This window comes from Pseudobacillus badius, assembly GCF_002189605.1.
Classification (GTDB): domain Bacteria; phylum Bacillota; class Bacilli; order Bacillales; family Domibacillaceae; genus Pseudobacillus; species Pseudobacillus badius.
Genome location: NZ_MWMM01000001.1, coordinates 402,026 through 517,368, shown reverse-complemented (window position 1 = coordinate 517,368; position 115,343 = coordinate 402,026). Strand labels below are relative to the sequence as shown.

Below are 115,343 nucleotides of genomic sequence, written 5' to 3'. Positions count from 1 at the left end.
TTTGCCTGAACGCTTGGCTCCGGCTGATGAACATGTGTTTATGCTTGAAATTATGGGTGACAGCATGATTGAAGCAGGGATTTTAGATGGTGATTATGTGGTTGTCCGGCAGCAGCAAACAGCCAAAAACGGCGAAATTGTTGTAGCCATGACTGAAGAAGATGAAGCGACTGTCAAGCGCTTCTTTAAGGAAAAAGATTTTATCCGGCTTCAGCCTGAAAATTCATCCATGGAGCCAATCATTTTGCCGAACGCTACTATTCTAGGCAAAGTAATCGGTGTCTATCGCGATATTCATTAATGACTGTACAGCTCCTTTTTAGCCTGCCGCTGAAAGGAGTTGTTACTTTTTAAGAGAATAGTAGAGAAACAGTTACTCTATCCTATGAAAAAATTCAGTAAATATGATTTATTCGAAAAAACAAAAAAATCTCCAGCTGTGTGGCGGCCAGAGAAAGAACTTTCTTGGTAGGAACCGGTCATACCGAAGGATTTATAAGAGCCTTTTCTTAGGCAATAACGCCCCGCTCGTTTTTAAACTGCTTGTATTGCTCCTCTTCCATGATTCTTCTTAGAATTTGCACAGCCTCCCATACTTCTTTATACGTATTGTAGAGAGGAACAGGCGCCAGCCGGATGCCGTTGGGGGCTCGAAAATCAGGAATGACCCCATTCGCCTTCAATGCTCTGCAAATGCGCGCTGCTTCTTTATGCTCTAAATAAATATGCCCGCCGCGCTGGTGATCCTCTAAAGGATTGCCAATTTCAACCCTTATATGCTGCCGCTCTTTCATAATCAGCTTCATCATGTAACGCGTCATATCCAAAGACTTTTTCCGCAGATTTTCCATGCCTGCTTCCTCAAACATCTGAAGCGATCCAATTAAAGGTGCTGCGCTTAATATGTGAGGGGTGCCGATTTGATAGGCTCCTGCTGCCTCAGCCGGTGTCAGCACGTGTTCCATATCAAATTGCTTATGTTTAGCGGAGCTGAACCATCCTGCAAGGCCGGGAAATCTTCCGATATGCTTCTTATTTACATATAATGCGCCGACACTTCCGGGGCCGCTATTCAAATACTTGTAATTGCACCAAACAGCAAAGTCTGCTTCCCACGCACTTAACTCATGCAAGATAGCGCCGACGGAGTGGCAAAGGTCAAAGCCAATCAAAACTCCGCGCGTATGAGCAGCTTTTGCCAGGCGCCGCATATCAAGAATTTGCCCGCTTCGATAAAGCACACTAGGCAACACCGCTAAAGCAACTTCCCCGGTCATCGCCTCAATAATCCTCTCTTCATCAAGAAAGCGACCATCCCGGCTTTTCACGCGGATTAAGTGTGTGTCCGGATTGTAGCCTTTCAGCTTTAGCTGGCTTTGCAGCACATAAATATCGGAAGGAAAGGTCAATTCGTCCGCCAGTATTTTCGTTCGATTGCCTTGCGGCTGATAAAAGGTTGCGACCATTTGATGGAGGTTCGTTGTTGTAGACCCGGTTACGATTACCTCTTCAGGACAGGCTCCCACTAATGGCGCCAGCTTTCTCCCTAGCTGTTCAGAAAGGTGATACCATGGATGGTTTCCTTCTGTCCAGCCGTCAATCCCAAATTGTTTCCACGAATCCAAAAGCTCCAATAATGAGGCTTCCGACCGTTTAGACAGCAAACCCAGCGAATTGCCGTCAAGATAAATCTTTCCTTTTGGAATATAAAATTCTTCCCGAAACCGCGCCAGTCTATCTTGTTGATCAAGCCGGCAAGCAAATTCATAAGAATCATCCAACTCCTTATTATCCATGTCTTTATCTCCCATTTTCCGGTCTATCCCCCTTTGCTTCTGCTTCAGTGATGATGCCTCGCATACCGCACAAGCACTTTACGTTCATTGTTGATAGAGAAACCTTTAAGCTATACCCTTGCAGAGAATTAGCGCTTGATCGCACGAGTCCTTCTCTTTCACCAGCGTGTAAGTTGGCCGCTCCCCCAGCAGTCGCTTGCTCATTTTATAAAAGGAGCATTTCATTCCTGTTATACTATATATTTTTTACAGACTAGATAGACTCAAATGCCAGGAATTAAAGGCACCTAGCAGAAAATAATATACTCAAGCGTTGGATCGATTTATTTTCAAACAGGCATTGTTGTACGGCTCCCTTGACTTTGTACACTCTGTTGATTGGAATGGAAATCAGCCGCCCCATCCACTAGCCAAATAAAAAAGATTGCAGACAAACTTCAATTTTCATTGAATGTGTCTGCAATCCGGAGTCCTCTCAAATAGGAGAGCGTTCGTTTTCCAATAGTATAGATTGATCCCTGCAATCATCGTTTATATACCCCGGCCTGGCCTACTCCCAGACACGCTTGGATTTAAATAATTCCTGCAGATATCCCCAGACAGAGACTGGGGACATGATCATTTGATAAAAAAGAATAAAGAGGACAAACCCCAGCTTATTTTTTCGTATTCTTAAATCAAGGTTATTAAATACATAGTTTTTTTGATACAGATACAGCAAACCGTAACTAATAACCGTTAGAGGCAAAACCAGCAAAGTCATAGGTCCTGCAATCCAATAAAAGCCAAAGAAAGCCAAAATCAGACCAGGAAGCCAACAGAAGGTATAAACAAAATCCAAATATGGCATGACTAGGTTAATGCCGGTAAGATACTTTGTATACACTTGCGGCTGCTTCCATGGCTTAATTTCATTCAAGCCCTCAATCATTCCTCGTGCCCATCTAGAACGCTGTTTAGCAAAGTGGCCAAGAGTTGTCGGGGCATCCGTGAAAGCGACCGCCAAAGGTTCAAAATATACCTTCCAACCCTTTTTTAAAAGCCTCCAGGTTAATACAATGTCTTCTCCGATTGCATCTGGCCAGCCCTGTACCTCTTGTACACATTCTGTTTTGTATAAACTAAAGGCGCCTTGAGCAACCAGTGTACCTTGGTATAGCCCTTGTAATCTTTTTATAGAGGCAATTCCTAGAAAGTAATCCCACTCTTGCACTCTAGTCCAAATCGTTTTACGGCTGTTGCGAACAAGCATAGACCCAGCCACGGCACATACATCAGGAGGGCTGCTTTTTATTCTTGAAACTAAATAGCGGACAGCAGATGGATGAAGCACCGTATCAGCATCTAAAGTAATCACGTAAGGGGTAACGACATATTGCAATCCGTTATTCAGAGCATGAAACTTACCGGGCTGAGATTCATGAAAAATAGTGATATTCAAATCTAATTCTCTCTTTGCTCTCATAATTTCTTCTTCTGTATCGTCCGTGGAAAGATTATTAATCACAAACACCTGTATCTCTCCCATGTAATCTTGATCAGCTACATATTTTAGTGTATCAAAGATAGACTGCTCCTCGTTATAAGCGGCGATAAGCAAAGATACAGAATCAGAAGGGTATTCATCTTTAAATACAGGCTGCCTGTCCAATAATAAGCTCGCTACAAGAAAAGCGCTCATATACCCCGGAATATAAGCTATTCCTCCAATAATCAGGATCGCGGCGGGAAGAGAAACAATGGATGCTAAATCTTTTAACCAAGGCAATGAAAGATAAATAGAAAAGATCATCCAACCAGCCGAAATCGCATGACTTATCCAAAATTTCGCAGTAACAGTTAGATAATAACGGTCTCTTCCAGTCTTAAAATTAGGTCTAACGGGGTTTATATTGGGTTGCATATGCTTTACCTCAAATATCCATTAAATTTGTATAATCTGTATTTTAAACAAATTTAACCAAAAAATCCACCTTTTTTAGGTCTAAATAACCATTATACTTGTCACGAAAAACTGATTTTATACACTACACATCTTCCCTCTCCCTCGCCAAAAACCTTAATAATCAGGCTTTATATCATCACATCAGGATAAAAAAGATTATCGACTATAATCAATTCAGCATGCACAGTTATGGCCATAGGGATTTCTTCCTTTTCTATCCCATACTTACACAGGAGGAATATGCCCCCAAACAAAAACCCCTTAAAGCCAGATGGCTCAAGGGGTTTCACTATTAATACATTTGCATATATTGCTCGCGTTCCCATGGATGAACTTGTGTGCGGAACATATCCCATTCAATTTCTTTGGCTTCGATAAAGTGCTCGAGGATGTGTTCGCCAAGAGCAGCTTGAATCACTTCATCTTTCTTCAGCATGCGAAGAGCTTCTGCCAATGTACCCGGCAGGTCTTCTACACCCTCCCGCTCTCTTTCTTCTTCATTCATTGTGTAAATGTTGCGGTCTACTGCAGGCGGTGGCGTCATGGCGTTTTTGATGCCATCGAGACCCGCTTGCAGAAGGACAGCCATTGCCAAATATGGGTTCGCTGCCGGGTCCACACTGCGCACTTCCACGCGCGTGCTCATGCCGCGTGCGGATGGAATACGAATCAACGGGCTGCGGTTTTGTCCGGACCAAGCAACATAACAAGGCGCTTCATATCCTGGCACAAGACGCTTATACGAATTGACCGTCGGATTAGTAATCGCTGTGAATCCTTTAGCGTGCTTGATTGTGCCTGCGATAAATTGGTAAGCTGTTTCACTCAACTGCAGCTCGCCTTTTTCATCATAGAAAGCATTTTTTCCTTCTCTAAATAACGACATATTGCAGTGCATGCCTGATCCGCTTACTCCGAACAGCGGTTTTGGCATAAAGGTTGCGTGTAAGCCATGCTTTCTCGCGATAGTTTTAACAACTAGCTTAAATGTTTGAATATCATCGCAGGCTGTTAAAGCATTGGCATATTTAAAGTCAATTTCATGTTGTCCTGGCGCCACTTCATGATGAGAAGCTTCAATTTCAAAGCCCATTTCCTCCAGCTCTAAAACAATATCGCGGCGGCAGTTTTCGCCAAGATCCGTCGGCGCTAAGTCAAAGTACCCGCCATTATCGTTAAGTTCTAAAGTCGGCTCGCCGTTAGCATCCAGTTTAAACAAGAAGAATTCCGGTTCAGGTCCTAAATTGAAGTTTGAAAAACCGAGTTCTTCCATTTCTTTTAACACACGCTTTAAATTGCTGCGCGGATCTCCAGCAAACGGTGTGCCATCAGGCATGTAAATATCACAAATCAAGCGGGCTACCTTGCCTTTTTCCGCTGTCCATGGAAATACAACCCATGTATCAAGGTCCGGATACAAGTTCATATCAGACTCTTCAATGCGCACGAAGCCTTCAATAGAAGAACCGTCAAACATCATTTTATTGTCCAGCGCTTTCGGCAATTGGCTCACTGGGATTTCAACGTTTTTAATCGTTCCTAAAATATCAGTGAATTGCAGGCGGATGAACTTAACATTTTCCTCTCTTGCTAAATTGATAATATCTTCTTTTGTGTACTTGCCCATAAAAATAATTCCTCCTTATGATTTGGCACTATTTTAATGAAAATAACGAAATCGGTCTCCGGACGGGAGATCGTTTCGGTAAAAGCGACCGGCATTAATAAATTCCTTGCGCAACAACCTTCTGACTTCTTCGTCTGTAGAAACTTTCTTATCTTGCTCTAACTCGGCTTTTAACGGATTATGTACGCTCTCATCTTCCTTCAATAAGATTTTTTTGATTCCTGCCATGTTAATTCCTTCATCGAGCAGATCCTTAATTTCAAGCAAACGATCAATATCATATAAAGAAAAGAGCCGGCGATTGCCTGCAGTCCGTTCGGGACGAATCAGTTGATGTTCTTCATAGTAGCGTATTTGCCTGGCGGATAAATCGGTTAGTTTCATGACCGTTCCTATCGGGAATAGCGGCATAGAACGCCTGATTTTGCTGTTCATCAATGATTCCTCCTTTCTTCATGTCCTTTATTTTATACCCCGTCAACTTATATGTCAAACCCATGTTAGGTTTTCTTACATGAAAAATTTTCACAAAATGCATTTCGCTCCTACCCGCTTTCCTTTGCAGACAAATAAGGACAACACAAGCATTCTTCTATAACCATAAAAAAGCTGCAAAAACATAAAGTGTTTTTGCAGCCTCGTTCTTACAATAGCTTTTTCTCAATTAAATGATTTAGAGCATAACATACAGCAATTTTCACATGTGAATAAGTGAGTCCCCCCTGCACATAGGCAGCAAATGGCGGGCGCAGCGGACCATCAGCAGAAAGCTCGATGCTCGCCCCCTGAACAAATGTTCCTGCAGCCATAATGACATCGTCTTCATAGCCCGGCATGTAGCTAGGGTAAGGCGTTACATGGGAATTAACCGGGGAAGCCTGCTGAATGGCCTGGCAAAAAGCAATCATCTTCTCCCGGTCGTCAAACTGAACCGCCTGGATAAGGTCTGTTCTTTTTTCATGCCATTTCGGAGTCGTATTCATGCCCATTTTTTCAAGCATCGCAGCAGTGAAAACCGCTCCCTTTAAACTTTCGCCTACAACGTGAGGGGCGAGGAAAAAGCCCTGATACATCTCTTGCAAGCTGTAGAGGCTGGCGCCCGCCTCTGCTCCAATCCCCGGGGAGGTCATCCGGTAAGAACAACTTTCCACATAATCGGCTTTTCCTGCTATGTAGCCGCCGGTTTTGGCAAGACCGCCTCCTGGGTTTTTAATTAATGAACCTGCCATCAAATCAGCGCCAACATGACAAGGCTCCTTCTCTTCTGTGAACTCCCCGTAGCAATTGTCAACAAAGACAATCACATCACTTTTTATTTTCTTTACAAACTGAATCATTTCTTCTATATCCGCCATCGTGAATGAAGGCCGGACAGCATAGCCTTTCGAGCGCTGAATGCCGATCATCTTCGTATTCGGCTGAATGGCTGCCTCAATGGCAGCGTAATCCGGCCGGCCGCTCGTCCCCAGCGGAACACTGCGGTAGGAAATGCCAAATTCCTTGAGTGACCCCGTTCCCTTGCCGGAGATTCCGACAATTTCTTCCAGCGTATCATACGGATCACCCGTAATATAAAGCAGTTCATCCCCTGGACGCAATATGCCAAATAAAGCAATGGAAATGGCATGTGTGCCCGAAATAATCTGCGGGCGGACGAGAGCCGCTTCTCCGCCGAATACGTCCGCATAAATGTTTTCAAGCGTATCACGGCCGGTGTCATCATAACCGTAGCCGGTCGAAGGGGTGAAATGAAATTCGCTTACCCGATGCTTTTTAAAGCTTTCCAGCACACGGAATTGATTGAATTCAGCCGTTTTTTCGATCTTGCGATGCACTTCGGCAATTTGCGCTTCAGCCTCCTCGGCAATCGGCTGAATAGTTTGTCCTTGTGTTAATAATTCAAACATACCTGCTCTCCCTTTACATTATATGTATTTACTAATTTCCCCAGCAATCGGATGATCCTTAAAGGCAAATCCTTTCACTCGGTACACTTGCTCTTCTTCATCGAATAAGATAGAGTCTACAATCGTTTCTGTTTTTAGCTGGGCGAGCAGTTTGCCGGCAGAAGCCGGAATTCGCCCGTTATACGAAGTCATCTGCTCCCTGATCATCCTTTCGATTACTTCCTTCAGCTTTAAGCGATCCTCTTCATTCACCGCACTGATCAAGATGTTTGCAGAAGCGGAAGAAGGAACAAACTCTTCATGCTGGATATCCCTCTTATTATACACTGTCAGTTCAGGCAAATGATCCATTTCTAATTGCTCCAGCAGACTTCGCACTGTCTCTTGATGCTGCATCAAGTCAGGGTTTGCACTATCCACAACGTGCAGCAGCAAATCGGCTTCACTCACCTCTTCAAGTGTAGAGCGGAAGGCAGCGACCAGCGTTGTCGGCAAGTCTTGAATAAAACCTACCGTATCAGTTAAAATCGCTTGATAGCCGCTCGGCAAAACCAATTTGCGCGTTAAAGGATCAAGCGTGGCAAACAACTGGTTTTCCTCCAATGAATCAGCTGCCGTTAATCTGTTAAACAAGGTAGACTTTCCGGCATTTGTATAGCCGACAAGCGCAATTTGAAACGCCCGGTTCTTTTTGCGCCGACTTCGATATCGTTCACGATGATGGACGATTGTATGCAGCTGCCGCTTAATTTCATCAATGCGCCGGCGAATATGGCGCCGGTCGCTTTCCAGCTTTGTTTCACCCGGTCCCCTCGTTCCAATGCCTCCGCCAAGACGGGAAAGGGCCGTTCCTTGTCCGGAGAGCCGCGGCAGCAAATATTGCAGCTGGGCAAGCTCCACCTGCAGCTGCCCCTCTCTTGAACGGGCGCGCCGAGCAAAAATATCAAGGATTAATTGCGTCCGGTCAATCACTCTAGCCGAAAATTCCGCAGATAAATTTCTGATTTGGCTTGGAGACAGCTCCCCATTGAAAATAATCAGATCCGGCTCCAGTTCCTCTTCCAGCCTCTTTAACTCTTCCACTTTTCCTTTGCCGATGTAAGTGCCGGGATGAATGCGCTCTCTCTTTTGTGTGATCATCGCTAACGATTCGCCTTGCGCCGTTTCTATCAATGATTTTAATTCTTGCATAGAATATAAAAATTGTTCGGTATCATCGGTCAACTGACACCCAGCAAGGATCACTTTCTCTTTCTCCATTTTTGTCAATTAGGTTCCTTCTTTCCTTTATCATTTTCTTCCATCCATCTTACCAAAAACCAGACTAAAATACGAATTGCCGGGCATTCACTAATAAAAACAAGTTTTTTTCCTCTTCTGAAAAGATAAGCTGGTTCTTTAGCCATTCCAATACTATAATAAATTGCCGGGAACACTTTCGTAAGGGGGAACTTCTGTGGAATTTACTTGGGATATTTTTACGGTTATCGGCACAATCGCGTTTGCTATTTCCGGAGCGATTGTGGCAATGGAAGAAGATTACGATGTATTTGGAATATATATATTAGGCATGATTACGGCTTTTGGCGGCGGAGCTATTCGCAACTTATTAATCGGAGTACCTGTTTCCGCATTATGGGAGCAAGGAGACTTTTTCCAGATCGCCCTCTTATCGATTACGGCGACTATTCTTTTTCCGCATAATATGCTTAAGCACTGGCCGGTATGGGGAAACTTCTTTGATGCGATCGGTTTATCCGCTTTTGCCGTGCAAGGTGCTTTGTATGCAGTCGGCATGAATCATCCGATCAGCGCCGTCATCGTAGCGGCAGTCCTGACCGGCAGCGGCGGCGGACTCGTGCGTGACCTGCTGGCGGGCAGGAAGCCTGCTCTTTTGCATAATGAAATTTACGGTCTGTGGGCTGCACTGGCAGGCCTGCTCATCGGACTGAGCATCACAACTGCACCCGTTGAGTTGATCATACTTTTTATAGCGATTACCGTTCTCCGGGTATTATCTTATAAATTAAAATGGAAGCTGCCAAAAAGGGCTCTTCATCAATAAATGAGAAAAAGGGACCAGCCCAAAAAGTCATTTTACATGACCTTCCGGGACAGCCCTTTTTCTTTATCAAAAAGCATTCAGCTGTACGCTTTCTGAAACAGTCAGTTCCGCTTCCGTGCATTCAAGAATTTCCTCTACCGAATATCCTTCGGCCACCTCCATAAGCTTCAGGCCGGCTGGCGTGACATCCATAACTGCTCTGTCTGTTATAATGCGCTGAACGACTCCTTTGCCGGTTAAAGGAAGCTGGCATTCTTTTAAAATTTTAGATTGGCCATGCTTATTTACATGATCCATAATCACGATCGTTTTTCGGGCACCATGAACAAGATCCATAGCTCCTCCCATTCCTTTCACCATTTTTCCGGGAATCATCCAGTTAGCCAAATCACCGCCTTGGGAAACCTCCATGCCGCCCAAAATAGCCACATCAATATGGCCGCCGCGGATCATCGCAAAGGATTCAGAACTATCAAAGTAAGCCGCTCCGGAGATCGCTGTCACTGTCTCTTTTCCGGCGTTGATCAAATCGGCATCTACTTCTTCTTCCTTTGGATAGGGACCTATGCCAAGCAGACCATTCTCTGACTGCAGTACGACTTCTTTGTTTTCCGAGATAAAGTTAGCAACTAATGTCGGCATTCCAATGCCTAAATTCACGTAATCGCCGCTTGTAATCTCCTTTTCTGCACGCCTTGCAATCTTCTCTCTTGTATCCATCCATATCCCTCCTTTATTGACGAGTGGTTTTTCGTTCAATTCGTTTTTCCTGATCTCCCTGAATCAAGGCCTGCACGTAAATGCCTGGTGTATGAATATGATCCGGGTTGAGCTCTCCGGTTTCCACAATCTCCTCTGCTTCCGCGATCGTCACTTTTCCGGCAGCCGCAATCATCGGATTGAAGTTTCGGGCAGTTTTATTATAAAGAAGGTTGCCTTTCTTATCTGCCTTCCAAGCCCTCACTAAACTGAAATCGGCTGTTAAAGCTTCCTCAAGCAAATACTCTTTTCCGTTAAACTCCCGTACTTCCTTTCCTTCAGCAATAGGGGTTCCCACGCCGGCTGGTGTATAAAAAGCCGGGATGCCGGCGCCGCCAGCCCGGATTTTCTCCGCCAGCGTCCCTTGAGGCGTTAACTCTACTTCTATTTCTCCTGCAAGCATTTGCCGCTCAAACTCTTTATTTTCTCCAACATAGGAACCAACGATTTTTTTAATCTGTTTATTCCTTAATAACAGCCCAAGCCCCCAGTCATCTACTCCACAGTTATTGGAAATGATCGTTAAGTCCTTCACTCCAGAGTCAGCAAGCGCTTTAATCAGGTTTTCAGGTATTCCGCATAAACCAAAGCCGCCAACCATCACCGTCATTCCGTCTTTAATGCCGGACACTGCTTCCTGAAAGCTCGTGTAGATTGTTTTCATCCCGTTTCCCCTCCTTTTATTAAACAGGATTTACTCCATGTTTACGATCAGTGAACACCATATACTTAGACATATAGACATCGAGCCGGGCGGAAAGTTCCTCGCGAAGCCGGTTCGGTTCCACTACACCGTCAATGATCAACTCAGAGGCTAGGCGATAAATGTCAATGTCTTGCCGATATTCTTCTCTTTTTTCATTGATAAAGGCGGCGCGTTCTTCCTCTGGCAATGAAGCAATCTTATTTGCATAAACGGCATTAACTGCAGCTTCCGGCCCCATTACCGCAATTTGCGCTGTCGGCAGCGCCAAGCAGCAATCCGGCTCAAATGCCGGACCAGCCATAGCATACAAACCAGCCCCGTAAGCTTTGCGGACAATGACGGTCAGCTTAGGCACTGTCGCCTCACTCATGGCAAAAATCATTTTGGCTCCATGGCGGATAATTCCGGCCTTTTCGACATTGGTGCCAATCATAAAGCCCGGCACATCGGCCAAGAATAAGAGCGGAATATGGAACGCGTCACATAAGCTAATAAACTTAGCCGCTTTATCAGCTGAATCATGAAACAGCACTCCCCCTTTTACACGAGGCTGGTTGGCGATAATGCCGACCGGCTGTCCGTTGATCCGGCCCAGCCCGGTAATCAGTTCAGCGGCAAATAATTTCTTAATTTCACAGAAACTATCTTCGTCGACCAAGCGTTCAATCAACTGATGCATATCGAACGGGGCATTTTGATTTTTGGGAATAAGCTCTTCGATTGATTTTTCAAAAGCAGCCGGCATTTTGGGCTCTTGAGGAGACGGTTTCTCTGTGTAGTTATCAGGAAAATAAGTTAAATATTTTTTCGCATATTCAATCGCTTCTTCTTCCGTCTTAGCAAGCACATCCCCGCAGCCGGAAACTGAGCAGTGCATTTTCGCGCCGCCCATTTGTTCAAGCGTTACTTTTTCGCCAATAACCATTTCCGCCATGCGCGGCGATCCGAGATACATGGAAGCATTGCCCTCCACCATGACCACAATGTCACAAAAAGCAGGAATATAAGCTCCCCCGGCAGCGGAAGGTCCAAATAACAGGCAAACTTGCGGCACTTTTCCGGATAATTTCACCTGATTATAAAAAATGCGGCCGGCTCCTCTGCGTCCAGGAAACATTTCCAGCTGATCGGTAATCCTGGCTCCCGCTGAATCGACAAGATAAAGCATCGGGCACCGCAGCTTTTCCGCTGTCTCTTGGATACGGATAATCTTTTCTACCGTTCTCTTACCCCACGATCCTGCTTTCACTGTGGAATCATTAGCCATCACACATACTGTGCGCCCATTTATTTTTCCAACGCCCGTTACAACGCCATCTGCCGGCAAATCTCCGGCAAGCACGTTGGCAAATAATCCGTCTTCTGCCTCTAGCCCATTATCAAAAAGCAGCTGCAGACGGTCCCGGACGAACAGCTTGCCCTGCTCCTTATTTTTCTCATGATATTTCTCCTGTCCGCCTGTTAAGACCGATTCCAGCTTTTCTTGGTAGTCTGTTTTTACTCCCGTTTCGTTCATTGCTGTCTCCTCACTTTCCTCTGTATGTTGGTGTCCGCTTCTCTGCAAATGCTTGCAGTCCTTCAAGCCTATCCTCTGTCGGAATAAGTGTGTTATATGCCAGCTTTTCAATTTGCAAACCTGTTGCAATGTCGGTCTGCATTCCGTGGTTAACTGCCGTTTTTGCCTGGAACAATGCAAGCGGCGCATTCACGGCCATCTCCTTCGCCAAATGAACAGCCGTTTCCAGCAAGCTTTCCGGAGAGGCAATATGTTCCACAAGACCAATTTGTTCCGCCTGATTAGAGGTAATCCGCCGGGCGGTAAAAATCAATTCCTTGGCTTTTCCAACTCCAATCAGCCGCGGCAGTCTTTGGGTGCCGCCGGCTCCCGGAATAATTGCGAGCGAGGTTTCAGTTAATCCTAATTTTGCATGGCTGGCTGCAATTCGGATATCACAAGCTAAGGCAAGCTCAAGCCCTCCTCCAAAAGCCGCCCCGTTGATAGCGGCGATGACTGGCTGCGGCAATGCTTCTACTTCATTGATCACTGAACCAATCAAGCCGACAATGTGCCGCACCTGCGCCTCGTCCATTCCCTTTCTTTCTTTTAAATCGGCCCCTGCGCAAAACGCTTTTTCGCCCGCCCCCGTCAAGATCACCACACGGATTTTCGGATCATTCTTCATATTGTAAAGAGCGTCGTGAAGGTCGTATAAAAGCTCTTTGGATAAGGAATTAGCGGCCTGTGGACGGTTGAGTGTCAAGACGGCAATCCCTTGCTCCAGCTTTTTTAATTGAACCGTTTCGCCCACATGCTTCACCCTCTCTCTGCTTTGCGGTATAGTTCCAGTTGCCTGCTCGTTAACGATCTTCCAAGCAAGGATTCCATCAGCTCTCCGGCCTCAAGCAAACGCTCCATTTGAATCCCTGTTTCAATGCCCATCGCCTGGAGCATGTAAAGTAAATCCTCGGTCGCTACATTACCGGAGGCACCCTTGGCATACGGACAGCCGCCTAATCCTCCTAAGGAGCTGTCAAACGTATGAATGCCCATTTCAAGAGATTTTGAAATGTTCGCCAGAGCCGTGCCTCTTGTGTCATGAAAATGCATAGCAAGACGGTCGTTAGAAAATTCAGGAATCAATACCTCCAGCAAGCGCTCTACATCCGGAGGTACAGCAACGCCAATCGTTTCGCCGAGCGACAATTCATCAATTCCCATATCAAACAACCGGGCGCTAATCTCTCTAACTTGTTCAGGCGAGATAGCACCTTCATACGGACAGGCAATAACGGTCGATAAATATCCGCGCACTGTTTTTCCAGACGCTTTCGCCTCGGTTACTACTTCTTTCAGCACCGGCAGCGTTTCGGCAATGGACTTGTTAATATTGTTTTTGTTATGTGACTCGCTGGCTGACATGAATACGCTGACTTCATCTACACCCGCATCAAGCGCTCTTCGCAATCCGTGCCTATTCGGAACGAGGGCTGCATATGTAATGCCCGGCTTTCTCTGGATGGAAGAGAGAACCTCCGCAGCATCTGCCAGCTGCGGAATCCATTTTGGATGAACAAAAGAAGTGACTTCAATATAGGACAGCCCGCTTTCTGAAAGCCGGTCGATCCAAGCTGCCTTATTTTCTGTACTCACTTGATGCGGTTCATTTTGCAAACCATCGCGGGGCCCTACCTCTTTAATGATCACTTTTTCAGGAAGTTTCAAGGGATGTTCCTCCTATTCCACATCAACGAGGCGATCCGCTTCGTTGACAAAATCTCCTTCACTCACATGGATTTTTTGAACGGTGCCGTCTTCCTCAGCGGCAATAGGAATTTCCATTTTCATAGATTCTAAAATGACGACATCCTGGCCCGCTTTCACTTCTTCCCCTTCCGCTACAAGAACTTTCCACACGTTTCCTGCCATACTCGCTTGTACTGTTGCCACGGCTATCTCTCCTTTTAATTCGTTGTTGTTAATTCCGGCAAATAATATTGGTTCACAAAATCAGTCGTTGTGATCCCTTCTAAAAACTGCTGATGGCTGATGACTTTTCTCAGCATCGGCAAATTCGTTTTAATGCCTTCAATCTTATATTCATCCAACGCTTTTTGCATGCGGCGGCACGCTTCCTCCCTTGTCGGTCCCCACGCGATCAGCTTGCCGATCATCGGATCATAAAAAGGGGTAACAGCGGAGCCTGATTCAACCGCACATTCATGACGGATTCCTTCCCCTTCCGGCAGCTCCAGCGCAGTAATTTGCCCCGGTGAAGGGAAGAACGTTTTCGGATCCTCTGCATAAATGCGCACTTCAATTGCATGCCCGCTGCGCTTTACTTCCTCGCGTGTCAATTGCAGCTTCTCGCCGGCTGCCACTTTTAGTTGCTGTTCTACAAGATCAAGGCCGGTGATTTCCTCTGTGACTGGATGTTCCACCTGCAGGCGGGTGTTCATTTCAAGAAAATAAAAGTTTTCTTCTTTATCAACTAAAAACTCAATCGTTCCTGCATTCGTATAGTCAATATGATGGGCTGCCTTTACTGCGGCATCCAGCATTTTCGTTCTCGTTTCTTCACTGATAAATGGTGAGACAGCCTCTTCTACTACTTTCTGGTTGCGGCGCTGAATCGAGCATTCCCGCTCCCAGAGAGGGATTATATGGCCATGGCTATCTGCAAGTATCTGCACTTCCACATGGTGAGGCTCTTGAATATACTTTTCCAAAAACATATCGCCGTTGCCAAAGAATGATTCTGCTCTTTTTTTGTTGCCTGCAAAAGCCTTCACCAGTTCTTCTTCGGAATGAACCAGCTGCATTCCAATACCGCCGCCGCCTGCTGACGCCTTCAGCATGAGCGGGTAGCCGACAGACTCCGCTGCTGCTTTTGCCTCCTCTTCATCCTGGAGAGCAACGTTAATCCCTTCAATAATCGGAACGCCTGCCTGCTTCATTGTTTTCCGCGCTTCAATTTTGCTGCCCATCGCAGCTAGAATCGCCGGCGAAGGACCAATAAAGGCCAGCCCTTCATCCAAGCACTTTTGCGCAAAAGACGCATTCTCTGACAATAAGCCATAGCCCGGGTGAACAGCCTCTGCCCCGCTTTTCTTAGCGATGCGTATCATTTCATCAGCGTTTAAATAACTGAGATTCACCTGGGGCTTGCCGATGCAGTACGCTTCGTCTGCCTCCCGGACAAACAAAGCGTTCTCATCTGCTTCGGAATAAACCGCTACCGTTTTTACTCCCATCTGTTTACATGTGCGAATAATACGCGAGGCAATTTCGCCGCGGTTAGCAATTAATAGTTTAGAAAACAACTGGATCGCTCCCTCCGTTTTACTTCAATAAGCCCATCGATTGTTCACGCAATTTAAACTTTTGGATTTTTCCAGAGGCTGTCATCGGATACTCCTTTGTAAACCGAATATGTTTCGGGATTTTGTGGCGGGAAATTTTGTCCTTAAAGTAGTCTTTAATTTCATCCGCAGAAGCTGTTTCTCCCTCCTTGAGGATAATCCAGGCTATTAATTCCTCCCCGTATTTTTCATCCGGCACTCCTATGACTTGTGCATCCAGTATTTTTGGGTGAGTATACAGGAATTCTTCAATCTCGCGCGGATAAATATTTTCGCCGCCGCGGATAATCATATCTTTTAAACGGCCTGTCACCCGGATATATCCATTCTCATCCATCACGGCGAGATCCCCCGTGTGAAGCCATCCTTCTTCATCAATCGCTTCTTTTGTAGCCTCCAGGTTGTTGTAATATCCCTTCATGACATGGTAGCCCCTCGTACACAGCTCCCCCTGCCTGTTGGGCGGAAGCTCCCTTGATGAACCAGGTTCTACAATTTTGACTTCCACGTCCGGCAGCGCCCTCCCCACTGTTTCGACGCGCAGCTCTACCGGATCATTCGTCCTTGTCTGTGTAATCACCGGCGAGGACTCCGTTTGACCGTAACAAATGGTGATTTCCTCCATATTCATCGTATTCATGACAGCCTTCATGACCTCTACCGGACAGTTAGAGCCGGCCATTACACCGGTACGAAGGCTCGATAAATCATAGTTTGAGAAATTCGGGTGATTAAGCTCCGCAATAAACATCGTCGGCACCCCGTGCAAAGCCGTGCATTTTTCCGCTTCCACTGTTGTCAGCACTGCTTCCGGATCAAACTCCTGCACCGGCACCATCGTAGCTCCGACAGTAACGCAGGCCATTGTTCCGATCACGCATCCGAAACAATGAAAAAACGGGACAGGAATACAAAGGCGGTCTTGCTCCGTTAACTCCATGCAGCCGGCAATATGAAAAGCATTGTTAATCAAGTTGCTGTGTGTCAGCATGACGCCTTTCGGGAAACCGGTCGTTCCGGATGTATACTGCATATTAATGACTTCATCCGGTTCGAGCTCGGCTGTCCGCGCATCCAGCTGCTCCTCAGTCACTCGTTCAGCCAGTTCTAAAATATCCGCCCAATTGTAGGTTCCGCTGTATGTTTTCTCACTTAACACCACCACATTTTTCAGCAGAGGCAGCCGTTTCGATGATAGTTTCCCAGGTTCAGATGAATAGAGCTCTGGACAAATTTCATAGATCGTATCGATATATGAATTTCCGCGGTAATCTTCAATCAAAACGATCGTCTGACTCTCTGACTGCTGCAGCAAATACTCAAGTTCAGCGGCTCGGTAATTCGTATTGACCGTTACTAAAACGGCTCCCATTTTTCCTGTGGCAAATTGCAGGGTTACCCATTCAGGCACATTTGTCGCCCAAACAGCTATGTGTTCGCCTTTATCAATATCAAGCGCCATTAAACCGCGGGCGGCTTTCCGGCATAGCCGATCAAATTCGCTGTATGTGTACCGGAGATTGCGATCTGGATAGACAAGTGCTTCATGTTGCGGAAGTTGTTTGGCTCTTTTCGCTAATAGTCCTCCGACTGTTTCTTGGATCAATTCGCTCATTGCACCCTTCCCCCTCTTATCTTTTAGCAGCCGAGATGACGCGCAATTACTAGGCGCTGAATTTCCGATGTTCCTTCCCCGATTTCCAGTAATTTCGCATCGCGCAAAAATCTTTCTACGTCATATTCCTTCATATAGCCATAACCGCCATGAATTTGGATTGCCTGGTTGCTCGCACGGAAGCTCGTTTCTGAGGCAAACAGCTTAGCCATCGCTGCTTCCTTGCCAAACGGCTTTCCTTGATCCTTCAGCCAAGCAGATTTGTGTACAAGATTCCGTGCTAATTCCACTTCTGTCGCCATGTCCGCCAGCTTGAATTGAATCGCTTGAAATTTAGAAATCGACTGGCCGAACTGCACACGTTCTTTTGCATATTGAAGAGCTTTTTCCAATGCAGCTTGTGCGATTCCCACGGCTAAGGCGGCGATAGAAATCCGTCCGCCGTCAAGGGTGTATAAAAACTGGCTGAAGCCTTTTTGACTGTCTCCAAGGAGATTTTCTTTCGGCACACGGACATTTTCTAAAACAATTTCACACGTATTCGATGCGCGGACCCCCATTTTGTCGTAGTTGCAGGAAATGGTCACTCCCGGCGCATCCGCAGGCACAATAATAGCCGAAATAATGCTTCTGCCGTTATCCTTCTTCCCCGTGACAGCGGTTACAATAATTTGCCGTGCAAAACCGGCATTTGTAATCCAGCATTTCTCGCCATTAATCACATATTCATCACCATCCAGCACAGCTTTTGTTCTTGTACCGCCGGCATCCGATCCGGCATTCGGTTCAGTTAATCCAAAAGAACCTAATGTTTCTCCTTTCGCCATCGGCACAAGCCATTCCTGCTTTTGCTCTTCAGTTCCGAAATAAAAAATCGGGCTGGCCCCCAGGCTGATGGCCGCTGCGTAGCTGAGCCCTGTGCCGCCGCAGGCTTTGCCAATTTCCTCTACTGCAATCGCATAAGAAACCGTGTCACCGCCAGATCCTCCATACTCTTCTGGAAAAGGAATGCCAAGAAGCCCGAGCTCTCCCATCTTTTTAAAGGCCTGTTCGTTAAAGCCTGATGTTTTATCCAGCTCCTGAGCGTATGGCTTAATCTCTTTTTCGGCAAAGCTTCTGACCATATCCTTTAACATTTGCTGCTCTTTCGTTAATTCAAAATTCATGTGAAGTCCCCCTTGTTTTCCATTGGTTTGAGACAGACTAGTCGGTCTCTATGAGCTTTTATAAAAGCCAGTTCAATTGTTAACCGGCTGGCTGTTTAGTAAATAGGCTTGAATATCTTGGTGTTCCATCCCCTGTTTTGTGACGAGCGCATGGACAAGCAGGTCGTTGAATATGCCGCCAATCTCTTCGATGGACAGCTCTCCTTCTTTCTTGAACCATTTATATGTCCAGTTTACCATGCCGATAATCGCCATTGTCGTAATCTCTGCTGACACTTCCGGCCGAAAATCGCCGCTTTTTTGCCCCTCTTGGATAATCTGTAAGATGATCTTGCGGTATTCATCTCTCTTCTCATTGATTTTCTCCTGAAAATCTCCCTTTAAATAGGTGCTTTCCTGATAGAAAACAGTAATGTGCGGCTTATATAAATCAAATACTTTTGTAAATGATAAAATAACAGCGCACAGCCGGGAAACAGGTGTGCTGTAATCAGCATATGCCTGTTTTGCACGATCAAGCACATACGAAATAAAAATATCATGAATGTGGTACAGCAGTTCGTCTTTTGACTTAAAGTTGTGGTAAAACCCCCCCTTAGAAGTCCCGCATTCGGCCACAATCTGGTCGACAGTCACTCCATGGTACCCATGCTTTTCAAACATCACCAATGACGTCTCTAGAATTCTCTCTTTTAATGGTTTTTTTTTCATGTTTTATCACCTTTGCTTAGATAGTATCATAACAAAAACTGGATTGACAATTATTTTGTCAGAAAATAAAAAATAATTTATCCGATTTTTTTGACTGAAGTCTTGTTTTATCAACAACAAAACCGCCGGAGAAAACGGCGGTTTTGCATCAGACAAATCTCTTTCTTACCGTTCGTTTAATTGAATATCCCGCGAATCAATCAGCATTAACTCTTCATATTTATAGTTGTTCTCATTCAGCAATCGGACCGCCTGGGCACGAGTGGCTTTTTCAATCAAGTTGCGTACATACCTGCCATTGGAGAAGGTCTGCTGGCTTCCTTCCCGGGCATGGGCAAAGTGCTCGCGCAGTTTCATTTTTGCTTCTTTGCTGAATCTGTATTCTTTTTCCGCCGCCATTTTTTCAGCAATCGACATCAACTGTTCAGGGCGGTAATCCGGAAATTGAAAAACGAGCGGAAAGCGGGACTCCAATCCGGGATTCAGCGTAAAAAAGTGGTTCATCTCCCTCGGATATCCCGCTAATATTAAAATAAAATCATTTTGCTTGTCTTCCATGTGCTTAACAAGCGTATCGATCGCTTCTTTTCCGAAGTCTTTTTCCCCTCCCCGTCCGAGTGAGTAAGCTTCATCGATAAATAAAATGCCGCCCATCGCCTTCTTAATTAAATCTCTCGTTTTTTGAGCCGTATGCCCAATATATTCACCGACGAGATCAGCGCGCTCTGCCTCTATTAGATGGCCTTTCGATAAAACTTTCATTTCAAAAAATAACTTTCCAATAATGCGGGCAGCTGTTGTTTTTCCGGTTCCTGGATTTCCTTTAAACATCATGTGCAGCACTTGTTTTCCGGCTTTCAATCCTTTTTCTTCCCTTTTTTTACTTATGAAGATCCAAGCATAAATTTCCCGGATCATTTTCTTTAATTCTTCTAGTCCTACTAACGCATCCAGTTCACTTTCTACCTTCTTCAATACCGCATGCTCAGAAGAACTGGACCACGTATAAGGCCGCTCTTCAGAGACTGGCTGCTGGATGCGGTCATTTTTGGTGTGCAGCACAACATTAATTTGTCCGTTATCTTTCATACGGATCGGCTGCTTCATCTCTATCACCCCACCAAGCTTGACGGAGGCCGTCGCATATTGTCTTTTTTTGCGCTTTCCCAAGAAATAATTTCCCTCTTTACAGTCTATTCAGGCCGCAGGCAAACATACGTCTTTCTGCATATAAAAAACGCGTACAGGGGACTGTACGCGTTTAAAGAACATTTTATTCTTGATCTTCTAAAGAAATTTGTACATTTCGTTGAGGAGCAAATGTAGAGATAGCGTGCTTATAAACGAGCTGCTGCTTTCCATCCGATTCAAACAGAACAGTAAAATTATCAAAACCTTTTATGTAGCCGCGCAATTGAAATCCATTTAATAAAAATACAGTGACGAGTGTTCCGTCTTTTCGAAGCTGATTCAGAAATTGGTCTTGGATATTAATCCCTTGTTTCATATCTTTTCCTCCTCTTTCTATCTATACTTAATTAATTCTATTTTAAATGCAGCTTTCCTGCTATAAAACCCGAAATTTCTTTTATTTTTTCCGGACGCTTCTCCTCATCTGACAAGTCAAACCAGTTGACATCCATTTTATTCCGAAACCAAGTGAGCTGCCGCTTGGCATAATTCCGCGAATTTTGTTTTAATTGCTCGACGGCGGCTTCTAATGTTTCCTCGCCTCTTAAATAACTGAACAGCTCTTTATAGCCGATAGCCTGGACGGCTTGACCGCTGCGAATCCCTTTATCCCAAAGGGTTTTCACCTCTTCAAGCAGACCCGCTGCCATCATCTGGTCCACTCTTTCATTAATTCGGCTATAAAGCATTTCCCTGTCCATCGTCAGCCCAATCAGCGCCGTGTCGTATAATAATTCATTAGGCTGGCTGCTTTGCTGCTGGGACATCTTCTTGCCAGTTGTATAAAAAATTTCAAGGGCGCGAATCACTCTTCTGACGTTATTCGGATGAATGGCCGCAGCTGCTTCTGGATCAATTCGCTTTAATTGTTCATAGAGTGCTTCTTTGCCCTCATGAGCAGCCTGCTTTTCCAGCTTTTCACGCAATTCGGGATTGCCCCCAGACTCAGAAAACTGGTAATCATAAATAACTGATTGAACATATAAGCCTGTTCCGCCGACGATAATAGGCAAAGCGCCTTTATTGGTTATTTCCGTTATTTTCTCTCTGACCAGCTGTTGAAATTCAGCAGCTGAAAATGTCTCATCGGGCTCTTTCAGATCGATTAAATGGTGAGGAACGCCCTCCATTTCTTCAAAGGTCACCTTGGCCGTGCCAATGTCCATGCCTTTATAAACCTGCATGGAATCGCCGCTGATGATCTCTCCTCCGAACCGCTTTGCTAAATAAATGCTTAGCGCCGTTTTCCCGACCGCTGTCGGCCCAATGATCACGATAAGTTTCTCCCGCTGATGCAATCTTTTCACTGCCTTTACCGATTTTCTCTTATCGTACCATACGTAGAATCAGTTATTAAAGCTAATACTCCATTCTCGCCCCTTTTTTTCTTTTTATACGTGCCAAACAAAAAATCCGGCCGCCAACCGCAGCCGGATTTCGATTAGTTTTGAATATCAATTGGGGTTTGTGCATCCCGGATTTCTTTGTCCAGTTCCACTAAATACTGCTCAGCTACAGGAGACGGCCAGTCAAATAAGTCCGCCATGACTGCAACCACTTGCTCTTTATACTGTTTGACTTCATCAATGCGGAAAAACAATGCCCCGGTTCGGCGAATAAAGAAATCGACCGGCTTCAGTGCCATTTCCTCCGTCACAGCATATAGCAATTGGGCGTACAGCACTTTAGGAAGAAGATCAGAATCCGCCTGTTTAGCGAGCGCAAACAAACGATCAACATTCGTGCCGTACATATGAGCCAAATATTTCCCTTCCGTTTCCGAAAGTCCGTAAGAGGATGCTTCTTTTGCTTTCTTTTGAGCAAACGGCTCTAGCTGGTCAGCTCCGCCGATATCTCCTCCCGAGATTGGCAAATGGCGTGTTTGGCAGCTCTTAAAGCTTCTGCCTGTTTCAGCGCTCAATTTTTTAGAGACAAGGTCTACGACGATTTCGGCCATCTTCCGGTAACCAGTCAGCTTTCCGCCGGCAATGGTAATTAGACCGCTGTCTCCTTCCCAAATCTCATCTTTCCGCGATATTTCAGAAGGGTCCTTGCCTTCTTCATAAATCAGCGGGCGTACACCAGCCCAGCTGGACTCCACATCCGCCGGTCCTACTTTCACCTCAGGGAACATGTAATGAATGGATTTCAATAAATAGTCCCTGTCTTCCTCCAGCATTTTCGGATTGGCCGTGTCCTTGTCATCTCCATAGAAGGTGTCCGTCGTGCCCACATACGCTTTTCCGTCGCGCGGAATCGCAAAGATCATCCGGCCATCCGGAGCGTCAAAATATACCGCTTGCTTCAGCGGGAAAATTGATTGGTCAATGACAATATGGATGCCTTTGGTGAGCCGCAAATGTTTGTTATTAACAGAAAGGTCCTTCTTGCGCACCTTATCCACCCATGGACCGGCTGCGTTAACAATTTTCTTTGCCTTTACCTCAATTGTCTTTCCTGTTAATACGTCTTTAGCCTCGATACCCATCACTTTTTGATTTTCATAAATAAACTTTTCAGCTTTTACATAGTTTACAGCTGCGGCTCCTTTTTCAACCGCTTTTTTCATCACTTCTATCGTTAACCGGGCATCATCCGTCCGGTATTCAACATAGTAGCCGCCGCCGACTAATCCTTCTTTTTTTATAAGCGGCTCTTTATGAAGCGTTTCGTCAGCTGTCAGCATCGTTCTTCGCTCTGATTTTTTCACATTGGCGAGAAAATCGTAGACGCGCAAGCCGATGCCTGTCGTGAACTTGCCAAAAGTGCCGCCTTTATGCATAGGCAGAAGCATCCATTCTGGTGTAGTCACGTGCGGACCGTTTTCATATACTACTGCACGTTCCTTGCCGACCTCAGCCACCATCTTCACCTCAAACTGCTTCAAGTAACGCAGCCCGCCGTGAACAAGTTTTGTGGAGCGGCTGGAAGTCCCTGCAGCAAAATCTTGCATTTCTACAAGAGCCACCTTCATTCCGCGCGTGGTCGCATCTAATGCAATCCCCGCTCCTGTAATCCCGCCTCCGATGACGAGAAGATCAAATTCTTCGTTTTGTAAATGGCTCAGCCATTGTTCACGCTCTACATTTGAAAATTTCATAATGTCCCCTCCAATTGTTAAATACCTCATTTTCACTAAAAGAAAACGAAAAGAGACCTGCCAAAACATAACGATGGATCATCGCTATGAAGACAGGTCTCTCTGTTTCTCCAGACAATTTATTAACTTAATTTCATTATATAGCACGAGGCTTGAGATTTCAAACTTTAAATACTAAGGCAGCTTCTATCGCTTTTTTCCAGCCGGCGTACAAGCGTGCCTGTTCTTCATTCGCCATTTGCGGTTTAAAGACTTTTTCCACTTGCCACTTAGAAGAAATTTCTTGGCGGTCTTTCCAGAAGCCTACTGCAAGTCCAGCAAGATACGCCGCACCAAGGGCTGTGGTTTCATTGATAATCGGACGTTCCACAGGCACTTGGAGCATATCGCTTTGGAACTGCATCAGAAAATTGTTTTTAACCGCTCCGCCGTCGACACGCAGTGTTTTTAATGAAATGCCGGAGTCAGCCTCCATCGCATCCAGGACATCTTTTGTTTGATAAGCAAGCGATTCAAGCGTCGCACGGACGAAATGCTCTTTAGATGTTCCTCTTGTTAAACCGAATACAGCTCCGCGCACGTCGCTGTCCCAATAAGGCGTACCAAGCCCGACAAAGGCCGGAACAACATAGACACCTCCGGAAGAAGCCACATTGGTCGCATATTCTTCTGTGTCAGCCGCATCCTTGACCATGCGCAAACCGTCACGCAGCCATTGAATGGCCGAGCCTGCAACAAAAATGCTGCCTTCAAGGGCGTATTCCACTTTTCCATCTATTCCCCAGGCAATAGTTGTTAATAAGCCGTGGCGGGAGGACACTGCTTTCTCACCCGTATTCATGAGCATAAAACAACCGGTGCCATATGTGTTTTTTGCCATTCCTTCTTCATAACATGCCTGGCCGAATAAAGCAGCTTGCTGGTCACCAGCCGCACCGGCAATGGGCACTTCCTGACCGAAAAAGTGATAAGGGACCGTCTGGCCGTAAACTTCAGAAGAAGGGCGCACCTCAGGAAGCATCGATGTAGGAATGTCTAAGATAGTTAGCAGTTCTTCATCCCACGTTAAATCGTGAATGTTGAATAATAGCGTTCTTGATGCATTGGAGTAATCTGTCACATGCACCTTGCCGCCGGACAGCTTCCAAATAAGCCACGTATCAATCGTGCCAAATAAAAGCTCTCCCTTTTCTGCCCGTTCCCGTGCACCTTCTACATTGTCGAGAATCCACTTGATTTTCGTGCCTGAAAAATAAGCGTCAATCAGCAATCCTGTTTTCTCACGGAATAATGAATCATACCCTTGGTCTTTCAGTTCATTGCAAATATCGGCCGTTTGCCGCGACTGCCACACAATGGCATTATAAACTGGCTTTCCGGTTTCTTTATCCCACACGACTGTTGTTTCCCGCTGGTTTGTAATTCCAATACCGGCGATTTGCTCAGGGCTGATATTATTTTCAGATAATACAGTCGCAATGCAGGCCAGGATGGTTCCCCATATTTCATTGGCATTATGCTCCACCCAGCCAGGCTGCGGGAAATGCTGAGTAAACTCTTTCTGGGCTACATAAGCCGCTTCTCCTTTTTTATTAAAAAGAATCGCTCTTGAGCTTGTTGTGCCTTGATCAAGCGATAAAATAAACTGTTCCATTCCTTTCTCCTCCCTTTATCAAGCATCTGCTTCGTTTGAAGCTGTATGGTTTTTCTTCCCCATCATCAGTATAACGAGTAAAACAACAAAAGTAACAGCTAACACTCCCCAGAATGCCGGTACAATATCTCCGGTAAAGAAAGCCCGATAAAACAAGCCGCCCAGTGAACCGCCAAGCAGCGGGCCGACGACAGGTATCCAGGCATATTGCCAATTCGAACCGCCTTTGCCGGCAATCGGGAGCAAAAAGTGAGCGATACGCGGGCCGAGATCACGCGCAGGATTAATGGCATAACCAGTCGTTCCGCCTAAAGATAAGCCGATAGCCACAATTAATAACCCTACGATAAATGGATTAAGTCCTTCTGTAAATTCATTGGCTCCAATCGATAATATTCCAACCGTCAAAATAAAAGTCCCAATGATTTCACTTAACAAGTTGGAAAAGGTATGCTTAATTGCCGGCCCGGTAGCAAACACACCCAGCTTGGCTCCCGGGTCATCCGTCGCTTTCCAATGAGGCAGAAAGTGCAAGTAAACAACGGCTGCGCCGATGATCGCCCCAATCATTTGTGCAGCAATGTAAGGAGCAACGTCTCCCCAGGCAAAATCGCCGGCAAAAGCTAAGGCCAGCGTGACGGCAGGGTTTAAATGAGCGCCGCTAAATTGGCCCACAGCATACACAGCCATCGCAACAGCCAGCCCCCATCCCCAAGCAATCACCATCCATCCGGAAGCAAAAGCAAACGACTTTTTCAAATTTACATTTGCGCAAACCCCGGCTCCAAATACAATTAACAAAGCTGTTCCGAACAGCTCTCCCCAAAATGGTGTCATTCTTTTTTACTCCCTTTCTCCGTGAAATAAGTAATATCCAAGAGTGCCTTGTCAGATGAACAGAGCCCTTAAATCAAAAAAAAACAAAAAGATCCACAACAAACAGCCGCAAAAATTGCGTGTGTTGTGAATCTCTTTGTTCTCCATCACAAATTATTAACTTATCCCTAAGATAATACGTTTTGAAAGCGCCGTCAACTAATTTACCATACATTATTTATTAATAATATAATTTCCACAGTTCCCGGTCAGAAGTTGTAATGGCACAGGCCCCGGCTTCCAGCGCCTCTTCCACTTCTTCTCTCGTTTCTATCAGCCCGCCCGCGAAAATCGGTTTTTTAGTTTTTTCATGCAGCTCTTTAATGATCTTGGGCACTACCCCCGGCAGTACCTCAATATAGTCGGGATCGGTCCGCTCAATTAATTTAATGCTGCGCTCAAGGGCGCTTGAATCGATAATAAAGGCCCGCTGTGTGGCCAGAAGCCCTTTTTGCTTTGCCCTGACGATGGCGTTTCCCTTTGTGGAAATAATCCCATACGGTTTTACATATTGTGCAATGAATTCAGCTGCATATTCATCGCTTGTCAAACCGTGGATTAAATCCAGATGCAAAAACATCTTTTTTCCATGCTGCCGGGCATAGTCAAATACACTCTTGACCATGCCGACATGCAAATCTAAAAACACCCCATACTCAAACGGAGTTTCAAGCATTTTATCAAAATCTTTCATTGTCCGAACTGCCGGCAATATTTTTTGTCCGTGAAAATTCATCGGCTGCACCCCTTTTATTCTAATTCTCTTTTTGGCTAAACGAAAAGCTGTCTGTCATTAGCTGAGCGGGAGCATTTTTTCCTTCTTTAAAGGCTTCCCTCCATATAAGAAAAAGATGATCGTTACGAGGCCGAAAATGGAGCTGATAACAGCAAAAAAGCTGACCGCCTGAAACAGCTGCAAAGCAAGCCCCCCTAAGTAAGGACCAGTCAGGCTGCCGATGCTGAAGGCCATGCCGCACAAGAGATTCCCCGTTGGCAGCAAGGGTCTTGGCATCAAATCGGTCATAAAGCTAATGCCCAAGCTAAAAGTAGAACCGACCAGCATCCCTGCGAGAAATATGCACATTAATAGCAAGGGATACATCTGGTCAATGAGCGCGGCACTAAAAAACAATAACGTTCCAGATAATAAGACGATGGATAATATCCTCTTTCTTCCGTATTTGTCGCTCATCATGCCTAATGGAAATTGGAAGACGATACCGCCAATTGCGAATGACATTAAAATGATGGAAATTTCTTGAACAGACAAGCCGGTTCGCACCCCGTAGATCGGATAAATTCCATTAAAGGACGTCTCCAAAAATCCGTAAGCAAACGTTGGCAAAAAAGCGAGCCACCCGTAGCGAAAAGCTTCCCTAAACCGTTTCATCGTTTCCCACATTGAATTGGTCTCCACCTGCTGCTCCGGAAAATCATTTTTAAGAAAAAATAAAAAGACCCAGCAAACTAAACAAAGAACCGCCGAAAGGATAAACGGCAAAGCTTCACCGTAATGGATAAGCCCTGTCATCAATGGACCGGCAGCAAATCCCAAGCCGAAAAAGAGGCCGTAAAGCGAAATATTCCTCCCGCGCCGCTCAGGAGAAGAAAAAGTCGTAATCCATGTTTGCGTGCCGAAATGAAGCGCATGATCGCCGATTCCGATCAAGAGACGCAAAATAAACCAAAACCAGAATGATTTCCACAAAGGAAAAGCAAACAAAGCAGCGATCACCAGCAGACCGCCTCCGATGATTACGGGCTTGTAGCCAAATTGCCGCAAAGGTTTTTCCATAAACGGCGAAATAAGCAATATACCGATATACAAACCAGTCGCATTTAATCCATTCAGCGAAGCTGGCATGCCTTCCTGTTCAAATAACAATGCAATCAGCGGCAGCAGCATCCCTTGGCTAAATCCAGAGATGGCCACCACACTGACAAGTACACCTAACCGAAACCGTTCTCCTGTATTAGCCATAATAACTCTTACTCACCTCTTATGTCCTTGCGCTGCATCTAAACTCTCTCTTTTTCTATATTAGGCTATTTCGCTTGGCTCGTATAGAGAGGAAGCGGCAAAACTGTTTTACCTTATTTTTTTAGCTTGCCTATCACGTAACGTGATGTTTTAGAATGAAGCTAACGAACAAATGGAGGGAGCACAATGGAAAAACATTACACAATCGGCCAATTTAAGAAAATGAGCGGTCTGACGGCAAGAACACTGCAGTACGATGATGAGATTGGCAGCCTGACCGCTCAACGGACAGAAGGAGGACACCGGTACTACCTGGAAAGCGACGTGCACACACTTCAAAAAATTGTTTCCTTAAAGTTTTTAGGTTTCTCTCTTGAAGAAACGGCCGATTTTATCAATAAAGATTCCTGGAACGAAAAGGACTCTTTGATCTTTCAGCGTGATATGATGGAAAAAAAGCGTGAGCAATTAAATAACTCTATCCGGCTGCTTAATCTTGCTATTGAGCAAATCGAGACAGGCGGGACTTTGCACACGGATATATTTATTTCAATGATTAACAATGTGCACATGGAAAAAAGCCACAAACGCTGGTTCGCCGCTTTTATGCCAGAGCCCCGCATCAATGCGCTGTTTGATAGACTGAAAAGCGAGCAGGAAACGATCGAGAAGAAATCGATGCATTTATTTTCGCGCCTAAAGGAGGCTATGGATATCGATCCGAAAAGCAGCGAGGTTGGCGAATTAGCAGCTGAATTAATGGAATTTGCCATGGAAATAGCCGGTGATGAGCTGCCGCTGTTAGAACAAATCCCGGCAGCAGATCTTGAAGAAGACCCCTGGCTCTTCCCCTACCCTTTTACTCCGGAAGAGGAACAATGGCTAAAACAAGCGGTCAATCATTATATGGAAAAGGAAGGGATACAAAGTGGAAAAAACTAATCAAACAGATTGGCAGCAATGGAGGCCATTCATCCGCTTATTTACAAAATCAAGCTTGCCGAAGTGGATCATTGCCACAGCTGTCTTACTAAGCATAATCGAGACGGTTGCCGGGCTGATTGTGCCCTTGTTTACAAAGGATCTTGTGGATCAGCTGGCTGCGAGCCAGCTGCAGCTGTCCGTCATCCTCTTTCTCGCCGGCAGCTTTCTTGCCCAAACTATCTCGGGCGGCTTTTCCTATTACTTAATGAGCTACATTGGAGAAGCCGTGGTTTCTTCCATACGCAAGCGATTATGGGGGCAAGTACTGGCGCTTCCTGTCTCTTATTTTGATCATCATGAATCCGGGGAAACGATGAGCCGGCTGACACAGGATACGAATACGGTCAAAACGTTGATCGTTCAGCACCTTGTTTCCTTTGTAACTGGAATCATTTCTATTGCCGGCGCGGTTGTTATTTTACTTTTCATTGACTGGAAAATGACCATTGTTATGCTGCTGGCCGCTCCTGTTTCTATTCTGATTATCATGCCGCTCGGCCGCAAAATGTACCGTATCTCCAAAGACACACAAACAGAAATGGCGGGCTTTTCAGCTGATCTTGGCAGAGTTCTTGCTGATATCCGGCTCGTGAAGGCCTACAGTGCGGAAAAAGCGGAAGGAGAAAAAGGCGGCCGGCGCATTCAGGAGCTTTTCCGGTACGGCCTGAAGGAAGCGCGGATTCAAGCCGTCATCTCTCCTTTCATGACGGGGATTATGATGATGGTTCTCGTTATCTTAATCGGTTATGGCGGCGTGCGGGTAGCATCCGGCTCCCTCACCGCCGGCTCCCTCGTAGCCATCATTATTTACATGTTTCAAATCGTTATTCCTTTCAGCCAAATGGCGGCTTTTTTCACAGCTTTCCAAAAAGCGATGGGAGCCACTGAAAGAATTCAGTCCATTTTGTCACTTGAACAGGAATCAGAAGAAGAAGGGTCGTCTGTAATTAATCCGGCTCAGGATCTTTTCCTTCGCAATCTCACGTTTCGCTACAATGAAAACCAGGCTGTGTTGGAGGATATTAATCTCCAGATTCCGGCCGGAAAAACAACGGCCTTCGCCGGTCCGAGCGGCAGCGGCAAAACGACCCTCTTTGCCTTGCTGGAGCGCTTTTATGAACCGGCTGATGGCGACATTTATTTAGGAGAGCAATCCATCCGTGAATTTAACCTTCATTCATGGCGGACAGCCATCAGCTACGTTTCCCAGGAAAGCCCGATTATGTCGGGAACGATCCGCGATAACATTTGTTACGGAATAGACAGGACACCAACAGATGAAGAAGTGGCAGAAGCCGCTAAGCTGGCAAATGCCGCTGAATTTATCGAGAAGCTTCCCGACCGGTATGACACAGAGGTTGGCGAACGCGGAATAAAATTATCAGGCGGACAGCGGCAGCGCCTTGCTATTGCCCGAGCTTTTATGCGCAATCCGCAAATTTTGCTGCTCGATGAAGCAACCTCCAACCTGGACAGCGATTCTGAGCGGCTCGTTCAGGAGGCGCTCGAGCAATTAATGGCCGGCCGGACCACTCTTGTGATTGCCCATCGCCTGTCCACTATCGTGAACGCCGATCAGATTGTCATCATTGAAAAAGGAAAGGTGACAGGGATTGGCACGCATGAAGCTCTTTTTGCCGGTCATCCGCTCTATCAAAAATTAGCACGCCAGCAATTAACCTCCTGAATACAAAAAAGGCCGCTTTTGTAAAGAAGCCGGCCTTTTTTGTATCTTTTTTTACCCTCCTTCTATTCAACGATTTTTTATTTACATAATAATATTATATATTCCTTAAATATCCGAAGATGAGCTAAACAAGGAATCCATTAAATAAAAAAAGAAGAACCCTTGATATCCAAAGGTTCTTCAAAACTGAAACTTACATAATTCGCTTAAACATTTTTTCGATTTGATACGTCGAATAATGAACAACGATCGGCCGGCCATGCGGGCAGGTAAATGGATCGCTGCAGCGGCGAAGGTCGTCCAGCAGCTGCTGGATTTCGTCATTGCGCAGGTGGTGATTCGCTTTAATAGACGCTTTGCAGCTCATCATGATGGCAGCTTCCTCGCGCAATTTTTTTATGTCCACCTTTCTCATTGACAGCATTTGTTCAATAATGCCCTCAATCATCTGCTGCTCTTCCCCTTTTGGCAGCCACTGCGGATGGGAATGGACGATAAAAGCGCGCTCGCCGAACGGTTCCAAAAAGACCCCTACGCTTTTTAAATCCTCCAGGTGCTCAGAAATTTTAATGCAATCATCAGCAGAGTATTCAAGTGTAATCGGCACGAGCATATCCTGCAGCTCCTTCTCTACCTGCCCCACTTTTTCCCGGAAGAACTCATATTTCAACCGCTCCTGAGCGGCATGCTGGTCAATCATATACAAGCCCTTTTCGTTTTGAGCAAAAATATACGTACCGTGCATTTGCCCGATCGGATAAAGCGGAGGAAGCCGGCTTTCCTGTTCCTCTATTCCGGTTTCCTGCCCATATCCATCATCTGCTTCGGCAGCATCTGCAGACGATGCCGCCTGCGGAGTGAATACAGCCTCCGTAAAGGCTTCCGCTGTTTCCTTCATTTCCATCGGAACATATTCATCGGGCTGCTCGCCAGCTGCTTCATCTAGTTCTCTCGTATATAATTCCTTCCTTTGACTGACCGGCGGCAAGCTTTCACGCCGCGTCACAGAAGCAGACGAGAAGGCAGGTGCCGGACGGTCCTCTTTTATGGCCTGTCTTTGGCTGTCATCAAAAGAAAATTCCTGCTGGCGGGAAGATGGCTGTGCCGGCTTGACCGCCGGCGCTGCTTCAGGAATCAATGTTTCTTTTTGAAAAGCCTCACGAATCGCCCTGGTGACAACCTCCTGAAGCTCTTGTTCTTTGCTGAAGCGAACTTCAAGTTTAGCCGGATGAACGTTCACATCCACAAGAATCGGGTCCATCGTGATGTTTACAAAAGCAATCGGGTACCTCCCGATCGGAAGAAGTGTATGATACCCCTCCTGGATTGCCTTGGCCAAGCTGTAATTTTTAATAAAACGGCCGTTGACCATAACAGAAAGGTAGTTTCTTGATGCCCTTGTCACTTCCGGCAAGGAAATCCATCCCTCCACCTGAAAGTCTAAAGAAGAAGCAGCTAGCGGAACCATCTTTTTCGCTGTATTTAATCCGTAAATCGCGGCAAGCACTTGACGAACGTCCCCATTTCCCGTTGTCTGCAGCAGCGCTCTCCCATTATGCCTCAGACGCATTGCTACCTCAGGATGGGCTAAGGCGAGCCGGTTTACCACATCGGTGATGTTGCCAAGCTCCGTGTGGATCGTTTTCATATATTTTAAGCGGGCCGGCGTGTTAAAAAACAAGCCTGACACTTTAATGTCGGTTCCTTTGCGGCTGGCTGCGGGTTCATGTTTTTGAACAATCCCGCCTGAGAGGACAATCTCGGTCCCCGGTCCTTCACCGGTGCCGGTAGTCAGCGACAGTTCGGATACTGAGGCAATACTCGGCAAGGCTTCCCCGCGGAAGCCGAGTGTCCGGATGCGGAACAAATCTGTTTCGTCTTTAATTTTGCTTGTCGCATGACGGGAAAAAGCTTTTAATACATCATCCGGCTCAATGCCTGTCCCATTATCAACAATGCGAATGCTTTCAAGACCTGCTTCTTCTACATCAATCTCAATGACTGTGCTTTCTGCATCAATGGCGTTCTCAACCAGCTCTTTTACAACAGAAGCGGGGCGTTCCACTACCTCACCGGCAGCAATTTTATTTGAAAGTGTATCATCCAGCTGAATAATCTTTCCCATGTGCTTCACCTGCTTTTTCTTGGTCTGACTACTTTTTCACCTTTTTCTGCAATGTATAGAGCGCGTTCATCGCATCCAGAGGCGTCATTTCTAATAAATCATAGGACGCCAGCTCATCGAGAATCTTTTTCTCCTTATTGGATAAGGGCGCAGGCGCAGCTACCGATTCATTAAAAAACGACAATTGTCCAGCTGCTTCTGCGGCCGTACTCGGCTGCTCTTTTTCTTTTTTCTTCTGGATGTCAGGCTTCTCCTTCTGCTCCAGCTCTGCCAAAATTTCATTTGCCCGCTCAATTAAGTCGCTTGGCAGCTCCGCCAACTGAGCCACATGAATCCCGTAGCTTTTATCAGCTGCCCCTTCTTTGATCTTGTGAAGAAAGACGACGCGGCCGTTTTTCTCTACGGCGCTGACGTGCACGTTCTTCAGCTGAGGAAGCGATTCTTCCAGCACAGTCAGCTCATGATAGTGTGTCGAAAACAGTGTTTTGGCTTGAATATGCTCATGAATATATTCAATAATGGCTTGAGCAAGCGCCATGCCGTCATAGGTGGATGTGCCGCGGCCAATCTCGTCAAAGAGAATCAGAGATTGATTAGTTGCATGAGTAATAGCGTTTTTGGCTTCCAGCATTTCCACCATGAAGGTACTCTGTCCGGAAATTAAATCATCTGCGGCCCCAATCCTCGTAAATACCTGGTCAAAAACAGGAAGCTTGGCTTCTGCAGCTGGAACGAAGCAGCCGATCTGCGCCATAATCGCGGTTAAAGCGACTTGTCTCATGTACGTGCTTTTCCCTGACATATTGGGACCAGTAACGAGCAGCATTTCCCGTTCCTTGTTCATCAGGCAATCATTTGGCACATATTCTTGAGAGTCCATTACTTTTTCAACGACCGGGTGGCGTCCGTCTTTAATGAAGAGCTCACGGCTGTCCGTTAATTCCGGCCTTGTGTATTTTCTTTTTTCACTTACCTCAGCGAAGCATTGGAGTACATCCAGTTCGCTGACAAGCCTGGACAGCTCCTGCAGCTCCGGGATAAAGCCTTTGACTTGCTCACGGATGTCAATAAACAGCTCATACTCAAGATCAATCATTTTTTCAGTTGCCTGTAAAATGAGCGCTTCTTTCTCTTTTAATTCCGGCGTAATGAAACGCTCGCAATTCGCTAGTGTTTGCTTGCGCTCATAGCGGCTGTCATTCAGCAAATGAAGGTTGGCTTTTGTAATTTCAATATAATAGCCAAAAATGCGGTTGTAGCCGATCTTTAATGATTTAATGCCCGTTCTTTCTCTTTCTTCCTGCTGCAAATTAGCGATCCAATCCTTGCCGTTGCGGCTAGCATCGCGATATTCATCCAGTTCGGCATGAAAGCCGTCTCTAATCATGCCGCCTTCTTTTACCGATAACGGGGGGTTCTCAACAAACGCTTGTTCAAGCAGATCCATCAGCTCTTCACAAGGGTTCATTTTTCTGGATAAAGATTGGATTTCTTCATTGTGAATTCGGAGCAGCAAAGCTTTCAGCATCGGAATTTGCTGCAATGATTTTTTTAATTGGATTAAATCGCGGCTGTTTACATTTCCGAAAGCGACCCGGCCGGCAAGCCGTTCAAGATCATAGACCTCTTTCAGCATCTCCCTGATTTCCTGGCGCTCAAAAAAGGCTTGAATCAGCGTTTCAACCATGGATAGCCGCTCATTGATATGGCGTCGGTTGATTAACGGCCGATCAATCCATTGCTTCAGCATCCGGCCGCCCATCGCTGTCATTGTTTCATCAAGCAGCCACAGCAAAGAGCCTTTTTTATTTTTTGAACGAATCGTTTCTGTCAGTTCCAAGTTGCGTTTAGAATACAAGTCAATTTTCATAAATTGGTGGACTTCATAGACAACAACCGGCTGTAAATGAGCAAGGCTGCGCTTTTGGGTACGGTGCAAATAATGAAAAAGCAAATGAGCGGCTTGCTTCATCCCTGAATGAGTGATATTTTCTGTTAAAGCAGCAAAGCCGCCCTTTTCAGCAGCCGGCTCCTCGTAGGAAAGCGTAAGATTCATCCGCTCTGTAAGCGTCTTTTGCACCTCTTCATGTAAGTCTTGCGTGATGACCGCTTCCTTGGCCCGCAAAGTAGACAATTCATTGATGACTTCATCTAAAGATGCTAGTGCAGTCGTCCGGCTTTCCCCGGTGGATAAATCGCAAAAAGCCAAGCTATATGTATGCTCTCCTTCAGAAAAAAGGGAAGCGATATAATTATTTTCTTTATCTGTGAGCCCCTTTCCCTCCATCACCGTTCCAGGAGTAATGAGCTGAACCACTTCCCGCTTCACAACGCCTTTCGCCTGTCGCGGATCTTCTACCTGTTCACAAATCGCTACCTTATGGCCAAGCTCAATTAGCTGCTCAATGTAGCCGGCCGCTGAATGGTAAGGCACTCCGCACATCGGTATGCGCTCAGACGAACCTCCGTCTCTGCTCGTTAACGTAATTTCAAGCAGCTGGCTTGCCTTCGTGGCGTCTTCAAAAAACATCTCGTAAAAATCACCTAAACGGAAAAACAAAAAGGCATCTTCATGCTGTGCCTTTATCGCTAAATACTGCCGGATCATCGGCGTATATTGTTCCATATATGTCCAATTCCTTTCAAATAAACCTGTCTATTTCAACTTTACATTATAGCATACTTGCGTTCTCTCTCCATTGAAAAAGCGCAGGCTGTTTATACAACCTGCACTCCACATTAATTGTCCTTTTTATGATCAATAAAGTCCGTGTCCAGCTCTCCATACTCCTCGTCATCAATTTCACAATCCCATTCCTCTTCCTCACAGCCATAAGGATGAACAGCCACACAAATTTTCGTTTCTCCGACCACTTCAACCAAGAATTCACGCTCGGCCTGAACAATGATTTTGTTATCCTTCGGCGAACAAACCGCTTCACAGCAATTCGGCTGCTGCAATACCCGCGCTATTACTTCATTATCATCAAAGCAGTTTTCATCCCGATACTTTAATTTGATAACGTCTTTGTAGCTGACTTTTTCCGTGACGACTGAAGTTTTCGTATTGTCATGGTGTGAGTACCACACGTTAATTTCATATGTCCCGTGAATCTCCACTTTTTTCCCCATCTTTTTTGCTTTATACTCATGGTTAATAATCCAGCAGCCTAAAATGCTCGATGGGTGATGTGGCGGACAAATGGTGTGGTGCGTCTGAGTAAATTTCCGGCCTTTCGCAACGACCGATTTTGTAATAATCTCTCTATATTCTGCCATTCGAGCGTCCCTCCTCGCTTATTCTCTATCTATCATATGCACCAGGAGCAAGACATGTGCCTAGAACATATAAAAAGTTCGCTTCGTTAAACAAAGCCGCCTAGTTAACAAAACGGAAGAACAACACTCCGACAGGTTTTTCCCCCAAAAAAAAAGCACCAGCCGCTATGGCTGGTGCCTGATATTCACTGCTGATTAACTGCAGCTTCCCGGTGCGCTGTTTTTCACTTGGGCGCCTGTTTCGCCGCGCAGCACATCGCCGCCCGTTGATTCAATGATTTGGTCTGTCACTGTATTAGAGATGGCAGATGTGACAATCTGCAAAATATCATTCACTTCTACTTGTGACTCTTTGAACTGTTGAACAACAGGGATTTCATCTAATTCCTGTTCGATTTTCATCATTTTTTCTTCAACCATTTTTAATGCTTCCGTTTTCCCATAATGCTGGAAATTGACGACTTGCTTTTGCAAGCTTTTCATGCTGGCGATTTTTTCACGGACTTTTTGATTTTCGTGAATCTTTGCTTCCGCTTCTTTAAAAAACGCTACTTCTTCTGTTTCCGCAATCATCTTAGCAAGCTCAACCGCTTTTGCAAGAATATCATCTTTTGTATACTTTGCCATTTTACTCCACCTCAGCCAATTGATGTTCTTCAATCATTTCTCCGTTTAAGGACCAGGTTTTTGCTTCTGTGATCTTTACATTGACAATCTTGCCAATCGCTGTTTTTGGACCTTTAAAGTTAACTAACTTGTTCTTATTTGTATAACCGGCTAAAATCTCCGGATTGTTTTTGCTTTCTCCTTCAACAAGTACCGGCACAGTTTGTCCTTGATACTTCTTCATCGCTTCGGCTGACAATTCATTTACTACGGCGTTCAAGCGCTGTAAACGCTCTTTTTTCACTTCCATCGGAACGTTATCCTTCATTTTGGCAGCCGGTGTCCCTTCGCGTGGAGAATAAATAAATGTATAAGCGGATTCGAAGCCTACTTCCCGATATAAAGAAATTGTTTCTTCAAATTGCTCCTCTGTTTCATTCGGATAACCAACGATGATATCCGTTGTCAAAGCAACATCTGGAATCGCTGCTTTAATCTTGCGGACAAGTTCAAGAAATTGCTCGCGCGTATATTTGCGGGCCATAATCTTTAATACGTCTGTAGATCCTGACTGAACAGGCAAGTGGATATGATCCATCAGGTTTCCTTTTTTCGCCAGCACTTCAATCAAATGATCATCGAAATCACGCGGGTGGCTCGTTGTAAAGCGAACACGCGGAATGTCAATTTTTCTAATCTCGTCCATTAAGTCGCCAAGGCCGTAATTCATATCCTCAAAGTCTTTGCCGTAAGCATTGACGTTCTGCCCAAGCAGCGTAATTTCTTGATAACCTTGGGCAGCCAGATGGCGCACTTCCTGGATAATATCTTCTGGACGGCGGCTCCGCTCTTTTCCGCGCGTATAGGGAACGATACAATACGTACAGAATTTATCGCATCCGTACATAATGTTTACCCATGCTTTGATGTTGCCTCGGCGCACCTTTGGAAGGTTTTCTACGACATCGCCTTCTTTTGACCATACCTCCACAACCATTTCTTTTGACATATAGGCATCCTTCAAAATCTCCGGAAGCCGGTGAATGTTGTGTGTACCAAAGATCATGTCCACATGGTTATAGGTTTTTAAAATTTTATTGACGACCGATTCTTCCTGTGACATACAGCCGCATACGCCTAAAAGCAAATCCGGGCGCTGCTGTTTTAAATGCTTCAAATGACCGAGCTCGCCAAATACTTTATTTTCAGCATTTTCGCGAATGGCACACGTATTGAGTAAAATGACGTTTGCATCTTCGACTGTATCGGTTGCCTCGTAACCAAGCGCCATAAAAATACCAGCCATTACCTCTGTGTCATGTTCATTCATTTGGCAGCCATACGTCCGGATATAAAACTTCTTCCCGTTTCCCATGCCGCGCAGCTGCTCATCAATTTTAAAATCATTATGGTAAGCGACTTCTTCTTTTCCCCGTTTTTTCGCTTCCTTTAAAGAAGGCGGAAGAAATACGGTTTCAAAATATTTGCTGTAATCCTTTTCGGATTTTTTGTCCGTTGGATTTTTCTCTTTCACTTGCTGTCCCTGAAGGCGTTGTTCTTCATTCATCGGAAAAGCTCCTTTCTTCTACTGGTGAAAACGACACTAAACATATAATAAGCAAGAATGCTCTTTCGTTAGCCGGTACACATTATTTTAGTATATAGCTTTCTATTTGATTAAACAATAGATGAATGTTGACAATTTAACAATGCGGAATGCGCCTGATCCGTTCATTTTCAACTAGCGTTTTCTCTAAAAAACTGACTTATTATAGCAATAAAAAATCCGCCAGCGGCGGATTTTTTTCACATAAACTCTTTGACTAGTTCGTTAAACATGTCATCGCCGAGCTGCAAGTCTTGACTTGCAAGCGGCTCTTCTGCATAGCCATGCACAAGCTCTTGGTAGGACGGTCTCTCTTTGTCCTGATAAATAATGCCTGTTACAAGGCCGTTATGCTGCATTAATGTATTCATAGCCATCTCGCGGTCGGAAGAATCATAATCCTCCATCGCAGACAGCTTTGTCAAGTTTTCCTTGAACCAATCGTAAGTATTAATTTTATTGTAGGTCACGCACGGACTGAATACGTTAATAATAGAGAAGCCTTTATGGTTGATTCCAGCTTCAATAATAGCCGTTAAATCTTTTAAATCTGTAGAAAAGCTTTGAGCAACAAAGGTAGCGCCGCTTGTAAGCGCCAGCTCCATCGGTGAAACCGTGCCCTCAATCGCTCCTTTTGGTGTAGACTTTGTCACGAATCCTTGAGCGGAGCGAGGAGATGTTTGTCCCTTCGTCAGCCCGTAAATTTGGTTATCCATGACGATATATGTGATATCGATATTGCGGCGCATCGCATGAATGGTATGCCCCATTCCGATGGCAAATCCATCACCGTCTCCTCCGGATGCAATGACGGTTAAATCCTTGTTAGCCATTTTGACTCCCTGCGCAATTGGCAAGGAACGCCCATGAATGCCGTGAAGACCGTAAGATTTAATATACCCGGAAATCCGGCCGGAACAGCCGATCCCGGAAATCACCGCAAGCTGATCAGGAGTCAGCCCGATATTGGCGGCCGCGCGCTGAATAGCGGCCTGTACAGAGAAATCTCCGCAGCCTGGGCACCAGTTTGGTTTTACATCATTTCGAAAATCTTTAAACGTTGCCATTAGTAACCGCTCCTTGTAATTGGAAAAGTTCTTTGCTGCCCTGGTAAATATGCTGAGGCTGGAATGGGTTTCCATCATATTTCAGCAGGCTTTTCACTTTATGAACGTGGCCCACATTCATTTTAATAATACTAGCAAGCTGGCCAGTGGCATTATTTTCAACAACAAGCACCCGTTTGGCTGATTCGATCAATGGCAGCAATTCCGCAGCCGGGAACGGATGAATAAGTCTGATTTGGGCATGATTGACCTTGATTCCTTCTGATTCTAAACGTTCCATTGCCTCTTCAATCGCTCCGCGGGTTGAATTAAAACCAATCAGCAGCAAATCAGCTTCATCGTGAGGCGTATTTTTATGGACCGGCGTGTTGAAGCGGATTTGTTCAAGCTTCCTCATCCGTTTATCCATTTGTGCCTGGCGGTTTGCTGCCGCTTCGGATGGCTTGCCGGTTTCATCATGTTCCACGCCTGTTACATGGTGAATGCCATTCTTCATGCCCGGAATGACCCGAGGAGAAATGCCATCTTCCGTCACTTCATAACGTTTAAAGTAGCTTTTCCCATCAAGCTCTGGAAGCTCCTCTTGGACGAGCTTGCCGCGGCGGATTTCCACCTGGCTGTAATCAAGCGGCTCTACGGTTTGCTTGCCAAGAGACAATTGCAAATCGGATAGGAGAATTACCGGGCACTGATATTCTTCTGCCAGGTTAAAAGCTTCCACCGCATCGTAAAAAGCTTCTTCCGCTGTGCTCGGCGCCATAACGATTTTGGGGATTTCCCCATGAGTGCCGTAAATCATTGCCATTAAGTCTGATTGCTCCTGCTTCGTCGGCAAGCCGGTGGACGGGCCGCCCCGCTGGGTATCCACTACAACGAGCGGAGTTTCTGTCATTCCCGCAAGCCCGATAGCCTCCATCATCAGAGAAAGACCAGGACCGGCAGAAGCAGTCAACGAACGGATTCCGCCGTAATTGGCCCCGATGGCCATTGTTGCCGCTGCAATTTCATCCTCTGTCTGAATGACAGTGCCGCCGACTTTTGGCAGCTTATCAATCAAGTATTCCATAATCTCAGAAGCTGGCGTAATCGGATAAGCAGCCATCAAACGGACACCGCCCGCTAAAGCTCCAAGTGCGATAGCGTCATTGCCGATCATGAACATCCGCTGGCGGCCGTCTGCCTCCTCAAGCTGCATCGCCCCCACCTTGCTGCCCAGCTGATCACACATATAGTTATATCCTTGCTGAATCGCTTCCATATTCTTTTGAACAACCGCTTCTCCTTTGCGGCCAAAAATCTCTTCTACTACACTTGTAAACACTTGCACATCTAAGTTGATAACAGCACATGTTGCTCCTACAGCCACCATGTTTTTCATTAATGAAGTGCCGAGTTCGGCAGCAATTTCGGTAAATGGAACAATATATAATTCTGCCTGTGTATGTTCTGGCTTCACTGGATTAAATTTCGCGTCTGCAATAATAATCCCGCCTGCATGAAGCTCTCCGCAGTTCACATCAATGGTCTCCTGGTCAAATGCAACGAGAATATCTAAATCGTCCGCAACCGCCCGCACCGGAGTTACGCTGACACGAATTTTATTATTAGTATGGCCGCCTTTAATACGTGATGAGAAATGGCGATAGCCATAAAGAAAGTATCCAAGCCGATTTAAAGCGGTGGAAAAGATTTCACCCGTGCTTTCAATCCCTTCCCCTTGTTGTCCTCCAACTTTCCAGGAAAGCTGATTTATCATTAAATATACAACTCCTTCAGTATATTCTGGACTTCAAAACTATTACTTTTCTAGTTTATCACTTTTATCATTGAATCACTATAGCTAAACATATTCCATTAACCAGGAAACCTGTTTGAGAAGTTTGCAAACAGGAACTTTTTTGCTTGGCTCGCCGAATAATGCCGATGAAGAAGATTCATCCACTCATCATACGCCTCATATGAGCTCCAGCCTTCAATCATTTCATCAATACCGTCAAAGTCTGAACCGAAGCCAAGGTGGTTTTCTCCGCCCAGCTCACAAATATGCTCTACGTGTGCCAATATGTCTTGGGCGTATACCTTCCCATGCTCCTTAATAAAAAAAGGAACAAAGGATAAACCGATCATCCCGTCTTTTTGGATGAGCGCCTGAATTTGTTCATCTTTAAGATTGCGGGGATGCGGGCAAAGACGGTAACAATTTGAATGACTGGCAATCGGCAAGTCGGCCTGTTCCATTACCTCCCAAAACGCTCGTTCCGATAAATGAGAGACGTCTGTCCAAACCTTCCATTCGTTAAGCATGCGAATGACTTCACTCCCCAACTCTGTGATTCCCGCTCCTCGCTTTGCCATCACCCCATCTGCCAAAGCATTTGCATGGTTCCAGGTTAAGCCGACCGACCTTACACCAAGGCGGTAAAGGGTGGCTAATTTTAGCGGGTCCTCTTCTATCGCCTCGCCGCCTTCAAGAGTAAGAACCGCACCAATCTCTCCCTCTTTTAGTTCGTTCAGCTCTTGCTTTGTTGTTATGGCCTTCATATCAGGATAGGGGCTGATTACTTTAGTGTAAAATAAATCAATTTGTTCTAATGCCGAACGGAAACGATCATGCGGCTTCACAGATGGGGACAAAAAAACCGCAAAGCATTGCACTTTCGCTTTCGTTTTCTTTAGGCGTTCATATGTAACATGCAAAGCGGGATCACTAAAGGTCTTCTCTGGATCTTTTTGTAATTGATACAATACATCACAATGCGCGTCAAAAATCATCTTTCCCACCCTTTCTAACATAGCTTTTCTTCACTGTCTCTCTTTTCTTCAGAAACAAGCAGCACCTACAAAAAAGAAAAACCCGTCCCAAGAAAGCGAACAGAGAAGCTTCTTCTCTTTTGCTGTCAAAAGGACGGGTTTTAATCCTAATTTATTATGTTATCGAGGCTCGACAATCAACTTGATTGCTGTTCGTTCTTCCCCTTCAATCATAATATCAGTAAAAGCCGGGATGCAAATTAAATCTACCCCGCTTGGAGCCACAAATCCGCGGGCAATCGCTACTGCCTTCACCGCTTGGTTCAGTGCACCAGCCCCAATTGCCTGAATTTCAGCTGCCCCTCTTTCACGAAGAACACCGGCAAGTGCACCAGCTACAGAATTAGGATTAGATTTTGCCGAAACTTTTAATATCTCCATTTCTTGTCCCCCTTTTGTTAAACGATACCGAATGCTCATGTTAGCGAACATAGTTGTTCGCTGTCCTTCCATTCCTACTATATTCGGCAATGAGCTCCTGTATTACTGACTTCGGCTAGAAAGCCTTGAACTTTCGCCTTTCCAGCTTTATACGCAGAAGCGAACCGGCTCATCATTTAACAAAATATGAAGACCTCTTACTCGGCAATAAATGGGTGATCTTCATTAATGAGAAGACGATCGATTGCTTTCGCCTTCCCTGTCTTTTTATCCACTTCGATTATACAGGCACTGAGCTGTGTGCGGCCGCTTTTCGGCACTTCAAATCGGACAGGCAGCCCTGTAACAAACTTTTTCAAAACGGACTCTTTCTCCATCCCAAGAATGGCATCATACGGTCCTGTCATGCCGACATCAGACAAATAAGCAGTTCCTTTAGGCAGCACACGGTTATCTGCTGTCTGCACATGCGTATGCGTTCCTACCACTGCTGTTACTTCACCATCAAGAAACCAGCCAATGGCTTGCTTTTCGCTTGTCGCTTCCGCATGAAAGTCAACGAAAATGATAGGTGTCCGTTCACGGGCTTTCTTTACCAAAGCTTTCACCTTTTCGAAAGGACAATCCAGTGCAGGCATAAACGTACGCCCCTGCAAATTAATGACGGCCGCTTCTATGCCCGCGCGCTTCACAAATAAAAGGCCGGTTCCAGGAGTGCCATCCGGAAAGTTAGCTGGGCGGACAAGCGCTTTCGCCTCGTCAATAAATTCAAATACCTCTCTATTATCCCAAGCATGGTTGCCGAGAGTCACCGCATCGGCTCCATCGTTTAAAAACTGCCGGTAAATCTTCTCCGTAATGCCTCTTCCGGCAGCAGCATTTTCTCCATTGACAATCGTTAATTCTGGTTGGTACTTGTTTTTGAGTCTTGGTAAATACTCAGAAATCATGTCACGGCCCGGAGACCCGACAACATCACCTACAAATAATATCTTCATATAGATTCCTTTCTTCGCCTTTGTTTTTCCCATAGGGAAAGCGGTGTGATTGATCACACCGCTTTATTTTGCATATTCCACAGCACGCGTTTCTCTTATAACTGTTACTTTAATATGACCTGGATAATCAAGCTCTCCCTCGATTCGTTTCCGGATATCACGCGCAAGTCGGTGTGCTTGCAGATCGTCCACCTGTTCTGGTTTTACGATAATCCGCACTTCACGACCAGCCTGGATAGCGAACGACTTCTCTACGCCATCATATGATTCGGAAATTTCCTCAAGTTTTTCCAGGCGGCGAATATAATTCTCCAGCGTTTCACTGCGGGCACCTGGTCTAGCAGCTGATAGAGCATCAGCAGCAGCCACGAGTACAGCAATAATAGAAGTTGGCTCAGTGTCTCCATGGTGAGAAGCAATGCTATTAATAACAACCGGATGCTCTTTATACTTTGTCGCAAGCTCTACGCCGATCTCTACATGGCTTCCTTCCACTTCGTGATCGACAGCTTTGCCGATATCATGAAGCAATCCAGCACGCCGGGCCAGAGTTTCATCCTCTCCAAGCTCCGCTGCCAGCAGGCCAGTAAGAAAGGCCACTTCCATCGAGTGCTTTAACACATTCTGACCGTAGCTTGTACGATATTTCAATCGTCCAAGAATTTTGATCAAGTCCGGATGCAAACCGTGAACACCTACCTCAAAGGTCGTTTGTTCTCCGACCTCCCGGATATGCTCATCTACCTCTCTCCGCGCTTTATCAACCATTTCTTCAATGCGCGCTGGATGGATGCGTCCATCTTGGACCAGCTTTTCAAGGGCAATCTTAGCAGTTTCCCGGCGAATCGGGTCAAATCCCGAAAGGATAACCGCTTCCGGTGTATCATCAATAATCAAATCAATACCTGTCAGCGTTTCGAGCGTTCGGATATTCCGTCCTTCCCGTCCGATGATACGGCCTTTCATTTCATCATTTGGCAATGTCACAACAGAGACCGTTGTTTCCGCCACATGATCTGCCGCACAGCGCTGAATGGCAAGAGAAAGGATTGATTTTGCTTTCTTATCTGCCTCTTCCTTTGCTCGGTTCTCTTGCTCTTTAGTCATTACAGCAATATCGTGTGCAAGCTCTTGCTCTGTCCGCTCCAAGATAATCGAGCGGGCCTCTTCCCGAGTGAGACTGGCGATTCGTTCTAGTTCCGCCTGCTGCTTTTTGATCATCTCTTCCACTTTGCTGTCCATCTCTTCAATATGTTGTTGTCTCTCAGCAAGAATCTCCTCTTTTTTCTCAAGCTGCGATTCGCGCTTATCAAGCGAATCATCTTTTCGGTCGAGGTTTTCTTCTTTTTGTAGCAAACGATTCTCTTGTTTTTGCAATTCGTTTCTTCGTTCACGAAGTTCTAATTCCGTGTCTGTACGAAGCTTATGAATTTCATCCTTTGCTTCAAGCAGGGCTTCCTTCTTTAAGGATTCCGCCTCACGCTTTGCGTCGTCAACAATTTGGTCGGCAGCGCTTTTAGCTCCTGCAATCTTAGATTCGGCAATGGATTTTCGAACAAAATAGCCAACAACTACACCGACGATTAGGCCAAGCAAAATGGAGATGATTGTAATGGGTTCCATCCTTTCACCTCCTCTTGCTATGAACTTTTGTCATGCTTTTAACATGTCGGCTGATACATTGTGTCAACATTTCAATATACAGCTTCTGACTTCCATTTTTAAGAGAAAAAAATGTAAAATATACATCTCAATTTTATAGTTGTGAAAATTTCTTGTCAAGAGTTTCATCCTGCCAGTCGCCTTCTTCCTTTGCGATAGCAAGAAAAGGAGCGATGTCCTGCGACACCGCTCCTGCTTATTACTCGTCAAGCAAGCTAAACTCTTCCGGAGCTTCTGCTTCGTCCGGTTCAATAAAGTCCGCTTCCAGCCCGTAATGCTGGCGGATCTTCATGGCAATCTCCTGGCGAATAGCCGGGTTCTCTTTCAAGAATTGCTTAGCATTTTCCCGTCCTTGGCCGAGGCGTTCTTCGTTATAAGAATACCAAGCGCCGCTCTTTTGAACAATATCCACTTCCGCTCCCATGTCGATGATCTCACCTTCTCGGGAAATCCCTTCTCCATACATAATATCGACTTCTGCTACACGGAAAGGCGGAGCTACTTTATTTTTCACTACTTTGATTTTTGTTTTATTACCAACAATATCATTGCCTTGTTTCAGAGCTTCCGCACGGCGGACTTCAAGACGGACGGAGCTGTAGAATTTCAAGGCGCGTCCTCCTGGAGTAGTTTCAGGGTTACCAAACATTACGCCGACTTTCTCGCGGATCTGGTTAATGAAAATAGCAATCGTTTTTGATTTATTAATTGCTCCTGATAGCTTTCGAAGTGCCTGTGACATTAAGCGCGCCTGCAAGCCGACATGGGAATCTCCCATTTCTCCTTCAATCTCAGCTTTTGGAACGAGAGCTGCAACCGAGTCGATAACAAGAATATCGACGGCGCCGCTGCGCACAAGAGCCTCGGCAATCTCAAGAGCCTGTTCCCCTGTATCCGGCTGGGAAAGCAGCAATTCATCAATATTTACCCCTAGCTTTTGGGCATATACCGGATCGAGTGCATGCTCCGCATCAATGAAAGCAGCCTGGCCGCCGGATGCCTGCACTTCAGCAATTGCGTGAAGAGCAACCGTTGTTTTACCTGAACTTTCTGGGCCATAAATCTCAATGATTCGGCCGCGCGGATAGCCGCCTACCCCAAGTGCTGTGTCAAGGGCGAGCGAGCCGCTTGGACTAGTGGATATTTTCCGATCAGTTTGTTCTCCTAATTTCATGATAGACCCTTTACCAAATTGCTTCTCAATTTGCTTCAAGGCCATATCTAATGCTGCTTGACGATCGTTCACTAAAATTCCTCCTTAAAATTAGCAATCTATCAAATAAATGCATCATGACATATTGTTTCAGAACCTATACTAACTATACCTTTTTATTGAGACAATTTCAAGCAAAAAGCGAACATTTATTCGGTTTTTGTTTCCCGTGAAAAGAGTGGCTGGGGAACTAGAAATATCGAGGAAGAAAGAGTGGAAAAAAGAAGAAAAAAAGAACTCCTGCCTCTTTATTTTATCATAAAGAAGCAGGAGAAGGTAATTTTAAGCCGGGAAAAATTCGCTTAATTTCAGCTTTCGACAGCTACACCGGTTGCTTTTTCGATAGCCTGATTCAAGTCTGCAATCAGGTCTTCCGTTGATTCTAATCCAATAGACAGGCGGATCATTTCCTCTTTTGTGCCTGATTTTTTCAATTCTTCACTGCTTAGCTGCTGGTGTGTCGTGGAAGCCGGATGGATAATCAGAGATTTGCCGTCACCAACGTTAGCTACATGCGACCACAGCTTAATATTATCAATCACTTTTTTGCCCGCTTCCCGTCCGCCTTTAATGCCGAACACGACAATCGAGCCGAACGTATGGCTTAAATATTTCTTTGCCAGCTCATGAGATGGATGGTCTTCGAGGCTTGGATGTGACACCCAGTCTACTGCCGGATGATTTTTCAAATAATCCACGATGGCAAGCGTGTTCTCATGATGGCGCTGGATGCGCAAATGCAGCGTTTCTAGCCCTTGAAGAAGCAAGAAAGCGCTGTTGGCACTTAAAGCCGGACCGAAATCCCGCAATAACTGCACACGTAGTTTAATCGCAAAGGCCGGGCCTTCTAAATCTGCATATCTTAATCCGTTATAGGATTCGTCCGGCTCAGTAAAGCCAGGGAATTTTTCGCTGTTCCAATCAAATGTTCCTCCGTCTACGACTACGCCGCCAATCACCGTACCGTGGCCGCTAATCCACTTCGTTGCAGAATGAACGACAATGTCTGCTCCCCTTGTCAGCGGATTAGCCCCGTACGGAGAAGCAAACGTATTGTCGACAATCAAAGGGATGCCGTTTTCATGAGCGATGTCCGCCACTTTCTCCACATCAAGCACATTTAAGGAAGGATTGCCGATAATTTCTCCAAAAAGGGCTTTCGTCTTTGGCGTAATCGCCTTTCGGAAGTTCTCCGGATCTGTAGAATCTACAAACTTTACATTGATTCCGTATTTAGGAAGCGTGTTGGCAAACAAGTTGTATGTACCGCCATATAAGTTAGCAGCAGCTACAATTTCATCGCCGGCATGAGCCAAATTCAATATTGAAAAAGAGATAGCTGCCATTCCTGACGACAGCGCCACAGCCGCTGCTCCCTTCTCCAATAAAGCTACCCGTTTTTCAAATACGTCTACCGTCGGATTGGTAATGCGCGTATAAATATTTCCCGGCTTTTGTAAAGCGAATAAGGCGTTGGCATGATCGGTGTCTTCGAATACATAAGAAGTTGTTTCGTAAATCGGCACAGCCCGCGCACCTGTTACCGGATCAGGCACTTGTCCTCCATGAAGTAAAATTGTTTCCTTGTTCCATTGTTCGTTTGTCATTGTCAATTCCTCCTAATCTATTGAAAAAACGTAAACAGCCCGAGAAAAATCAAAAGCCCTCTTCTTTTAAGAAGAGGGCTTTATTAACAGGGTCCTCCTCTTATCTCTCAGGCTATCACACCTGCAGGATTTAGCACCGTTTCAGGCAAATTGCCTGAAGGTTGCCGGGCTTCATAGGGCCTAGTCCCTCCGCCGCTCTCAATAAGAGTGTTTGTATTTAATTAAGTAAGTGATAACTCTTGCTGTTTATTATATAGGAGGTTGATCAGAATAGTCAATAATATTCGGAATGTTTTTATTTGTTGCGAGCAAGTGCCGCCAGCAAATAGTGGCAGCCATATTTAACTGAGCGCTTTCTGATTCCTTCCCGGCTTCCCGCCAGTTCCAGCTTGAATGCTTTTGTTTGATCATACTTAGAAGAAAGTCCGATCCATACAGTGCCCGGCGGCTGTCCTTCTGCTTCTCCTGGACCTGCCACACCTGTAAAGCTGATGCCGAAATCGGCCTTCAACAATTGGCGGGCATTCTCTGCCAGCTCAATGGCACATTCCGCGCTGATGGCTCCATGGCGAGTGAGCGTTTCCTTTTTCACTTGCACGAGCGCTTCTTTTGCTTCGTTGGAATAACAAACGATTCCGCCCTTAAAAAAGCTGCTCGCTCCCGGAATAGCTGTTATTTCACTTTGAAACAACCCGCCGGTTAAGCTTTCGGCGGCAGCTACCGTATGAGACGTTTCTTTTAAGCGCTCCGCCAGCTCGCGGGCAATCGTTGTATCATTGTAGCCATAGAAATACTCGCCTACCCGTCTCAGGATTTCTTCTTCCGCCTCCTGTATCATCTGCAAGGCGGCTGATTCTGACTCATGCTTGGCAGTAATTCGGAGTGTTACCTCGCCATCCCCTGCAAGCGGAGCAATCGTCGGATTTTGCTGGGCAAGCAGCAAATCTTCCACTTCTGTTTCCAAAGCGGACTCTCCGATGCCAAAGAATCTCAGTACCCGTGATTCAATTTTTTCCACTTTCTCAAGCACATTGAGAAGAGCCGGCTTTCCGTACTCAATAAACATCGGCTGCATTTCCCGAGGCGGTCCCGGCAGCAGCATGTAGAAGCGCTTCTCCCCTTTAATCATCATCCCGGGCGCCATCCCATGGTCATTCGCCAAAACAAGGCTTCCTTCCATCACGAGAGCTTGCTTTTTATTATTGGGAGTCATTGGTCGCTTCGTTCTCTTAAAGTAATTTTCAATGCTCTTTAAAGCCTCATCATTGTAGACGAGCGGCCGGCCGATATGGGCAGCGATCGCTTCTTTCGTTAGATCATCCTTCGTGGGGCCAAGCCCTCCCGTAAATATCAGAAGGTCTGCTCTTTCTTCTGCCTGCTTGACGGCATCAAGCAACCGGCTGCTGTTGTCTCCAACAACTGTATGATAATAAACATTAATGCCGATTTCAGCCAGATGCTGGGACAAGAACTGGGCATTCGTATTTGTAATTTGCCCAAGCAGCAGCTCGGAACCGACAGCAATAATTTCTGCATTCATTCTCTTCATCTCCTCTTTTCTTCAGGCGGCAACCAATACGGCCGGGTATTAGAAACGGCCGCTCTCACGAATTCAGCTCGCTTTTAAAAACAAAGCTGTTCCTTAAGTGCCGACATCTTGCTTTCTTCTCTAAGCTTTGCATAGACAGAGAGAAAGCAGCAGCCTTACACCTTGGAACAGCCTTTTTGCTTATTTTGAATGTTTAAATACTCCGCGGTTCAGATAGAAATAATCCCATCCTGACCAAATAGTAAAGAATGCTGCAACCCAAAGGGCCCAATCGGCAAACGGGATGCCTAACGCTTCAAATGGGGCATTATGAAGCAATAAAGCAGCAATCGCAATAATTTGCGTCCATGTCTTGATTTTTCCAAGCATGTTAGCTGCCACTACTTCTCCCTCTCCTGCCAAAATCAGCCGCAGGCCGGTCACCGCAAATTCGCGGCTAATAATAATAATGACAATCCAGGAAGCGGCTAAACCAAAATCAACAAGGACGATCAGGGCTGCTGAGACAAGCAGTTTATCAGCCAGCGGATCTAAAAATTTCCCCAGGTTAGTGACCAGGTTCAGCTTTCTTGCATAATACCCGTCAATCCAATCTGTTGTGGAGGCTACAATAAACAGCATGGCTCCCCAAAAGTGGGCCGCAGGCATTGTAGTTCCTAAAATGGTTAAGCTCCCCCAGTTAAAGTCTGCGAGCATGATCACCAGAAACAGCGGGATCATTAAAATTCTTGAAACTGTAATCTTATTCGGTAAATTCACGATGGACCCTCCAACTATTCTATCGCTGGACAACATGGCAAGCTGTCCAAATTATCTGCCGGATTATTGCTCAGCCGGTTTCACCTGAACGATGATATCCTGCCTTACCTGTTCAGCAGCAGGGAGCTGATAGGACAATGTTTCGCCATTTACTTTAACTTCCGCATCAGGAGCAAAGCCAACGACGACTTTCGCTTCTGTTTGGCCCGTTAAATCAAATGTCTGTGATTGGCCCTTAGCCAGCATATTGTTATAGTAGCTCTTGCCGCTTCCATCCTTGACTGTTATCCACGTTTCCCCTTTAGATAGAACAGTTAGTTCAAATTTCTCGGCATTTTGAAGAACATAGGTTGCTTGTTTGCCGCTTGTTCCAGCTGCAGTGATCGTTTGTTTCGGTTTAGCTGGTTCCTTTGGTTTTTCTTCTTTTTTAGTTTCTTTTTTTGGCTCCTTTGTTTCTTTCTGATTATCCGTTTGCTCCTTCGGCTGTTCCACGACTGTTTCTTCTTTTACTGCCTTATCATTGGAATCGCTTTTTGGAATGAGGAACCAGACGAGAACAAGCGCACCAATCACAAAAGCAGTCACTAACATCTTCGGCAAATACTCAAGGAACTTTGAAGGTTCTGCCGGCACTGTAGTCCGAACATTTTCGACCTTCGTTGCTCGCTGTGGAATTTCGTCTTCATAAGAAGAAGGAATTTCACTTTTGTACTCTTCAAACAATTGCTCAGCGTCCAATCCGACCGCTTCGGCATATTGCTTAATAAATGCCCGTACATAGAATTTGCCAGGCATCATATCGTAGTTTCCTTCTTCAATGCCCTGTAAATATCTTTTTTGAATTTTTGTCATTTCCTGCACATCTGCTAAGGACAGGCCTTTCGCTTCCCGTGCTTCTTTCAAGCGGTTTCCTAATTCTGTCACCCGTAACACCTTCCATAATTAAAAGTTAAAACCACCAAAGTCCATATCCTGGAATAAGTTGTTTTTTTCTACCGGTTCGTATGTAATTTCTTCATCAGGATGATTGCGAAGCTCAATAATATAATCAAAGTCCTCTAAACTATATTCGCTGTTTTGCACAAAGATATCCGGATGCTCCACCACTTTAACGGCAGGCAGTCTCATGATTTCGCGAACAAGCTGCCAATGTCTTTCGTTGGCCCGCTTTGTTGACACAACACCATCCATAATAAAAAGGTGATTCGGATTATACTCATCCCGAATTAATTGGTCACGAACCGTTTGCTTAATCATTGTGGAGGAGACGAACAGCCATCGCTTATTTGCACAAACGCTCGCTGCCACAATCGATTCTGTTTTCCCAACTCTCGGCATTCCGCGAATGCCAATTAATTTGTGCCCTTCCATTTTATACAATTCTGCCATAAAATCAACGAGAAGTCCAAGTTCATCCCGCACGAAACGAAAGGTTTTTTTATCATCAGCATCCCGCTGGATATAACGGCCGTGTCTGACGGCCATTCTGTCCCTTAGTTTAGGTTCCCTTAATTTAATAATTTGAATCGTATCCATTGTCTTTAAAATGGATTCAAGCCTTCTAATTTGATCCTCACTCTGTGCGAGCATTAAAAGACCGCGGCTCGCTTCGTCAACTCCATTAATCGTTACGATGTTAATGGAAAGCATACCGAGCAGCGAAGCCACATCTCCTAATAATCCCGGACGGTTTTTGACAATTTTATATTCTAAATACCATTCTTTTTTGGACATTGACAACGCTCCTAGCAGCTTTATGGAAAAGCCGGTTAATGATAATGTCTAGGTACTATCATATATGATTTATTGCCTTATTGAAAGAAAAAAGAGAGGGAAAAGCTCCCTCTCTTAGCGACTTCCATTATTTTGAACTAATTTTACCATCATGCTGGCAATGGCTTTTTGCTCCTCTTCAGAAGCAACAGACCATAAATCAGATAATACTCTTTCCTGTTCATTTTTAGGATCTACTTTGCTGGCCAAATAATCGCCAACTTGGTAAGCAATGTTGTTCACTGCGTCGTTGTTCATTCCTGCACTTGTCGCTTGGTTTAATTTGTCTCCTAAAAAGTTCTTCCACTCATTCCAGTTTTCAAGTACTGACATGTGATTGTCCCTCCTTTATTGAGTTGCAACATTAGTTTGTTCCCGGGACAAAAATTTATGCATATAAATCATGTGTACCAGCCGCCATTTACTGCGAGTACTTGGCCGGTTATGTAAGAAGCGGCAGGTGATGAAACAAAATAAACAGCTTCAGCGATCTCACAAGCAGCACCGAGACGCCCCATCGGAATATCAGCGGCAATTTCCGCTTTTTCGTCCGGTGAAAATTGAGCCATCATCGGCGTATTGACCGCTCCGGGAGCAATCGCATTTACCCGGATATTAGAAGGAGCCAACTCTTTCGCCAAAGCCTTTACAAAGGCGATCTGAGCCCCTTTTACGGTGGAATAGGCGACCTCGCAAGCAGCACCTGTTTGCCCCCATATCGAGGAGACGAGAACAACAGACGGCGAAACGGCTTTGCGCAATTTTGGGATCGCCTTTTGAATAATCATCATTGGACTTTTTACATGGAGCTGCCACAATTTATCCATTTCTTCTTCTTCTATTTCCTGGAATAAGCTGTAATGCGCTGTTCCCCCCGCGAAGACAGCTGCTTCCAGTGAAAATAACTGGCTTGAAAGGAAATCAGCGCCGGCCGAAGAAGTTAAATCCGCCTGAATGGCGATCACCTCGGCCCCCGTTTCTTCTAGCTCTTGTTGCAGCCGTTCTATTTTTTCTCTCCCTTGGTAATATTGCAAATATAAACTCCAGCCCTCTTTTGCCAGCTTTTTTGAGATTTCTTCCCCAATTCCCCCACTCGCTCCTGTAACGAGCGCATATCTTTTCACGCTTTTCTTCCCCCATTCTGTTTACGTAAGAAGCAGCTGAGCTTCTCTCTCCTTTATACGGAAAGATAAAGTCCAGCTGCTTCACCAGGCATTCAGCCTTGTTTTGGCAAAATATAAAAAGCAGTCAAGCGATTTTCTGACACCATCCGTTCAGCCGTGCGCTTTACATCCTCAAGCGTAATCGCTTCTAAAAGCGGCACCACTTCAAATAAATCCATTTCATTAAATGCATAGCGGATAAATTGATTAGCAATGTATTCCGGTGAATTAACGGCCCGAAGAAACGAACCAATTTTCTTTTTAATCGACCGTTCTACCGCCTCTTCTGTTAAGTACTTTCCTGTTTTTGCTTCAAGCAGAATAGTGCGGATGCGGTCCCCAAGCTCCTCAGGCTTCGTTGTATCTCCGCCGACCATGGCAAATCCAAAGCCTTTTTCCTGCGTATAATCGTAATAGAAGGTTTCATCAATTAATCCTTCCCGGTAGAGCTGATAATAAAGCGGAGAGCTCTTTCCAAAGAGAATATCAAGCAAAATGTTCATCGTCAGTTCCCGTTTTTGCAGCTCTTCTCCTTGCAATTCCGTGTCAATTGCTTTAATCCCCACTTGGCATTTGGATAATTGAACATTCATTTCCAACACCCGTTTTTGTTCCTTGACTTCTTCCGGCTCCTCTTCAATCAGGCGGTGCACTTCTTCCTGCTTTTGGTAGTCCTTTTTCGCCTGGTTTTCCCGAACGAGCTTGATCGTTTCGTCAGGATCAACCGGCCCGACGATAAATAGGAGCATGTTGCTCGGGTGATAAAACGTGCGGTAGCACTCGTACAGATGATCTTTTGTAATCTCGGCAATGGATTCAACGGTTCCGGCAATATCAATTTTGACCGGATGGTTGTGGTACATGTTTTGAATAAGGCCAAAATAAGCCTGCCAATCAGGGTTATCATCATACATGCGAATTTCCTGACCGATAATCCCCTTTTCCTTCTCTACCGTTTTCTCGGTAAAGTAAGGGTCCTGGACAAAGTTAATCAGTGTTTCTAAGTTGTCAAACACCTTGTCCGTACTCGAGAATAAATAGGCCGTTCTTGTAAAAGAAGTAAAGGCATTGGCAGAAGCGCCCTGATGGCTGAAATATTGAAAGACATCTCCATCTGCCTTCTCGAACATTTTATGCTCTAAAAAGTGGGCGATTCCATCCGGCACACGAACGTAGTCCTTCCCGCCCTGAGGAATAAATTGATTATCAATCGAACCGTATTTCGTCGTAAAGGTGGCGTACGTTTTGTTAAACCCTTTTTTCGGAAGCACGTACACGTCAAGCCCGTTGGCCATTTTCTCAAAATACAACTTTTCCTGCAGCTGATCAAATAGGATTTGTTCCATTATTCTCCCTCCATTCCCGACAAGAAGTACACCGTATCTATTTCGACTTTGTCAGCAACTGCCGTCACTTCTTCTATCGTCATCCGCTCTACCGCCTCAAGCCACTGATCCACCGTAACGGCTGTTTGGGCAACGACATTGTGATAGAGCATTTCAATTGCCCCTCTCGCTGTATCCAATGTTTCTAACACTTGATTGCGGATGACTGCTTTCGTTTGCAGCAGCTCTTTCTCAGAAACCTCTCCATTTTTCATCGCTTGCAGCTGTTCAGCAATAATTTTTACCGCTTTGCTGTAATTTTTGCTGTCGATACCGGAAAGCACCATTAAGAAACCTTTATGGCTTTCGAGACGGCTTGCTGCATAATAAGCCAGGCTCTCTTTTTCACGCACGTTTGTAAACAGCTTCGAATGGGAAAATCCGCCGAAAATGCCATTAAACAGCTGCAGGGCAAAATAGTCCTCATCTCCAAACGTCACGTGCGTACGGTAGCCGATATGAAGCTTTCCTTGATTAATTTCTTGCTTCTCCACAATTTCCTTCGGTTCAGCAGGTGAGGCGCTCTGTTTGGCTGTTTGGGGAGAACGAGGGGTTCTGCTGTTGAATTGAAATAAGCGGTCAGCTATTTTTTCCACTTGATCAGCTTCCACATCTCCGACAACATATACATCCATTTCATCTTCCGCAAACACCCGTTCATAATACTGATACAGCTCGGTCTCATTCAGTTCATCGACCGCTTCCAGTGAGCCATTGGCCTGAAGGGCATACGGATCTCCTTTATACATCTCTTCAAGAAGACGGGCGCTGGCAAAACGCATTTTATCATCATAAAGGGATTGAATCCGCTGTTTTAAATTGCGTTTTTCGTCTTGCACCGTATCCTTGTCCAGCGCTCCGTTGTTTGCTTTCGGCTTTTGCAAAATTTCATGCATAAACTCTAGAGCTTTTTCAAGCAGCGGTTCCTTCGCTTTCAAGAACTTCTCATTGGGGACTTCCAGTGAAAAGCTCATGATATGAAAATCTCCTTTTTTCGCTACATCGACATAAAAGCTGGCGCCGTATAAATCATCGAGATACGAGCGCAAATGTGTGGAAGTCGGATACTTTGCTGAGTTGCTTTGCAGAACATAAGGCAGCAAGGCTCTTTTCGTTACTGTTTCCTCTTCAAGCGGCGCCTTCATTCTCCATACAATCGTATTGGTTTTATACTTATCCGTCTTGACGATGTGCAAATTGTATCCTTGTTTTTTTATAATATTTTCATTGACTAATGTCACTAAAAAACCCTCCTTTTCCGGCAGCTATGTCTATATTTTTATCCGTTTAGGCCATAATTCATGCCCATATTTATGAAAAACTTACTTTCACTATACATGAGCAGGAAGCAATTGAGAATTGAAACGGTTCATTTAGACGTCTTCTTCCTAAAAAAACCTGGACGGTTTAAATTAAAGCAAGCTGGATGAACGTTAAGCTTGCCTGCAGTCTTTGTTATTGTACTTGCAGGGGGATTCCGCTGGAGGTACTTGGTGATGATGCTCCGTTAGGCCTGTCTGGGGGCGGAGCTGACCTAAAATCACAGACTTAAGAAGGCTTAGCCTCCAACAAAATCAAAAAAGGGTTGGAATGAGATCATTCCAACCCTTTTTATCGAATTATTTGCTTGTCGGAGCCAGGCAGTCGGCTCCGCTTTTCTTTTGTCCAGCTGTGCCTCCTTGCTCCTCAAGATCAAATAACCTTGCACCAATGAAGCCGAAAAGCAGCTTCTTTGGTGTAAGAACATTTGCTTGTCGGAGCCAAGCAGTCGGCTCCGCTTTTCTTGTTACCGGCTGCCTTTGATGTATGGAGTGCCTGCTGCTTTCGGCGCATCCGCGCGGCCAATAAATCCGGCGAGAGCCAAAATAGTCAGCACATAAGGAGCCACCAGCAAATATACAGCTGGAATGTTTTCTAAGAACGGAATGCTGGATCCAACGATACTTAAGCTTTGGGCAAAGCCGAAGAAGATTGCCGCGCCCATCGCGCCAAGCGGATGCCACTTTCCAAAGATCATAGCTGCAAGCGCCATAAACCCTTGTCCCGTGATGGTCGCATGGCTAAAATCAAGTGAGATCGATTGAGCGTATACTCCCCCTCCAAGACCGCCAAGAAGGCCGGAAATGAAGACGGCAGTGTAGCGCATCTTTGCCACGTTGACGCCCATCGTGTCAGCAGCCATCGGATGTTCGCCTACTGCCCGCAAGCGCAAGCCAAATGGCGTTTTATATAATACATACCAAGCAACAAAAGCAAGAGCGATTGCTACAATGGCTGGATAAGAAATATTGGAAAAAATCAACTTGCCGATCACCGGAATATCGCTTAATACCGGGATATCGACTTTTTTAAAGTTCACTTTAATAATATCGGTTTGGCCTTTATCGTAAAGCATTTTCACTAAAAACAGTGATACGCCGAGAGCCAAAAAGTTAATGGCTACGCCGCTGACAACCTGATCGGCCCGAAAAGTGATGGAAGCGAGCGCATGAAGAAGCGATAACAAACCGCCTACAGCCATAGCCGCAAGAAGGGCCACCCATGGAGTTGCGGCACCGAAAGTTGAAGCAAACGTTAAGTTAAAAACGATAGCAGTAAACGCCCCAATAATCATCAGCCCTTCAAGACCGATGTTTACTACACCGGAACGCTCGGAGAACACACCGCCCAGCGCGGTGAAAATAAGCGGGGCCGCTGCGAAAAGAGACGATGAAATAATGATGGATAAAACGGTTAATGCATCCACTTATTTCTCCTCCTTTTTGAATCGGCTGAGAAGCCATTTTATCATATAGCTGGAAGCGACAAAGAAAATAATCAAGGCGATAACGATTTCTACCAATTCGTTCGGAACACCGGATTCGATCGGCATATTCAGAGCCCCTACTTTTAAGGCGCCGAATAATAAGGAGGCTAGGACCACCCCAATGGCAGCATTTCCGCCAAGAAGCGCTACTGCGATCCCGTCAAAGCCGACACCGGAAAATCCGGAATGCAAAAACGCGTTGCCGAATGTGCCGAGGCCTTCCATTGCGCCTCCAAGTCCGGCGAAAGCTCCGGAAATGACCATTGACAGGACAATATTGCGGCTTACATTCATGCCGGCATATTGAGAAGCATGCTGGCTGTAGCCAACCGAGCGCAGCTCATATCCGAGCGTTGTTTTCTCAAGCATAAACCACATAATAACCGCGGCAATTAATCCAAGATAAATCCCGTTATGAAGAGAAGAAAAGTCAGTCAGCGACTCGAAAAACGATGATTTTAAGCTGGCTGTTTCCTTTACTGCCTCTGTCGAATCCGACTGGTCGCTAATGACATTGCGAATCAAATGGTTCGTCAGATGTAGAGCAACATAGTTCATCATAATAGTAACAATCACTTCATGAACATGCAGGCGGGCTTTTAAAATCCCCGGAATCAATCCCCATAGTGCACCGGCTGCCGCTGCAGCCAGGAGAGACAACGGCAAATGAACTATTTTTGGCAAATCAAAGGCAACCCCTACCCAGACTGCTGCCAGCCAGCCGACCAGCAGCTGCCCTTCTACGCCGATATTAAATAAGCCTGTCCGAAACGCGAAGGCAACAGCCAGCCCGGCAAAGATATAAGGAGTCATTTGCCGGAGCGTTTCGCCAACATAGAATGAATCTCCAAAGGCTCCGTTCCAAAGCGCGGCATAGCCGCTAATCGGATCGTAGCCGCTAATTAACATGATGATGGCACCGGCAATTAACCCCAGCAGCACGGAGACAACCGGAACAGCTAAGTTAGAAAACCGTTTAGACATTCATCTCACCTGCTTCCTTTCGTTTGGAGCCGGCCATTAGTAATCCAAGTTCCTGCTCCGTTGTTTCTTTTGGATCAACAATAGCGACAATTTCTCCCTCATAGATAACAGCAATCCTGTCGCTAATGTTCAGGATTTCATCTAATTCAAAAGAAATTAGCAATACTGCTTTTCCTTTATCGCGCTGCTCAATAAGCCGTTTATGAATGAATTCAATCGCACCGACATCTAATCCGCGGGTAGGCTGGGCAGCGATTAAAAGCTCCGGATCGCGGTCCACTTCCCGGCCAATGATCGCTTTTTGCTGATTTCCGCCGGATAAAGCGCGGGCCGGTGTGTATTCCGACGGTGTCCGCACATCATATTCTTTGATTAGGCGCGCCGCCTTTTTATAAATTTCTTTATAGTTTAAAACACCTGCTTTTGAGTATGGCTGCTGGTAATATGTTTGCAAGACCATATTCTCGCCGATCGGAAAGTCCAGAACGAGCCCATGCTTATGCCGGTCTTGAGGGATATGTGCGACCCCTTGTTCTGTCACTTTTCTTGGCTTGAGGTTCGTAATATCCTTGCCGCTGAGGAGGATAGAACCGCTCTCCGCTTTTTGAAGCCCGGTAATGGCTTCAATCAGTTCACTTTGCCCATTTCCATCCACGCCGCAGATACCGACGATTTCTCCAGCATGCACTGTTAAATTCAGCCCGCGCACCGCCTGAATCCCCCGCGCATCCTTAACGAATAAACTATTAATTTCAAGTACATTTTCTTTCGGCTGGGCTTCTGTTTTTTCTGTTTTGAACGTAACTTCCCGGCCAACCATCAAGCTCGCTAAATGGTTGGGGTCGGTTTCCGATACATTGACTGTTCCGATTCCTTTTCCCTTGCGGATCACGGTTACACGATCACAAACCTCCATGATTTCCTTCAGCTTGTGAGTAATTAAAATAATGGACTTGCCTTCTTTAATAAGCGTTTTCATAATTTGAATCAGCTCTTTAATTTCCTGTGGAGTTAATACGGCTGTCGGCTCGTCGAAGATCAATATTTCAGCGCCTCTATACAGCGTTTTTAAGATTTCGACACGCTGCTGCATGCCGACAGAAATATCAGCCACTTTCGCTGTCGGGTCTACAGCCAGGCCGTACTGTTCAGAGATCTCCCGAACCTTTTGTTCTGCTTTCTTAATATCAATCTTGCCGCCCGCTTTCGGCTCTTTTCCAAGAATGATATTTTCGGTAACTGTGAATGTATCAACAAGCATAAAATGCTGATGCACCATGCCAATTCCCAGTTCGTTTGCCACATTTGGATTAGAGATATCCACTTTCTTGCCATGAACTTTAATTTCGCCCTTTTCCGGCTGATACAGCCCAAATAGCACGTTCATTAACGTGGACTTCCCTGCGCCATTTTCCCCGAGCAACGCATGAATTTCTCCCTTGCGCAATTGAAGCGTTATGTCATCATTGGCAACAAATCCATTGAATTCTTTGCGAATGCCGAGCATTTCAATAACATATTCCACCTGACTCACTCCTCATATAAGGTCTTTTCTTGCCGTACAGGCTATCTTAGGAATAAAAGCAACGAATGATTGCAAGTAGGATGTCTGACCTTCTATCACTAGGATTTTTGCCAAACATAACATCTTCCGCTATCCCAATAGAAAAGCGCAAGTGCCAGCTTAAAAATCCTAACAAGCACGCAGCAAGACCTGCGTCCTTGTTACCATTTTTAAGCCAGGGCAAACCTTTATCTTTCTGGTCTGCCCCGGGATTGTTGTTTAACTATGCTAAGGCTATTATTATTTTCCTTCAGGTTTTACAGGAACTTTTACTTCGCCTTTTTTGATTTTTTCAGACCATTCCGCCACAGCTTTTTTCACTTCATCACTTAAGTTATCTTGTGTTGGAGCAATGCTTACTGCATCATCCTCCAAGCCGTACTCAAGCAACTCTCCGCCTGGGAATTTTCCTTCTTTTGCTTTTGTAGCCAAGTCTTTCACAGCGATGTCTACGCGTTTCACCATAGAAGTAAGCGTCACATTTTGCTCTTTGCCCTTAACTGTTACTTTTCCTTCTTCCGCTTGGTCGCGGTCAACACCGATTACCCAAATGTCTTTTTCCGGGTTTTTTTGCTTTAAGTTTTTCGCCTCTGTAAATACACCGTTGCCTGTCGCACCGGCTGCATGATAAATGACGTCAATTCCTGATCCGTACATAGCAGAAGCCATTTGCTGGCCTTTGTCTGCCTTGTCAAATGCACCGGCAAATTCAATTTTCACATCTGCCTTAGGATTAACCGCTTTCACGCCCGCCTCAAAGCCGGCAGCAAATTTATTGATTAAATCGCTGTCAGTTCCGCCGATAAAGCCGATTTTGTTGGATTTTGTAGATAATCCGGCAGCTACACCAACGAGGAAAGAACCTTCATGCTCTTTAAATGTAATGCTTGCGACATTGTCTTGGCCTTCAATTACATCGTCAACGATAGCAAAGTGGCTGTCTTTGCGCTGTTTAGATACTTCTTCAATCGCTGGTTTCAGCTTATAGCCGATTCCGTAAATCAAGTCAAATTTATTGCGGACAGCTGTGTTTAAGTTTGTTTTGTAGTCAGCATCCGATTTTGATTGAATGTAATCAAAACCATTCGTGCCTTTTTCCAATCCGTTATCTTTTCCAAATTCCTGTAAGCCTTCCCAAGCAGACTGGTTAAAGGATTTATCATCCACGCCGCCTACGTCAGTAACCATGGCTACTGTAAACTGATCATCTTTCTTGCTGCTGTCCTTTTCGCTTTTTTCTTCGTCACCGCCGCCGCAGGCGCCAAGAATAGTACCGGCTGCAAGCACAAGGGACATGGCAAAGCCAAACTTGCGTTTTGTCATCGGAATAACCTCCTCAAAGTTTAAACTTAGTAGAAATGTTACTTGTTATTCTAAAACCGCTTTCTTAAGACGTGGAAACTGAACTTATCCGCTTTGAAATAGTTTACTGAATAGAGAATCGGTTGATCTGTTTCATCAAAGTGCAACTGTTTCAAGATGAGCAGGGCAGTTTCAGGATCACATTGAAGAATGGGTGACACTTTCTCATGATAGCCAAACGGTTCGATTTGAGCAATGGCATGAGAAATTTTCCGGCTGCTTGTCCGATCAAGCACTGAAAAAAGCGATTCATCACTATGGCTATAGCTTTCCGGATAATATTTCACCGGGATTTTGTCTAGACAATAAACAACCGGCTCCCCGTTAGCTGTACGCACACGTTCGATGACAAATATTTCTTCTTCGGGCTCACAGCCAAACCGCCTTCTGTCTTCTTCTGTCGGGCTTTGTATTCCCGAATTTAAAAAGATGGTTCCAGGCTCCATATTTGCTTGAATAATCATATCTGTCACACTGTTCAGCTGCTCGATGCCTGAAGTAAACAGCGGCTTTGCATTTACAAACGTTCCGACTCCATGCCTGCGAATAATGACATTTTCCTCTTCAAGAATGCGCAGGGCTTCTCTTAGAGTAGCGCGGCTAACCCCTAGCTGTTTCGCTAGTTCAAACTCGGAAGGAAGCTTCTCTTTCTCCTTATAAATCCCTGCTTCAATGTCTCTTTTTAAACGGTCAATCACTTGAAGGTATAAATGTCGGCTATCCGACTTTATTGTCATGTAACCACCCGCTTTCTCACAACGTCAGACCTCTGATGTATAACATTTCTACTAATTTAAATTTAAGATAGCACTTTTTGTTCAGAAAGGAAAGATAAAATCGACTATTCGCGATATTTGTTTTTTCGCTCATTCACCTTTCTTGCATAATTATGAAAACCCTTTCGATTTTTCATGAAGGCGCTTTTATAATTATTAATTTTTTCGAGGAGAAAGAGAGTGGTTGAGATGATTGTTCGTATCTCTATTTAAAATCATTACTTGGGAGAAATAGTTAAAAGCAAGAGGAAAATTGTCTCATAACGATGGTTTATAGCCGAAAAAGCCGCCTGCTTCTAAGGCAGGCGGCTTCCCATTATTGCATATGTTCTTCTGTCTGTTTAGGAATTAAAACGGTTCTTGGCTTGCTTCCCTCATACGGACCAACCACTCCGCGCATTTCCATTTCATCAATCAATCGAGCGGCGCGGCTGTAGCCGATGCGGAACCTTCTTTGCAGCATGGAAACGGAAGCTGTTTGCATATCCGCGACCAGCTGAACCGCTTCGTCGTACAGTTCATCTTCTACCTCGGCTGCTGTTTCCGGAGCATCTTCAGGAATCATGTCCTCCTGATACTGAGCCTTTTGTTGCGAAATGACATAGTCGACAACTTCTTCCACCTCTTCATCCGACAAAAAGGCGCCTTGCACACGAACAGGCTTGGAAGCTCCGGCAGGAAAGAACAGCATATCTCCCCGGCCCAATAGCTTTTCCGCTCCGCCCATATCCAAAATGGTTCTTGAATCCGTCATCGAAGAGACAGCAAAAGCAATTCTTGATGGAATATTGGCTTTAATAACCCCTGTAATTACATCAACAGACGGGCGCTGAGTTGCGATAATTAAATGAATGCCAGCCGCCCGCGCCATCTGGGCAAGCCGGGTAATCGAATCTTCTACATCGCTGGAAGCAACCATCATCAAGTCAGCCAGCTCATCTACAATGACAACAATATAAGGAAGAAGCGGCTGCTTTTCCCCCGTTTCCTCGTTATAGCGCTTAATGTGCGTATTATATCCTTCAATATTTCGCGTGCCGCTATGAGAGAAAAGGTCATAGCGCCTTTCCATTTCTCCGACCACTTTCTTCAAGGCCTGGGACGCTTTTTTGGCATCTGTCACAACCGGAGCCAGCAGATGGGGAATGCCATTATACACATTCAGCTCCACCATTTTCGGATCAATCATCATGAGCTTTACCTCATGCGGCTTCGCTCTCATTAAAATGCTCGTAATGATTCCATTAATGCAAACGCTCTTCCCGCTTCCTGTAGCTCCAGCTACAAGCAAATGCGGCATCTTATTTAATTCGGCCGATACGGCCTCGCCTGTAATGTCGCGTCCAAAAGCAATCATCAGCTTGGAATCAGGTTTTTCACTAGCATTTGCTTCCAATACTTCGCGCAGCGACACCATTGCCACTTCGGAATTAGGCACCTCAATCCCAATAGCAGACTTGCCAGGGATTGGCGCCTCCATTCGAATATCCTTTGCCGCTAAGGCAAGAGCCAAGTCGTCACTTAAGCTGACGATCTTGCTGACCTTCACTCCCACATCAGGATGAACCTCATACTTAGTCACCGCAGGACCAAGATGAACTTGGGTGACCTTTGCTTTCACGCCAAAGCTGTGGAACGTCCTTTCAAGCTTCGCCGCGTTTGCATGAATTTGCTTGTATTCTCTGCTTTGATCCGTTTGCTTCGGCCTTTTTAACAAGCTAATAGAAGGCAGCTGATAATCTTTGTTTTCAACCTCTGTAAACGTCATGGAAGGCGCCCGGTCCTCTTCCGAATCCTTTTGAGCAGATGAAGCTGCTTTTCCTTCTCCGGATGGCTGTTCTCGGACAGGCGCGGGCTCTTCTTGATAAGCCCTCTCTGTGAAGCTGGAGATAATTGGCTCCTGTACGGGATGTTCCTCGTCCTCTTCTGTCCGCGGAGCCGGATCGGCTGCCCGTTCAGGTATTCTCTCGGCATCGTCCGTTCGGTCTGCCTGCTTCGCCTTTCTCTCATCCTTCCAATCTTTCATATCCTGGAGAAAAGCCTTCCACTGCTTGTTGAAATTTTTCCGGCCAGCTGCCAAAAGTGTATTGAAAACTTCTCCAAATGACCGGCCGGTGATTAGAATAATGCCAATCATAACAAGCACAAAGCTTAAAATTTTTGTCCCTAGCGTATCAAATAAAAAGTAAGAGACAGCAAATAAAGCCGCACCGATCATTCCGCCTCCCAAATCATGGGTCTTTGTCATTCCTTCTTTAACTTCCATCCAGTATAATTCCCACGTATTAATTAAAACACTCGGCTCCTTAAATGAACGCCCATTACCAAGCTGTTCAAATAAGTTCACATGGCTGAGAAGCAAAATACTTACCAAAATAATATACACCCCGACTTGCTTCCTTCGAAACAAAAGCGGCCTTTTACGCTTGATCATTATGTATACGCCATAAATAATTGCCGCAATAAACCCAATCATATACCATTCGCCAAAGAAAAATCGAAAGAAATAGACGAATGCGCTGCCCACCGCGCCAAGCCTAATAATGCCGATCAGGCTCAAAGCAATGATCACAATTCCCAGTAGCTCAAGCTTCACCGCTTCTTTGATCTGCATGGATTTTTTTGTCCGCTTGGACGATTTTTTCTTCTTTTTATTTGCCATAGCTCCCACCTAACTATTGGATTCAAACAACGGCCATGCTACACAGGCCATGTGGATGCTCAATCTCTTTCTATGAATCTCTCCAAAGTTAAAATCAACATCCTATTTAATAGAGTCAAAACTAAAAGCAAGAAAGCAGCCGGCGTGGCTGCTTTCTATAGTATAGCATATTTGTTCGCATCTATCTAACGCTGTTTATAAGGAAATGTATTGTCCCGGCATAATGTGATTGTTCAAATAATGGATGGGGTCAGTACTCAACACGCGGACAACTTTATAGCGATTTTCCTCGCGCTCGGCGAATAAAGGGATGCCGTTCCAGGAAACCAGCTCTAACCCGCTGTCTTGATGATCCTCAGGATAAATACATTCGTGCGGCATCATTGTATATAAAATCATTGGATCATCGCTCCGCCTTGCTCGTTAGCGGCAATTAATTCGTTTAATTTTTTCATCGCTTCTCCGATGCCGCCTACCTCTTTGATCAATCCATATTGCACCGCGTCCCTCCCGACGACGTTGGTCCCGATATCCCTCGTTAAATTTCCTTTAGCCAGCATTAACTCTTTAAACTTTTCTTCAGTAACGGAAGAATGTTGCGTCACAAAGTTAACAACCCTTTCCTGCATCTTATCCAAATATTCGAAGCTTTGCGGAACACCAATGACTAAACCCGTTAGCCGGATCGGATGAATGGTCATTGTAGCCGTTGAAGCGATAAATGAATAATCACACGACACAGCAATAGGCACCCCGATAGAATGACCTCCCCCGAGTACAATTGACACCGTAGGCTTGGATAGAGAAGCAAGCATCTCCGAAATAGCGAGCCCTGCCTCCACGTCTCCTCCGACCGTATTTAGCACAATGAGCAGCCCTTTGATTGCAGGGTTTTGCTCAATCGCTACAATCTGCGGGATGACATGCTCATATTTTGTAGTTTTATTTTGCGGGGGAAGCTGTAGATGTCCTTCAATTTGGCCGATGATCGTCAGGCAATGCACAGGAGAATCATTCGAAAGCTGGGGAACGTTTGTCTGTCCAAGCTGTTGAATTTTTTCCATTAATGAAGATTGAGGATTTTCTGCTTGCTCCTCTGGTTCTGTCTCTTCGTTCATTTTCTTTTCTGTATCCATATTCGATTGCTCCTTTCGAAGACGGCACACTCTAAGGCCGAGCTTGTATATGCATATTCTCCCTAACCCGGCTGATATTATGCAAAATCCCTCAAGAAGCATCGGATAAAAAATAAGCCCCGGGTTTAATTTCAGTGTGCAGACAGGATCGCTTTCGCGTCTTGCAAACGGAGATAAACCTTAGGGCTTATTTGTCATCTGTTTACTCAAAGCCAAAGAGCGGCTTCTTTGCGGGAAGAACATTTGCCTGACGGAGCAGGTCAGGCGCTTCCGCTTTTCTTTTGTCCAGCTGCAGCGCCTTGCTCCTCTGGGTCAAATAACCTTCCCTCCACGAAGCCAAAGGGCGGCTTCTTTGTGGGAAGAACATTTGCCTGACGGAGCAGGACAGGCGCTTCCGCTTTTCTATACTTCCATAATGATTGGGAGGATCATTGGACGGCGTTTTGTTTTTTCAAACAGGAATGAGTTCAGCTGGTCTCTAATATCTTGCTTAATGCTGGACCAGTCAAAAGATTCGCCAGTCATGTTCTTCTCAACAATATCAGTAATTAATTTCGTTGACTGCTCCATTAGCTTTTCTGACTCTCTAACGTAGACAAAGCCGCGAGAAATAATTTCTGGACCGGAGACAATTCGTTTTTGCTTCTTGCTCAATGTAATGACAACGATGAAAATGCCGTCTTGAGACAAGAGCTTGCGGTCGCGCAAGACGATATTGCCGACATCGCCAACGCCAATGCCGTCGATTAATACATTTCCGGCAGCTACTTTAGAGGTGACGCGCAGTTTGCCGTTTTTGTATTCAACCACATCGCCCTTCTCAGGCAGGTAAATGTTTTCTGCAGCCACACCTATTTGCTGAGCAAGCTTTGCATGAGCTTTCAGCATGCGGTATTCTCCTTGGATCGGGATAAAATAGCGCGGCTTCATTAAGTTAAGCATGAACTTCAAGTCCTCTTGGAAACCATGCCCGGACACATGGACTTTGCGGTTCCCTGTTACGACATTCGCGCCGGAACGATAAAGAAGGTTCACTGTTTTTGCCATGAGCAATTCTAATCCTGGTGATGGTGTGGCTGTAATTAAAACCGTGTCGCCTTCTTTAATTTTTACAAGCTTGTTCGTTCCTTTGGCCATCTTTTGGAGCGCTTCAATCGGTTCGCCTTGAACGCCCGTGGTTAAGATCACAATTTCATGTTCAGGGTAGTCAGCAATCTCCTGAAGACTGATCAGGGTGTCTTCCTGAACGTTTAAATAACCCAGCCTAATTGCTACATCATTGACGCGCTGCATGCTTTTCCCGCTGACAGCGACTTTCCGTCCATTTTTGTGGGCGGCGTCAAACACTTGCTGAATACGAATCAAATTCGAAGCAAAGGAAGCGACGATAACGCGCCCTTTTGCCATGTGAAAGGCATCTGACATTTGACTGGCGATCACTTCTTCAGAGGTTGTATGTCCCGGACGCTCTGCTTCTGTAGAATCGGACAAAAGCATAAATACGCCATTCTGGCCGATTTGTGCCATCTTGCCGATATCAGGCGCATACAAGCCTTTGGCCGCCTGATCAAATTTAAACTCTCCGGTATGCACAATCGCACCTTCAGAGGTATGAATCGCTATGCCGACAGAGTCTGGAATGCTATGAGTCGTGCGGAAGAAAGTCACTTCTACACCGTCAAAGCGAAGCCGTGTATCCGAGTGAACGGTATAGTACTTTACTTCTTCCTTCACATTCTCCTCGCGCAAGCGCATTTTTGCTAAAGCGATTGTCAGTTTCGTACCGTACACAGGTGCTTTAATTTTTTGCAGAACATAGCCTAATGAACCGATCGCATCCTCATGACCGTGTGTTAAGAAGATGCCCTTTACCCTCTCTTTATTTTCAATTAAATAAGAAATATCCGGAATGACGATATCGATGCCGAGCATTTCATTTTCCGGAAACATCAGCCCGCTGTCGATCACAAAAATTTCTTCGTCTATTTCGATCACGGTCATATTTTTTCCAATTTCACCTACTCCGCCAAGCGGAATCACCTTAATTATTTCATTCTTTTTCTTACTCACTGTAAATTTCCTCCTATACTTAAGAACACCCGTCCCATCACATTATGTTTATTATAAGGGATGAAGGAAAGTAAAGCCAATACTATCTATCATAGGAAGGGGCTTTTATAGTAAATTGCTGGCAAATTTTCTTTTCTGTTTAACCGTTTAAACAAAAAAGCCCCGCTAAATAAGTGCTTAATCGCCCCAACAAAAAAATTCCCGATAGACAGGAACTTCGCTGAAAAGAAAGCAGAAAAAACTTTCTGCAGCTTTATCAGCTGAAAGACCCTACCGTATCGGGAATTTTCCGTATGCTCTATATTAACTTTTGCAAAGCTGTGCGTTCAGCTTCTACAAGCGGAACGAGCGGCAAACGAACAGAGCCCATATCCATGCCTTTTAACTGCAGAGCTGTTTTTACAGGCACCGGACTCGGCGCTGCAAACAACTGTTTCATTAACGGCAGCAGCTGCTGGTGGATTTTCGCAGCCTCTTTATAATTGCCTTCTAAAAAGGCAGAGACCATTTGCTGCATTTCATTCCCCACCACGTGCGAAGCGACAGAAACGATACCAGCCCCGCCAATTGAAAGGATAGGGAGAGTTAAGCTGTCATCACCGCTATATACCTGAAACTCCTCATCCGTGCCAGCAATGATTTCTGTTACGGCGTCTAAATTTCCGCTCGCCTCTTTCACCGCGACGACATTTGGCAGTTTAGACAATTTGATGACTGTTTGCGGCTCAATGTTGACACTAGAACGGCCAGGAATATTATAAATCATTACTGGTAAAGAAGTAGCTTCAGCCACTGCTTTAAAATGCTGATACAGCCCTTCCTGATTCGGTTTGTTGTAATAAGGGGCTACAAGCATAATGGCATCTACGCCCGCCTCTTCGGCTTTTCTGGTTAAATCAATGGACTGGCGCGTATTATTGCTGCCGGTTCCTGCGATAATAGGTACTCGTCCATCGGCTACCTTCACGGTATGGCGAAATAAAGCCACTTTTTCTTCTGCTGTCAAAACCGGTGATTCTCCCGTTGTTCCTGCCACAACCAGTGAGTCCGTTCCATTGTTGATTAGGTAGTTCACCAATTGAGTCGTTCTTTCAAAATCCACATTCTCTTTTGAGTCAAATGGCGTTACCATTGCGGTAGACACCCGCCCGAAAGAAATCATACCTATTTTCCTCCTTCAAACAACCGGCTCTTAGTTATTTTCATATTCAAACTGGTCCTCATGCAAAAGAAAAGCATCATGAAGCGCATTAACCGCAGTAACAAGCTCTTCATTTTTAACGAGCACCCATATAGTTGTATGGCTGTCGGCGGATTGTAAGATGCCGACACCTTTTTCAGCCAGCGCAGTAACGATTTTCGATGTGACACCTGGTACACCCGTTATCCCAGCACCGACAACGGATACTTTCGCACAGTTTTTTTCCACTTCGGGCTCATAGCCCATCTCCTGTAAAACGAAAACAGCACGGTCAATCATCTCTCCAGCGACCGTATACACAACACCAGTTGGAGAAATATTGATAAAGTCCACGCTGATTTTTTCGTTGGCCATCGCTTTAAAGACTTCTGCCTGGAAGTTATATTCATCCTTTTTCGCCTGCACTTTAATTTGGGCTACGTTGTTTACATGAGCAATTCCCGTCACGAGGCGCTCCCGGACGTCCGGCCCTTGATTTGGCCGTGTAATGGAGGTGACCAGCGTGCCGACTCCATCAGACTGCGTAGAACGGATGCGCATTGGCACCTTCGCCTGCATCGCAATTTCTACTGCACGGGGATGAATGACTTTCGCTCCTTGATAAGCCATGTTGCACACTTCGTTATAAGTGACAACAGAAAGCGGACGCGCCTTGGTTGCAATACGCGGATCAGCCGTCATAATCCCTTCCACATCTGTAAAGATATCTACCCATTCTGCCTGCAGAGCAGCGCCAAGAGCAGCTGCAGACGTATCGCTTCCACCGCGGCCGATTGTCGTGACATCTCCTGTTTTAGCCGCTCCCTGGAAGCCCGCTACGACTACCGCATCGTGGGAATGGAGCGCCTTTAACAGCCGGTCGCATTTCATTTCAAGGATTTTGGCATTTGTATGGTCTTCATTCGTTACAAATCCTGCCTGAGCGCCGGTCATTGCACAGGCAGTGATATTGCTTTCTAACAGCATGTTTGTAAAAACGAGGCTGGATATTACTTCACCACAGGATAGAAGCATATCTTGTTCCCTCGCTGTCAGCTTCATCTCGGCTCCATTTACTAAAGATAAGAGCGTATCTGTAGCATAAGGATCTCCTTGGCGCCCCATCGCGGAAACAACCACCACGACTTTATATCCTTCTTTAATGGCTGCTTCAATGTGCCGCTTGGCATGGCGGCGCGATTCCTCATTACGGACAGATGTGCCGCCGAATTTTTGTACGATAACTTTCACTATAAACACCTCTGCATTTCTGTGGTGAGATCATCCAACGATTACTTTTCTTTTACGAGCTCCATCTCAATCAGAGTTTCAGCAATCTGAACGGAATTCCAGGCAGCTCCTTTAAGAAGGTTATCGGAAACGACCCACATATGGAAACCTGTATCTTCATCTAAATCTTTGCGCACCCGTCCGACAAAGACTTCTTTTTTGCCGACACAATGCGCAGGCATTGGGTATACTTGTTCGTCTGGATTATCTTCCAATACGATCCCTGGTGCCTCTTTCAGTTTATTTTTAATTTCTGCTGCTGACAAGCCTTGAGTCTCCACTTCAAAATAAACAGACTCAGAATGACCCGTTTCTATCGGAAGGCGTACACATGTAGCCGCTACGCTCAACTCCGGCATATGCATAATTTTCTTTGTTTCATTAATCATTTTCATTTCTTCAAATGTAAATCCATTGTCTTGGAATTTATCAATTTGAGGAATGGCGTTAAACGCAATTTGATAATGCTTTTTGTCGCTGCCTACCGGCAAGATTTCCGGTGTTACTTCTTTGCCCTCAAGAATAGACTCTGTTTGGCCATACATTTCGTTGATCGCTTGCGCCCCTGCGCCAGATACTGCCTGATAAGTGGAGACAATTACTTTTTTCAAGCCGTATGATTGGCGAATAGGCTCGAGCGCTGCAACCATTTGAATAGTTGAACAGTTCGGGTTGGCAATAATCCCATTATGCTTTTTTAAGTCCTCTTTGTTGACTTCCGGCACAACGAGCGGAACGCCCTCATCCATGCGGTATGCGCTTGTATTATCCACAACAATCGCTCCACGCTTCACCGCTTCTGGAGCAAGCTGTTTTGAAATGCTGCCTCCTGCACTGAATAAAGCGATATCTACTCCTTCAAAGCTCTCGGGCTTTGCTTCTTGTACAGTAAATTCCTCTCCTTTGTAAAGAAGTGTTTTACCTGCAGAGCGTGCTGATGAAAGCAATGTTAATTGACGGATAGGAAAGTCTCTTTCCTCCAATGTGCGAAGCATTTGCTGGCCAACCGCACCCGTTGCGCCTACAACAGCGATGTGAAATCCTCTTGTGTTCATTTTGTTTTTCCCCTTTCAAATTCCCTATGAACAAATAGACTTGTGCATATGTAGTAGTTTTTAAATAATATGAAATAGTTTAAAAAATGGAACAGCACTTTTAATAGCTACTATTTTATCACATTAAAGTTCGAAAAGAGCAACAAAATGCTGACTTCTAAAAAAAAGAGAAAAAAGAGGGAGGATCTAACTCCCGTAACGAAATCTTTCAATAAGGACCGGCTGCAGCTGCTTACCTGCCAAGGCAGCCTCAATCGTCTCTGGAAGGCTATCCATCTTCGCTACCATCGAATTGGGCTTCTTCTCCGGATCATCCTGGCCAAACGGAATAAAAAAGATATTCTTTACAGCCATCAGCCGCATAATGTTCATTCCATTTAGCCCGAGGGCATCATTCGTCGAAATCCCCAAAATAACCGGCTTTAAATTTCTTAAGGTAGCCTTGGCTGCCATCAAAACCGGCGAGTCCGTCATCGCATTGGCAAACTTGCTGATGGAGTTGCCGGTGATTGGAGCAATGATCATGCAATCAAGCGGGGCTTTAGGGCCTAACGGCTCCGCGTCCACAATGGAATCAATGACCTGTTTGCCCGTTACTTCTTCAATTTTCTTCACCCATACTCCCGCTTCACCGAAACGCGTGCCTGTGCCTTTGACGGTAGCAGTAACGACAGGAACGACCTCTGCCCCAAGTTCAACCAGCTTTTTAATTTGCGGAAATATTTCCTCGTACGTACAATGAGAGCCTGTGATGCCAAAACCGATTCGTTTTCCTTTTAGTGACATATTTTACTCTCCTTTCGTGATAGCCGCATCCTTCAGCAGATCTGTAATAACACCGGCTAAAATTTGTCCCGCTGTTTTAGGGGCGACAATTCCTGGAAGCCCCAAAGCAAGAATGGCTTTGATGCCTCTTTTTTTAGCAAATTGAAAGTCTGTTCCTCCCGGCTTAGAAGCCAGGTCAATAATGAATACGTGCGGCTTCATTTTGGCAATAGCCTGAGAAGTGATAACTAAAGAGGGAATCGTATTAATAATAAGGTCAAGAGATTCAGCTTGTTGAGGAAGCTGGTCGATCGAAAATGGCGTCAGCCCCATTTCGATCGCACGAGCTAAATGTTCACTTTTTCTCGCACCAAGCTTTACATTTGCCCCTAAGTTGGCAAATGTTCTAGCCACACTCATTCCGACTCTGCCCATGCCAAGCACAGCTACAGATGAACCGTGTATCGTAAAATCTGTATGCTGGATTGCCATCATGACCGCTCCTTCTGCGGTGGGAATCGAATTATAAATTGCTACGTCATCCCTATCAAACAGCCGGATAAGTGTTCTCCCCGCCTGTTCAGCCAGCTTCGTAAGAACGGGGGGACTGATTCCTGTGAACAGGAGGCAGTGATCCGGCGTTTTCGAAAGCATCGTTTTGGTTAATTGGGGATGAGCAGAAGAGAACACTGTTTCAATTTCACCTGTCGGCTGCAAGCCGGCAACAGGCAAAATGAGGGCATCTAATTCATGAAAAGGCAGCTCCTCCAGCTTCTCCTTCACTGCCCCCGCAAAGCTTTGTTCGAGCTGGTCAAACCCCACCAGATACACTTTCGCATCAAGCTCTGTTAATTTCCTGATGATCTCCAGCTGGCGGGCATCTCCGCCTAACACTGCTACTTGGAGCCCTGTCAGCATCGTTTTCACCCTTCCTTTCTTCTCGCTTCTACATTGTATGAAGAAATAAGATTTCGGTGAAATGAATAATAAAAAGCCCCTTGCATTTTGCAAGAGACTTCCGTTTGCCGATGAAAGAGAGCCGAGATAAAACCCTTTCCGTTTTAACATAGTTTTCAAGCCGTTTGATCCATTTATTTTCAAACAAACATCATTGCACGGCTCCTGCATGTTGTCCACTCTGCTGATTGAAGCGCCTGGAACGGAAATCAACCGACCTCACCCATGGATAAAATAAAAAAGACTGCAGACAAACTTCAATTTTCATTGAGTTTGTCTGCAGTCTGATCCTCTTGCATTTTACAAGAGACTTTTCTGATTAAACAGTGACAGCAACTGGAAACTTGCCGTCTGGGCTGATCAGAGCCGCTGAATAGTCACTGCTAAAAATTTGACTGCCTAGAGCATTGACTTTATCCATTGTTACTTCATCGATCATGCTGACGATTTCATCGAGCGTGCGGTGTTTTTTCAGCAGCAGCTCATTTTTTCCGTTGCGGCTCATTCGGCTATTTGTGCTTTCCAAGCTGAGCATTAAGCTGCCTTTTAATTGTTCTTTGCTGTTATGCAGCTCTTTGCTGCTGATGCCTTCTGCTTTTAACGCTGCCAGCGTCATTTGGATCGTATCGAATAATTCATTCAACTGATCGGCGCCCGTGCCGCCGTATATAGTGACAAGACCGCTGTCTTGAAAAGACGAATGATAAGAGAAAACAGAATAAGCAAGCCCTCTCTGTTCACGCACTTCTTGGAAGAGGCGGGAAGACATGCTTCCTCCTAAAATATTATTTAACACCACTAAGCTGTATACATCCTTGTGGCCGATCGGCAGTCCTTCAAAACCGAGACAAAGGTGCGCTTGCTCTGTCTCTTTTTTCCGGGCTACTTTATCTGTAAATATCTGAGGCGGGATATTGCTCTCTTCCCGCTGTCCGCCTTCGTAAGAGCCGAAAAGCTTTGCGGCGCGCTTCACCAATTCATCGCTGACATTTCCGGCAATGGAAATAACAACGCGGTCCGGCGTATACATATCATGCATATATTGCTTTAGTTTATCTCTTGTAAAAGAAGCAAGCGTTTCTTCTGTCCCAAGAATCGGGTAACCCAGCGGATGGTTTTTATAGAACGCTTTGCTCAATAAATCATGAACAATATCATCCGGGGTATCTTCATACATTTTGATTTCTTCTGAGACCACACTTTTTTCCTTGCTCATTTCCTCTTCAGCAAAAGCGGAGTTGAAGAACATATCAGCAAGTGTGTCTAATGCGTAAGCGGCGTGATTGTCCAGCACTTTCGCATAGTAGCAGGTGTATTCTTTTGAAGTAAAAGCATTGACCTGACCGCCTATACTATCAAAGCTTTCCGCAATTTCCTTCGCCGACTTTGTCTCTGTCCCCTTGAAAAACATATGCTCTAAAAAATGAGAAATGCCGTTGTTTTCCGGCGTCTCATCTCTTGAACCTGTTGCAATCCAAATACCGATGGCTGCTGACCGCACGGTAGGTATTTCTTCCATTACTATTCTGACCCCATTGTCGCAAGTAAACTTTTTTATCAATGTTATCCTCCTATTTCAGCCGCTGTAAAAAAGCCGAGGTTCGTTAATGACTAGATGAGTGACGAGCAATCATTCTAGTTTCGCTTAGCAAGTTGGATACAGTATCTATTTTCAATTGCTTTGCTTTTATTTGCTTGATCAATGCATCCAAAGAAGCAGATGATGATTCAGTCGGATGCATTAAAATAATCGCTCCTGGATGAACGCGGCTTATGACCCTGTTTATGAGAGCATTAGGCGTTGGCTTCTTCCAGTCAATCGTATCTACTGTCCATAAAATAGTGCTCATTCCCAGTTGATGGGCAACGGTTACCGTATGATCTGTAAAGCTGCCGCTCGGAGGAGCAAACAGCTGCGGGCGCCTTCCCGTTGCTGATTCAATGACCTTATTTGTCTTTTTTATTTCTTCTCGGGCACGCCCCTCGCTCAATCGGGCCATATCGGGATGAGTGTAAGAATGGTTTCCTCCTTCATGCCCGGCTTCGACTATCATTTTGGCAAGATCAGGGTGCTTTTTTACCCATCGCCCTTCGAAGAAAAAGGTAGCATGAATTGAATGCTTTTTCAACACCTCTAACATCTCCGGCAAATATTCTTCTCCCCACGCCACATTAATCGCGAAGCTCACCATCGGTTTATCGGGATGCCCGCGATAAATCGGAGAGGGAGGCAAGTCCTCTAAATGAACCTTAGGCGGCACTTGTTTGTATATTAAACGGCTTTCTTGAAACTTTCCATCTTTTTTCATCAATTGATAGGATTTTTTTTCATCTACCTTCAGACCGTTGTAGCCGGGAGTTGCTTTCCATACCCGGTCAATTTGGGCATCCTGAGGCGGAACAAAGCGGTCTTTTGCTTCTTGTTTAATTTGATCAAGCAGCGACGGCCCGCTTTGATGGGCGAATTGCGCTTCACTTTTCAACCCCTTAAGATAACTGCTGACTGTATGGCTCTCAACGAAAAATAGCACTATCACTCCGATGACTAATATACTAATCATATGTTTTATTTTTCCCATTGTCCATGCCTCCCCCCATTGTTTTAAAATTATGAAAAGTGGAGGGATTATAGAACACGCGAAAAAACCAGAGGAGAGATCCTCTGGTCCTGTAATTAAGACTGCTGTTCTTGCTTTTCAGCCGCTTCTTTCTGTTCCTTTAGCACGACCTTGCGCGAAAGGTTTACCCGGCCTTGGTCGTCAATGCCGATGACTTTAACAAGCAGCTTATCGCCAAGTGCAAGCACGTCTTCCACCTTGCGAACACGCTCTTCAGCAAGCTCCGAAATATGGACAAGTCCATCTTTTCCAGGGAATAATTCAACAAATGCCCCGAACTTTTCGATCCGCTTGACTGTGCCGTCATACATTTGTCCGACTTCGACTTCACGCACGATATCTTCAATAATTTTCTTGGCAGCATTATTTTTCTCTGCATCAATTGAAGAAATAAAGATTGTTCCGTCTTGCTCGATATCAATTTTAACGCCCGTTTCTTCGATAATCTTGTTGATCTGTTTACCGCTTGGCCCAATGACATCACGGATCTTATCCGGATTAATCGTCATCGTTAAGATCTTCGGTGCATAGTCAGACAGCTCGCTGCGCGGTTCTGCAATAACGGAAATCATATGATCCAAGATATGCATGCGGCCTTTTTTCGCCTGCTGCAGCGCCTCTTCGAGAATTTCACGGCTTAAGCCTTCGATTTTAATATCCATCTGCAAAGCTGTAACACCTTTGCTTGTACCCGCTACCTTAAAGTCCATGTCACCAAGATGATCTTCCATTCCTTGAATGTCTGATAAAACGGTATAATGTTCTCCAGATTTAACAAGTCCCATTGCAATTCCCGCTACCGGCGCTTTAATCGGAACCCCTGCATCCATCATTGCCATTGTGCTTGCGCAAATGCTCGCCTGGGAAGAAGAACCGTTAGATTCCAATACTTCTGATACGAGACGAATGGTATATGGGAAGTCTTTTTCGCTTGGAACAATCGGCTCCAATGCCCGTTCTCCTAATGCACCATGACCGATTTCGCGACGTCCCGGCGCGCGCAGCGGACGAGTCTCACCCACACTGAAGGAAGGGAAATTATAATGGTGCATAAAGCGCTTAGACTCCTCAATGCCTAGCCCGTCTAAGATTTGGACATCACCCAGCGCTCCGAGGGTACAAATGCTCAGCACTTGTGTTTGTCCGCGCGTAAACATAGCAGAACCATGCGTACGCGGAAGCAAGCCTACCATGGAAGATAGCGGACGGATTTCATCAATTTTCCGGCCATCCGGTCGTACTTTTTCCACTGTAATCAAGCGGCGGACTTCTTCTTTGACAATCTTGTCCAAAATTTGTCCAACCTGCTTCACCGTGTCTTCCTCTGCTTCTTCGGCAGTGAACTTCTCAACAACCTCTGCCTTGACTGCCTTGATTGCATCTTCGCGTGCATGTTTCTCCTGCACCTGGATAGCTTGAATCATTTCTTTTTCACAAAGAGAACGAACTTGTTGTTCAAGATCTGTATCTAATTCATACAAAGCGATTTCGATCTTGTCTTTCCCAACCGCCTTAACGATTTCCTCTTGAAAAGCAATGAGGCGCTTAATCTCTTCATGACCAAACATGATAGCTTCGAGCATGACCTCTTCAGGCACTTCATCTGCTCCGGCTTCTACCATGTTGACCGCATCTTTTGTTCCCGCCACAGTTAAGTGCAAATCACTCTTCTCAAGCTGTTCCACTGATGGGTTAATCACAAATTCTTCATCTACACGGCCAACGATTACGCCGGCAATTGGGCCTTCAAATGGGATATCAGAAATGCTTAGCGCCAATGAAGAACCAAACATAGCGGCCATTTCAGAGGAGCAGTTTTGATCCACACTCATTACGATGCTGATCACTTGCACCTCGTTGCGGAATCCATCCGCAAACAGCGGACGAATTGGACGGTCGATCAATCGGCTGGCAAGCGTTGCTTTTTCGCTTGGGCGCCCTTCTCTTTTAATGAAACCACCCGGGATTTTTCCAACTGCATACAAACGTTCTTCATAGTTAACTGTCAGCGGAAAGAAATCAAAAGGTTTTGCTTCCTTCGAAGCAGTAGCAGTGCTCAATACGACTGTATCTCCATAGCGGATCAACGCCGCTCCATTAGCTTGTTTAGCGACCTGGCCAACCTCAACGGTCAGCTCCCGGCCTGCCCATTCTATGGAAAATGTTTGTTTCCCTTGCTCCATAAATGAACCCCTCTCTATACCAATAAATGTTGTAATTGCGTATCATCCTAACTATTAGCATAACATTCGGGATGATTGATGCAAAGTTATATCGTTGAATTTATCTATCTTGTCTATTTTTCACCGAAAAACACCGGTTACTCATATACTTTACATTTTCTTTTGGAATTAAATCCCAATCATTTTTCACCTAATAAAAAAGCGGGAACAAATCCCGCTTTCTGAACGGCTTAGCGACGCAAGCCAAGCTTTTGAATTAATTCACGGTAACGCTGAACATCTTTGTTACGAAGGTAAGTTAACAGGTTACGACGACGTCCAACCATTTTTAACAAACCGCGGCGTGAATGATGATCTTTTTTATGAGTGCGCAAATGATCGTTTAGTGTATTGATTTGCTCTGTAAGTACAGCGATTTGTACTTCTGGAGAACCAGTGTCACTTTCGTGAGTTTTGAATTGGTTGATAATTTCATTCTTGCGTTCTTGAGTTAAAGCCATTGTAATTCCTCCTTAGTTTTTATAAAATCCCCTGTTACCAAGCAGGCGCTGGAGCGGCGCGATGCTGAGCAAAGGTTCAAATAATCCATTTCTAATCATAGCTTAATTTGCAATAAAATGCAACCTCTTTACTTTTGCCCGGCAAAGTAAGCAGCCGCTGACTGCTTATCCTTATCAATTTGGGCCACGAGGGCCTCAATGCCGTTAAACTTTTCTTCTCCTCGCAGGCGGGCATACCATTTAATGGCTACTTCTTCTCCGTATATAGAGCGATCAAAGTCGAAGATATGGACTTCAACCGACAGGCTATGCTCATCCGGGTGCTTGAAAGTCGGGCGGTAACCAATATTGCAGACGCCATCGTGCCACTCTTCCTTCACCTTTAGGCGCACTGCGTATACACCTGTTTCCGGAATGAGATAATCTTCCTCTACCTCCACATTTGCAGTCGGAAAGCCGATTTTTCGGCCGCGCTTATCCCCATGGATGACTGTTCCCTGGACCTCGTATGGCCTTCCAAGCAGGCCTGCTGCCTCTTCTACATTTCCTTCCCTCAACAGCTGACGGATTTTTGTGGAGCTGACTTTTTCTTGATGGTACTCCCACTTATCAATGATCGTTGAAGTAAAGGTGCCGCGCGAATGAAACGGCATGGTTTCCATCGTTCCTTTGCCAAGGCGTCCATATGTATAATCAAAGCCGGCTACGACATGCTTGACATGAAGGCCGATCACATATTGATCGACGAATTGCTGCGGTTCAAGCGCTGCAAAATCAGAGGTGAACCGGACAACAAATAAATAATCGGCTCCCAGCGCTTCAATTCTTTTTACTTTTTCATCTATGGGCGTAATATATTTTATTTGTTTATGTTTGTTTCCAAGAACGACGGACGGATGAGGATCAAATGTCATCACCGCACTTTTCATACCCTGATTCCTTGCTTTTTCTACCGCCGCAAGAATCACTTGCTGGTGCCCGGTATGGACTCCGTCAAAAAAGCCAAGAGCCATTACTAAAGAGGGCAAATTTTCTTTTTGTAAGCTATGGGGATGATGCAACATATACACTTTCACCGTTTTCACCTGTCCTCCTGTCAGTCAGCTAGCACTTTGACCGGTTTTACTTTTCCCGGCTTATCTGGATGCAGCTTATAAATCGCCAGTAAATTCTCCTCTGAAAATACCGCGGCCTCTGTTGCTTTTTCCGGCCAGTCTGCCGGCATATCGAGCACAGAACCGTTCATTACTTTCTTTGCTAATGTATCATTTATTGTCCATTTCGGCAAATGTTCAACTCCTCTTTCAAGCGGCTGGACAATAGCAGAAACGGCGCTTTTCTCTTGAAGCTGCTTGAGTTCGTCGAGCGTGATGCACTGCTGCTTGTCAAATCCCCCAGAAGACGTTCTCACAAGCTTGGACATATGCGCTGGGTAGCCGAGCCTTTCGCCAATCATCACAGCCAGTGTTCGAATGTAAGTGCCTTTGCTGCAGGATGCGCGGAAAGAAAATTGAATAGCTTCACCCTCAAACCATTCTCTCTCATCCAGCAAATCCAATTGGTGGATAGTTACCTTTCTTGAAGGTCTTTCCACCTCAATTCCTTGGCGGGCATATTCATACAACCGCTTCCCATTCACTTTCACAGCCGAAAACATCGGGGGAGTCTGCATAATTTCACCGGTCAGCGACTGCAGCACCGACAAAATATCCTTTCGTGAAATTCTCGAACTTACCGGCTGTTGTTCTACGATGTCGCCCGATGCATCCTCTGTTGTTGTCGAAAAGCCAATGGTTACTTCGCCTTCGTATACTTTTCCTGAGTTCATAATGTATTCGGCCAGCTTCGTTGCCCGCCCGAGACAAATGGGCAGCACTCCTTCTACATCAGGGTCAAGCGTACCAGTGTGGCCCACCTTTTTCATCTTTAAAATTTTGCGCACCTTAAACACACAATCGTGCGAGGTCATTCCTTTTTCCTTCCAAAGAGGAAGTATTCCATTCATGTAGCTTCTCTCCTTTTTCCGGCAGAAAAAAGGTTCCAGCTTCTTAAGAAGAAATGAATATAGCACTGAAAAGTCTATATCTCATTCACTGAAGAAGCCAGAACCTTATGTTCCTTTCCTGTTTATCAATGATCTGCGGAAGGACTGTTAATTTCCCTTAATAAAGTATCGATACGGTTGCCGTATTCAATCGATTCATCCATTTCAAAGAGCAGCTCCGGCGTTTTGCGGAGACGGATTCTCTGCCCAACCTCCGAACGGATAAACCCTTTTGCTTTTGTTAAGGCCTTTAATGTTCCTTCGCGCTCTTCTTCATTGCCAAGCACAGTAATATAGACTGTCGCTTGTTGAAGATCACCGGTCACTTCCACGTCGGTTACAGTAATAAAACCGATGCGCGGATCCTTTACTTTTCGATTCAATATGTCTGTCAGTTCTTTTTTCATCTGTTCACCAACACGATTTGAACGAAGAGTCATTTTTCTCACCTCACTATAGCCATTCATAGGAAACAGCCAGCCGCTCCCATTCCGGGAAGGAGTCAAGAAAATGCAAGGCATTCGCCAGCTCCCTTTCTGCCGCCTTCTTCGATGAAGCGACAGTAACAACAGCTAATTTTGTACGCTGCCAAACGTCCTGATGATCCATTTCTGCCACGGAAACATTTAATTTTTGCTTCAGACGCGTGAGTGTACGCTGCAGCACAGCCCGTTTTTCCTTTAAGGAATGCGAGTTGTAAATTAAATATTCTACCTCAGCATAACCAATCATTTGCGTTCGATTTCTTCCTCGATAAAGGCTTCGATAATGTCGCCTTCTTTTACATCGTTGAAGTTTTTAATTGTAATACCGCACTCATAGCCTTGGCTGACTTCTTTTGCATCATCTTTAAAGCGTTTAAGCGCGTCTACTTCTCCTTCAAAAATAACAATGCCGTCACGAATTAAACGCACACCGCTGTCGCGGGTGATTTTTCCTTCTGTCACATAAGAACCAGCAATCGTTCCTACTTTGGATACTTTAAAGGTTTGGCGTACTTCCGCCTGGCCAATAATCTTCTCCTGGAACTCAGGATCAAGCATTCCTTTCATGGCTGCTTCAATTTCTTCAATGACTTTGTAAATAATACGGTGCAGACGAACATCTACTTCTTCTGCTTCTGCTGCCCGTTTCGCGTTCACATCCGGACGAACATTGAAGCCGATAACAATAGCATTGGAGGCAGAAGCGAGAATGATATCAGACTCCGTAATCGCACCGACGCCTGTATGAATGATTTTCACATTTACGCCTTCTACTTCCAATTTTCGAAGGGCGGCTGCCACTGCTTCAAGCGATCCTTGAACATCCGCTTTTAAAACGATGTTTAAGTCTTTCATTTCCCCTTGTTTCATATGTTCAAACAAATTATCGAGGCTTACGCGTGATTTCTCGCTCCGCTGTGCTTGTAAAGCTTCTTGGGCGCGGGCTTCGCCAATTTGTCTGGCTGTCTTTTCATCTCCAAATACCACGAAACGATCTCCAGCTAATGGAACATCATTCAAGCCTGTAATTTCAATCGGAGTAGAAGGACCTGCTGTTTTGATACGGCGGCCAAGATCATTCACCATGGCGCGCACGCGGCCAAACGTATTGCCGACAACAATCGGATCTCCAACATTCAGCGTACCATTTTGAACAAGCAATGTAGCCACCGAGCCGCGTCCTTTATCAAGCTCCGCTTCAATTACTGTTCCGATAGCCCGGCGATCCGGATTGGCTTTTAACTCTTCCACTTCTGCTACAAGCAGAATCATTTCAAGAAGCTGCTCAATGCCCTCGCCTGTTTTTGCGGAAAGCGGAACAAAAATCGTATCGCCGCCCCATGATTCCGGAACGAGACCATGCTCTGTCAGCTCCTGCATGACACGTTCTGGATTGGCTGTTGGCTTATCGATTTTGTTGACAGCTACGATGATAGGCACTTCCGCTGCTTTCGCATGGTTGATCGCTTCAATCGTTTGCGGCATAACACCGTCATCTGCTGCAACCACAAGAATGGTGATATCTGTAATTTTAGCTCCGCGGGCCCGCATAGTTGTGAACGCAGCATGCCCCGGTGTATCAAGGAAGGTAATCTTCTTATCACTAATATCAATTTGGTAAGCACCAATATGCTGGGTAATCCCGCCGGCTTCCCCCTCCGTCACCTTCGTATGACGAATGGAATCAAGGAGCGTTGTTTTCCCGTGGTCTACGTGACCCATAATTGTCACGACAGCCGGACGCTCCTTCTTGTTATTTTCATCCTGTTCTTCTTCGAAGTAAACCTCCAGGTCCGCTTTATCGATCAGGACCTCTTCCTCCACTTCAACCCCGTACTCACCTGCTATCAATTCAATAGCATCGCTGTCAAGCTCTTGGTTGATGGTTGCCATTACGCCAACCATAAACAGCTTTTTAATAATTTCAGACGGCTCGCGGTTGAGCTTTTTAGCTAGCTCCGACACCGTTAATGAGCCAGCAAATGTGATTTTTTCAGGGAGTTCCTTTACCTTTGGCGGCTGCGGCATGACAGCTGGTTTGGATTGCCGCTGCTTGTTTCCTTGCTGCTTGCCTCTCCCTTGATTTTTATTGTTCCCTTTTCCTTGATTAAATCCTTTTTGCTGAGAATTTTTCTGTCCGCCTGGCCCTTTATTTCCCGTTTTTCCCTTGCTTGAAGATGTATTCCGGCTTGGACCTTGAGAATTAGAATTAGAATTAGAATTAGAATTCCCGGAAGAATTTGCTTTTGTTTGTTTATTATTCGTAAAAGATTTTTCCAATTTTTGTATAGCCTCCTCGTCAATAACAGTCATATGGTTAGAGACTTCTACATTCAACTCTTTGAGTTTTTCAATGACCACTTTACTTGACACGTTTTTTTGTTTCGCATACTCATGTACTCTTTGTTTACTCATCTGTTCACCCCCGCATAGTATGATCGAGGAGGGCGGAAAGCTTTTTAGCAAACCCCGCGTCTGTAACAGCTGCGACTACCCTTGCCTCTTTGCCGATGGCCTGGCCAAGAACATACCGATCATCAATCCACCTTAACGGAACTTGATAATAGGCTGCTTTGTCCTGTACTTTTTTCTTTGTGTTGGGTGATGCGTCTGCCGACAGCAAAACAAGTTTTGCCCGGCCTTTTTGAATTTCTTTTACTGTTAATTCTTCGCCCGAGATGATTTTGCGGGCCCGGTTGGCTAATCCCAGCAATTTGGCCCACTGAGGTTCATTCATCGGCTAGTTCGTCTCCTTTTCTACATAAGAGAGCAATTCTTCAAATACACTGTCCGGTACTTCTGCGTTAAGCTGTCTGGCTAAGATGCCTTTGCTCCTTGCCAGTTCCACCGCTTCTTTGGTCTTTGACAAATACGCGCCGCGGCCGGATTTTTTCCCGGTCATATCCACTGACACTTCGCCTTCTTTAGAGCGAACGATGCGTACCATTTCTTTTTTGGCTTTCATCTCGCCTGTAGCGACACATTTTCTTAATGGAACTTTCTTTGGGCGATTCATTTTCTTCACCTCTTATTCAATTTCTTCGGAGGAAAAGTCATAAGCGCCTTCGTCTTCTACAGCCGGAGCCGCGTGGTCACGCGGATAAATACCCGCCTCCCGTGCGTCTGTTTCACTCTTAATATCAATCTTCCAACCTGTTAATTTTGCTGCCAGGCGAGCATTTTGCCCCCGCTTGCCGATAGCTAAAGACAATTGGTAATCCGGCACAATAACCGTTGTCGCTTTTGCTTCCTCATCCACTTGTACATCGATGACTTTTGACGGGCTTAAGGCATTGGCAACAAAGATGACAGGATCTTCCGACCACTTAACGATATCGATCTTTTCACCTTTCAATTCGTTGACAATTGCCTGAACGCGGCTTCCCTTCGGTCCCACGCATGCGCCGACTGGATCGACTTCAGGGTTCTCGGCATAGACGGAAATCTTGGAACGGTCGCCCGCCTCCCGGGATACCGAGCGAATCTCTACCGTGCCATCAAAAATTTCCGGCACTTCGATCTCAAACAAACGTTTTAATAGGCCAGGATGAGTCCGTGAAACAAAGATTTGCGGGCCTTTTGTCGTCCGCTCTACTTTTGTAATGTATACCTTTATGCGGTCATGAGGCTTATAGCTTTCGTTTGGCATTTGCTCCGCCAGCGGCAGAAGCGCTTCAATTTTCCCAAGGCTGACATAGATAAACCGGGAGTCTTGACGCTGAACAATCCCTGTCATAATGTCTTCCTCACGGTCGATAAATTCTGAATAAATAATGCCTCTCTCTGCTTCCCTCACACGCTGGGTAACAACCTGTTTAGCTGTCTGGGCGGCAATACGTCCAAAGTCCTTCGGTGTGACCTCCAGCTCTACAATATCCCCAAGTTCATAAGAAGGATTAATTTCCCGAGCATCCGCTTCGGAAATTTCCAGACGGGAATCAAATACCTCATCTACCACTTCTTTGCGGGCAAAGACACGCATGGTGCCAGTTTCAAGATTTAAGTCGACGCGGACATTTTGCGCTTGATTAAAATTTCGTTTATAAGCAGAAACAAGCGCCGCTTCGATCGCCTCAATAATTAAATTGCGTTCGATCCCTTTTTCTTTTTCCAAATATAAAAGAGCATCGTACAGTTCAGTGCTCATCGGACTTTCCGCCCCCTTACATAATAATAAACTGTCATTTTTTGTTCATGACGTCAAACAAATGGCCTTGGCCATCCCGTTTTAAGAAAACGAAATAGCCAAGCGAGCTTTCGCTATTTTATCCAGCGGAATAACCACTTGTTTTTTTCTTGTTTTCATCAAGTACTCAACTACAAGCTCTTCTTGTTCAAATGAAAGCAGCGTGCCTTCAAATGTTTTTTCTCCATCGATCGGTTCATAGGTCTTTACATGCACACGTTTTCCGACCGCCCGCTCATAGTCCTTCATTTTCTTAAGCGGACGTTCTGCTCCCGGAGAAGAAACTTCCAAAAAGTAATTATAAGGAATCGGGTCTGTTTCATCTAGCTTTTCACTCAGCCGTTCACTGACCATTCCGCATTCCTCAATATCAACTCCGGCTTCTTTATCAATGTAAACGCGAAGGAACCAGTTCTTTCCTTCTTTTACATATTCGATATCGACTAGCTCTAAGTCCAGCTCTTCAGTAATTGGTTTCACTAACTGTTCAACTGTTTCAACTACTTTGCTCATATATACCCCCTGGTTGAATAAAATCCCTGACCAAGAATGAAACTCTTTTACAAACACGAAAGAGTGGGGATGCCCCACTCTTTCAAAGAGAGTTATCAATTAGTATTTCCACTAAAAATATACCATATCCCTTTATTTTATGCAACTGGACCGTTATTGAGCTTAGAAAAGGGAAAGCTGATTCTGGTCAGGAAGCGAAGCAAGGCATCCATGATTATCCAAATACTCGATAATTGTCTTAGATACTTTTCCGCGCTGCTGCAAGTCCTCTTTTGATAAAAACTCTCCTTCTTCCCGCGCTTTAACGATATTGTACGCCGCATTGGTGCCAAGGCCAGGGATCGAATTAAACGGCGGGATTAACGAATCCCCATCAATGATAAATTGATCCGCACTCGACCGATACAAATCTACCTTTTGGAAGGAAAAGCCGCGCTCGCACATTTCCAGCGCCAACTCTAATACCGTTAACAAACTTTTTTCTTTTGGAGAAGCCTCCAGCCCTTTCGCGTTGATCTCATCAATCAGCGAACGAATAGCAACTGCTCCTTTTACCATGGCATCAACATCGAAGTCCTCCGCCCGGACTGTAAAGTAAGCCGCATAATATAAAAGCGGCAAATGCACTTTAAAGTAGGCGATCCGAACAGCCATTAAAACATAAGCAGCCGCATGCGCTTTCGGGAACATATACTTAATTTTTTTGCAGGAATCGATATACCATTCAGGTACTTCTTTGCTGCGCATTTCCTCTTCCATTTCATCAGTCAATCCTTTTCCTTTACGAACTGACTCCATAATTTTAAAGGCAAAAGCCGGGTCGAGCCCTTGGTAAATTAAATACACCATAATATCGTCACGGCAGCCGATTACGTCACTTAATTCACAGATGCCGTTATGGATCAGTTCCTGCGCATTGCCGAGCCAAACGTCAGTGCCATGGGACAGCCCCGAAATCTGAACAAGCTCAGAAAAAGTAGTTGGCTTTGTATCTTCAAGCATTTGCCGAACGAATCGTGTCCCGAATTCAGGGATGCCCAGCGTGCCGGTTTTACACATAATTTGCTCTTCTGTCACGCCAAGCGATTCGGTTCCGCTGAAGATTTTCATTACTTCCGGGTCATCTGTAGGAATCGTTTTAGGATCAATGCCGGAAAGATCTTGCAGCATCCGGATAACGGTTGGATCATCGTGTCCGAGAATATCAAGCTTCAGCAGGTTGTCATGGATAGAATGGAAATCAAAATGAGTCGTTTTCCATTCGGATTTGTCACTGTCAGCTGGGTATTGAATCGGCGAAAAATCATAAATGTCCATGTAATCAGGCACAACGATAATTCCGCCCGGATGCTGGCCTGTCGTTCGTTTCACTCCTGTACACCCTTTGGCAAGGCGATCCACTTCTGCTCCCCGCAGCTGTAAGTTATTGTCTCCTGCATAGCCTTTCACATAGCCGAATGCTGTTTTATCCGCCACGGTACCGATTGTTCCCGCACGATACACATATTCTTCCCCGAATAGCACTTTCGTGTAATTGTGTGCTCTAGGCTGATATTCTCCCGAGAAGTTCAGGTCAATATCCGGGACCTTGTCCCCTTTGAATCCAAGGAACGTTTCGAACGGGATGTCGTGTCCGTCCTTTTTATATCTGATCTGGCAGTCCGGACAATTTTTGTCGGGTAAATCAAAGCCGGAGCCGACAGAACCATCATTGAAAAACTCCGATTTCTTGCACTTCGGACAAACATAATGAGGGGGCAGCGGATTGACCTCAGTAATTTCTGTCATAGTGGCAACGAAAGAAGAACCGACCGATCCCCTTGAGCCGACAAGGTAGCCATCATCCAGTGACTTTTTCACGAGTTTATGAGAAATGAGATAGATAACGGCAAAGCCGTGGCCAATGATGCTTTTTAACTCTTTTTCCAACCGCGCCTCAACAATTTCAGGTAAATCCTCGCCGTAGATCTGCCTAGCTTTTGAATAGCTCATCTCGCGGATTTCTTCATCGGCACCCTCAATTTTCGGCGTATAGAGATCATCCTTAATCGGCTTGATCTCACTAATTCGGTCAGCGATCTCGTTCGGATGCTGAATCACAATTTTCTCCGCCGTCTCCTTGCCAAGGAAGCTGAATGCATCAAGCATTTCATTCGTTGTCCGAAAGTGAACATCCGGCAATTCATGGCGGTTCAGCGGATTCGCTCCGCCTTGAGAGCTGACCAAAATCTTGCGATGGATTTTATCAGTTGGATTCACATAATGCACGTTGCCCGTTGCCGCTACAGGCAGCTGCATCCGTTCTCCAAGCTCGACAATTTTTTTGATAATATCTTCAAGCGCCTGTTCATCGCGGACAAGCTCCAGCTCCAGCAGATGGCTATATACTTCCTTCGGATGAACTTCAAGGTAGTCATAAAACTTGGCTGCTTTTTCTGCTTGCTCCATCCCTTTTTGCATCATGCTTTCAAATACCTCGCCTTTATCGCATCCCGAACCAATCAGCAGCCCTTCCCGATGCTTTTGCAAGACAGACCGCGGAATTCGCGGCACCCGGTAAAAGTAATCGATGTGCGCAATTGAAACGAGCTGAAATAAATTCTTTAAGCCGGTATCATTCTCCGCAAGGATCGTGCAATGATACGGACGGGCTCTTTTATACGCCCCGCCATCTCCCATATGTGTATTTAAGTCATCATGATAAGAAATGCCTTTTTCATTTGCGTCTTTGAGCATCCTTAAGAACAGGTAGCCCGTTGCTTCTGCATCATAAATCGCCCGGTGGTGCTGAGTAAGCTCGACATCGAATTTTTTCGCAAGTGTATTCAACCGGTGATTTTTCATGGTTGGATATAGAAAACGGGCTAATTCCAGCGTGTCAATAACCGGGTTGGCAGATCGGCCCATCTGATAGCGGCCATAGCCAGTATCAAGAAATCCCATATCAAATGAAGCATTGTGGGCGACAAGAATGGCATCTGCTGTCCAGTCTTTAAATTTCTTCAGCACTTCTTCTACTTCTGGCGCATTTTGGACAAGGTCATCGGTAATCCCTGTTAAATTAATTGTCGTCGCCGAAAGCGGATGGTGCGGATTGGCAAATGATTCAAAACGGTCAATGATTTCGCCGTCTTTAATTTTAACAGCCGCCAATTCAATAATCGTGTCGTAAACGGCTGAAAGACCTGTTGTTTCAACGTCAAATACAACGTACGTTTCATCGGCCAGCAAACGATGGGCATCATTGTAGGCGATAGGAACACCGTCGTCCACTAAATTTGCTTCTAGTCCATATAGGATTTTCACCCCGTGTTTTTTTCCTGCGCTGTAGGCATCCGGAAACGATTGGACCACGGCATGATCGGTCACCGCTATCGCTTTGTGCCCCCATTTAGCTGCTTGAGCCACTAAATCTCCGACTGATGAAACAGCGTCCATTTGGCTCATTGGCGTGTGCAGATGAAGCTCTACACGCTTTTCTCCTTCAGGAGCAGTGTCCTGGCGCATAACCGGGGCGATTTCATTGACATCATTTGCAATCATCACAAGGTCACGGACAAATGTGTCATTTTGTACTGTCCCTCTCGCTCTTACCCACATGCCCTTTTTCAGACGGCTGAACAGAGCAGCATCCTCTTTATCGCGGGAGAACATTTTGACTAATATGGAATCAGTATAATCGGTAATTTTAAAGGTGAGCAGCGTGCGTCCGCTTCGAAGTTCCTTTGTCTCAGCATCAAAAACATACCCTTCGATGGCAATCCGGCGTTCTTCATCCTGTATTTCCTCCAGCTTCTTGAAATCGGCATCGTCTTTGATTGTCAAGCCGATCATCAAAGGCCCGCTGGCTGCTTCTCCGTCTTCGCTCGCACTCTCTTCCCGCTTCTGCATTTCAGCAACCGCCTGCATGGCACGCTCGGCGTCTTCCTTTTGCTTTGCTTCGAGAAATTGCTGGAATTCGTCATTTGTCTCTTTTTCCATTACTTCTACATCAAAAGTGAGCGGCGGAAAACCATAATTTTGATAAGTGCCGCAAATCCAGTCGCTGTATTTATTTTTGAGCGTCATTCCCTCTGTATCATTGCTGACGCTGACTATTAATTTATTTCCTTTCACCACAGGTACGCCTCTATTTAACAGCGCAAGCATCGGAGGAGAGATTCCTTCCAGCTGGCTGATGCAAAAAGACCAATATTCACTGATCAATTCTTCTGAAACGGCGGCATTCTTCGCTTTGACCGCAAACGTCACTTGAGCGATTTCTTTAAAAGCGGAATGCAAAGCATTCGCAAAGGTTTGGAGCAGCCGGCAAGGCAGAATCGTTTCTGTCACAAAAGAAAAGTGCCAGCGCTTGGCTTGCCGTTCTACTGTTAACTTTTCAATCTCAGCCCCTTCAAAGTGACGAACAACCGCATCTTCTGTCAGCTTTAATTGCTGCAGCAGCAGCTGAAACCGCTGCCGTCTTCCCTGGGATTCTTCACTCATTTGTATGCCTCCCAAATTTATAAGTTCTCTTCTATTTTAACAGAAATTCAGAAAGAAAAAGGCACCCGATTCAGGTGCCTTTCAGGCTGTTGGCAGAGGCTTGTTTTGTCACTGCCTGCCTGCTGTTAGATTAGATTGATTGAAAGATTTCCTGCAATTTGGATACAAGTTCATTGCTTTGAACTTCCATCATTTCTCCTGTTTTGCGGATTTTCACTTCAACGATTCCTTCGGCTGCCTTTTTGCCGATAGTTACTCGAACTGGCAAACCAATTAAATCGCTATCCGCAAATTTTACTCCTGGACGTTCCGCACGATCGTCCATTAAAACATCATAGCGGTTTTCGCGAAGCAGGCTGTAAAGCTCGTCAGCCAACGCGCGCTGGCTCTCATCCTTCATATTTACCGGAACTAAATGGAGATCAAAAGGAGAAAGCGCCTTCGGCCAAATAAAGCCTTGTTCATCATTAAATTGCTCAGCAACAGCAGCCAATGTCCGAGAAACCCCAATTCCATAGCAGCCCATAATCATCGGCTGTGTACGGCCGTTTTCATCCAGATAAGTGGCATTCATTGCTTCGCTGTAACGCGTGCCTAATTTAAAAATGTGACCGACTTCAATGCCTTTAGCAAAGCGGATGGTTCCTTGTCCATCAGGAGAGACATCGCCTTCCTGAATAAAACGAAGGTCCGCATACTGATCTACACGGTAATCTCTCTCTGCATTGACATTGATAAAATGAAAGCCTTCTTCATTGGCTCCGCAAACACCATTCGTAATCGCTTTGACAGCATGATCTGCAATGACTTTGATTCCTTCTTTGGCATTTACCGGTCCGAGCGAGCCGATCGTGCAGCCAAGCACTTCGTTAACCTCTCCATGTTCAGTAAGCTCTACTGTATCGGCTTGGAACAAGTTTTTCAACTTAATTTCATTTACTTCATGATCACCGCGGACAAGAACAATTACATACTCTCCATCTACTTTAAAAAGAAGCGTCTTCAAGCATTGTTCAGCTGAAACATTTAAAAGTTCTGCTACGCTGCTGATTGTTTTGGCATCCGGAGTAGCCACTTTCTCCATCTCTTGTTCTGCTTCCCCGCTCTTTTCATAGGCTGTCACAACTGGAGCCATCTCAATATTAGCGGCATAATCAGAAGCATCAGAGTAGGCAATCGTATCTTCACCGATCTCAGAAAGCACCATAAATTCATGCGTGTCTTTTCCGCCCATCGCTCCCGAGTCAGCAATAACCGCCCGAAAGTTTAAGCCGCAACGGCGGAAGACATTGGAGTATGCCGTATACATCCGGTCATACACTTCTCCCAAGCTTTCGTGGGAAGTATGGAAAGAGTAAGCATCTTTCATGACAAACTCCCTGCCGCGCAGCAAACCAAAGCGCGGGCGCTTCTCATCACGGAATTTTGTTTGGATTTGATAAAGCGTCAGCGGCAGGCGCTTGTACGATTTCACTTCATCCCGAACCAGGCTTGTAATGACTTCTTCATGAGTCGCTCCTAAAGCAAATTCACGCTCATGACGATCCTTCAAGCGCATAAGCTCCGGTCCGTATGTATACCAGCGACCGGACTCCTGCCATAACTCCGCCTGCTGAAGGGCAGGCATTAACAGCTCTGCTGCTCCAGCATTGTCCATTTCCTCGCGAACGATTTCTTCTACTTTGCGAAGCACTTTTTTGCCAAGCGGCAAATAGCTGTAAACTCCGCTGGCATTCTGGCGGATAAATCCTGCCTTTAACAGCAGCTGATGGCTTTTGACATCAGCATCTGCCGGTACCTCTCTTAATGTTGGGATTAACGTTTGGCTTTGTTTCATCACATACACCTCAGACTATTTTATTGTAAAAAGAATCGCTGGATATCATTCCAGGTTACCACAATCATTAACAGCATCAGCAAGGCAAAGCCGACAAAATGAACCATTCCTTCTTTTTGGCGGTCAATTGGCTTGCCTCTCAGCGCTTCAACAAGGAAAAACAGCAGGCGGCCTCCATCTAATGCCGGAAGCGGCAGCAAATTCATGATTCCTAAGTTAATGCTTAACACACCAGCCCATTTCATTAAATTCATAATACCTGATTTAGCCACGGTATCGGTCGAGACATAAATGCCGACAGGACCGGAAAGCATATCAATCGAGAATTGTCCGGTAACCAGTTTGCCGAGCAAGCGAATAATTTCTACTGTCCAGAAATAGGTTTCCTTCGCCCCATAGGCAATGGAGCCAAAAAATGATTTTTCCACCGGACTGTGTACACCAATGACGCCGATTTTCTGGTTTTCCACTTCCCTAACTTCAGGAGTCACCGGAATATCCAGTGTTTTCCCATCTCTTTCGATCGTGAAATCCATTTCAGCTTGCGGATTTTTTTGAATAACCGTCACAATGTCATTCCAGCTGGCTACACCTTGTCCGTTAATGCTGACCACTTTGTCGCCTTCCATTAAACCAGCTTCCTTCGCTGCTCCATCAGCGTTCAGCTTGCCAAGCTCAGGTTCATTTGTCGGCATTCCTTGCAAAATAGCAATCAGAATGAACACGACAAAGGCTAAAATAAAATTGAAAAGCGGACCGGCAAAAATCGCCATGGCGCGCTGCCCCAAAGTTTTGGAAGCAAATTGGCGGTCCCAAGGAGCGATTTGGCTTTCCATCCCGTCTTCTACAATGACGGCCTCCCGGTGAATCGGAAATGCTTTGATTTCTTCTTCCCCATCTTCATAGCCCCTGATCATGAGTTGATGTTCGAGATCAGCTGTCTCTACCTCAATGACCCTGGCGTCGGGATATCGATCTTTTCCAGTGACAATAATTTTAACAATTTCCTCTTGTTCATTAAACAAGGCACCGATGCGATGACCCGCTTTTAAGTCCACCATTTCAGGATCTTCCCCGGCCATGCGGACATATCCCCCTAATGGAAGAAGACGAAGGGTATAAACGGTTTCCCCTTTTTTATGAGCAAATACTTTTGGACCAAAACCAATCGCGAATTCCCGGCAGAGAATACCGGCCCGTTTAGCAAAGATGAAGTGGCCAAGCTCATGAAAGAAGACGAGGGCACCAAATATAACGATAAACGCTATAACAGTATTCAATATAGATAACCACCTTTTTTATAAAAGTGAGTGGACGAAATTCCGCGTTTCCTTGTCGGTTTGCTGAATTGTTTCCAGATCCGGCTGAGCGATAGATTCATGTCTTTCCAAAGCCCGTTCAACCATTTCGTCAATTTGCAAAAATGTAATTCTCCCGTCAAGAAAGGCAGCAACAGCTGCTTCATTTGCAGCATTTAGCACTGTAGGTACGGTGCCGCCCGCTTTCCCTGCCTGATAAGCGAGGGCAAGCATCCGGAAACGCTCTTGATCCATTCGTTCAAAGTGAAGCTTGCCCGCCTCCAGCAAATTCAAACGCCGGGCAGACGGCAATGGCAGGCGATCCGGATAAGAAAGCGCATATTGAATAGGCACACGCATATCAGGGGTCCCAAGCTGGGCAATGACTGAGCTGTCTTGAAATTCGACCATCGAATGAATAATACTTTCTCGATGTAAAATAACATCTATTTGTTCATATGGCAAATGAAAAAGCCAGTGAGCTTCAATGACCTCTAAGCCTTTATTCATCATCGTGGCTGAATCAATCGTAATCTTCGCGCCCATTGACCAGTTAGGGTGGTTCAGCGCTTCTTGCACCGTTACATTCTTTAGTTCTTCACGCGTACGGTCCCGGAAGCTTCCTCCAGAAGCCGTCAATATGAGACGCTCAATGTTTTTCTCCTGTTCTCCCTGCAAGCATTGAAAAATAGCTGAATGCTCACTGTCTACCGGCAAGAGGTCTACATGATGCTTTTCTGCCGCCTCCATCACTAGATGCCCTGCGGTAACGAGCGTTTCTTTGTTAGCAATAGCAACTGTCTTGCCCGCTTCGATCGCTTGCAGCGTCGGACGCAGACCGATGCTGCCGAGCACGGCGTTTACTAGCATATCCGCTTGTTGAAAAACAGCCGTTTCAACAAGCCCTTCTTCCCCGTGCATAATTTGCAAAAAAGGAAATTCGGACTTTAATTTATCCGCATCTTCCCGGCGTGCCACCGCTACTAATGCCGGCTGGAACTCACGGATGATCTTCCTTGTTTCCTCTATGTTCCGGCCAGCTGAAAAGGCAGCCAGCGAAAATTCCTCGCGATGCTCGCGGATCACATCAAGCGTCTGGCGGCCGATGGAGCCAGTCGCACCTAAAAGACTTAATTTCTTCACATGTTTCATCTCCTCAAACAAGCTGTCCTGTTACACTAGCTGCAATAAATGAACGAGCGGGAAAACAAACAGCCAGCTGTCTGTCCGATCTAAAATTCCCCCGTGCCCTGGCAGCAAAGTGCCCGAATCCTTCACGCCATAATGGCGCTTTAGGGCTGATTCTGCCAAATCGCCAAGCTGTCCAAACACGGATAGCACGGCTGTAGCAATCAACAATTTAAACACCGGGATATCCATATCCCCTGCCAATGAGATAATCAAAGCCACAATAATAGCTGCGATAATGCCCCCGACGGATCCTTCGATCGTCTTTTTCGGGCTGATTTCAGGCCACAGCTTGCGTTTCCCGAATGACCGGCCCACGAAATACGCTCCTGAGTCTGTCGCCCATGTAATAAACAAAGCAAAAAAGACAAATATCACGCCAGCTTCCCTTGTTTCTATAAAATAATAAAAACCAAAACCGACATACAGGGCAGCCAATACACAAAACCCCGCGTCTTCAAAATGAAATTTGTTTTTAGACACGACTGTATAGGCTAGAATCAGCAAGACGAGCAAACCGGCAAGCTGCAGCTTATCATATCCTGCTTGTTCAATAACGGCAGTTAAGCGCTCCGGCATTAATATAATGCAAATGAAAATAATAGAAAGCAAACCAGGCATCGAAGCAGGAGCGATCCCTTTCATTTTTAATGCTTCCGTCAGCCCGATCACGGCCATTAAATAAGCCAGTATAATCATGGGCCAGCCGCCGTACAGCACAACCGGCAAAAAAGCGGCTGCCGCAATAACAGCGGTTAAGATACGTTGTTTCATGTCTCATACTCCTAACTCTCTAATAAAAAATAATTACGACAAACCGCCGAACCGGCGTGAGCGCCGCTGAAAAGCTTCTACCGCTTCAAGCAAGTGATCTTCTTTAAAGTCAGGCCAATTCGTGTCAGTAAACCAAAATTCTGTATAGGCCAGCTGCCAAAGCATAAAATTGCTGAGGCGAATTTCCCCGCTCGTCCGAATAAGCAAATCCGGATCTTGTAAATGCTCGGTCATAAGATAGCGTGAAAAAAGCTCTTCATTCAAATTTTCCTCTAATATTATACCATTTTTTACATCGCTAATAATATTTTTTACAGCGGTTAAAATCTCCGCCCGGCTTCCGTAATTCAAAGCAAAATTTAAAATCAGTCCATCATTGCCGCTTGTCTGTTCCATCGCCTTCTCCACTGCATTGAGCGTATGCTTCGGTATCTGGCTTCGTTCGCCCATCATTTGCACCCGGACATTTTCTTCGATCAATTCCGGCAAAAACATGCCGAGGAACTCCTCAGGCAATTTCATCAAAAACTCTACCTCATGTTTGGGGCGCTTCCAGTTTTCAGTTGAGAACGCGTACAGCGTCAACACTTTTACGCCGAGCTTGTTTACGAGTTTCGTTATTTTTTTTACCGTTTTCATTCCTTCATGATGACCGGCAATTCGGGGAAGAGCTCTTTTTTTCGCCCATCGGCCATTGCCGTCCATAATGATCGCAATATGCTCTGGCACCGGTTCTTCTTTAATCTTTTTGACCCGGTCCTCAATATTATGGTCATCTGCTGTTCTCCATAATTTCTTTTTATTGATCATAAAATATCCTCCACGATGTAGCATCACCAAATTATTAACAAATCATTACCTATTATAATACCAAAATTGCTTGTCGATTACTTTGCAGAAATGGATGTATTTTTTAATTCTATGGCTTTGCTGAATAATCATGTTCAATTTAGTTCTTTTTAACCTGCTCGGACAAAGAGGGTCGCCTTGCTTTATCATAGCTTATTCAATAAAAAAGAAGAAAACCCTCTTACATCGAAGAGGGTTTGTACATTAAACTTCCATAATTTCTTTTTCTTTGTCTTTGGAAATGCTGTCGATTTTGCTGATGAACTCATCTGTTTGCTTTTGAACATCGTCCGTCAAGCCGCGCAATTCATCTTCAGTAATCTCGCCAGCCTTCTCTTGTTTCTTCAGCTCTTCGTTCGCATCGCGGCGAATATTGCGAATGGCCACCTTTGCATCTTCCGCTTCTTTTTTCACAAGCTTAGCTAATTCCTTACGGCGCTCTTCTGTTAAAGCTGGAAACGCAAGACGGATAACAGATCCGTCGTTTGACGGCGTTAATCCAAGGTCTGATTTTAAAATGGCTTTTTCAATGTCACCCATAGCTGTTTTATCATAAGGCTGAATGACTAGAAGTCTCGCTTCTGGAATAGAAATAGAAGCCAGCTGGTTAATCGGTGTCGGCGCTCCGTAATAGTCTACGGTAATGCGGTCTAACACTGAGGCACTTGCACGGCCGGCACGAATAGACGCCAATTCTCTCGTGTAAGCCTGAATTGCTTTGGTCATTCTTTCTTTCATCTGCTCAATTGTTTGATTTGCCATTATTCTTTCCCCCTTACAATTGTTCCGATATCTTCACCCATGACGACCCGTTTAATATTGCCGTTTTCGGTAATCGAAAATACAATCAGCGGTATGTCGTTGTCCATACATAGCGAGGATGCTGTGGAGTCCATTACCGCAAGTCCTTGCTTGATTACATCAAGATAGGATAATTGATCATATTTCACTGCGTTTTTGTCAACGCGCGGATCGGCTGAATACACACCATCCACATTGTTTTTCGCCATTAAAATAACTTCCGCTTCAATTTCAGCAGCCCGGAGTGCAGCAGTGGTATCTGTAGAAAAATATGGGTTGCCTGTGCCTGCAGCAAAAATAACTACCCGCTTCTTTTCAAGGTGGCGAATAGCCCGGCGGCGGATATAAGGCTCGGCTACCTGGCGCATCTCAATGGACGTCTGAACCCTTGTTTCAATCCCAAGCTGCTCAAGGCTATCTTGCAAAGCCATTGAGTTCATGACAGTCGCAAGCATACCCATATAATCAGCAGTTGCCCGGTCCATTCCCATTTCGCTGCCGATCTTTCCTCTCCAAATGTTGCCGCCGCCAACTACGACTGCTACCTCGATATCGAGCTCGGCAATTTCCTTCACTTGTTCGGCGATTGACTTAATAACAGCCGGATTAATGCCAAATCCTGCTTCACCTGCCAGCGCTTCACCGCTTAACTTTAATACTACACGTTTATATTTTGGAACGCTCATGTAAACCTCCATATGTATGGTTATTGGTTTGCCTTGGCTATCATCTTGCAAAATCGCCAAACCCTAGATGAAATCCCTTACCAATAGCCGGCAAGGGATTCCTATCTAACAATAACAAATTCCTTCTATTTTTTAATCAATAGAACAAAATTATTTTTTCACTTGGTTCATTACTTCTTCAGCAAAATTGTCTTGGCGTTTCTCAATGCCTTCGCCCACTTCGTAGCGTACAAGCCCAGTTACTTGCGCTCCTTTAGATTGAACAAATTTGCCTACTTTTTCATCTGGATTTTTAACGAACGGTTGATCGACCAAGCAGATTTCTTCAAAGAACTTGCTCAGGCGGCCCTCAACCATTTTCGCTACGATATTCTCAGGCTTGCCTTCATTTAAAGCTTGCTGAGTTAATACTTCACGCTCACGAGCTACTTCTTCTTCAGAAACAGCGTCACGAGAAATATATTTAGGATTTAAAGCTGCCGCATGCATCGCTACATCTTTCGCTGCAGCAGCATCTGTTGTGCCTTCAAGAACAGTCAGCACGCCAATGCGGCCGCCCATATGAAGATATTCACCGAAAGCGTCGTTATCGCTTTTTGTTTTCACTTCAAAGCGGCGAAGAGTTAATTTTTCACCAATTTTAGCAATCGCTTCATTGATGTACTCGCCAACTGTTTGTCCATTTTCCATTTTTTGCTCAAGTGCTTCTTCTACGTTCGCAGGCTTTTTAGCAAGCAAATGGTCCGCTAATTCTTTTACAAGCGCTTGGAAACCTTCGTTTTTAGCAACGAAGTCAGTTTCTGAGTTTACCTCTAAAATAACGGCTTCATTGCCTTCGCTTTTAATGAAAGCAGTTCCTTCAGCAGCAATACGGTCAGATTTCTTCGCAGCTTTTGCAATTCCTTTTTCACGAAGGAAATCAATCGCTTTTTCCATATCACCGTCAGTTTCTGTTAGCGCTTTTTTACAATCCATCATACCAGCGCCAGTTTTTTCACGCAGTTCTTTAACCATTTGAGCAGTAATTGCCATAATTTTCTTCCTCCTTCGAGTTGTATGCTTCTTTATGTGCAGTTAGCCTACTTAAAAGGCTATGCTGGAGTATATTTACACTTGTTTCAGCAAGGTTTTTAAAAAAAGGTGATAAGAGAAGGTCTACTTATCACCTTTTATTGACTGTTATTCAGCTGCAGCTGCTGTTTCTTCAACTTCTGCTTCTGCTGATACTTCTGCCTCTGCTGTTTCTTCTCCTTGTTTTGCTTCAAGGATAGCATCTGCCATTTTACCTGTTAAAAGTTTAACAGCGCGGATCGCATCATCGTTTGCCGGAATAACGTAATCAATTTCGTCCGGATCACAGTTTGTATCAACGATACCAACGATTGGAATATTCAATTTGCGAGCTTCTGCAACAGCAATGCGCTCTTTACGTGGGTCGATAATGAAAAGAGCATCTGGAAGACCTTTCATATCTCTGATGCCGCCAAGGAACTTCACTAAGCGCTCATGTTCTTTTTTCAGCTGTACGACTTCTTTTTTAGGAAGTACTTCAAATGTGCCGTCTTCTTCCATTTTTTCAATGTTTTTCAAACGTTGCACACGTTTTTGGATTGTTGAGAAGTTAGTTAATGTACCGCCCAACCAGCGTTGGTTTACATAGTACATTCCTGAACGTTCTGCTTCTTCTTTGACAGATTCTTGAGCTTGTTTCTTTGTACCAACGAAAAGAACTTTTCCGCCGTCTCCAGCCAAGTCTCTTACAAATTTATAAGCTTCTTCAACTTTTCTTACTGTTTTTTGAAGATCGATGATATAAATTCCGTTACGCTCTTGGAAAATATATTTTTTCATTTTTGGGTTCCAACGGCGTGTTTGATGACCGAAGTGAACACCAGCTTCAAGCAATTGCTTCATTGAAATAACTGACATGTTTTGTTTCCTCCTAATGGTTTTAATTTGTCCTCCGCTCTCATCATTTTTATCCAGAAACTGTCTCATAGACAGCACCATCTGAACAAATCAGGGAGCGTGTGTGATAACACCGTTAGTAACTATACCACAGCCTGGCAACGCAATCAACTATTTTTGCCAGCATCCGCAAATTTCAGTGCTAATTCCACTTCTGTCTTTCCTTTATTTAATTTTCTGGCGATTTCTTCTACACTCAGCCCTTGATCCTTCAACGAAACAATCTCGTCAGCTAAGGCTTGTGCAGCTGCCGGAGCTTCCTGCTCCTCTGCGGATATTTTTTCATTCTCATCCGCTGTTTTGCTTGCTGTCCTGTTGTATACTTGTGCAGCCCGAATACGCTGCATGGAAGGTGCTGCAATAGCCCCAGCGCCCTCTGGAGTCCGGCTGGGGGGAGCTGACTTCCCGGGCGTCACAGCAGAAGAAGCCTGTCCAGCGGCTGCAGAATGCTCCGCTGGGCTTGAAGAAGAAAATTCTTTAATAAGCTTTTCGTTCTCTTCTTTCATTTCCGCCAGATAAGCGGTCATCATTTCTTCCATATCTGCTACAAGCTTTTCCTGCTCCTTTTTTATTTCATGCAGGCGGTTTTGCCTCATGAACAGCAAAATAATTGCAAAGAGAGCAACAGCGTTAAGTATAAACGAAATAAAGATAAATAGAGTAGCCATGAAGTCTCCTTAATGATAAAACTTTTTCATCCATGCACCGGGTTATTAATTTTGACAAGTTGATTTTTCAGCTTAAACAACGCTTTGGAGTGAATTTGCGAAATTCTTGAGGTGGAGAGGCTCAATACTTCGCCTATTTCTGTTAAAGTCAGCTCCTCATGGTAGAATAAACTGAGCACGAGCTGTTCTTTCTCAGACAACTTAGTAATCTCCGCTGTTAATTCCTGAATCAGCTCGCCCTTGACAAGAACATCCTCAGGAAGATCCGCCTTCTCGTCTTTTAAAACAAACCTCTTCCCCTCTGAATCTTCATGATCATGAATTTGTTCATCCATTGACAGGACATTAGCAAATAAATGCTCCGTCATTGTTTGATGGACTTCTTCTTCTGTCATATTCAGCTGCTCTGCCACTTCTGCTGCAGTAATTCTCCGAAGATGCTTTTGCTCCAGCTCTTCAATCTTTGTTTCAATTTTTTTCGCCTTTTCTCTCGTTCCTCTCGGCAGCCAGTCTTCCTTGCGAAGTCCGTCCAGGATCGCTCCGCGAATGCGAAAAGAAGCATACGTATCAAACTTTAAATCCCGAGCCGGATCAAATTTCTTCAACGCATCGTACAAGCCCATTAATCCAAGACTTTTAATATCCTCTTTATTGACGCTCTTTGGCAAACTGGCCGAGATGCGTTGAGAATGAAACGATACGAGCGGCATATACTTTTCAACAAGCAGATTGCCTGCCTCTGGATCCTCTGACTCTTTCCAGGCAGCCCACAACTTTTGTTCACTATATCTATTCGGTTTGGCCATAGTTGACGTTTCTCCTCCTCGGATTGACCTCTCAGAGAAGTTTTTCTGAAAAAGACGGTCAGGCTATTTATTCTTTACGTTCCACATTTTAATAAAAGATATCGCCGAAACGCAAATAAATTTTTACAACGTCTAGTAGTTCAGTAAGGAATTTCTGTCTACTGCATTCATTTTTAACATTCCGTGCGGTTACGCACTATCAACTTTTGCATACACGCGCTAAGAAAGTTGGAAGCCATTTTCTATCCTGCGCTCTTATATACGGCAATTGCCTTTGTTGACTGTTCTTACATAAAGCTCGCAGGTGCGCGGGTCAAATTCGATCGTGCGGCCGCTGCTCCCCCCAACATCTTCTGCTATGACCGGGATATGATACACTTGCAGCATTTGCTTCACAGCCTCGACATTTCTTGGTCCGATTTTGAAGGAGCTGTTTTGCAAATTGAATTGAAACATTTGGGCACCGCCGGCGATCTTGGCTTTCAGCCTATAGGATTGTGCCCCTTCCGCTTTCAACTGCGCCACCAGTTCAGTAATCCCTGTGTCTGCATATTTTGCTTTATTCATATGCCCGCTCTTTGCAAGCGAAGAGTCAGGAAGCATCACATGCACCATTCCGGCAATTGCCATCCGTTCATCGTATATAACTACCCCGACGCAGGAACCCAGCCCGGATGTTCGAATGACATTCGGCGGCCGGACGATATTCAAATCGGCAATCCCTACTTTGATCACTTGTCCGACGCTATTCATTTATCCCAACTCCAAGAGCTTCAAAGATTGGACCGAATGACAGCGGATCAGGAAGCAAGAAGAAATGCCCTTTCATTTCATCGTTGCATCCTGCTTCTACTTCCTTAAGCACCGTTTCGATGACGATGGCATAGTCACCATACCGGGAAGATTCTACAAGGCCATAACTAATGATTGCCCCAAACATATCGATGGCAAGCTCCGGAACTGAAGGATAAATTTGAAGGCGAGTGAAATCGCCAAGCGCTGACAAATAAGAACCGGATAAAATGTTGCCTAACTCCTGCATGGCGGATAATCCGAGGCTCTTTCCCTCTGCTTTCTTAAAGGAAAAACTCTTGTCGCCTGTCATATTGCTAATAAAATGTTCCGCTTGCTGCAAGGAAAGGACAAAAAACATATTTCCCGTCACTTCTCCCTCAATTCGCAAGCTCACACTGACAACTTCTTCTTCCGCACCGCCCGCCATTTCCATCATTTCATTAAAGGACACAATTCTGGCACTCGGAACCTTCATATCGATTTGTTTGTTCAACAAAGTTGACAGGGCAGTAGCTGCATGGCCAGCGCCAATGTTGCCAAATTCTTTTAAAATATCTAAATGGGTGGTATTCATTTTTTCTATATAGTTCATCTTTTTTGGCCCCTACTTGAAAACTCGTTCTAAATTCAACAGGATGAGCAGTCTTTTTTCAAGTTTGGCAACGCCGGTAATATACTCCGCCTCTACCGCTCCAACCACATCAGGCTGCGGCTCAATAATACTTTTTGGAATGTCAAGAACATCGTTGGCGCTGTCGACAACAAGTCCAACCTCAATATCGTCACAGGAAGCAATAATAATTCTTGTCTGTTCATCGTATTCTTTTTCCGGAAGGTTAAAGCGATTGCGCAAATCAATAATTGGGGTAACAACCCCACGCAGATTAATGACACCTTTAATGAAAGGCACGGTTCCCGGCACGCGTGTAATGTGTATCAGCTTTTCAATCCCTTGAACTTGATGGACCGGAAATGCATATTCCTTGTCCATCAATTGGAAAGCAATGACTTTAATCATTGACGGAGCTGCAATTTCACTCATTGGTTTTCCCTCCTTTTCCCCTCTATTCCTTATTTTATTAACGCATTGCAATCTACAATTAAAGCTACCTGGCCATCTCCGAGGATGGTAGCTCCTGAGATAGCAAACACATTAGATAAATAGTTTCCAAGTGACTTTAGCACGACTTCTTGCTGCCCGATAAACGAGTCAACAACCAAACCGGCCATTTTATCTCCTTTGCGGACGATTACAATCGAATAGAAATCATCTTCTTGACTTTCCTTCGGTACTTCAAATATTTTCTCCAGGAAAACAAGCGGTACGATTTTTCCGCGGAAGTCAATCACCTGCTGTGTATGGGCATTAAAGACATCTTCTTTTTTGACGATTGCCGTTTCAATAATGGAAGATAGCGGAATAGCATATTTTTCCTGTTCCACTTCCACCAGCATGACAGAAATAATTGAAAGCGTCAGCGGCAATTGAATCAGGAAGGTCGACCCCACTCCTTCTGCTGCTTCGATACTGATCGATCCGCCAAGGGATTCGATTGTCGTTTTCACTACATCCAAACCTACCCCGCGGCCGGAAATATCGGATATCGTATCAGCAGTTGAGAAGCCGGAAGCTAAAATCAGTTCATAAATTTGATTATCCGTCATCGAAGCAGCCTGTTCTTCTGTGACAACACCTTTGGCAAGTGCTTTATTCAGCACTTTATGCTTGTTAATGCCTGCTCCGTCATCCTCTATTTCAATAAATACATGGTTGCCGCTATGATAAGCCTTCAGTTTAACCGTTCCTTCTTCGCGTTTGCCTTTAGCTCTTCTTTCTTCAGGCATTTCAATCCCATGGTCAATGGCGTTGCGGATTAAGTGAACGAGCGGGTCGCCGATTTCATCAATGACTGTTCGATCAAGCTCTGTTTCTGCTCCAATGATTTCTAAGTTGATTTTTTTATTTAAATCACGAGCCAGCTGGCGCACCATTCTTGGGAAGCGGTTAAACACGGTTTCTACTGGCACCATTCGCATATTCAAAATAATAGTCTGCAAATCACCAGAAATTCTGGACATTCTCTCTACTGTTTCATTTAACTCAGGATTGTTCAGTTCACCTGAAATTTGCTCCAGCCGTCCCCGGTCAATCACAAGTTCTTCAAATAAGTTCATTAAAATATCAAGCCGTTCGATATTTACACGAATCGTTTTGTTTGACACAGCCGCCCGTTTTCCAGGCTTTGGCTCTTCCTGCTTCTCTGCTTTTTTAGGCACAGAAACTGTTGGCGCAGGGGCAGGGGCTGAGGCAGCTGCCACTTCTTTTGCTGCTTCTCCGGTATCAAGCGGCTGAGCAACAAATTCGGAAACAGCCACTCGTTCCACTTCCGATACCTTTTTCACCTTGCTTTCGATATCGTTTGCTGCTTCTTGTGTAATAAGCGTTACTACAAAGCGCTCATCAAACTGCTCTGATTCAAGCTCTTCGGTAGAAGGCGTAGATTTAATAACTTCCCCGCACTTTTCCAGCACTTCAAATACCATAAATACGCGCGCTGCCTTCAGCACACAATCAGCACGAAGCTCGACCTCTACTTCAAAGCAGGTAAATCCCTGTTCTTTTGATTGTTGAATCACCGTGTATTCAAACTCATCATATTTGACCGCTGAAGAAGGGCTGACAGAAGGAGCAGCTTCTGTTTGTGCAGAAGAATCAGCATGAACCGTTTCGCCATTTTCAATCTTCAGCAGCTTGTCAACGATATCGGTGACATCACGCTTTCCTGCACCGCCAGCAGCGATATCTTGCACCATTGCTTCTAGATCATCAATTGAAGAAAACACTACGTCTAAAATCTCCGCTGTTACGTGCAGCTTATGATTACGGATTGCATCCAGAACATTTTCCATTTTATGAGTTAAATTAGCCAAATCTTCATAGCCCATAGTGGCAGACATCCCTTTTAACGTATGGGCAGACCGGAAAATTTCATTAACGATGGCCAGATCATCAGGACTTTTCTCCAGTAACAGCAAATTTTCATTGATTGCCTGCAAATGTTCCTTACTCTCATCAATAAAGACTTCTAAATATTGATTCACTTCCATCAGCCACTCACCCTTTCTATCCTATATACTCTAAAATTTTTTGAGCAATGTGTTCCACAGGAACCGTGCAGTCGACTAAGCGGGTGGCAATAGCAGCTCGTGGCATTCCAAATACAACACAAGACTCCTCTGATTCTGCAATGGCATGCACGTTCCCTGTTTCTTTCAGCTTAATGAGGCCGTTTGCCCCATCTGCTCCCATTCCTGTCATAATAACAGCCACCTTATCAAAACCGGTCACTTCGCTGACGGATTCAAACATCACATCGACCGCCGGCCGGTGCCCGTTAACAGGAGGGGACTGGTCAAGATTGACAGCAAGCGTCATTCCTTGCTCCTTCACCTTTAAATGAAAATTGCCCGGGCAAATATAAGCTGTTCCATTTCGGAGCGTTTCCTTGTCCTCCGCTTCTTTGACATGAATCGCAGATAAAGAATCCAGGCGCTGAGCCAATGATTTCGTAAATCCCGGAGGCATATGCTGAACAACCAGCACGGCTGCCTCCAAGTCCTTCGGCAGTTGTGTCAGGACTTTTTGAAGGGCGCGCGGACCTCCTGTTGATGTACCGATGACCACAAGGCTCCGGTTGCTCTTTCGCTTTCTTACACTCGCACCGGCAGCGGCCAGGCTTCTTTTTTCCGGCGTTCTCAAGGTTGCTGTGTGAGTGGAAGCTGGATAGTCAGCCGCAATAACGGGCCGTAGGTTCGCTTTGCTGGCAGCAAGTACTTTTTCTATCAATTCATCCTTAATTCGATGAAGATCAAGTGAAATAGTGCCTGATGGTTTTTTTACGAAATCGACGGCTCCTTTTTCCATCGCCCGAAGCGTAGTCTCGACTCCTGCACCTGTTAAACTGGATAGCATAACAATAGGCGTCGGCATATGCTCCATAATATAGCCAAGGGCATCAAGACCGTCCATTTCCGGCATTTCTACATCCATCGTAATGACTGCCGGTTGAAACTTTTTAATTTTTTCAATTGCGTCTTTCCCATTTCGGGCCGTTGCTACAACCTCTAATTCAGGATGGGAAGATAAAAACTCGGTAATTAACTTACGCATAAACGCAGAGTCATCAACTACAACTACTTTTTTTCCTCTCATTGTCAATGCCTGCCTTTCACAAAGAAGTGACGAAGCTTCGATATAAAACTATTTGTTTCCGGACGCTCCTCAAGGTATCCGTAGCCTTCTCTGTACAGTTTCACAGCCTCCTGCAAAGCCCTCGAAACCTTGGCATTCGGGGCGGCCACAAGAAAGGGAATCTGAGCACTGACCGCTTTCTTCACAGCTGTACTTTCCGGCAATACTCCCAATTCGAAGCTTGATTTTCCTAAAAACTTGCGGATAGCTTGTTGAAGCCGTTTCACCGCCTCTTGCCCTTCCCTTTCCGAGTCTGCCCGGTTGCATAAAAGATAGAATGCGCTTTCTCCGCCTTGAAAATGAATATATTTCATCATGGAATAGGCATCTGTAATCGAAGTCGGCTCAGGGGTAGTGACAACGATGATATCATCCACTGACATGAGAACGTTGAGGGCTTCCTTTGACGCCCCTGCTCCCATATCAAACAATAAGTAGTCATACTGCTCCTGAAGGGCTTCTATTCCTTCCAGCCACCGGCTGAAGTGACTGTTATCCCATTCAATCAAGCGGCTGAGACCCGATCCCCCTAAAATATAAGAAACACCTTCCTGATCCCTGTATATCAAATCTTCCAGTGAAAGATCTTTCTCAAAAAAATCGGCAATTGAGCGGCCGGCCGTCTGTCCGGTCAGCACATGAATATTTCCCATTCCGATATCCATATCAAATATTAGCACTTTTTTCCCATATCGGGTTAACTCAATAGCAAAATTCAATGAAATGTTTGATTTTCCGACGCCGCCTTTTCCACTCACAATGGCTGCTGTTTTTGCCCTTTTTCCCGTAAGGCGGCTGATTCTTCTTCGCAACTCTGCTGCTTGGTCATTGTTTGTCATAAGCGCTCACCAAAAATGAGATCTGTCAGCTTTTCAGGATTAGGACGGACCAAATCGTCCGGTACATTTTGCCCATTCGTTAAATAAGCTACTCCTTTGCCATATCGGCACATGACATTTATAATGGCGCCGCAGCTTGTCGTTTCATCCATTTTTGTAAAAATAAACTGTTCGATCGGCACAGTTGAAAACCGATCAATCACCGAATGAATATCCTGCTCTTTCGCGGTCAAGGAGAGCACCAAATAGTTCTTCATTTTTTCAAAAGGGATCGTTGCCTTCAATTCTCTGACGAATTGCTCCTCTAAGTAGTTTCGTCCAGCCGTATCGATGTACACGGCATCGTATGCTTTAAACTTCTCAATAGCCGGCTTCATATCGGCTGGCTTATAAACTACCTCCACCGGCACCTTTAGTAAATCCCCATATGTTTTCAATTGCTCAATGGCGGCAATCCGATACGTATCAGTCGTAATAAAAGCGGTTTTAAGCTTTTTCTCGAGCACACTTTCGGCAGCCATTTTGGCAAGCGTAGTCGTCTTGCCGACTCCTGTCGGCCCGACGATACTAATAAACTTTTTCGGAAGAGCCGCGTGCTCTTTTTGCAGCGGCGTGACTTTCTCAACTAGCCACTGCCGGCTCCATTCGTCTGCCGTTTTCTCAGTAACCTGTCCTTTTTCTTCCTTCCATTTTTCCAGAAGCAGCTGCTTCAGTTCTTGAATCAAGCCATCTTCCACTTCTTGTTTCTTCAGCTTGATCAGCGGCAGCTTCAACTCTTCCGGGTAGGCTTCCAATGAAAGCTGATCCGCCTTGGAAAACTGTTTGATTATTTCCTTCAGCTCGTTTAATTCCCTCTTTAATATCTCTTCGCTGCTCTTTTCTGTTTTCAGCGGAAATTCAGGCTTCCTCTTTACGGGAACCGCTTCTTGCGGGCGAACACTTTCCTGTGCCGGATTCGGATCCACTGCTGCTACCACTTCCATTTTCTTCTTTTTGAACAGTCCTAAAAACCCTCCAGTATACACAGTTTTTGACTGTAAAATCACAGCCTGCTCCCCCAGCTCGGCACGGATTTTTTTCATCGCTTCCGGCATAGATGATGCGGTGTATTTTTTTACTTTCAATCTAAGTTCACCACCCCTACACTTTGAACTTCAACATTCGGTTCAAGTTCATTGTAAGATAAAATCGGCAATTGCGGAAAATACCGTTCAGCAAGCTGCCTGATATACATGCGGATAGCAGGCGAACATAAAATGATCGGCGTCTGCTGCATGAAAGAAACCTGTTCGACTTGAGCAGCCATTGCTTCTAAGATCTGCTGCGAATCCATTGGATCAAGCGATAAAAAGTTGCCGTGCTCTGTTTGCTGGACACTGTCCGCTACCCTTTTCTCCACCTGTCCGGATAAAGTAATTACTTTTAATGGCTCTCCCGGCTCAGCATACTGTCCGGTGATTTGGCGCGCCAGCGCTTGACGGACATATTCCGTCAATAAATCGGTGTCGGAAGTCATCTTTCCGAAGTCAGCCAGCGTTTCAAAAATGACTGGCAAGTTTCGGATGGAGATGTTTTCTTTTAAAAGCTTAGCAAGAACTTTTTGAACTTCTCCCACTGTCAGCGGATTTGGCGTTACTTCCTCTACCAGAATTGGATAGGATTCTTTTAAATGTTCAATTAGCTGCTGTGTTTCCTGGCGTCCAAGCAATTCGTGAGCATTTGCTTTAATCACTTCTGTTAAATGGGTGGACACAACACTTGGCGGGTCAACGACCGTGTATCCTAAAATCTCAGCCTGTTCCTTCATTTCTTCTGTAATCCATTTCGCCGGAAGGCCAAATGATGGTTCCACCGTGTCGATTCCTTCAACGGACTCATCATCTTCCCCTGGACTCATAGCCAGATAATGATCAAGCAGCAAATCGCCGGAAGCCATTACACTCCCTTTTATTTTGATGCGATACTCATTCGGCTGCAGCTGGATGTTATCACGAATCCGGACAACCGGAATCACAAGGCCCAGCTCAATCGCCAGCTGGCGCCGGATCATCACCACCCGATCAAGCAAATCACCGCCCTGGCTGGCATCTGCCAGAGGAATCAGCCCATAGCCGAACTCAAATTCAATCGGATCAATATTTAATAAGTTCACGACACTTTCCGGACTTTTTAATTCCTCTGTCTCCATTTCCTCTTCCGCCTCAAATAGATCGATCTCTTCTTTTTCAGGTGAACGCTGGAGCATATAGCCTCCGAGAGCAAGAGCACCGGCAATTGGAATCGTTAAGATGTCATTAATTGGCGTTGCCAGACCCAACAAGAGAATCGTTCCGCCAGCTACATAGAGCATCATTGGAAAAGCCAGGAGCTGAGACATAATGTCTTCTCCCAGATTGCCGGTAGAAGCTGCTCGTGTAACAACGATACCGGTTGCTGTTGAAATCAAAAGGGCCGGTACCTGAGAAACAATGCCATCGCCTACTGTCAGCAGTGAATAGCGAGTCGCCGCTTCGGCTGCCGGCAACCCCTGCTGAACAACACCGATAATCATCCCAAAGATTAAGTTAATGATAACAATGATGATACCGGCGATCGCATCCCCTTTAACGAACTTTGTTGCACCGTCCATCGCGCCATAAAAGTCAGATTCCCGGCTGACCTTTTCCCGTCGTTCTCTTGCTTCCTGTTCAGAAATCATGCCGGCATTCAAATCTGCGTCAATACTCATTTGCTTCCCGGGCATCGCATCAAGTGTAAAACGTGCAGCTACTTCCGATACACGCTCTGACCCTTTCGTAATGACGATAAATTGAATGATAATTAAAATTAAAAAGACAACCATCCCGACGACCACGTTTCCGCCGACAACGAATGTTCCAAACGTTTCAACAACGCCCCCTGCTTCGCCTTTACTTAAGATTGAGCGCGTCGTGGAGACATTGAGCCCCAGCCGAAACAGCGTCAGCAATAAGAGCAAGGACGGAAATACAGAGAACTCCAGTGCTTCTCTCATATTCATCGAAATAAGCAGCACTAAAAGCGCAAGAGAAATATTTATAATAATTAACACACTCAGCAGCCACGACGGCAGCGGAATGATCAGCATAGCCACAATTAAAATTACACTTAACAATACGGAGACGTCTCTTGCTTTCATTTCTCTCTCTCCCAACAACAAAACTTACAATTTATTTTTTATTCGGTAGACATACGCCAGAATTTCAGCCACCGCTTTAAAAAACTCTTCCGGAATCGGCTGGCCTACTTCCGCCTGGTCATAAAGTGCCCTTGCCAACGGTCGGTTTTCAATTAACTCAACCTCATTCTCTCCGGCGATATACTTTATTTTCTGAGCAAGGTAATCCACCCCTTTTGCTACGACGACCGGGGCATCTGCCTGCTCTTCATCATATTTTAAGGCGATTGCATAATGGGTCGGATTCGTAATGACAACATCCGCCTGTGGCACTTCCTGCATCATCCGGCCCATCGCCATTTCCCGCTGGCGCTGTTTAATTTTCGACTTAATGAGCGGATCACCCTCGATGTTTTTATATTCATCTTTAATATCCTGCTTGGACATGCGGATGCTTTTCTCGAAATCATACTTTTGATATAAAAAATCAAGAAGTGCCAGAAAAAGCAGCGCGGCGGAAGCGGCCGCCCCCATCTGCAATGTCAATATTCCAACAGTTTGCAACGCATCCGCCGTGGACTTAAATGACAGCTTTAGCACGTCCTCAATATTTGACCAGAGAATAAAAAACGTAATAGCGCCAACAAAGGTGATTTTCAACATCGACTTCAGCAGTTCCACCAAAGCTCTGACAGCAAAAATTCTTTTAAATCCTTTAATCGGATCCAGCTTCTCAAGCTTGGGCTTCAACGGTTCTCCCGTGAACAAAAACCCTACCTGCATGTAGTTCGCTACCAGTCCGGCAAGAAGAGCCACCAGCATTACCGGGCCTAGTATATATACCAGCTGCTCCATAATTTCGAGAACAATGACCTTCAAATTAGCCTCCGTAACTGGCATCGTAAGATAATACTGTAATGAATGCTGAAATAGATGAAGAATGCCTTTTCCTATAAACGAAGCTCCGACAAATAAAAAGCCAAACAACGCTAGTAAACTGACCGCTGTCGTCACATCCTGGCTTTTGGCCACTTGCCCTTTTTTACGGGAATCCTGCCTTTTCTTCGGCGTGGCTTTTTCTGTTTTCTCCCCGGCGAAAAATTGGAGATCTAGTTTCAAATTTTCCAATCTAGACCCCTCCCAGCAGCGACATCACATCACGCATCGTATACAGCATCAGCTCAAACAGCTTTTGAATCACTGTAAACATCAGCCCAATTACGACCGTCATGACGATAAATGCGACACCGATTTTCACCGGAAACCCCACTACGAAGATGTTTAGCTGCGGCACCGTCCGAGCCACGATCCCCAATGCAACATCCACTAAAAATAGCGTGGCTACCACAGGCATAGACATTTGAAAAGCGATCAAAAACATCGAGCTAAACGCCCGGCTCATATATCCGGCAAGGCTGCCGCTATCGAAATGAAGTGACAGCTGATCAATAGGAACATATTGATAACTGTAAAAAATGCCATCTAGCATTAAATGATGGCCATTGAGCGCCAGCAGTAATAATAAAGCAAACATATACAAGTACTGCCCCATCAGCGGACTTTGTGTCCCGGATTGCGGGTCAATCACATTGGCGATAGCAAAACCCATCTGAAAGTCAATCAGCCCTCCGGCAATTTGTATAGCCGCCACCATCATATAAGCAGATAAGCCAATGAGCAAACCGACAAGCGCTTCCTTTAAAATCAGCAAAAAGTATCTGCCGTCAATCTCAAGCGGGCCGACATCCATCGTGTAATACATCATCCAGGCAAGCAGAACAGCCAGGCCAATTCGGTGCATCGCCGGTATGGCTCGATGAGAGAATAACGGCATGGTTATAAAGAAAGTGGAAACCCGGACGATAATTAATAATAAGACAGAAAAATGAGGTACTATTTCTTCCATTCCATCAACCTACAAATCTAGTTAAATTCGTAAATATATCAAGCGTGTAAGAAAGCATTTTGCTGAGCATCCATGGCCCGAAGAAAATTAATCCGACTAAAACGGCAACAATCTTCGGAATAAATGCCAGCGTCTGCTCCTGAATTTGCGTTGTCGCCTGAAAAATGCTCACTGCCAGCCCAACGACAAGCGCAATTAACAAGAGCGGGCCGCAAACAATAATTGTTGTATAAACCCCTTTTTCTGCCAGGGAAATAACCATTTCAGAATTCATTGTTCCACCTACTTAAAAGCTTTTCAGCAAAGATTGGATGACTAAATACCAGCCATCAACAAGAACGAAGAGCAGAATCTTAAAAGGAAGAGAAATCATAACCGGCGGAAGCATCATCATTCCCATCGACATTAAAATACTGGCAACGACCATATCAATAACGAGGAATGGAATAAAAATCATAAAACCAATTTGAAAGGCCGTTTTAATTTCACTTAAAGCGAACGCCGGAACAAGCGAGGTTAAAGGAATGTCTTCCACCGTTTCAGGACGCTCAGCCCCCGAATAATTTAAAAACAGTTCTAAATCCTTCTGTCTCGTATGCTCACTCATAAAATCTTTTAAAGGGATGCTGGCTTTGTCGTATGCCTGCTCCAGGTTAATCTCTTCATTAAATAACGGTGTGAGCGCTTCGTCATTTATTTCCTGGAACACGGGTGCCATAATGAAAAAGGTTAAAAACAGCGCAAGACCGATCAATACTTGCGTCGGCGGCATTTGCTGTGTGGCAAGCGCTGATCTGACAAACGACAGCACAATGATAATGCGGGTAAAACAGGTCATTAAGATTAAAATGCTTGGTGCAAGCGACAGCACGGTCAGCAGCAGGAAGAGCTTAACCGATGTTGATACATTGTCAGGAGAACTGTTATTAAAAAACTCCATAAACTCATTCATCTTGCTTCTTCTCCCTGTTGTTCATTTTAGAAATGGCTTGCTGGCGCGATTGTTTCAGCTCGCTTAATTTTCCTGCTAGTATTTGTTTAAAGGGATCCTGCTTTTCATTGTCCCCCTCTTCTTTTCCTTTTCGCTTATTCATCAGCCTTGTTACTATATCCTGCGGCTGAAGCATTTGCTCAGCTTGGTTATTATAGTGGTCAACAAAGCGGGCTAATTCGGTTTCGTCATTAATTTCCTTGAGCAATTCAATGTTTTCCCCGACTCCGACAATAAGGATCCTGTCGCCAACTTTCACCATCTGGATCGACCGGTTGCCTCCAAGCGGAGTCCCCCCTAAATGCTGGATTAATTTCGATTGCTGATAAGAACGGCTTTTCTGGTTAACAAAACGGAGTAAAAAATAAATAAGAGCAAGGACAAAAATTAACGCACCTATCATTTTTACAAAATCCCAAATTGTTACTCCCACTGTCTTCTCGGCTTCTAATTGCTGGTTTTGGCTGCCTTGCTTTTCCTTCTTCGGCTGTTCTTTTTGCTGCCCGCATTTTTCAGGGCTTTGCAAACAGTCCTTCACGTTATTGTCAAATGGCTCTGCTTGCGCGACAGAAACATTGCCTGCAAACAGAGCCATAGTGAAGAGGATGAAAGCGAAAGGCTTAAAAAGTTGTCTGATCAAATAATGCACCTTCTTAAGCTTATGCTAGTGTTTTGGAGATTGCCTCAATGACGCGGTCAGGCTGAAATGGTTTGACAATGAAGTCCTTGGCTCCTGCCTGAATGGCGTCAATAACCATTGACTGTTGCCCCATAGCAGAACACATAATGATCCTGGCATTCGGGTCATCTGCCTTGATTTCTTTCAAAGCGGAGATTCCATCTTTTTCAGGCATGGTAATATCCATTGTGACTAAATCAGGCTTCAGCTCTTTATATTTCTCAACGGCCTGTGCCCCGTCAGATGCTTCCCCGACGACTTCAAATCCGTTCTTGGTAAGAATGTCTTTAATCATCATGCGCATAAACGCAGCATCGTCTACAACTAGAATGCGGTTTCCCATAGTCACTAACCCCCAAATAAATTAGTTTAAATTTTTTAAACGGTCGCTCTGACTTAAGATATCTGTAATTCGAACGCCGAAGTTTTCTTCAATAACTACTACTTCTCCTTTAGCTATCAGCCGGCTGTTGACAAGAATATCAACCGGTTCACCTGCCAATTTATCCAATTCAATGATAGACCCGGCAGACAAATCAAGAATATCCTTCACAGATTTGCTTGTTCTTCCGAGCTCTACAGTTACTTGTAATGGAATATCCAGCAGCATATTTAAATTGCGGGCTTCATGCTCCTGCAGCGGTGCCGGCTCGAATGACGCAAAAGAAGCAGGCTGGACATTGACAGCTGGCTGTTGTACCGCTGCACTCGCCTGTTGCCTGTTCGTTTGCATCGGCGGCTGATTCTGTTCAGGCGAAGCAGACGGCATCGGCTGAACAGCGCTTTGGAGTGGCTTGCCCGGCTCTGGCTGTGCTTTAGGAGCTTCCATCATTTCTGTTGCTGCTGCTTGTTCTTTCACTGAAGGGTTCATTAATTCATGAACGAGCCCTTTGGCGAATTCCAATGGAACAAGCTGCATAATATTGGAATCAATTAAATTGCCGATCGTCAGCCGGAAAGAGATTTTCACAAGCAGCTCTTGGCTATTGATGGTCTCTTCGCCTTTTCCTACATTCAAATCCATTAAACCGATCGAAGGCGGTGAAATATCCACGCGTTTATTAAAAATTGTGGACATTGACGTTGCCGCCGAACCCATCATTTGATTCATCGCTTCCTGTACAGCGCTCAGCTGAATTTCCCCTAAAGTCGCATCCGGGTTTGTACCGTCTCCTCCAAGCATTAAATCGGCGATAATGGCTGCATCTGTCTGTTTAATAACGAGCAGGTTCGTCGCTCCTGTAAATCCCTCTGTATATTCCACTTCAATGGCTACATAAGGGTGAGGAAACTCATTCTTTAAATTCTGCCGGTCAATAATGCTAACGGTTGGCGTAGTAATCTCTACTTTTTGATTTAACAAACTGGACAATGCTGTAGCCGAACTTCCAAATGAAATGTTACCGATTTCGCCGAGGGTATCCTGCTCGAAAGAGTCGACATACATTTCGGTGTCTACTGCAGTCGGTTCTATTACTTCTTCGCTCTCTTTATTTTCATCTGCTGTGCCTTTTAACAAGGCATCAATTTCTTCTTGAGAAAGCATGCCGTCACCCATGATCCTCATCTCCCCCCTTGAAATCATCAAGAATTTGGATTGCCATTTTTTTATTCAACTTTCCAGCCTGCGCCGTA

At 45.2% G+C, this 115,343-nt stretch carries 104 protein-coding genes and 1 riboswitch (2 of these 105 running past the window's edge); of the genes, 4 read left to right on the top strand and 100 right to left on the bottom strand.

The features are described 5' to 3' along the window. Positions 1–301: the final stretch of a transcriptional repressor LexA gene (gene lexA / locus B1A98_RS02485; protein WP_041100872.1), read on the top strand. Its footprint begins 317 nt before the window's first position; 301 of the gene's 618 nt are visible here — the last part of the coding sequence; the start codon falls outside the window, past its left edge; the stop codon is at positions 299–301. Positions 302–509: 208 nt separating this feature from the next. On the opposite strand, the gene kynU is transcribed toward lexA, so the two are convergent. The 6 genes from kynU to hflX form a co-directional block, all read right to left on the bottom strand. Then, on the bottom strand, positions 510–1,796 hold the full coding sequence (gene kynU, locus B1A98_RS02480) for a kynureninase (RefSeq protein WP_063383657.1): 1,287 nt from the start codon (positions 1,794–1,796) through the stop codon (positions 510–512). A gap of 550 nt (positions 1,797–2,346) precedes the next feature. Beyond that, positions 2,347–3,699 (bottom strand): glycosyltransferase family 2 protein, encoded by a 1,353-nt coding sequence (locus B1A98_RS02475; protein ID WP_063383580.1) that lies wholly within the window; start codon positions 3,697–3,699, stop codon positions 2,347–2,349. 334 nt (positions 3,700–4,033) lie between these two features. Beyond that, positions 4,034–5,368: a type I glutamate--ammonia ligase gene (gene glnA / locus B1A98_RS02470; protein WP_041100173.1), complete on the bottom strand. Its 1,335-nt coding sequence runs from the start codon at positions 5,366–5,368 to the stop codon at positions 4,034–4,036. A gap of 33 nt (positions 5,369–5,401) precedes the next feature. Next, positions 5,402–5,803, bottom strand: coding sequence for a MerR family transcriptional regulator (locus B1A98_RS02465; protein WP_041100172.1), 402 nt, complete (start codon positions 5,801–5,803; stop codon positions 5,402–5,404). Positions 5,804–6,012: 209 nt separating this feature from the next. Next, complete coding sequence (locus B1A98_RS02460; protein ID WP_063383579.1) at positions 6,013–7,275, bottom strand: methionine gamma-lyase family protein; 1,263 nt, start codon at positions 7,273–7,275, stop codon at positions 6,013–6,015. A gap of 18 nt (positions 7,276–7,293) precedes the next feature. After that, positions 7,294–8,535, bottom strand: a complete 1,242-nt coding sequence (hflX, locus tag B1A98_RS02455; protein WP_063383656.1) for a GTPase HflX — start codon at positions 8,533–8,535, stop codon at positions 7,294–7,296. A gap of 196 nt (positions 8,536–8,731) precedes the next feature. Here hflX and B1A98_RS02450 point away from each other — a divergent pair, with 196 nt between their 5' ends. Continuing rightward, positions 8,732–9,340: a trimeric intracellular cation channel family protein gene (locus B1A98_RS02450; protein ID WP_063383578.1), complete on the top strand. Its 609-nt coding sequence runs from the start codon at positions 8,732–8,734 to the stop codon at positions 9,338–9,340. Positions 9,341–9,406: 66 nt separating this feature from the next. Here the strand turns inward: B1A98_RS02450 and B1A98_RS02445 are convergent, their stop codons facing one another. The 18 genes from B1A98_RS02445 to B1A98_RS02360 all read right to left on the bottom strand — a co-directional run bounded on the left by B1A98_RS02445 (position 9,407) and on the right by B1A98_RS02360 (position 27,959). Then, positions 9,407–10,060 (bottom strand): CoA transferase subunit B, encoded by a 654-nt coding sequence (locus B1A98_RS02445; RefSeq protein ID WP_063383577.1) that lies wholly within the window; start codon positions 10,058–10,060, stop codon positions 9,407–9,409. Between the two features lie 13 nt (positions 10,061–10,073). Continuing rightward, positions 10,074–10,763: a CoA transferase subunit A gene (locus B1A98_RS02440; protein WP_041100164.1), complete on the bottom strand. Its 690-nt coding sequence runs from the start codon at positions 10,761–10,763 to the stop codon at positions 10,074–10,076. Between the two features lie 19 nt (positions 10,764–10,782). Further along, entirely contained in the window at positions 10,783–12,321 is a 1,539-nt protein-coding gene (locus B1A98_RS02435) for an acyl-CoA carboxylase subunit beta (protein WP_063383576.1), read from the bottom strand. A gap of 10 nt (positions 12,322–12,331) precedes the next feature. After that, entirely contained in the window at positions 12,332–13,114 is a 783-nt protein-coding gene (locus B1A98_RS02430; protein WP_041113197.1) for an enoyl-CoA hydratase, read from the bottom strand. A gap of 5 nt (positions 13,115–13,119) precedes the next feature. Then, positions 13,120–14,028: a hydroxymethylglutaryl-CoA lyase gene (locus B1A98_RS02425; RefSeq protein WP_041100160.1), complete on the bottom strand. Its 909-nt coding sequence runs from the start codon at positions 14,026–14,028 to the stop codon at positions 13,120–13,122. A gap of 12 nt (positions 14,029–14,040) precedes the next feature. Then, positions 14,041–14,253: an acetyl-CoA carboxylase biotin carboxyl carrier protein subunit gene (locus B1A98_RS02420; RefSeq protein ID WP_082028222.1), complete on the bottom strand. Its 213-nt coding sequence runs from the start codon at positions 14,251–14,253 to the stop codon at positions 14,041–14,043. Positions 14,254–14,267: 14 nt separating this feature from the next. Then, entirely contained in the window at positions 14,268–15,626 is a 1,359-nt protein-coding gene (locus tag B1A98_RS02415) for an acetyl-CoA carboxylase biotin carboxylase subunit (RefSeq protein WP_063383575.1), read from the bottom strand. A gap of 19 nt (positions 15,627–15,645) precedes the next feature. Further along, positions 15,646–17,271: an AMP-binding protein gene (locus B1A98_RS02410; protein WP_063383655.1), complete on the bottom strand. Its 1,626-nt coding sequence runs from the start codon at positions 17,269–17,271 to the stop codon at positions 15,646–15,648. A 32-nt stretch (positions 17,272–17,303) separates the two neighbouring features. Further along, positions 17,304–18,446 carry an acyl-CoA dehydrogenase gene (locus tag B1A98_RS02405; RefSeq protein ID WP_041100156.1) on the bottom strand — a complete coding sequence of 381 codons (1,143 nt, stop codon included), beginning with the start codon at positions 18,444–18,446 and terminating at the stop codon, positions 17,304–17,306. Between the two features lie 72 nt (positions 18,447–18,518). Further along, on the bottom strand, positions 18,519–19,157 hold the full coding sequence (locus tag B1A98_RS02400; protein WP_041100154.1) for a TetR/AcrR family transcriptional regulator: 639 nt from the start codon (positions 19,155–19,157) through the stop codon (positions 18,519–18,521). 165 nt (positions 19,158–19,322) lie between these two features. Next, positions 19,323–20,264, bottom strand: a complete 942-nt coding sequence (spoVK, locus tag B1A98_RS02395) for a stage V sporulation protein K (RefSeq protein ID WP_063383654.1) — start codon at positions 20,262–20,264, stop codon at positions 19,323–19,325. 166 nt (positions 20,265–20,430) lie between these two features. Next, positions 20,431–20,664 (bottom strand): RNA chaperone Hfq, encoded by a 234-nt coding sequence (gene hfq, locus B1A98_RS02390; protein ID WP_041100152.1) that lies wholly within the window; start codon positions 20,662–20,664, stop codon positions 20,431–20,433. A gap of 37 nt (positions 20,665–20,701) precedes the next feature. Continuing rightward, positions 20,702–21,646 (bottom strand): tRNA (adenosine(37)-N6)-dimethylallyltransferase MiaA, encoded by a 945-nt coding sequence (gene miaA / locus B1A98_RS02385; RefSeq protein WP_063383574.1) that lies wholly within the window; start codon positions 21,644–21,646, stop codon positions 20,702–20,704. A gap of 143 nt (positions 21,647–21,789) precedes the next feature. Further along, the gene (locus B1A98_RS02380; RefSeq protein ID WP_063383573.1) at positions 21,790–23,448 is read right to left on the bottom strand and encodes a glycerol-3-phosphate dehydrogenase/oxidase; all 1,659 of its coding nucleotides are present in this window, start codon (positions 23,446–23,448) and stop codon (positions 21,790–21,792) included. 160 nt (positions 23,449–23,608) lie between these two features. Further along, entirely contained in the window at positions 23,609–25,102 is a 1,494-nt protein-coding gene (gene glpK, locus B1A98_RS02375; protein ID WP_063383572.1) for a glycerol kinase GlpK, read from the bottom strand. A gap of 18 nt (positions 25,103–25,120) precedes the next feature. Further along, positions 25,121–25,939 (bottom strand): MIP/aquaporin family protein, encoded by an 819-nt coding sequence (locus tag B1A98_RS02370; protein WP_041113121.1) that lies wholly within the window; start codon positions 25,937–25,939, stop codon positions 25,121–25,123. A gap of 220 nt (positions 25,940–26,159) precedes the next feature. Then, the gene (locus B1A98_RS02365; protein WP_063383571.1) at positions 26,160–26,714 is read right to left on the bottom strand and encodes a glycerol-3-phosphate responsive antiterminator; all 555 of its coding nucleotides are present in this window, start codon (positions 26,712–26,714) and stop codon (positions 26,160–26,162) included. Positions 26,715–26,771: 57 nt separating this feature from the next. Next, on the bottom strand, positions 26,772–27,959 hold the full coding sequence (locus B1A98_RS02360) for an MFS transporter (protein WP_063383570.1): 1,188 nt from the start codon (positions 27,957–27,959) through the stop codon (positions 26,772–26,774). Between the two features lie 186 nt (positions 27,960–28,145). Here B1A98_RS02360 and B1A98_RS02355 point away from each other — a divergent pair, with 186 nt between their 5' ends. Continuing rightward, positions 28,146–28,901 carry a MerR family transcriptional regulator gene (locus tag B1A98_RS02355; protein WP_063383569.1) on the top strand — a complete coding sequence of 252 codons (756 nt, stop codon included), beginning with the start codon at positions 28,146–28,148 and terminating at the stop codon, positions 28,899–28,901. Continuing rightward, on the top strand, positions 28,888–30,630 hold the full coding sequence (locus tag B1A98_RS02350; RefSeq protein WP_063383568.1) for an ABC transporter ATP-binding protein: 1,743 nt from the start codon (positions 28,888–28,890) through the stop codon (positions 30,628–30,630). The genes B1A98_RS02355 and B1A98_RS02350 overlap by 14 nt, the downstream gene beginning before the upstream one ends. Positions 30,631–30,823: 193 nt before the next feature. On the opposite strand, the gene mutL is transcribed toward B1A98_RS02350, so the two are convergent. From mutL to fliM, 76 genes are all read right to left on the bottom strand, one after another. Beyond that, complete coding sequence (gene mutL / locus B1A98_RS02345; RefSeq protein ID WP_063383567.1) at positions 30,824–32,755, bottom strand: DNA mismatch repair endonuclease MutL; 1,932 nt, start codon at positions 32,753–32,755, stop codon at positions 30,824–30,826. A gap of 28 nt (positions 32,756–32,783) precedes the next feature. After that, complete coding sequence (gene mutS / locus B1A98_RS02340) at positions 32,784–35,381, bottom strand: DNA mismatch repair protein MutS (RefSeq protein WP_063383566.1); 2,598 nt, start codon at positions 35,379–35,381, stop codon at positions 32,784–32,786. Between the two features lie 113 nt (positions 35,382–35,494). After that, positions 35,495–36,034, bottom strand: coding sequence for an outer spore coat protein CotE (locus B1A98_RS02335; protein ID WP_041100131.1), 540 nt, complete (start codon positions 36,032–36,034; stop codon positions 35,495–35,497). A gap of 195 nt (positions 36,035–36,229) precedes the next feature. Continuing rightward, positions 36,230–36,661: a YlbF/YmcA family competence regulator gene (locus B1A98_RS02330; RefSeq protein WP_063383565.1), complete on the bottom strand. Its 432-nt coding sequence runs from the start codon at positions 36,659–36,661 to the stop codon at positions 36,230–36,232. Position 36,662: 1 nt separating this feature from the next. Next, on the bottom strand, positions 36,663–38,207 hold the full coding sequence (gene miaB, locus B1A98_RS02325; protein WP_063383564.1) for a tRNA (N6-isopentenyl adenosine(37)-C2)-methylthiotransferase MiaB: 1,545 nt from the start codon (positions 38,205–38,207) through the stop codon (positions 36,663–36,665). Positions 38,208–38,446: 239 nt separating this feature from the next. Further along, complete coding sequence (locus B1A98_RS02320; protein WP_063383563.1) at positions 38,447–39,313, bottom strand: 2-oxoacid:ferredoxin oxidoreductase subunit beta; 867 nt, start codon at positions 39,311–39,313, stop codon at positions 38,447–38,449. Continuing rightward, positions 39,300–41,069 (bottom strand): 2-oxoacid:acceptor oxidoreductase subunit alpha, encoded by a 1,770-nt coding sequence (locus B1A98_RS02315; RefSeq protein ID WP_063383562.1) that lies wholly within the window; start codon positions 41,067–41,069, stop codon positions 39,300–39,302. Before B1A98_RS02315 ends, B1A98_RS02320 begins: the two co-directional genes overlap by 14 nt. A 98-nt stretch (positions 41,070–41,167) precedes the next feature. Continuing rightward, positions 41,168–42,085 carry a dipeptidase gene (locus B1A98_RS02310; protein WP_087903719.1) on the bottom strand — a complete coding sequence of 306 codons (918 nt, stop codon included), beginning with the start codon at positions 42,083–42,085 and terminating at the stop codon, positions 41,168–41,170. A 159-nt stretch (positions 42,086–42,244) separates the two neighbouring features. Beyond that, on the bottom strand, positions 42,245–42,505 hold the full coding sequence (gene spoVS / locus B1A98_RS02305; protein ID WP_041100119.1) for a stage V sporulation protein SpoVS: 261 nt from the start codon (positions 42,503–42,505) through the stop codon (positions 42,245–42,247). Positions 42,506–42,702: 197 nt separating this feature from the next. Beyond that, positions 42,703–43,503 (bottom strand): TIGR00282 family metallophosphoesterase, encoded by an 801-nt coding sequence (locus tag B1A98_RS02300; RefSeq protein WP_041100346.1) that lies wholly within the window; start codon positions 43,501–43,503, stop codon positions 42,703–42,705. Between the two features lie 63 nt (positions 43,504–43,566). Then, on the bottom strand, positions 43,567–45,126 hold the full coding sequence (gene rny / locus B1A98_RS02295; protein ID WP_041100117.1) for a ribonuclease Y: 1,560 nt from the start codon (positions 45,124–45,126) through the stop codon (positions 43,567–43,569). 238 nt (positions 45,127–45,364) lie between these two features. Further along, a complete protein-coding gene (gene recA, locus B1A98_RS02290; RefSeq protein WP_041100115.1) occupies positions 45,365–46,411 on the bottom strand; it encodes a recombinase RecA in 1,047 nt (348 codons plus the stop codon). Positions 46,412–46,686: 275 nt separating this feature from the next. Then, positions 46,687–47,985 (bottom strand): O-acetylhomoserine aminocarboxypropyltransferase/cysteine synthase family protein, encoded by a 1,299-nt coding sequence (locus B1A98_RS02285; RefSeq protein WP_063383560.1) that lies wholly within the window; start codon positions 47,983–47,985, stop codon positions 46,687–46,689. Positions 47,986–48,082: 97 nt separating this feature from the next. After that, positions 48,083–48,193: riboswitch (SAM riboswitch) on the bottom strand. Positions 48,194–48,280: 87 nt separating this feature from the next. After that, a complete protein-coding gene (locus tag B1A98_RS02280) occupies positions 48,281–49,525 on the bottom strand; it encodes a competence/damage-inducible protein A (protein WP_063383559.1) in 1,245 nt (414 codons plus the stop codon). 189 nt (positions 49,526–49,714) lie between these two features. After that, positions 49,715–50,293 (bottom strand): CDP-diacylglycerol--glycerol-3-phosphate 3-phosphatidyltransferase, encoded by a 579-nt coding sequence (pgsA, locus tag B1A98_RS02275; protein WP_041100110.1) that lies wholly within the window; start codon positions 50,291–50,293, stop codon positions 49,715–49,717. A 63-nt stretch (positions 50,294–50,356) separates the two neighbouring features. Then, complete coding sequence (locus tag B1A98_RS02270; RefSeq protein ID WP_063383558.1) at positions 50,357–51,217, bottom strand: helix-turn-helix domain-containing protein; 861 nt, start codon at positions 51,215–51,217, stop codon at positions 50,357–50,359. 18 nt (positions 51,218–51,235) lie between these two features. Then, entirely contained in the window at positions 51,236–52,027 is a 792-nt protein-coding gene (locus B1A98_RS02265) for a DUF3388 domain-containing protein (RefSeq protein WP_041100106.1), read from the bottom strand. Positions 52,028–52,141: 114 nt separating this feature from the next. Then, on the bottom strand, positions 52,142–52,399 hold the full coding sequence (locus B1A98_RS02260) for a DUF3243 domain-containing protein (protein ID WP_041100105.1): 258 nt from the start codon (positions 52,397–52,399) through the stop codon (positions 52,142–52,144). A gap of 68 nt (positions 52,400–52,467) precedes the next feature. Beyond that, complete coding sequence (ymfI, locus tag B1A98_RS02255; RefSeq protein WP_063383557.1) at positions 52,468–53,190, bottom strand: elongation factor P 5-aminopentanone reductase; 723 nt, start codon at positions 53,188–53,190, stop codon at positions 52,468–52,470. Positions 53,191–53,282: 92 nt separating this feature from the next. Further along, positions 53,283–54,575 carry an EF-P 5-aminopentanol modification-associated protein YfmH gene (yfmH, locus tag B1A98_RS02250; RefSeq protein ID WP_063383556.1) on the bottom strand — a complete coding sequence of 431 codons (1,293 nt, stop codon included), beginning with the start codon at positions 54,573–54,575 and terminating at the stop codon, positions 53,283–53,285. Then, on the bottom strand, positions 54,575–55,855 hold the full coding sequence (yfmF, locus tag B1A98_RS02245; RefSeq protein ID WP_063383555.1) for an EF-P 5-aminopentanol modification-associated protein YfmF: 1,281 nt from the start codon (positions 55,853–55,855) through the stop codon (positions 54,575–54,577). The genes yfmH and yfmF overlap by 1 nt, the downstream gene beginning before the upstream one ends. Positions 55,856–56,400: 545 nt before the next feature. Continuing rightward, a complete protein-coding gene (locus B1A98_RS02240; RefSeq protein WP_063383554.1) occupies positions 56,401–57,360 on the bottom strand; it encodes an ABC transporter permease in 960 nt (319 codons plus the stop codon). Next, positions 57,361–58,404 (bottom strand): ABC transporter permease, encoded by a 1,044-nt coding sequence (locus B1A98_RS02235; RefSeq protein WP_063383553.1) that lies wholly within the window; start codon positions 58,402–58,404, stop codon positions 57,361–57,363. Next, positions 58,397–59,929: an ABC transporter ATP-binding protein gene (locus B1A98_RS02230; protein WP_063383552.1), complete on the bottom strand. Its 1,533-nt coding sequence runs from the start codon at positions 59,927–59,929 to the stop codon at positions 58,397–58,399. The genes B1A98_RS02235 and B1A98_RS02230 overlap by 8 nt, the downstream gene beginning before the upstream one ends. Positions 59,930–60,208: 279 nt before the next feature. Continuing rightward, positions 60,209–61,291, bottom strand: coding sequence for a BMP family lipoprotein (locus B1A98_RS02225; RefSeq protein WP_063383551.1), 1,083 nt, complete (start codon positions 61,289–61,291; stop codon positions 60,209–60,211). A gap of 50 nt (positions 61,292–61,341) precedes the next feature. Continuing rightward, on the bottom strand, positions 61,342–62,067 hold the full coding sequence (locus tag B1A98_RS02220; protein ID WP_063383550.1) for a GntR family transcriptional regulator: 726 nt from the start codon (positions 62,065–62,067) through the stop codon (positions 61,342–61,344). A gap of 355 nt (positions 62,068–62,422) precedes the next feature. Beyond that, entirely contained in the window at positions 62,423–64,768 is a 2,346-nt protein-coding gene (locus B1A98_RS02215) for a DNA translocase FtsK (RefSeq protein WP_063383549.1), read from the bottom strand. Positions 64,769–64,963: 195 nt separating this feature from the next. After that, positions 64,964–65,167, bottom strand: a complete 204-nt coding sequence (locus tag B1A98_RS02210) for a YlzJ-like family protein (RefSeq protein ID WP_063383548.1) — start codon at positions 65,165–65,167, stop codon at positions 64,964–64,966. Then, positions 65,164–65,904: a ClpP family protease gene (locus B1A98_RS02205; RefSeq protein WP_041100081.1), complete on the bottom strand. Its 741-nt coding sequence runs from the start codon at positions 65,902–65,904 to the stop codon at positions 65,164–65,166. The genes B1A98_RS02210 and B1A98_RS02205 overlap by 4 nt, the downstream gene beginning before the upstream one ends. Before the next feature lie 402 nt (positions 65,905–66,306). Beyond that, positions 66,307–67,974 (bottom strand): ribonuclease J, encoded by a 1,668-nt coding sequence (locus B1A98_RS02200; protein ID WP_063383547.1) that lies wholly within the window; start codon positions 67,972–67,974, stop codon positions 66,307–66,309. 298 nt (positions 67,975–68,272) lie between these two features. Next, positions 68,273–69,136, bottom strand: a complete 864-nt coding sequence (dapA, locus tag B1A98_RS02195; RefSeq protein WP_063383546.1) for a 4-hydroxy-tetrahydrodipicolinate synthase — start codon at positions 69,134–69,136, stop codon at positions 68,273–68,275. Positions 69,137–69,166: 30 nt separating this feature from the next. Beyond that, entirely contained in the window at positions 69,167–70,405 is a 1,239-nt protein-coding gene (gene dapG / locus B1A98_RS02190; RefSeq protein WP_063383545.1) for an aspartate kinase, read from the bottom strand. Positions 70,406–70,446: 41 nt separating this feature from the next. Beyond that, positions 70,447–71,499: an aspartate-semialdehyde dehydrogenase gene (gene asd, locus B1A98_RS02185; RefSeq protein ID WP_041100068.1), complete on the bottom strand. Its 1,053-nt coding sequence runs from the start codon at positions 71,497–71,499 to the stop codon at positions 70,447–70,449. A gap of 186 nt (positions 71,500–71,685) precedes the next feature. Continuing rightward, the gene (locus B1A98_RS02180) at positions 71,686–72,285 is read right to left on the bottom strand and encodes a dipicolinate synthase subunit B (protein WP_063383544.1); all 600 of its coding nucleotides are present in this window, start codon (positions 72,283–72,285) and stop codon (positions 71,686–71,688) included. 3 nt (positions 72,286–72,288) lie between these two features. After that, positions 72,289–73,182, bottom strand: a complete 894-nt coding sequence (gene dpaA, locus B1A98_RS02175) for a dipicolinic acid synthetase subunit A (protein WP_041100344.1) — start codon at positions 73,180–73,182, stop codon at positions 72,289–72,291. 358 nt (positions 73,183–73,540) lie between these two features. Next, the gene (locus tag B1A98_RS02170; RefSeq protein WP_063383543.1) at positions 73,541–74,782 is read right to left on the bottom strand and encodes a M16 family metallopeptidase; all 1,242 of its coding nucleotides are present in this window, start codon (positions 74,780–74,782) and stop codon (positions 73,541–73,543) included. Positions 74,783–74,825: 43 nt separating this feature from the next. Further along, positions 74,826–75,800 (bottom strand): polysaccharide deacetylase family protein, encoded by a 975-nt coding sequence (locus B1A98_RS02165; RefSeq protein ID WP_063383542.1) that lies wholly within the window; start codon positions 75,798–75,800, stop codon positions 74,826–74,828. 95 nt (positions 75,801–75,895) lie between these two features. Continuing rightward, on the bottom strand, positions 75,896–78,022 hold the full coding sequence (gene pnp / locus B1A98_RS02160) for a polyribonucleotide nucleotidyltransferase (RefSeq protein WP_063383541.1): 2,127 nt from the start codon (positions 78,020–78,022) through the stop codon (positions 75,896–75,898). A 230-nt stretch (positions 78,023–78,252) separates the two neighbouring features. Then, positions 78,253–78,522: a 30S ribosomal protein S15 gene (rpsO, locus tag B1A98_RS02155; RefSeq protein WP_041100058.1), complete on the bottom strand. Its 270-nt coding sequence runs from the start codon at positions 78,520–78,522 to the stop codon at positions 78,253–78,255. A 128-nt stretch (positions 78,523–78,650) separates the two neighbouring features. After that, positions 78,651–79,598, bottom strand: coding sequence for a bifunctional riboflavin kinase/FAD synthetase (gene ribF, locus B1A98_RS02150; protein WP_063383653.1), 948 nt, complete (start codon positions 79,596–79,598; stop codon positions 78,651–78,653). A gap of 20 nt (positions 79,599–79,618) precedes the next feature. Next, entirely contained in the window at positions 79,619–80,527 is a 909-nt protein-coding gene (truB, locus tag B1A98_RS02145; protein ID WP_063383540.1) for a tRNA pseudouridine(55) synthase TruB, read from the bottom strand. 125 nt (positions 80,528–80,652) lie between these two features. Continuing rightward, positions 80,653–81,006 carry a 30S ribosome-binding factor RbfA gene (gene rbfA / locus B1A98_RS02140; RefSeq protein ID WP_041100054.1) on the bottom strand — a complete coding sequence of 118 codons (354 nt, stop codon included), beginning with the start codon at positions 81,004–81,006 and terminating at the stop codon, positions 80,653–80,655. A gap of 13 nt (positions 81,007–81,019) precedes the next feature. Then, on the bottom strand, positions 81,020–81,298 hold the full coding sequence (locus B1A98_RS02135; protein WP_041100052.1) for a DUF503 domain-containing protein: 279 nt from the start codon (positions 81,296–81,298) through the stop codon (positions 81,020–81,022). Further along, positions 81,295–83,466 (bottom strand): translation initiation factor IF-2, encoded by a 2,172-nt coding sequence (infB, locus tag B1A98_RS02130; protein WP_063383539.1) that lies wholly within the window; start codon positions 83,464–83,466, stop codon positions 81,295–81,297. Before infB ends, B1A98_RS02135 begins: the two co-directional genes overlap by 4 nt. Before the next feature lie 4 nt (positions 83,467–83,470). After that, positions 83,471–83,788: a YlxQ family RNA-binding protein gene (locus B1A98_RS02125; RefSeq protein ID WP_041100048.1), complete on the bottom strand. Its 318-nt coding sequence runs from the start codon at positions 83,786–83,788 to the stop codon at positions 83,471–83,473. Between the two features lie 3 nt (positions 83,789–83,791). After that, the gene (gene rnpM, locus B1A98_RS02120; RefSeq protein ID WP_063383538.1) at positions 83,792–84,067 is read right to left on the bottom strand and encodes an RNase P modulator RnpM; all 276 of its coding nucleotides are present in this window, start codon (positions 84,065–84,067) and stop codon (positions 83,792–83,794) included. A gap of 12 nt (positions 84,068–84,079) precedes the next feature. Then, positions 84,080–85,198 (bottom strand): transcription termination factor NusA, encoded by a 1,119-nt coding sequence (gene nusA / locus B1A98_RS02115; RefSeq protein ID WP_063383537.1) that lies wholly within the window; start codon positions 85,196–85,198, stop codon positions 84,080–84,082. A gap of 81 nt (positions 85,199–85,279) precedes the next feature. Further along, complete coding sequence (rimP, locus tag B1A98_RS02110) at positions 85,280–85,750, bottom strand: ribosome maturation factor RimP (RefSeq protein WP_041100042.1); 471 nt, start codon at positions 85,748–85,750, stop codon at positions 85,280–85,282. A 162-nt stretch (positions 85,751–85,912) separates the two neighbouring features. Next, positions 85,913–90,235: a PolC-type DNA polymerase III gene (locus B1A98_RS02105; protein ID WP_063383536.1), complete on the bottom strand. Its 4,323-nt coding sequence runs from the start codon at positions 90,233–90,235 to the stop codon at positions 85,913–85,915. Positions 90,236–90,365: 130 nt separating this feature from the next. After that, positions 90,366–92,072, bottom strand: a complete 1,707-nt coding sequence (locus tag B1A98_RS02100) for a proline--tRNA ligase (RefSeq protein WP_063383535.1) — start codon at positions 92,070–92,072, stop codon at positions 90,366–90,368. Between the two features lie 20 nt (positions 92,073–92,092). Then, entirely contained in the window at positions 92,093–93,352 is a 1,260-nt protein-coding gene (gene rseP, locus B1A98_RS02095) for an RIP metalloprotease RseP (protein WP_041100036.1), read from the bottom strand. Between the two features lie 18 nt (positions 93,353–93,370). Beyond that, positions 93,371–94,513, bottom strand: a complete 1,143-nt coding sequence (gene dxr / locus B1A98_RS02090; RefSeq protein ID WP_170808510.1) for a 1-deoxy-D-xylulose-5-phosphate reductoisomerase — start codon at positions 94,511–94,513, stop codon at positions 93,371–93,373. 30 nt (positions 94,514–94,543) lie between these two features. Beyond that, positions 94,544–95,332: a phosphatidate cytidylyltransferase gene (locus B1A98_RS02085; RefSeq protein WP_063383534.1), complete on the bottom strand. Its 789-nt coding sequence runs from the start codon at positions 95,330–95,332 to the stop codon at positions 94,544–94,546. Positions 95,333–95,365: 33 nt separating this feature from the next. Next, the gene (locus B1A98_RS02080) at positions 95,366–96,142 is read right to left on the bottom strand and encodes an isoprenyl transferase (protein ID WP_063383533.1); all 777 of its coding nucleotides are present in this window, start codon (positions 96,140–96,142) and stop codon (positions 95,366–95,368) included. Between the two features lie 243 nt (positions 96,143–96,385). Then, positions 96,386–96,943, bottom strand: coding sequence for a ribosome recycling factor (gene frr, locus B1A98_RS02075; protein ID WP_063383532.1), 558 nt, complete (start codon positions 96,941–96,943; stop codon positions 96,386–96,388). Continuing rightward, the gene (pyrH, locus tag B1A98_RS02070; RefSeq protein WP_041100028.1) at positions 96,943–97,668 is read right to left on the bottom strand and encodes a UMP kinase; all 726 of its coding nucleotides are present in this window, start codon (positions 97,666–97,668) and stop codon (positions 96,943–96,945) included. Before pyrH ends, frr begins: the two co-directional genes overlap by 1 nt. Positions 97,669–97,818: 150 nt before the next feature. Then, positions 97,819–98,700 carry a translation elongation factor Ts gene (gene tsf / locus B1A98_RS02065; RefSeq protein ID WP_063383531.1) on the bottom strand — a complete coding sequence of 294 codons (882 nt, stop codon included), beginning with the start codon at positions 98,698–98,700 and terminating at the stop codon, positions 97,819–97,821. 147 nt (positions 98,701–98,847) lie between these two features. Next, positions 98,848–99,597 (bottom strand): 30S ribosomal protein S2, encoded by a 750-nt coding sequence (gene rpsB / locus B1A98_RS02060; RefSeq protein WP_041100024.1) that lies wholly within the window; start codon positions 99,595–99,597, stop codon positions 98,848–98,850. Positions 99,598–99,743: 146 nt separating this feature from the next. Continuing rightward, positions 99,744–100,304 carry a hypothetical protein gene (locus tag B1A98_RS02055; protein WP_063383530.1) on the bottom strand — a complete coding sequence of 187 codons (561 nt, stop codon included), beginning with the start codon at positions 100,302–100,304 and terminating at the stop codon, positions 99,744–99,746. Between the two features lie 26 nt (positions 100,305–100,330). Further along, positions 100,331–101,110, bottom strand: a complete 780-nt coding sequence (locus B1A98_RS02050; protein WP_041100020.1) for a FliA/WhiG family RNA polymerase sigma factor — start codon at positions 101,108–101,110, stop codon at positions 100,331–100,333. A gap of 255 nt (positions 101,111–101,365) precedes the next feature. Further along, positions 101,366–101,863, bottom strand: a complete 498-nt coding sequence (locus B1A98_RS02045; protein ID WP_041100018.1) for a chemotaxis protein CheD — start codon at positions 101,861–101,863, stop codon at positions 101,366–101,368. Beyond that, the gene (locus tag B1A98_RS02040; protein ID WP_063383529.1) at positions 101,856–102,497 is read right to left on the bottom strand and encodes a chemotaxis protein CheC; all 642 of its coding nucleotides are present in this window, start codon (positions 102,495–102,497) and stop codon (positions 101,856–101,858) included. Before B1A98_RS02040 ends, B1A98_RS02045 begins: the two co-directional genes overlap by 8 nt. Before the next feature lie 12 nt (positions 102,498–102,509). Further along, entirely contained in the window at positions 102,510–102,947 is a 438-nt protein-coding gene (locus tag B1A98_RS02035; protein WP_041100014.1) for a chemotaxis protein CheW, read from the bottom strand. A gap of 29 nt (positions 102,948–102,976) precedes the next feature. Then, positions 102,977–105,013: a chemotaxis protein CheA gene (locus B1A98_RS02030; protein ID WP_063383528.1), complete on the bottom strand. Its 2,037-nt coding sequence runs from the start codon at positions 105,011–105,013 to the stop codon at positions 102,977–102,979. A 16-nt stretch (positions 105,014–105,029) separates the two neighbouring features. Continuing rightward, a complete protein-coding gene (locus B1A98_RS02025; protein WP_063383527.1) occupies positions 105,030–106,118 on the bottom strand; it encodes a protein-glutamate methylesterase/protein-glutamine glutaminase in 1,089 nt (362 codons plus the stop codon). A gap of 2 nt (positions 106,119–106,120) precedes the next feature. Next, the gene (locus B1A98_RS02020) at positions 106,121–106,996 is read right to left on the bottom strand and encodes a MinD/ParA family protein (protein ID WP_063383526.1); all 876 of its coding nucleotides are present in this window, start codon (positions 106,994–106,996) and stop codon (positions 106,121–106,123) included. Continuing rightward, the gene (gene flhF, locus B1A98_RS02015) at positions 106,993–108,120 is read right to left on the bottom strand and encodes a flagellar biosynthesis GTPase FlhF (RefSeq protein ID WP_063383525.1); all 1,128 of its coding nucleotides are present in this window, start codon (positions 108,118–108,120) and stop codon (positions 106,993–106,995) included. Before flhF ends, B1A98_RS02020 begins: the two co-directional genes overlap by 4 nt. Then, complete coding sequence (flhA, locus tag B1A98_RS02010; protein ID WP_063383524.1) at positions 108,117–110,153, bottom strand: flagellar biosynthesis protein FlhA; 2,037 nt, start codon at positions 110,151–110,153, stop codon at positions 108,117–108,119. The genes flhF and flhA overlap by 4 nt, the downstream gene beginning before the upstream one ends. Positions 110,154–110,177: 24 nt before the next feature. Beyond that, complete coding sequence (gene flhB, locus B1A98_RS02005) at positions 110,178–111,260, bottom strand: flagellar biosynthesis protein FlhB (RefSeq protein WP_041100002.1); 1,083 nt, start codon at positions 111,258–111,260, stop codon at positions 110,178–110,180. A gap of 1 nt (position 111,261) precedes the next feature. Next, on the bottom strand, positions 111,262–112,038 hold the full coding sequence (gene fliR, locus B1A98_RS02000) for a flagellar biosynthetic protein FliR (protein WP_063383523.1): 777 nt from the start codon (positions 112,036–112,038) through the stop codon (positions 111,262–111,264). Positions 112,039–112,042: 4 nt separating this feature from the next. Further along, positions 112,043–112,312, bottom strand: coding sequence for a flagellar biosynthesis protein FliQ (fliQ, locus tag B1A98_RS01995; protein ID WP_041099998.1), 270 nt, complete (start codon positions 112,310–112,312; stop codon positions 112,043–112,045). A 12-nt stretch (positions 112,313–112,324) separates the two neighbouring features. Next, positions 112,325–112,990, bottom strand: coding sequence for a flagellar type III secretion system pore protein FliP (gene fliP / locus B1A98_RS01990; RefSeq protein WP_063383522.1), 666 nt, complete (start codon positions 112,988–112,990; stop codon positions 112,325–112,327). Continuing rightward, positions 112,983–113,669 carry a flagellar biosynthetic protein FliO gene (locus B1A98_RS01985; RefSeq protein ID WP_082821609.1) on the bottom strand — a complete coding sequence of 229 codons (687 nt, stop codon included), beginning with the start codon at positions 113,667–113,669 and terminating at the stop codon, positions 112,983–112,985. Before B1A98_RS01985 ends, fliP begins: the two co-directional genes overlap by 8 nt. Positions 113,670–113,688: 19 nt before the next feature. Beyond that, on the bottom strand, positions 113,689–114,051 hold the full coding sequence (locus B1A98_RS01980) for a response regulator (protein ID WP_041099994.1): 363 nt from the start codon (positions 114,049–114,051) through the stop codon (positions 113,689–113,691). Between the two features lie 21 nt (positions 114,052–114,072). Then, a complete protein-coding gene (gene fliY, locus B1A98_RS01975; RefSeq protein ID WP_063383521.1) occupies positions 114,073–115,266 on the bottom strand; it encodes a flagellar motor switch phosphatase FliY in 1,194 nt (397 codons plus the stop codon). Next, positions 115,259–115,343, bottom strand: the end of a protein-coding gene (gene fliM / locus B1A98_RS01970) for a flagellar motor switch protein FliM (RefSeq protein ID WP_063383520.1). It continues 917 nt past the right edge of the window; 85 of the gene's 1,002 nt are visible here — the last part of the coding sequence; its start codon lies off the right edge, out of view; its stop codon occupies positions 115,259–115,261. The genes fliY and fliM overlap by 8 nt, the downstream gene beginning before the upstream one ends.

Excerpts from the sequence above, each read along its gene's own strand:
- kynU (WP_063383657.1), bottom strand. The coding sequence starts at position 1,796 with ATGGATAATAAGGAGTTGGATGATTCTTATGAATTTGCTTGCCGGCTT.
- B1A98_RS02475 (WP_063383580.1), bottom strand. The coding sequence starts at position 3,699 with ATGCAACCCAATATAAACCCCGTTAGACCTAATTTTAAGACTGGAAGA.
- glnA (WP_041100173.1), bottom strand. The coding sequence starts at position 5,368 with ATGGGCAAGTACACAAAAGAAGATATTATCAATTTAGCAAGAGAGGAA.
- B1A98_RS02465 (WP_041100172.1), bottom strand. The coding sequence starts at position 5,803 with ATGAACAGCAAAATCAGGCGTTCTATGCCGCTATTCCCGATAGGAACG.
- B1A98_RS02460 (WP_063383579.1), bottom strand. The coding sequence starts at position 7,275 with ATGTTTGAATTATTAACACAAGGACAAACTATTCAGCCGATTGCCGAG.
- hflX (WP_063383656.1), bottom strand. The coding sequence starts at position 8,535 with ATGGAGAAAGAGAAAGTGATCCTTGCTGGGTGTCAGTTGACCGATGAT.
- B1A98_RS02445 (WP_063383577.1), bottom strand. The coding sequence starts at position 10,060 with ATGGATACAAGAGAGAAGATTGCAAGGCGTGCAGAAAAGGAGATTACA.
- B1A98_RS02440 (WP_041100164.1), bottom strand. The coding sequence starts at position 10,763 with ATGAAAACAATCTACACGAGCTTTCAGGAAGCAGTGTCCGGCATTAAA.
- B1A98_RS02435 (WP_063383576.1), bottom strand. The coding sequence starts at position 12,321 with ATGAACGAAACGGGAGTAAAAACAGACTACCAAGAAAAGCTGGAATCG.
- B1A98_RS02405 (WP_041100156.1), bottom strand. The coding sequence starts at position 18,446 with ATGAATTTTGAATTAACGAAAGAGCAGCAAATGTTAAAGGATATGGTC.
- B1A98_RS02400 (WP_041100154.1), bottom strand. The coding sequence starts at position 19,157 with ATGAAAAAAAAACCATTAAAAGAGAGAATTCTAGAGACGTCATTGGTG.
- spoVK (WP_063383654.1), bottom strand. The coding sequence starts at position 20,264 with ATGAAGCAGCCGATCCGTATGAAAGATAACGGACAAATTAATGTTGTG.
- hfq (WP_041100152.1), bottom strand. The coding sequence starts at position 20,664 with ATGAAACAAGGGATTAATATCCAAGACCAATTTCTGAATCAGCTTCGA.
- B1A98_RS02380 (WP_063383573.1), bottom strand. The coding sequence starts at position 23,448 with ATGAAATTTTCAAATGTAGAGCGTGAACAATGGCTGAGCCATTTACAA.
- glpK (WP_063383572.1), bottom strand. The coding sequence starts at position 25,102 with ATGGAACAGTTTATTTTATCGCTTGATCAAGGCACAACAAGCTCAAGA.
- B1A98_RS02370 (WP_041113121.1), bottom strand. The coding sequence starts at position 25,939 with ATGACACCATTTTGGGGAGAGCTGTTCGGAACAGCTTTGTTAATTGTA.
- B1A98_RS02365 (WP_063383571.1), bottom strand. The coding sequence starts at position 26,714 with ATGAATTTTCACGGACAAAAAATATTGCCGGCAGTTCGGACAATGAAA.
- B1A98_RS02360 (WP_063383570.1), bottom strand. The coding sequence starts at position 27,959 with ATGGCTAATACAGGAGAACGGTTTCGGTTAGGTGTACTTGTCAGTGTG.
- B1A98_RS02355 (WP_063383569.1), top strand. The coding sequence starts at position 28,146 with ATGGAAAAACATTACACAATCGGCCAATTTAAGAAAATGAGCGGTCTG.
- mutL (WP_063383567.1), bottom strand. The coding sequence starts at position 32,755 with ATGGGAAAGATTATTCAGCTGGATGATACACTTTCAAATAAAATTGCT.
- mutS (WP_063383566.1), bottom strand. The coding sequence starts at position 35,381 with ATGGAACAATATACGCCGATGATCCGGCAGTATTTAGCGATAAAGGCA.
- B1A98_RS02335 (WP_041100131.1), bottom strand. The coding sequence starts at position 36,034 with ATGGCAGAATATAGAGAGATTATTACAAAATCGGTCGTTGCGAAAGGC.
- B1A98_RS02330 (WP_063383565.1), bottom strand. The coding sequence starts at position 36,661 with ATGGCAAAGTATACAAAAGATGATATTCTTGCAAAAGCGGTTGAGCTT.
- miaB (WP_063383564.1), bottom strand. The coding sequence starts at position 38,207 with ATGAATGAAGAACAACGCCTTCAGGGACAGCAAGTGAAAGAGAAAAAT.
- B1A98_RS02320 (WP_063383563.1), bottom strand. The coding sequence starts at position 39,313 with ATGGCAACGTTTAAAGATTTTCGAAATGATGTAAAACCAAACTGGTGC.
- B1A98_RS02315 (WP_063383562.1), bottom strand. The coding sequence starts at position 41,069 with ATGATAAATCAGCTTTCCTGGAAAGTTGGAGGACAACAAGGGGAAGGG.
- B1A98_RS02310 (WP_087903719.1), bottom strand. The coding sequence starts at position 42,085 with ATGATTTTTGACGCGCATTGTGATGTATTGTATCAATTACAAAAAGAT.
- spoVS (WP_041100119.1), bottom strand. The coding sequence starts at position 42,505 with ATGGAGATATTAAAAGTTTCGGCAAAATCTAATCCTAATTCTGTAGCT.
- B1A98_RS02300 (WP_041100346.1), bottom strand. The coding sequence starts at position 43,503 with ATGAAGATATTATTTGTAGGTGATGTTGTCGGGTCTCCGGGCCGTGAC.
- rny (WP_041100117.1), bottom strand. The coding sequence starts at position 45,126 with ATGGAACCCATTACAATCATCTCCATTTTGCTTGGCCTAATCGTCGGT.
- B1A98_RS02285 (WP_063383560.1), bottom strand. The coding sequence starts at position 47,985 with ATGACAAACGAACAATGGAACAAGGAAACAATTTTACTTCATGGAGGA.
- B1A98_RS02280 (WP_063383559.1), bottom strand. The coding sequence starts at position 49,525 with ATGAATGCAGAAATTATTGCTGTCGGTTCCGAGCTGCTGCTTGGGCAA.
- B1A98_RS02265 (WP_041100106.1), bottom strand. The coding sequence starts at position 52,027 with ATGTCCAAAAAAGAATGGTATTTAGAATATAAAATTGTCAAAAACCGT.
- B1A98_RS02260 (WP_041100105.1), bottom strand. The coding sequence starts at position 52,399 with ATGTCAGTACTTGAAAACTGGAATGAGTGGAAGAACTTTTTAGGAGAC.
- yfmH (WP_063383556.1), bottom strand. The coding sequence starts at position 54,575 with ATGGAACAAATCCTATTTGATCAGCTGCAGGAAAAGTTGTATTTTGAG.
- B1A98_RS02235 (WP_063383553.1), bottom strand. The coding sequence starts at position 58,404 with ATGTCTAAACGGTTTTCTAACTTAGCTGTTCCGGTTGTCTCCGTGCTG.
- B1A98_RS02225 (WP_063383551.1), bottom strand. The coding sequence starts at position 61,291 with ATGACAAAACGCAAGTTTGGCTTTGCCATGTCCCTTGTGCTTGCAGCC.
- B1A98_RS02220 (WP_063383550.1), bottom strand. The coding sequence starts at position 62,067 with ATGACAATAAAGTCGGATAGCCGACATTTATACCTTCAAGTGATTGAC.
- B1A98_RS02215 (WP_063383549.1), bottom strand. The coding sequence starts at position 64,768 with ATGGCAAATAAAAAGAAGAAAAAATCGTCCAAGCGGACAAAAAAATCC.
- B1A98_RS02210 (WP_063383548.1), bottom strand. The coding sequence starts at position 65,167 with ATGATTTTATATACAATGATGCCGCACGAATGTATTTATCCTGAGGAT.
- B1A98_RS02205 (WP_041100081.1), bottom strand. The coding sequence starts at position 65,904 with ATGGATACAGAAAAGAAAATGAACGAAGAGACAGAACCAGAGGAGCAA.
- dapA (WP_063383546.1), bottom strand. The coding sequence starts at position 69,136 with ATGATTTCTTTCGGGCGGGTGTCTACCGCAATGGTAACGCCATTTGAC.
- asd (WP_041100068.1), bottom strand. The coding sequence starts at position 71,499 with ATGAACACAAGAGGATTTCACATCGCTGTTGTAGGCGCAACGGGTGCG.
- B1A98_RS02180 (WP_063383544.1), bottom strand. The coding sequence starts at position 72,285 with ATGTCACTAAAAGGAAAACGAATCGGTTTTGGCATCACAGGCTCTCAT.
- dpaA (WP_041100344.1), bottom strand. The coding sequence starts at position 73,182 with ATGCTGACAGGGCTCCAAGTAGCAGTGTTAGGCGGAGATGCCCGCCAG.
- B1A98_RS02165 (WP_063383542.1), bottom strand. The coding sequence starts at position 75,800 with ATGGGAAAAATAAAACATATGATTAGTATATTAGTCATCGGAGTGATA.
- pnp (WP_063383541.1), bottom strand. The coding sequence starts at position 78,022 with ATGGAGCAAGGGAAACAAACATTTTCCATAGAATGGGCAGGCCGGGAG.
- rpsO (WP_041100058.1), bottom strand. The coding sequence starts at position 78,522 with ATGGCTTTAACTCAAGAACGCAAGAATGAAATTATCAACCAATTCAAA.
- truB (WP_063383540.1), bottom strand. The coding sequence starts at position 80,527 with ATGAATGGAATACTTCCTCTTTGGAAGGAAAAAGGAATGACCTCGCAC.
- rbfA (WP_041100054.1), bottom strand. The coding sequence starts at position 81,006 with ATGACTCTTCGTTCAAATCGTGTTGGTGAACAGATGAAAAAAGAACTG.
- B1A98_RS02135 (WP_041100052.1), bottom strand. The coding sequence starts at position 81,298 with ATGATTGGTTATGCTGAGGTAGAATATTTAATTTACAACTCGCATTCC.
- infB (WP_063383539.1), bottom strand. The coding sequence starts at position 83,466 with ATGAGTAAACAAAGAGTACATGAGTATGCGAAACAAAAAAACGTGTCA.
- B1A98_RS02125 (WP_041100048.1), bottom strand. The coding sequence starts at position 83,788 with ATGAATGAACCTCAGTGGGCCAAATTGCTGGGATTAGCCAACCGGGCC.
- rnpM (WP_063383538.1), bottom strand. The coding sequence starts at position 84,067 with ATGAATCGCCCAAAGAAAGTTCCATTAAGAAAATGTGTCGCTACAGGC.
- nusA (WP_063383537.1), bottom strand. The coding sequence starts at position 85,198 with ATGAGCACTGAACTGTACGATGCTCTTTTATATTTGGAAAAAGAAAAA.
- rimP (WP_041100042.1), bottom strand. The coding sequence starts at position 85,750 with ATGAGCAAAGTAGTTGAAACAGTTGAACAGTTAGTGAAACCAATTACT.
- B1A98_RS02105 (WP_063383536.1), bottom strand. The coding sequence starts at position 90,235 with ATGAGTGAAGAATCCCAGGGAAGACGGCAGCGGTTTCAGCTGCTGCTG.
- B1A98_RS02100 (WP_063383535.1), bottom strand. The coding sequence starts at position 92,072 with ATGAAACAAAGCCAAACGTTAATCCCAACATTAAGAGAGGTACCGGCA.
- B1A98_RS02085 (WP_063383534.1), bottom strand. The coding sequence starts at position 95,332 with ATGAAACAACGTATCTTAACCGCTGTTATTGCGGCAGCCGCTTTTTTG.
- B1A98_RS02080 (WP_063383533.1), bottom strand. The coding sequence starts at position 96,142 with ATGATCAATAAAAAGAAATTATGGAGAACAGCAGATGACCATAATATT.
- frr (WP_063383532.1), bottom strand. The coding sequence starts at position 96,943 with ATGGCAAATCAAACAATTGAGCAGATGAAAGAAAGAATGACCAAAGCA.
- pyrH (WP_041100028.1), bottom strand. The coding sequence starts at position 97,668 with ATGAGCGTTCCAAAATATAAACGTGTAGTATTAAAGTTAAGCGGTGAA.
- tsf (WP_063383531.1), bottom strand. The coding sequence starts at position 98,700 with ATGGCAATTACTGCTCAAATGGTTAAAGAACTGCGTGAAAAAACTGGC.
- rpsB (WP_041100024.1), bottom strand. The coding sequence starts at position 99,597 with ATGTCAGTTATTTCAATGAAGCAATTGCTTGAAGCTGGTGTTCACTTC.
- B1A98_RS02055 (WP_063383530.1), bottom strand. The coding sequence starts at position 100,304 with ATGGCTACTCTATTTATCTTTATTTCGTTTATACTTAACGCTGTTGCT.
- B1A98_RS02050 (WP_041100020.1), bottom strand. The coding sequence starts at position 101,110 with ATGGCCAAACCGAATAGATATAGTGAACAAAAGTTGTGGGCTGCCTGG.
- B1A98_RS02045 (WP_041100018.1), bottom strand. The coding sequence starts at position 101,863 with ATGAATAGCGTCGGACAAGTGATCAAAGTAGGGATTGCCGATTTGAAT.
- B1A98_RS02040 (WP_063383529.1), bottom strand. The coding sequence starts at position 102,497 with ATGAACTATATAGAAAAAATGAATACCACCCATTTAGATATTTTAAAA.
- B1A98_RS02035 (WP_041100014.1), bottom strand. The coding sequence starts at position 102,947 with ATGAGTGAAATTGCAGCTCCGTCAATGATTAAAGTCATTGCTTTCCAA.
- B1A98_RS02030 (WP_063383528.1), bottom strand. The coding sequence starts at position 105,013 with ATGGAAGTGAATCAATATTTAGAAGTCTTTATTGATGAGAGTAAGGAA.
- B1A98_RS02025 (WP_063383527.1), bottom strand. The coding sequence starts at position 106,118 with ATGAGAGGAAAAAAAGTAGTTGTAGTTGATGACTCTGCGTTTATGCGT.
- B1A98_RS02020 (WP_063383526.1), bottom strand. The coding sequence starts at position 106,996 with ATGACAAACAATGACCAAGCAGCAGAGTTGCGAAGAAGAATCAGCCGC.
- flhA (WP_063383524.1), bottom strand. The coding sequence starts at position 110,153 with ATGAAAGCAAGAGACGTCTCCGTATTGTTAAGTGTAATTTTAATTGTG.
- fliR (WP_063383523.1), bottom strand. The coding sequence starts at position 112,038 with ATGGAAGAAATAGTACCTCATTTTTCTGTCTTATTATTAATTATCGTC.
- fliQ (WP_041099998.1), bottom strand. The coding sequence starts at position 112,312 with ATGAATTCTGAAATGGTTATTTCCCTGGCAGAAAAAGGGGTTTATACA.
- fliP (WP_063383522.1), bottom strand. The coding sequence starts at position 112,990 with ATGAATGAGTTTATGGAGTTTTTTAATAACAGTTCTCCTGACAATGTA.
- B1A98_RS01980 (WP_041099994.1), bottom strand. The coding sequence starts at position 114,051 with ATGGGAAACCGCATTCTAGTTGTAGACGATGCTGCGTTTATGCGCATG.
- fliY (WP_063383521.1), bottom strand. The coding sequence starts at position 115,266 with ATGGGTGACGGCATGCTTTCTCAAGAAGAAATTGATGCCTTGTTAAAA.